This is a genomic window from Streptomyces sp. NPDC002209, from assembly GCF_042890265.1.
In the GTDB taxonomy this organism is placed as follows: Bacteria; Actinomycetota; Actinomycetes; order Streptomycetales; family Streptomycetaceae; genus Streptomyces.
Genome location: NZ_JBIARX010000006.1, coordinates 169,639 through 283,238, shown reverse-complemented (window position 1 = coordinate 283,238; position 113,600 = coordinate 169,639). Strand labels below are relative to the sequence as shown.

The 113,600-nt window shown below is 70.1% G+C and carries 104 protein-coding genes, 3 tRNA genes, 2 pseudogenes and 1 riboswitch (2 of these 110 only partly in view); of the genes and pseudogenes, 55 read left to right on the top strand and 54 right to left on the bottom strand.

Annotated elements, in window-relative coordinates:
- The 6 genes from paaA to ACFYXK_RS15160 all read left to right on the top strand — a co-directional run.
- Positions 1-584 carry the 3' portion of a 1,2-phenylacetyl-CoA epoxidase subunit PaaA gene (gene paaA / locus ACFYXK_RS15185; protein WP_389411525.1) on the top strand. It extends 463 nt beyond the left edge of the window, so only the last 584 of its 1,047 coding nucleotides appear in the window; its start codon lies beyond the left edge, outside the window; the stop codon is at positions 582-584.
- Positions 581-865, top strand: coding sequence for a 1,2-phenylacetyl-CoA epoxidase subunit PaaB (paaB, locus tag ACFYXK_RS15180; protein WP_030292728.1), 285 nt, complete (start codon positions 581-583; stop codon positions 863-865). The genes paaA and paaB overlap by 4 nt, the downstream gene beginning before the upstream one ends.
- Complete coding sequence (paaC, locus tag ACFYXK_RS15175) at positions 862-1,602, top strand: 1,2-phenylacetyl-CoA epoxidase subunit PaaC (protein WP_389411524.1); 741 nt, start codon at positions 862-864, stop codon at positions 1,600-1,602. Before paaB ends, paaC begins: the two co-directional genes overlap by 4 nt.
- Positions 1,596-2,141 (top strand): 1,2-phenylacetyl-CoA epoxidase subunit PaaD, encoded by a 546-nt coding sequence (paaD, locus tag ACFYXK_RS15170; RefSeq protein WP_389411523.1) that lies wholly within the window; start codon positions 1,596-1,598, stop codon positions 2,139-2,141. Before paaC ends, paaD begins: the two co-directional genes overlap by 7 nt.
- Complete coding sequence (locus ACFYXK_RS15165; RefSeq protein WP_389411522.1) at positions 2,142-3,269, top strand: 2Fe-2S iron-sulfur cluster-binding protein; 1,128 nt, start codon at positions 2,142-2,144, stop codon at positions 3,267-3,269. It abuts the gene before it with no gap.
- Positions 3,270-3,379: 110 nt separating this feature from the next.
- Positions 3,380-4,522 carry an acyl-CoA dehydrogenase family protein gene (locus ACFYXK_RS15160; RefSeq protein ID WP_389411521.1) on the top strand — a complete coding sequence of 381 codons (1,143 nt, stop codon included), beginning with the start codon at positions 3,380-3,382 and terminating at the stop codon, positions 4,520-4,522.
- 34 nt (positions 4,523-4,556) lie between these two features.
- On the opposite strand, the gene ACFYXK_RS15155 is transcribed toward ACFYXK_RS15160, so the two are convergent.
- The 6 genes from ACFYXK_RS15155 to ACFYXK_RS15130 form a co-directional block, all read right to left on the bottom strand.
- Positions 4,557-4,901 (bottom strand): rhodanese-like domain-containing protein, encoded by a 345-nt coding sequence (locus ACFYXK_RS15155; RefSeq protein ID WP_389411520.1) that lies wholly within the window; start codon positions 4,899-4,901, stop codon positions 4,557-4,559.
- Between the two features lie 36 nt (positions 4,902-4,937).
- On the bottom strand, positions 4,938-5,744 hold the full coding sequence (locus ACFYXK_RS15150) for a J domain-containing protein (protein WP_389411519.1): 807 nt from the start codon (positions 5,742-5,744) through the stop codon (positions 4,938-4,940).
- Positions 5,745-5,840: 96 nt separating this feature from the next.
- Positions 5,841-7,277 (bottom strand): DUF2252 domain-containing protein, encoded by a 1,437-nt coding sequence (locus ACFYXK_RS15145; protein ID WP_389411518.1) that lies wholly within the window; start codon positions 7,275-7,277, stop codon positions 5,841-5,843.
- A 79-nt stretch (positions 7,278-7,356) separates the two neighbouring features.
- Positions 7,357-8,004 (bottom strand): response regulator, encoded by a 648-nt coding sequence (locus ACFYXK_RS15140; RefSeq protein WP_389411661.1) that lies wholly within the window; start codon positions 8,002-8,004, stop codon positions 7,357-7,359.
- A gap of 20 nt (positions 8,005-8,024) precedes the next feature.
- Positions 8,025-9,704: a sensor histidine kinase gene (locus ACFYXK_RS15135; protein ID WP_389411517.1), complete on the bottom strand. Its 1,680-nt coding sequence runs from the start codon at positions 9,702-9,704 to the stop codon at positions 8,025-8,027.
- Positions 9,705-9,947: 243 nt separating this feature from the next.
- Positions 9,948-10,030, bottom strand: a tRNA-Leu gene (locus tag ACFYXK_RS15130).
- 292 nt (positions 10,031-10,322) lie between these two features.
- On the opposite strand from ACFYXK_RS15130, the gene ACFYXK_RS15125 reads away from it, so the two are divergent.
- From ACFYXK_RS15125 to pknB, 6 genes are all read left to right on the top strand, one after another.
- On the top strand, positions 10,323-11,135 hold the full coding sequence (locus ACFYXK_RS15125; RefSeq protein ID WP_389411516.1) for an FhaA domain-containing protein: 813 nt from the start codon (positions 10,323-10,325) through the stop codon (positions 11,133-11,135).
- Positions 11,136-11,145: 10 nt separating this feature from the next.
- Positions 11,146-11,652, top strand: coding sequence for an FHA domain-containing protein (locus tag ACFYXK_RS15120; RefSeq protein ID WP_266627537.1), 507 nt, complete (start codon positions 11,146-11,148; stop codon positions 11,650-11,652).
- Between the two features lie 144 nt (positions 11,653-11,796).
- Positions 11,797-13,260 carry a PP2C family protein-serine/threonine phosphatase gene (locus ACFYXK_RS15115; protein WP_389411515.1) on the top strand — a complete coding sequence of 488 codons (1,464 nt, stop codon included), beginning with the start codon at positions 11,797-11,799 and terminating at the stop codon, positions 13,258-13,260.
- A 34-nt stretch (positions 13,261-13,294) separates the two neighbouring features.
- Positions 13,295-14,719: an FtsW/RodA/SpoVE family cell cycle protein gene (locus tag ACFYXK_RS15110; protein WP_030292699.1), complete on the top strand. Its 1,425-nt coding sequence runs from the start codon at positions 13,295-13,297 to the stop codon at positions 14,717-14,719.
- Positions 14,716-16,185 carry a peptidoglycan D,D-transpeptidase FtsI family protein gene (locus tag ACFYXK_RS15105; protein ID WP_389411514.1) on the top strand — a complete coding sequence of 490 codons (1,470 nt, stop codon included), beginning with the start codon at positions 14,716-14,718 and terminating at the stop codon, positions 16,183-16,185. The genes ACFYXK_RS15110 and ACFYXK_RS15105 overlap by 4 nt, the downstream gene beginning before the upstream one ends.
- A gap of 212 nt (positions 16,186-16,397) precedes the next feature.
- Positions 16,398-18,434 carry a Stk1 family PASTA domain-containing Ser/Thr kinase gene (pknB, locus tag ACFYXK_RS15100; protein ID WP_389411513.1) on the top strand — a complete coding sequence of 679 codons (2,037 nt, stop codon included), beginning with the start codon at positions 16,398-16,400 and terminating at the stop codon, positions 18,432-18,434.
- A gap of 100 nt (positions 18,435-18,534) precedes the next feature.
- Here pknB and ACFYXK_RS15095 read toward each other — a convergent pair whose 3' ends face one another.
- The 6 genes and pseudogenes from ACFYXK_RS15095 to ACFYXK_RS15070 form a co-directional block, all read right to left on the bottom strand.
- Positions 18,535-19,254 (bottom strand): class E sortase, encoded by a 720-nt coding sequence (locus ACFYXK_RS15095; RefSeq protein WP_389411512.1) that lies wholly within the window; start codon positions 19,252-19,254, stop codon positions 18,535-18,537.
- Positions 19,255-19,273: 19 nt separating this feature from the next.
- A pseudogene (locus tag ACFYXK_RS15090) lies at positions 19,274-19,897 on the bottom strand (class E sortase); the annotation flags it as partial.
- Positions 19,898-20,076: 179 nt separating this feature from the next.
- Positions 20,077-20,715, bottom strand: a complete 639-nt coding sequence (locus ACFYXK_RS15085) for an aminodeoxychorismate/anthranilate synthase component II (protein WP_389411511.1) — start codon at positions 20,713-20,715, stop codon at positions 20,077-20,079.
- Complete coding sequence (locus tag ACFYXK_RS15080) at positions 20,712-20,888, bottom strand: hypothetical protein (RefSeq protein ID WP_030292686.1); 177 nt, start codon at positions 20,886-20,888, stop codon at positions 20,712-20,714. The genes ACFYXK_RS15085 and ACFYXK_RS15080 overlap by 4 nt, the downstream gene beginning before the upstream one ends.
- Before the next feature lie 91 nt (positions 20,889-20,979).
- Positions 20,980-21,747, bottom strand: a complete 768-nt coding sequence (locus ACFYXK_RS15075; protein ID WP_389411510.1) for a class E sortase — start codon at positions 21,745-21,747, stop codon at positions 20,980-20,982.
- Positions 21,719-22,507 carry a DUF881 domain-containing protein gene (locus tag ACFYXK_RS15070; protein WP_383506878.1) on the bottom strand — a complete coding sequence of 263 codons (789 nt, stop codon included), beginning with the start codon at positions 22,505-22,507 and terminating at the stop codon, positions 21,719-21,721. The genes ACFYXK_RS15075 and ACFYXK_RS15070 overlap by 29 nt, the downstream gene beginning before the upstream one ends.
- Before the next feature lie 91 nt (positions 22,508-22,598).
- On the opposite strand from ACFYXK_RS15070, the gene crgA reads away from it, so the two are divergent.
- Positions 22,599-22,853 carry a cell division protein CrgA gene (crgA, locus tag ACFYXK_RS15065; RefSeq protein ID WP_030153143.1) on the top strand — a complete coding sequence of 85 codons (255 nt, stop codon included), beginning with the start codon at positions 22,599-22,601 and terminating at the stop codon, positions 22,851-22,853.
- 142 nt (positions 22,854-22,995) lie between these two features.
- On the opposite strand, the gene ACFYXK_RS15060 is transcribed toward crgA, so the two are convergent.
- Both ACFYXK_RS15060 and ACFYXK_RS15055 read right to left on the bottom strand, forming a co-directional pair.
- Positions 22,996-23,871: a rhomboid family intramembrane serine protease gene (locus ACFYXK_RS15060; RefSeq protein ID WP_389411509.1), complete on the bottom strand. Its 876-nt coding sequence runs from the start codon at positions 23,869-23,871 to the stop codon at positions 22,996-22,998.
- Between the two features lie 130 nt (positions 23,872-24,001).
- Positions 24,002-24,529, bottom strand: coding sequence for a peptidylprolyl isomerase (locus ACFYXK_RS15055; protein ID WP_383507495.1), 528 nt, complete (start codon positions 24,527-24,529; stop codon positions 24,002-24,004).
- A gap of 175 nt (positions 24,530-24,704) precedes the next feature.
- Between ACFYXK_RS15055 and ACFYXK_RS15050 the strand changes: the two genes are divergently transcribed.
- Positions 24,705-25,397 carry a DUF5324 family protein gene (locus ACFYXK_RS15050; protein WP_389411508.1) on the top strand — a complete coding sequence of 231 codons (693 nt, stop codon included), beginning with the start codon at positions 24,705-24,707 and terminating at the stop codon, positions 25,395-25,397.
- A gap of 87 nt (positions 25,398-25,484) precedes the next feature.
- Here ACFYXK_RS15050 and ACFYXK_RS15045 read toward each other — a convergent pair whose 3' ends face one another.
- The gene (locus tag ACFYXK_RS15045) at positions 25,485-25,931 is read right to left on the bottom strand and encodes a LysM peptidoglycan-binding domain-containing protein (protein WP_389411507.1); all 447 of its coding nucleotides are present in this window, start codon (positions 25,929-25,931) and stop codon (positions 25,485-25,487) included.
- 160 nt (positions 25,932-26,091) lie between these two features.
- On the opposite strand from ACFYXK_RS15045, the gene ACFYXK_RS15040 reads away from it, so the two are divergent.
- Positions 26,092-26,694, top strand: a complete 603-nt coding sequence (locus ACFYXK_RS15040) for a GNAT family N-acetyltransferase (protein ID WP_389411506.1) — start codon at positions 26,092-26,094, stop codon at positions 26,692-26,694.
- A gap of 5 nt (positions 26,695-26,699) precedes the next feature.
- On the opposite strand, the gene ACFYXK_RS15035 is transcribed toward ACFYXK_RS15040, so the two are convergent.
- Positions 26,700-26,772: transfer RNA gene (locus ACFYXK_RS15035), tRNA-Ala, on the bottom strand.
- 164 nt (positions 26,773-26,936) lie between these two features.
- Here ACFYXK_RS15035 and ACFYXK_RS15030 point away from each other — a divergent pair.
- Together ACFYXK_RS15030 and ACFYXK_RS15025 are read left to right on the top strand one after the other, a co-directional pair.
- Positions 26,937-27,485, top strand: a complete 549-nt coding sequence (locus tag ACFYXK_RS15030; RefSeq protein WP_030292665.1) for a transcriptional regulator — start codon at positions 26,937-26,939, stop codon at positions 27,483-27,485.
- Between the two features lie 33 nt (positions 27,486-27,518).
- A complete protein-coding gene (locus ACFYXK_RS15025; RefSeq protein WP_389411505.1) occupies positions 27,519-28,799 on the top strand; it encodes a protein kinase in 1,281 nt (426 codons plus the stop codon).
- 17 nt (positions 28,800-28,816) lie between these two features.
- Here the strand turns inward: ACFYXK_RS15025 and ACFYXK_RS15020 are convergent, their stop codons facing one another.
- The 11 genes from ACFYXK_RS15020 to dnaA all read right to left on the bottom strand — a co-directional run bounded on the left by ACFYXK_RS15020 (position 28,817) and on the right by dnaA (position 43,087).
- Complete coding sequence (locus ACFYXK_RS15020; protein ID WP_389411504.1) at positions 28,817-30,121, bottom strand: hypothetical protein; 1,305 nt, start codon at positions 30,119-30,121, stop codon at positions 28,817-28,819.
- Between the two features lie 122 nt (positions 30,122-30,243).
- Positions 30,244-30,378, bottom strand: coding sequence for a DLW-39 family protein (locus ACFYXK_RS15015; protein ID WP_208809277.1), 135 nt, complete (start codon positions 30,376-30,378; stop codon positions 30,244-30,246).
- 145 nt (positions 30,379-30,523) lie between these two features.
- Positions 30,524-30,597: transfer RNA gene (locus tag ACFYXK_RS15010), tRNA-Ile, on the bottom strand.
- 94 nt (positions 30,598-30,691) lie between these two features.
- Positions 30,692-31,345 carry a DUF3566 domain-containing protein gene (locus ACFYXK_RS15005; RefSeq protein ID WP_389411503.1) on the bottom strand — a complete coding sequence of 218 codons (654 nt, stop codon included), beginning with the start codon at positions 31,343-31,345 and terminating at the stop codon, positions 30,692-30,694.
- A gap of 3 nt (positions 31,346-31,348) precedes the next feature.
- Positions 31,349-33,955 carry a DNA gyrase subunit A gene (gene gyrA / locus ACFYXK_RS15000; protein ID WP_383506901.1) on the bottom strand — a complete coding sequence of 869 codons (2,607 nt, stop codon included), beginning with the start codon at positions 33,953-33,955 and terminating at the stop codon, positions 31,349-31,351.
- A gap of 44 nt (positions 33,956-33,999) precedes the next feature.
- Positions 34,000-36,060, bottom strand: coding sequence for a DNA topoisomerase (ATP-hydrolyzing) subunit B (gene gyrB / locus ACFYXK_RS14995; RefSeq protein WP_389411502.1), 2,061 nt, complete (start codon positions 36,058-36,060; stop codon positions 34,000-34,002).
- Positions 36,061-36,437: 377 nt separating this feature from the next.
- Positions 36,438-36,965 carry a DUF721 domain-containing protein gene (locus ACFYXK_RS14990; protein ID WP_389411501.1) on the bottom strand — a complete coding sequence of 176 codons (528 nt, stop codon included), beginning with the start codon at positions 36,963-36,965 and terminating at the stop codon, positions 36,438-36,440.
- Entirely contained in the window at positions 36,962-38,110 is a 1,149-nt protein-coding gene (gene recF / locus ACFYXK_RS14985) for a DNA replication/repair protein RecF (RefSeq protein WP_389411500.1), read from the bottom strand. The genes ACFYXK_RS14990 and recF overlap by 4 nt, the downstream gene beginning before the upstream one ends.
- Positions 38,111-38,190: 80 nt before the next feature.
- Positions 38,191-39,066, bottom strand: a complete 876-nt coding sequence (gene gnd, locus ACFYXK_RS14980) for a phosphogluconate dehydrogenase (NAD(+)-dependent, decarboxylating) (protein WP_383506910.1) — start codon at positions 39,064-39,066, stop codon at positions 38,191-38,193.
- Between the two features lie 254 nt (positions 39,067-39,320).
- On the bottom strand, positions 39,321-40,451 hold the full coding sequence (gene dnaN, locus ACFYXK_RS14975; protein WP_030153167.1) for a DNA polymerase III subunit beta: 1,131 nt from the start codon (positions 40,449-40,451) through the stop codon (positions 39,321-39,323).
- 863 nt (positions 40,452-41,314) lie between these two features.
- Complete coding sequence (dnaA, locus tag ACFYXK_RS14970) at positions 41,315-43,087, bottom strand: chromosomal replication initiator protein DnaA (protein WP_389411499.1); 1,773 nt, start codon at positions 43,085-43,087, stop codon at positions 41,315-41,317.
- A 355-nt stretch (positions 43,088-43,442) separates the two neighbouring features.
- Between dnaA and rpmH the strand changes: the two genes are divergently transcribed.
- The 9 genes from rpmH (at position 43,443) to ACFYXK_RS14925 (ending at position 49,878) form a co-directional block, all read left to right on the top strand.
- Entirely contained in the window at positions 43,443-43,580 is a 138-nt protein-coding gene (gene rpmH / locus ACFYXK_RS14965) for a 50S ribosomal protein L34 (protein WP_018547628.1), read from the top strand.
- A 21-nt stretch (positions 43,581-43,601) separates the two neighbouring features.
- Positions 43,602-43,976 (top strand): ribonuclease P protein component, encoded by a 375-nt coding sequence (gene rnpA / locus ACFYXK_RS14960; protein WP_389411498.1) that lies wholly within the window; start codon positions 43,602-43,604, stop codon positions 43,974-43,976.
- On the top strand, positions 43,973-44,254 hold the full coding sequence (yidD, locus tag ACFYXK_RS14955; RefSeq protein WP_078613072.1) for a membrane protein insertion efficiency factor YidD: 282 nt from the start codon (positions 43,973-43,975) through the stop codon (positions 44,252-44,254). The genes rnpA and yidD overlap by 4 nt, the downstream gene beginning before the upstream one ends.
- 3 nt (positions 44,255-44,257) lie before the next feature.
- Entirely contained in the window at positions 44,258-45,361 is a 1,104-nt protein-coding gene (yidC, locus tag ACFYXK_RS14950) for a membrane protein insertase YidC (RefSeq protein ID WP_383506919.1), read from the top strand.
- A 15-nt stretch (positions 45,362-45,376) separates the two neighbouring features.
- Positions 45,377-45,889 (top strand): R3H domain-containing nucleic acid-binding protein, encoded by a 513-nt coding sequence (locus tag ACFYXK_RS14945; protein ID WP_030153171.1) that lies wholly within the window; start codon positions 45,377-45,379, stop codon positions 45,887-45,889.
- Between the two features lie 136 nt (positions 45,890-46,025).
- Entirely contained in the window at positions 46,026-46,742 is a 717-nt protein-coding gene (gene rsmG, locus ACFYXK_RS14940) for a 16S rRNA (guanine(527)-N(7))-methyltransferase RsmG (RefSeq protein WP_327284320.1), read from the top strand.
- A 235-nt stretch (positions 46,743-46,977) separates the two neighbouring features.
- Positions 46,978-48,063 (top strand): AAA family ATPase, encoded by a 1,086-nt coding sequence (locus tag ACFYXK_RS14935; RefSeq protein WP_383506924.1) that lies wholly within the window; start codon positions 46,978-46,980, stop codon positions 48,061-48,063.
- Positions 48,060-49,154 (top strand): ParB/RepB/Spo0J family partition protein, encoded by a 1,095-nt coding sequence (locus tag ACFYXK_RS14930; protein WP_389411497.1) that lies wholly within the window; start codon positions 48,060-48,062, stop codon positions 49,152-49,154. Before ACFYXK_RS14935 ends, ACFYXK_RS14930 begins: the two co-directional genes overlap by 4 nt.
- A gap of 106 nt (positions 49,155-49,260) precedes the next feature.
- The gene (locus ACFYXK_RS14925; RefSeq protein ID WP_266627574.1) at positions 49,261-49,878 is read left to right on the top strand and encodes a GNAT family N-acetyltransferase; all 618 of its coding nucleotides are present in this window, start codon (positions 49,261-49,263) and stop codon (positions 49,876-49,878) included.
- A 106-nt stretch (positions 49,879-49,984) separates the two neighbouring features.
- Here ACFYXK_RS14925 and trxA read toward each other — a convergent pair whose 3' ends face one another.
- From trxA to ACFYXK_RS14890, 7 genes are all read right to left on the bottom strand, one after another.
- Positions 49,985-50,323, bottom strand: coding sequence for a thioredoxin (gene trxA / locus ACFYXK_RS14920; RefSeq protein WP_383506933.1), 339 nt, complete (start codon positions 50,321-50,323; stop codon positions 49,985-49,987).
- Positions 50,324-50,377: 54 nt separating this feature from the next.
- Positions 50,378-51,337: a thioredoxin-disulfide reductase gene (gene trxB / locus ACFYXK_RS14915; RefSeq protein WP_389411496.1), complete on the bottom strand. Its 960-nt coding sequence runs from the start codon at positions 51,335-51,337 to the stop codon at positions 50,378-50,380.
- A gap of 125 nt (positions 51,338-51,462) precedes the next feature.
- Entirely contained in the window at positions 51,463-52,410 is a 948-nt protein-coding gene (locus ACFYXK_RS14910) for a hypothetical protein (protein ID WP_389411495.1), read from the bottom strand.
- The gene (gene sigM / locus ACFYXK_RS14905; RefSeq protein ID WP_383506942.1) at positions 52,407-53,108 is read right to left on the bottom strand and encodes an RNA polymerase sigma factor SigM; all 702 of its coding nucleotides are present in this window, start codon (positions 53,106-53,108) and stop codon (positions 52,407-52,409) included. The genes ACFYXK_RS14910 and sigM overlap by 4 nt, the downstream gene beginning before the upstream one ends.
- A 93-nt stretch (positions 53,109-53,201) precedes the next feature.
- Positions 53,202-54,941: a protein kinase family protein gene (locus ACFYXK_RS14900; RefSeq protein ID WP_389411494.1), complete on the bottom strand. Its 1,740-nt coding sequence runs from the start codon at positions 54,939-54,941 to the stop codon at positions 53,202-53,204.
- Between the two features lie 117 nt (positions 54,942-55,058).
- Entirely contained in the window at positions 55,059-57,233 is a 2,175-nt protein-coding gene (gene murJ / locus ACFYXK_RS14895) for a murein biosynthesis integral membrane protein MurJ (protein ID WP_389411493.1), read from the bottom strand.
- Positions 57,234-57,279: 46 nt separating this feature from the next.
- Positions 57,280-59,547 (bottom strand): DUF6049 family protein, encoded by a 2,268-nt coding sequence (locus ACFYXK_RS14890; protein WP_389411492.1) that lies wholly within the window; start codon positions 59,545-59,547, stop codon positions 57,280-57,282.
- 183 nt (positions 59,548-59,730) lie between these two features.
- Between ACFYXK_RS14890 and ACFYXK_RS14885 the strand changes: the two genes are divergently transcribed.
- On the top strand, positions 59,731-61,197 hold the full coding sequence (locus ACFYXK_RS14885; RefSeq protein WP_389411491.1) for a CCA tRNA nucleotidyltransferase: 1,467 nt from the start codon (positions 59,731-59,733) through the stop codon (positions 61,195-61,197).
- Between the two features lie 13 nt (positions 61,198-61,210).
- Here the strand turns inward: ACFYXK_RS14885 and ACFYXK_RS14880 are convergent, their stop codons facing one another.
- The 3 genes from ACFYXK_RS14880 to ACFYXK_RS14870 form a co-directional block, all read right to left on the bottom strand.
- Positions 61,211-62,503: an MFS transporter gene (locus tag ACFYXK_RS14880; RefSeq protein ID WP_389411490.1), complete on the bottom strand. Its 1,293-nt coding sequence runs from the start codon at positions 62,501-62,503 to the stop codon at positions 61,211-61,213.
- Between the two features lie 105 nt (positions 62,504-62,608).
- Positions 62,609-63,691, bottom strand: coding sequence for an inositol-3-phosphate synthase (locus ACFYXK_RS14875; RefSeq protein ID WP_383506959.1), 1,083 nt, complete (start codon positions 63,689-63,691; stop codon positions 62,609-62,611).
- A 49-nt stretch (positions 63,692-63,740) separates the two neighbouring features.
- On the bottom strand, positions 63,741-64,343 hold the full coding sequence (locus ACFYXK_RS14870; RefSeq protein WP_053785476.1) for a PadR family transcriptional regulator: 603 nt from the start codon (positions 64,341-64,343) through the stop codon (positions 63,741-63,743).
- Positions 64,344-64,615: 272 nt separating this feature from the next.
- Here ACFYXK_RS14870 and ACFYXK_RS14865 point away from each other — a divergent pair, with 272 nt between their 5' ends.
- Together ACFYXK_RS14865 and ACFYXK_RS14860 are read left to right on the top strand one after the other, a co-directional pair.
- Positions 64,616-67,174, top strand: coding sequence for a transglycosylase domain-containing protein (locus tag ACFYXK_RS14865; protein ID WP_389411489.1), 2,559 nt, complete (start codon positions 64,616-64,618; stop codon positions 67,172-67,174).
- Between the two features lie 86 nt (positions 67,175-67,260).
- Positions 67,261-68,721: a glycosyltransferase family 87 protein gene (locus ACFYXK_RS14860; RefSeq protein WP_389411488.1), complete on the top strand. Its 1,461-nt coding sequence runs from the start codon at positions 67,261-67,263 to the stop codon at positions 68,719-68,721.
- Between the two features lie 4 nt (positions 68,722-68,725).
- On the opposite strand, the gene ACFYXK_RS14855 is transcribed toward ACFYXK_RS14860, so the two are convergent.
- The 3 genes from ACFYXK_RS14855 to ACFYXK_RS14845 form a co-directional block, all read right to left on the bottom strand.
- The gene (locus tag ACFYXK_RS14855; protein ID WP_389411487.1) at positions 68,726-69,757 is read right to left on the bottom strand and encodes an alanine racemase; all 1,032 of its coding nucleotides are present in this window, start codon (positions 69,755-69,757) and stop codon (positions 68,726-68,728) included.
- Positions 69,758-69,826: 69 nt separating this feature from the next.
- Positions 69,827-70,945, bottom strand: coding sequence for a peptidoglycan bridge formation glycyltransferase FemA/FemB family protein (locus tag ACFYXK_RS14850; protein ID WP_030153200.1), 1,119 nt, complete (start codon positions 70,943-70,945; stop codon positions 69,827-69,829).
- A gap of 132 nt (positions 70,946-71,077) precedes the next feature.
- Positions 71,078-71,389, bottom strand: a complete 312-nt coding sequence (locus ACFYXK_RS14845; protein WP_389411486.1) for a hypothetical protein — start codon at positions 71,387-71,389, stop codon at positions 71,078-71,080.
- A 247-nt stretch (positions 71,390-71,636) separates the two neighbouring features.
- On the opposite strand from ACFYXK_RS14845, the gene rpsF reads away from it, so the two are divergent.
- From rpsF to rplI, 4 genes are all read left to right on the top strand, one after another.
- The gene (gene rpsF, locus ACFYXK_RS14840; protein ID WP_004950685.1) at positions 71,637-71,927 is read left to right on the top strand and encodes a 30S ribosomal protein S6; all 291 of its coding nucleotides are present in this window, start codon (positions 71,637-71,639) and stop codon (positions 71,925-71,927) included.
- A 73-nt stretch (positions 71,928-72,000) separates the two neighbouring features.
- A complete protein-coding gene (locus ACFYXK_RS14835; protein ID WP_389411485.1) occupies positions 72,001-72,594 on the top strand; it encodes a single-stranded DNA-binding protein in 594 nt (197 codons plus the stop codon).
- 43 nt (positions 72,595-72,637) lie between these two features.
- A complete protein-coding gene (gene rpsR, locus ACFYXK_RS14830; protein WP_005315025.1) occupies positions 72,638-72,874 on the top strand; it encodes a 30S ribosomal protein S18 in 237 nt (78 codons plus the stop codon).
- 18 nt (positions 72,875-72,892) lie between these two features.
- Positions 72,893-73,339, top strand: a complete 447-nt coding sequence (gene rplI, locus ACFYXK_RS14825) for a 50S ribosomal protein L9 (RefSeq protein ID WP_030292603.1) — start codon at positions 72,893-72,895, stop codon at positions 73,337-73,339.
- Positions 73,340-73,468: 129 nt separating this feature from the next.
- On the opposite strand, the gene ACFYXK_RS14820 is transcribed toward rplI, so the two are convergent.
- Positions 73,469-74,806 (bottom strand): MATE family efflux transporter, encoded by a 1,338-nt coding sequence (locus tag ACFYXK_RS14820; RefSeq protein WP_389411484.1) that lies wholly within the window; start codon positions 74,804-74,806, stop codon positions 73,469-73,471.
- 452 nt (positions 74,807-75,258) lie between these two features.
- On the opposite strand from ACFYXK_RS14820, the gene dnaB reads away from it, so the two are divergent.
- The 10 genes and pseudogenes from dnaB to ACFYXK_RS14770 all read left to right on the top strand — a co-directional run bounded on the left by dnaB (position 75,259) and on the right by ACFYXK_RS14770 (position 86,516).
- Positions 75,259-76,722: a replicative DNA helicase gene (gene dnaB, locus ACFYXK_RS14815; RefSeq protein ID WP_389411660.1), complete on the top strand. Its 1,464-nt coding sequence runs from the start codon at positions 75,259-75,261 to the stop codon at positions 76,720-76,722.
- Between the two features lie 247 nt (positions 76,723-76,969).
- A complete protein-coding gene (locus ACFYXK_RS14810) occupies positions 76,970-77,638 on the top strand; it encodes a TnsA-like heteromeric transposase endonuclease subunit (RefSeq protein ID WP_389411483.1) in 669 nt (222 codons plus the stop codon).
- Positions 77,635-79,764 (top strand): helix-turn-helix domain-containing protein, encoded by a 2,130-nt coding sequence (locus ACFYXK_RS14805; protein ID WP_389411482.1) that lies wholly within the window; start codon positions 77,635-77,637, stop codon positions 79,762-79,764. The genes ACFYXK_RS14810 and ACFYXK_RS14805 overlap by 4 nt, the downstream gene beginning before the upstream one ends.
- Complete coding sequence (locus ACFYXK_RS14800) at positions 79,761-80,879, top strand: ATP-binding protein (protein WP_389411481.1); 1,119 nt, start codon at positions 79,761-79,763, stop codon at positions 80,877-80,879. The genes ACFYXK_RS14805 and ACFYXK_RS14800 overlap by 4 nt, the downstream gene beginning before the upstream one ends.
- Positions 80,876-81,316, top strand: a pseudogene (locus ACFYXK_RS14795) (TniQ family protein); the annotation flags it as partial. The gene ACFYXK_RS14800 and the pseudogene ACFYXK_RS14795, both read left to right, overlap by 4 nt.
- 213 nt (positions 81,317-81,529) lie before the next feature.
- A complete protein-coding gene (locus ACFYXK_RS14790; RefSeq protein ID WP_389411659.1) occupies positions 81,530-83,563 on the top strand; it encodes a LysR family transcriptional regulator in 2,034 nt (677 codons plus the stop codon).
- Positions 83,564-83,639: 76 nt separating this feature from the next.
- Positions 83,640-83,954, top strand: coding sequence for a hypothetical protein (locus ACFYXK_RS14785; protein WP_389411480.1), 315 nt, complete (start codon positions 83,640-83,642; stop codon positions 83,952-83,954).
- A 67-nt stretch (positions 83,955-84,021) separates the two neighbouring features.
- Positions 84,022-84,507 (top strand): hypothetical protein, encoded by a 486-nt coding sequence (locus ACFYXK_RS14780; RefSeq protein ID WP_389411479.1) that lies wholly within the window; start codon positions 84,022-84,024, stop codon positions 84,505-84,507.
- 85 nt (positions 84,508-84,592) lie between these two features.
- On the top strand, positions 84,593-84,973 hold the full coding sequence (locus ACFYXK_RS14775) for a hypothetical protein (RefSeq protein WP_389411478.1): 381 nt from the start codon (positions 84,593-84,595) through the stop codon (positions 84,971-84,973).
- Positions 84,974-85,130: 157 nt separating this feature from the next.
- Positions 85,131-86,516 carry a serine hydrolase domain-containing protein gene (locus tag ACFYXK_RS14770; RefSeq protein ID WP_389411477.1) on the top strand — a complete coding sequence of 462 codons (1,386 nt, stop codon included), beginning with the start codon at positions 85,131-85,133 and terminating at the stop codon, positions 86,514-86,516.
- 17 nt (positions 86,517-86,533) lie between these two features.
- Here the strand turns inward: ACFYXK_RS14770 and ACFYXK_RS14765 are convergent, their stop codons facing one another.
- Genes ACFYXK_RS14765 through ACFYXK_RS14755 form a run of 3 tightly spaced genes read right to left on the bottom strand, consistent with a single transcriptional unit; the run spans position 86,534 to position 89,127 of the window.
- On the bottom strand, positions 86,534-87,709 hold the full coding sequence (locus ACFYXK_RS14765) for a winged helix DNA-binding domain-containing protein (protein ID WP_389411476.1): 1,176 nt from the start codon (positions 87,707-87,709) through the stop codon (positions 86,534-86,536).
- A gap of 54 nt (positions 87,710-87,763) precedes the next feature.
- Positions 87,764-88,225 (bottom strand): GNAT family N-acetyltransferase, encoded by a 462-nt coding sequence (locus ACFYXK_RS14760; RefSeq protein WP_389411475.1) that lies wholly within the window; start codon positions 88,223-88,225, stop codon positions 87,764-87,766.
- A 14-nt stretch (positions 88,226-88,239) separates the two neighbouring features.
- A complete protein-coding gene (locus ACFYXK_RS14755) occupies positions 88,240-89,127 on the bottom strand; it encodes a GNAT family N-acetyltransferase (protein ID WP_389411474.1) in 888 nt (295 codons plus the stop codon).
- Positions 89,128-89,330: 203 nt separating this feature from the next.
- On the opposite strand from ACFYXK_RS14755, the gene ACFYXK_RS14750 reads away from it, so the two are divergent.
- Together ACFYXK_RS14750 and ACFYXK_RS14745 are read left to right on the top strand one after the other, a co-directional pair.
- Positions 89,331-89,981, top strand: a complete 651-nt coding sequence (locus ACFYXK_RS14750) for an HAD family hydrolase (protein WP_383506994.1) — start codon at positions 89,331-89,333, stop codon at positions 89,979-89,981.
- Between the two features lie 141 nt (positions 89,982-90,122).
- The gene (locus ACFYXK_RS14745) at positions 90,123-91,307 is read left to right on the top strand and encodes a globin domain-containing protein (protein WP_389411473.1); all 1,185 of its coding nucleotides are present in this window, start codon (positions 90,123-90,125) and stop codon (positions 91,305-91,307) included.
- A gap of 29 nt (positions 91,308-91,336) precedes the next feature.
- Here the strand turns inward: ACFYXK_RS14745 and ACFYXK_RS14740 are convergent, their stop codons facing one another.
- The 5 genes from ACFYXK_RS14740 to ACFYXK_RS14720 all read right to left on the bottom strand — a co-directional run bounded on the left by ACFYXK_RS14740 (position 91,337) and on the right by ACFYXK_RS14720 (position 95,043).
- Entirely contained in the window at positions 91,337-91,816 is a 480-nt protein-coding gene (locus tag ACFYXK_RS14740) for an NUDIX domain-containing protein (protein ID WP_053785465.1), read from the bottom strand.
- A gap of 73 nt (positions 91,817-91,889) precedes the next feature.
- The gene (locus tag ACFYXK_RS14735; RefSeq protein ID WP_389411472.1) at positions 91,890-92,795 is read right to left on the bottom strand and encodes a LysR family transcriptional regulator; all 906 of its coding nucleotides are present in this window, start codon (positions 92,793-92,795) and stop codon (positions 91,890-91,892) included.
- Positions 92,796-92,973: 178 nt separating this feature from the next.
- Positions 92,974-94,164: a cystathionine gamma-lyase gene (locus ACFYXK_RS14730; RefSeq protein ID WP_389411471.1), complete on the bottom strand. Its 1,191-nt coding sequence runs from the start codon at positions 94,162-94,164 to the stop codon at positions 92,974-92,976.
- Positions 94,161-94,652 carry a low molecular weight protein-tyrosine-phosphatase gene (locus ACFYXK_RS14725; protein ID WP_389411470.1) on the bottom strand — a complete coding sequence of 164 codons (492 nt, stop codon included), beginning with the start codon at positions 94,650-94,652 and terminating at the stop codon, positions 94,161-94,163. Before ACFYXK_RS14725 ends, ACFYXK_RS14730 begins: the two co-directional genes overlap by 4 nt.
- A gap of 10 nt (positions 94,653-94,662) precedes the next feature.
- Positions 94,663-95,043, bottom strand: coding sequence for a phage holin family protein (locus ACFYXK_RS14720; protein WP_389411469.1), 381 nt, complete (start codon positions 95,041-95,043; stop codon positions 94,663-94,665).
- 89 nt (positions 95,044-95,132) lie between these two features.
- On the opposite strand from ACFYXK_RS14720, the gene ACFYXK_RS14715 reads away from it, so the two are divergent.
- From ACFYXK_RS14715 to ACFYXK_RS14700, 4 genes are all read left to right on the top strand, one after another.
- Positions 95,133-95,450: a cupin domain-containing protein gene (locus tag ACFYXK_RS14715; protein ID WP_030292574.1), complete on the top strand. Its 318-nt coding sequence runs from the start codon at positions 95,133-95,135 to the stop codon at positions 95,448-95,450.
- Between the two features lie 143 nt (positions 95,451-95,593).
- Positions 95,594-95,821, top strand: coding sequence for a DUF5326 family protein (locus ACFYXK_RS14710; protein WP_199827984.1), 228 nt, complete (start codon positions 95,594-95,596; stop codon positions 95,819-95,821).
- A gap of 274 nt (positions 95,822-96,095) precedes the next feature.
- Entirely contained in the window at positions 96,096-96,842 is a 747-nt protein-coding gene (locus tag ACFYXK_RS14705; RefSeq protein WP_389411468.1) for an IclR family transcriptional regulator, read from the top strand.
- 97 nt (positions 96,843-96,939) lie between these two features.
- Positions 96,940-97,389 carry an SsgA family sporulation/cell division regulator gene (locus ACFYXK_RS14700; protein ID WP_383507019.1) on the top strand — a complete coding sequence of 150 codons (450 nt, stop codon included), beginning with the start codon at positions 96,940-96,942 and terminating at the stop codon, positions 97,387-97,389.
- Positions 97,390-97,439: 50 nt separating this feature from the next.
- Here the strand turns inward: ACFYXK_RS14700 and ACFYXK_RS14695 are convergent, their stop codons facing one another.
- Positions 97,440-98,852, bottom strand: a complete 1,413-nt coding sequence (locus ACFYXK_RS14695; protein WP_389411467.1) for a YibE/F family protein — start codon at positions 98,850-98,852, stop codon at positions 97,440-97,442.
- A gap of 72 nt (positions 98,853-98,924) precedes the next feature.
- A riboswitch (TPP riboswitch) is annotated at positions 98,925-99,070 on the top strand.
- On the opposite strand from ACFYXK_RS14695, the gene thiC reads away from it, so the two are divergent.
- Together thiC and ACFYXK_RS14685 are read left to right on the top strand one after the other, a co-directional pair.
- Entirely contained in the window at positions 99,065-100,852 is a 1,788-nt protein-coding gene (thiC, locus tag ACFYXK_RS14690; protein ID WP_389411466.1) for a phosphomethylpyrimidine synthase ThiC, read from the top strand. Its footprint overlaps the riboswitch before it by 6 nt.
- A gap of 120 nt (positions 100,853-100,972) precedes the next feature.
- Complete coding sequence (locus ACFYXK_RS14685; RefSeq protein ID WP_389411658.1) at positions 100,973-102,022, top strand: aldo/keto reductase; 1,050 nt, start codon at positions 100,973-100,975, stop codon at positions 102,020-102,022.
- 54 nt (positions 102,023-102,076) lie between these two features.
- Here the strand turns inward: ACFYXK_RS14685 and ACFYXK_RS14680 are convergent, their stop codons facing one another.
- The 3 genes from ACFYXK_RS14680 to ACFYXK_RS14670 all read right to left on the bottom strand — a co-directional run bounded on the left by ACFYXK_RS14680 (position 102,077) and on the right by ACFYXK_RS14670 (position 105,556).
- The gene (locus tag ACFYXK_RS14680) at positions 102,077-102,898 is read right to left on the bottom strand and encodes a hypothetical protein (protein WP_389411465.1); all 822 of its coding nucleotides are present in this window, start codon (positions 102,896-102,898) and stop codon (positions 102,077-102,079) included.
- A 150-nt stretch (positions 102,899-103,048) separates the two neighbouring features.
- Positions 103,049-104,224 carry a metallophosphoesterase gene (locus ACFYXK_RS14675; protein ID WP_389411657.1) on the bottom strand — a complete coding sequence of 392 codons (1,176 nt, stop codon included), beginning with the start codon at positions 104,222-104,224 and terminating at the stop codon, positions 103,049-103,051.
- A 216-nt stretch (positions 104,225-104,440) separates the two neighbouring features.
- Positions 104,441-105,556: a LacI family DNA-binding transcriptional regulator gene (locus ACFYXK_RS14670; RefSeq protein ID WP_030857788.1), complete on the bottom strand. Its 1,116-nt coding sequence runs from the start codon at positions 105,554-105,556 to the stop codon at positions 104,441-104,443.
- 361 nt (positions 105,557-105,917) lie between these two features.
- On the opposite strand from ACFYXK_RS14670, the gene hisC reads away from it, so the two are divergent.
- Positions 105,918-107,000 carry a histidinol-phosphate transaminase gene (gene hisC / locus ACFYXK_RS14665; protein WP_389411464.1) on the top strand — a complete coding sequence of 361 codons (1,083 nt, stop codon included), beginning with the start codon at positions 105,918-105,920 and terminating at the stop codon, positions 106,998-107,000.
- A gap of 29 nt (positions 107,001-107,029) precedes the next feature.
- Here hisC and ACFYXK_RS14660 read toward each other — a convergent pair whose 3' ends face one another.
- Positions 107,030-107,398, bottom strand: a complete 369-nt coding sequence (locus ACFYXK_RS14660; protein ID WP_266627638.1) for a cyclophilin-like fold protein — start codon at positions 107,396-107,398, stop codon at positions 107,030-107,032.
- 189 nt (positions 107,399-107,587) lie between these two features.
- On the opposite strand from ACFYXK_RS14660, the gene ACFYXK_RS14655 reads away from it, so the two are divergent.
- The 3 genes in view from ACFYXK_RS14655 to cydD are tightly spaced (at most 43 nt apart) and all read left to right on the top strand, a layout consistent with a single transcriptional unit that may run on beyond the window.
- Complete coding sequence (locus ACFYXK_RS14655) at positions 107,588-109,093, top strand: cytochrome ubiquinol oxidase subunit I (protein WP_389411463.1); 1,506 nt, start codon at positions 107,588-107,590, stop codon at positions 109,091-109,093.
- 18 nt (positions 109,094-109,111) lie between these two features.
- Positions 109,112-110,113, top strand: a complete 1,002-nt coding sequence (cydB, locus tag ACFYXK_RS14650) for a cytochrome d ubiquinol oxidase subunit II (RefSeq protein ID WP_389411462.1) — start codon at positions 109,112-109,114, stop codon at positions 110,111-110,113.
- Positions 110,114-110,156: 43 nt separating this feature from the next.
- Positions 110,157-113,600, top strand: the 5' portion of a protein-coding gene (gene cydD, locus ACFYXK_RS14645; RefSeq protein ID WP_389411461.1) for a thiol reductant ABC exporter subunit CydD. The gene runs 129 nt beyond the window's last position; 3,444 of the gene's 3,573 nt are visible here — the first part of the coding sequence; its start codon is at positions 110,157-110,159; its stop codon lies beyond the right edge, outside the window.

Sequence of the window (113,600 nt, the reverse complement as noted above, 5' to 3'; positions counted from 1 at the left end):
TCTGCCGCTGCTCGTACGGGCCGTACGCCCGCGCGATGGTCCGGATCTGCAAGGAGGAGTCCTTCCACCAGCGCCAGGGCTTCGAGCTCCTCATGGCCCTCTCCAAGGGCACGGAGGCGCAGCACGCGATGGCGCAGGACGCCGTGGACCGCTGGTGGTGGCCCTCGCTGATGATGTTCGGCCCGCCGGACGACGAGTCGGCGCACTCCGCGCAGTCCATGGCGTGGCGGATCAAGCGGCACTCCAACGACGAGCTGCGCCAGCGCTTCGTGGACATCGCCGTTCCCCAGGCCGAGGCGCTGGGTCTGACCCTGCCCGACCCGGACCTGAAGTGGAACGAGGAGCGCGGGCACCACGACTTCGGCGCGATCGACTGGGCCGAGTTCTGGGACGTGCTCAAGGGCAACGGCCCGTGCAACGAAGAGCGGATCGGCCAGCGGCGCCGGGCCCACGAGGAAGGCGCCTGGGTCCGCGATGCGGCCGCGGCGTACGCGCAGAAGCACACCGCCCGGACCGCAGCCGCCCAGGCAGCCGTCGAGGGCGCGGTACAGAGCACGGCAACGAACGAGGAGGCAGGGGTATGACGCAGAACTGGCCACTGTGGGAGGTGTTCGTGCGCTCGCGCCGCGGTCTCTCGCACACGCACGCGGGCAGCCTGCACGCGCCCGACGCGGAGATGGCCCTGCGCAATGCCCGCGACCTGTACACGCGGCGCGGCGAGGGCATCTCGATCTGGGTGGTGCCCTCCACCGAGATCACCGCCTCCTCGCCGGACGAGCGGGACCCGTTCTTCGCCCCGTCGGCCGACAAGCCGTACCGGCACCCGACCTTCTACGAGATCCCCGAGGGGGTGCACCACCTGTGACCAGCACCGATGCCGTTCAGCCCGATGTCGTCCGGTCGGCAGCCCTCGCGCTGGGGGACGACGCCCTGATCCTGTCCCACCGCCTCGGCGAGTGGGCGGGTCACGCCCCCGTCCTGGAGGAGGAGGTCGCCCTCGCGAACATCGCGCTCGACCTGCTCGGCCAGGCCCGCATCCTGCTGTCCATGGCCGGCGACGAGGACGAGCTGGCCTTCCTGCGCGAGGAGCGGTCCTTCCGCAACCTCCAGCTGGTCGAGCAGCCCAACGGGGACTTCGCCCACACCATCGCGCGCCAGCTCTACTTCTCCTTCCACCAGCACGAGCTGTACACGGAACTGGCCGCCGGGGACGGCCCGTTCGCCCCGCTGGCGGCCAAGGCCGTCAAGGAGACCGCGTACCACCGCGACCACGCCGAGCAGTGGACCCTGCGGCTCGGCGACGGCACGCAGGAGAGCAGCGCCCGCATGCAGGCCGCCCTGGGCGCGCTGTGGAAGTTCACCGGCGAGATGTTCCAGCCGGTGGACGGCATCGACGGGGTCGACTGGGCCGCACTGGAAGCCCGCTGGCTGGCCGCCGTGGGCGGCCTGCTGGAGCGGGCCGGGCTCGCGCTCCCCGAGGGCCCGCGCACCGGCGCCTGGGCGGCCGGGGCCGGCCGCCAGGGCCTGCACACCGAATCGTTCGGCAGGCTGCTCGCCGAGATGCAGCACCTGCACCGCAGCCATCCGGGGGCGTCATGGTGACGGACACGCCCCGCGCCCCGGCCCCGACCAGCGGGCCCGAGGCCCCCGAGGCCATGACCCGCCTGGAGGCGGAGCTGGCCGAGCTCGCCGGCTCCGTGCCCGACCCCGAGCTGCCCGTGCTCACCCTCGCCGAGCTGGGCGTGATGCGCGGCGTGCGGATGCACGAGGACGGGCACGTCGAGGTCACCCTCACGCCGACCTACACCGGCTGCCCCGCCATCGAGGCCATGTCCGCCGACATCGAGCGGGTCCTGACCGGCCACGGCATTCCCGACGTGCAGGTGCGCACCGTCCTGGCCCCGGCCTGGTCGACCGACGACATCAGCGCCGAGGGCCGGCGCAAGCTCGCCGAGTTCGGCATCGCCCCGCCGCGGCCGCACGCGGCCGGCGGGCCGGTCCCGGTCACCCTCTCGGTCCGCTGCCCGAACTGCGGATCGACCGACACCGAACTGCTCAGCCGGTTCTCCTCCACCGCATGCAAGGCGCTGCGCCGCTGCACCGCCTGCCGTGAACCGTTCGACCACTTCAAGGAGCTGTAGATGGCCGCGTCCACGCCGTCGCCCACGTCGGGCTCCGGGCGCCCCGCGCGCCACGGCGCCTTCCACCCGCTGACGGTGGCGGCGGTCGACCGGCTCACCGACGACTCCGTGGCGCTGACCCTGCGCGTCCCCGCGGAGCTGCGCGGCGAGTACCTGCACGCCCCCGGCCAGCACCTCACGCTGCGCCGCAGCACCCCCGAGGGCGTGGAGATCCGCCGTACGTACTCGATCTGCTCCCCCGCCCCGGACCCCGCGGGCCCCGGCCCGGCGGCGCTGCGGGTGGGCGTGCGGCTCGTGGAGGGCGGCGAGTTCTCCACGTTCGCGCACAAGGAGATCGCCGCCGGCGACGTGCTGGACGTGATGGTCCCGGCCGGCCGGTTCGTCCTGGAGCCGGCCGCCGCGCCGGCCGCCGGGCACTACGCGGCGATCGTCGGCGGCAGCGGGATCACCCCGGTGCTGTCGATCGCCGCCTCGCTGCTGGCGGCACGGCCCGACGCCCGGTTCTGCCTGGTCCGCAGCGACCGTACGGCGGCGTCGACGATGTTCCTGGACGAGGTCGCCGACCTCAAGGACCGCTTCCCGGACCGGTTCCAGCTGGTGACGGTCCTGTCCCGGGAGGAGCAGGAGGCCGGGCTGCCGTCCGGCCGCCTCGACGAGGAGCGGCTGAAGGCCCTGCTGCCCGCGCTGCTGCCGGTCGCGGACGTCACGGGCTGGTTCCTGTGCGGCCCGTACGGGCTGGTCGTGGGCGCGGAGCGGGCCCTGGGCACGCTCGGCGTCGTCCGGACCCGGATCCACGAGGAGATCTTCCACGTCGAGGACACGGCGCCGCCGGCCCCGGCGGCGGCCCCCTCCCACGTACGGGTCACGGCCCGGCTCGACGGCCGCTCCGGGACCTGGCCGGTCCGCGACGGGGAGTCCCTGCTGGACGCCGTGCTGCGCAACCGCGCGGACGCCCCGTACGCCTGCAAGGGCGGGGTCTGCGGCACCTGCCGGGCGTTCCTGGTCACGGGCGAGGTCCGGATGGACCGGAACTTCGCGCTGGAGGCGGAGGAGACGGAGGCCGGGTTCGTGCTGGCCTGCCAGTCGCACGCGGTGACCGAGGAAGTGGAGATCGACTTCGACCGCTGAAGCGCCGTCCACTTCCTTCCCTGTCCATTTTCAACCGCGTGCTCTATCTTGACGCACCGTCAGGTCCGGACCGGGCCTGACGGGATCCGGTGCGCGCGGGAGGACAGGCAGTGGACTTCACCTTCACCGAGGAGCAGCAGGCCGCCGTCGAGGCGGCGAAGGCCGTCTTCGCGGACGTCGCCCCGGACGGCGTGCCCAGCCCCGCGCTGACCCCGGGGGCCGTCGCCGAGGACTTCGACCGGCCGCTGTGGGCCAAGCTCGCCGCGTCCGACCTGCTGAGCCTGGTGCTCGCCGAGGAGCACGGCGGGGCGGGCCTCGACGCGATCGCCCTGTGCCTGGTGCTGCGCGAGGCGGCGAAGGTGCTGGCCCGGGTTCCGCTGCTGGAGCACTGCGCCACCGCGATGGCCGTCCAGGCCCACGGCAGCCCCGAACTGGCCGCCGCCCTGCTGCCCGACGCCGGGCGCGGGATGCTCGTCCTCACCGCCGCCGCGCACGGGCGCAGCGGCCACGATCCCGCGGAACTCGCCGTCACCGCCCGCCGCGAGGGCGCGCAGTGGACCCTCGACGGGGTCCAGACCGCCGTCCCGTGGGCGCACGGCGCCGACTGGATCGCCGTACCGGCCCACACCGGTGAGGGCGTGGCCGTCCTCGCGCTCGTCCCGCGCACCGCCGAGGGCCTCACCCTGGCCGCGCAGGTCTCCACCAGCGGCGAACGGCTCGCCGAACTCGCCCTGGACGGCGTACGGGTGCCCGCGAGCCACCTCATCGACACCCCGGGGGCCTGGGAGCGGCTCCGCCAGCTCCTCGCCACCGGAACCTGCGCCCTGGCGCTCGGACTCGGCGCGGGCGTCCTCGCCATGACCAGCCAATACACCAGCAAGCGCGAGCAGTTCGGCTTCCCCGTGGCCACCTTCCAGGCCGTCGCCGTCCAGGCCGCCGACCGCTACATCGACCTGCGCGCCATGGAGGTCACCCTGTGGCAGGCCGCCTGGCGGCTCGACGCGGCGACCGGCGGAGCCGGCGGCCCGCTGCCGAGCGCCGGGGACGTCGCCGTCGCCAAGATCTGGGCCTCGGAGGGGGTACGCCGGGTCGTGCAGACGGCTCAGCACCTGCACGGCGGCTTCGGCGCCGACACCGACTACCCGCTGCACCGCTACCACGCATGGGCCAAGCAGCTGGAGCTCCAGCTGGGTCCGGCCGCCGCGCACGAGGAGGCGCTGGGCGACCTGCTGGCCGCCCACGCCCTCGCCTGACGGCCGGCGTCCGCCACTACCCGGACGACAGGGACTAGAGCACGAAGGCCGGGTTCCCGGTTTCGGTCACCATCGGGCGCCCGGCGCCGTCCCAGGCCTGCATGCCGCCGTCGATGTTCACGGCGTCGATGCCCTGGCGCACCAGGTACTGGGTGACCTGCGCGGAGCGCCCGCCGACCCGGCACATCACGTGCACGCGGCGGCCGTCCTCGACGGCCTCCGTCAGCTCACCGAAGCGGGCCACGAAGTCGCTCATCGGGATGTGCAGAGCGCCTTGCACGTGTCCGGCAGCCCATTCGTCGTCCTCACGGACGTCGAGGACAAAGCCTTCGGAGGGCACCGCGGCGGCGTCCACCGAGGGAAGCGGTCCGAAGTTCATACGTCGCCTTCTCTCATCGCAGGTCTGACTCCCAACCTATCCAAACTCCGCGAGCTCGGCCTCGCGCTCGGAGACCTGGGCCAGCAGCTGCTCCGCGATCTCCTCCAGCAGCCGGTCCGGGTCCTCCGGCGCCATCCGCAGCATCGACCCGATCGCGCTGTCCTCCAGCTCCCGCGCCAGCACCGACAGCAGCTCCTTGCGCCGCGCCAGCCACTCCAGCCGGGCGTACAGCTCTTCGCTCTCGTTCAGCTGTCGCACGGCCTCCGGCACGGGACCCGCCGCCCACTCCTCGGCCAGCTCGCGCAGCGCCTGCTCCTCGCCCCGCGCGTACGCCGCGTTGACCCGCACGATGAACGCATCGCGCCGCTCCCGCTCGGCCTCGTCCCGGGCGAGATCCGGGTGTGCCTGGCGGACCAGCTCGCGGTAGAGCCGGCGCACCTCCTCCGTCGGCCGCACCCGCTCCGGGGGCCGCACCGGGCGGTCGGTGAGCATGGCGGACGCGTCGTCGGACATGCCTTCCGAGCCCATCCAGTCGTGGAACAGCTCGTCCACGCCCGGCATGGGCATCACCAGCGAGCGGGCGTCCCGGGCCCGCTGCAGGTCCTCGGCATCGCCGCTGCGCGCCGCCTTCGCCTCGGCGATCAGCGCATCCAGCTCGTCGAGCCTCGAGTACATCGGGCCGAGCTTCTGGTGGTGCAGGCGGGAGAAGTTCTCCACCTCCACCCGGAAGGTCTCCACGGCGATCTCGAACTCGATCAGCGCCTGCTCGGCGGCCCGCACGGCCCGTTCAAGGCGTGCTTCGGGACGCTCGTCGCCGGTCTCTTCAGTCTGCTGCTCGCTCACCCGGCCACCCTAAGGCCGGTCGACCGGGGTCGATGTTTCACGTGGAACATCGACCCGGGACCGTGACCCGGGACCGTGGCCCGGGTCACCACCCGCTCAGACCCCCGCCTCCGCCGCGATCCGCCCGGACCGCACCGCCGCCAGCAGGTGCGCGTGGTCGGCCTCGCTCCGGTCGGCGTACGCCACCGCGAAGGCGGCCATCGCCTCGTCCAGCTCGTCGTTCTTGCCGCAGTACCCGGCCAGCAGCCGCGGATCGGCGCTGTGCGCGTGCGCACGGGCCAGCAGGGCGCCGGTCATGCGCCCGTAGTCGTCGATCTGGTCGGCCGCCAGCGCCGCCGGGTCCACGCTGCCCTTGCGGTTGCGGAACTGCCGCACCTGGTACGGCCGCCCCTCCACCGTGGTCCAGCCCAGCAGGATGTCGGAGACCACCTGCATCCGCTTCTGCCCGGCCACCACCCGGCGGCCCTCGTGCTCCTCGGCCGCGGACGGGAAGCCCAGCGCGGGCAGGTGCGGCAGCAGCACGGACGGCCGCGCCTCCTTGACCTGGAGCACCAGCGGCTCGCCCCGGTGGTCCAGCAGCAGCACCACGTACGAGCGGGTGCCGACGCTCCCGGTGCCGACCACCCGGAAGGCCACGTCGTGGATGGCGTAGCGGGCCAGCAGCGGCAGCCGGTCACCCTGGAGGGTCTTCAGGTAGGGGCCCAGCGAGGCCGCCACGGCCGCCGCCTCGGCGTCGCCGACCCGGCGCAGCACCGGCAGGGCGTCGACGAAGCGCCGCCCGCCGTCGGGGGCCGCCTCGGTGGACTTGGCGGCGAACCGCGCCGAGGTGTTGTTGCGGGCCTTCTCCGAGACCCGCTCCAGCGTGCCCAGCAGGTCGCGGGCATCGGTGTGGGAGACGAGCTCCTCGTCCGCGATGGCGTTCCAGGCATCCAGCGCCGGCAGCTTGGCCAGCAGCCGCATGGTCCGGCGGTACGCGCCCACGGTGTCGTGCGCCGCGGCCCGGCAGGTGTCCTCGTCCGCGCCGGCCACCCGCCCGGCCAGGACCAGCGAGGTCGCCAGCCGCTTCAGGTCCCACTCCCACGGGCCGAACACGGTCTCGTCGAAGTCGTTCAGGTCGATGACGAGCCGGCCGCGGGCATCCCCGTACAGGCCGAAATTCGCCGCATGGGCATCGCCGCAGATCTGCGCGCCGACCCCGGTCACCGGGCCGCCGGACAGGTCGTGCGCCATCAGCCCGGCCGATCCGCGCAGGAACGCGAAGGGGTTGGCGGCCATCCGGCCCACCCGGATCGGCGCCAGCTCGGCGACCCGCCCGACGTTGGACTCCTCGACGGCCTGCACCGCGTCCGGCCGCCCGGCCGGCGCCTCGAAGTGCGCGTGCGCGGAACGCGGCACCCGCGTGCGCAGCGCCTTGCCCGCCTCCTTGGGCGAGCCCGCCACGGTCCGCGGGGCGAACCCCTCGACCACGGGTATCCGCCCGCCGCCCGTCGCCCCGTCCGGCTCCGCAACCCGCTGCTCCGGTACCGCCACCATCTGCGCCGCCCCCGCCCGTACCCGTGCTCGTACTCGCCGGACCGTGCCGTCCGGCAACATCAATTCGGCCCGACCGTATCTAGAGCCCGGCGTCCCTGGCCAGCAGGGCGGCCTGAACCCGGTTCTCGCAGCCCAGCTTCGCCAGGATCCGGCTCACGTACGTCTTCACCGTCGCCTCGCTCATGTGCAGCCGCCGGCCGGCGTCCGCGTTGGACAGCCCCTCGCCCAGCAGCGCCAGCACCCCGCGCTCGCGCTCGCTCAGCTCCGCCACCCGGCGCCGGGCCTCCTCGCCGCGCCCCGCGGCCCGCCCCGAGGCCAGCTGGTCGACCACGTGCCGGGTCGCCCCCGGCGAGAGGTACGCATCCCCGGCCGCGGCCGCCCGCACCGCGCCGATCAGCTCGCCCGGCGCCGAATCCTTCAGCAGGAACCCCGCGCCGCCCGAGCCGAGCGCCCGCAGCACGTTCTCCTTCTCCCCGAAGGTGGTCAGGATCAGCGCCCGGACCTCCGGTGCCGCCCGCCCCAGCTCATCGAGCGCGGTGAGGCCGTCCATGACCGGCATCTGGATGTCCAGCAGCATCACGTCCGGCGTGTGCGCGCGGGCCAGGTCCACGGCCTCACGGCCGTTCGCCGCCTCCGCGACGACCTCGATGTCCGGAGCCGAGGTCAGGATCATCCTGATCCCGGCCCGGATCAGCGGCTCGTCGTCAGCGATCACCACTCGGATCACCTTGGCTGTCACCCGCGCTCCTACTGCTCGACCTCGTACGCCTGCTTGTCGACGAGCTTGCCGTCCTTGAAGCAGAACCGGAAAACGGTATCGGTGGACAGCCCCGAGTCCTCCGAGGACAGCAGCGCCAGGCACCGCGCGCCCTCCGGCCGCTGGGGCCCCTTCCGGTCCAGGCCCGAGGTGAGGAAGCTCTCGCCGTCGGGCAGCAGGTTGCGGACCGCCTCCTCCGACTCGCCCACCCGCACCTTGTCGTAGTCGTCCCGGCTGATCATCGCGTTGCCCGCCGTGCCCAGCAGCAGCACCACCCCGGCCCCGATCACGATCACCAGCAGCACCACCGCCGCGAAGGCGATCCCGCAGCCCATCGCGATGCCCCCGGTCCGGCTGCGGCTGCGTACGGCCAGCTCCCGGTCCACCGCCGCCCAGTCCATCGGCGGCGCACCCGCCAGCCCCAGGGCCTGCGCCTGCTGCCCGAAGTCGTCGGCGATGTCCTCCACCCCGGCCGGCTCCGTCCCGTACGGCAGCACCCCGGCCACCCGGAAACCGCCGTCCTCGGTCGCGCCCGCGTGCACCATCCCGCCGACCAGCCGGGCCCGTTCGCGCAGCCCCGTCAGCCCCTGCCCGCCCGAGACCACCTCTCCCGTGCCCGGCCCGGCCGCGGGCCCGTTGGCGATCTCCACCACCAGCGAGTCGTCCTCGTACCGCAGTTCCACCGAGATCGACGCCCCCGGAGCGTGCTTGTACGCGTTGGTCAGCGCCTCCTGCACGATCCGGTACGCCGCGTGGTCGCACGCCGCGACCAGCGGCCTCGGCCGCCCCGCCGAGGTCATCCGCACGTCGGTCCCCGCGCTCCGCGCCGCCTCCACGATCCCGGCGATCCCGGCCACCCCGCGCGCCGCGGGCTGCGCCTCCTCGACGGGCACCGGGGCCTCCACGCCGTCGCGCATGATCCCGACGACCTCGCGCAGCTCGTGCATCGCCGCGACCGAGGCCTGCCGCAGCACCCCCACGGCCTCGCGCTGGCGGTCGGTGAGCTTCGGGTCGACCTCCAGGGCGCCGGTGTGCACGGAGATCAGCGCCAGCTGGTGGCCCAGGCTGTCGTGCATGTCCTGGGCGATCCGCTGGCGCTCGCGCAGCCGGGCCTGCCCGGCCACCATGACGCGCTCCCGCATCAGCTGCCCGTTGCGCTCCTGGAGCGCCTGCAGCAGGGTCCGGCGCTGTGACCAGTAGCGGCTGGCCAGACCCGGCATGACCGTCATCGCGAGGAACATCAGCGTGGAGAAGACGATCACCAGTACGGGCCGCTGGTCGGACCACGCCTGCACCACACCGAAGCCGACCGAGGCGAGGAAGGCCAGCGTGAACGCGGTCAGCGCCCGGCCCACCCCGACGATCCGGCGCCCCGCCGACCAGCCCAGCAGGATCATGACCAGGAACGAGCCGGGCAGGAACGGGGACACGGCCGCCGCCACGACCAGGGTCGCCGCCGGCAGGCGGCGCCTCAGCAGCGTGAGCAGCACCACAGCCGCGGCACTGCCGACCATCCGCTGCACGCTGCCGTTGTCGAGCTCCTCGACCCCCAGGCCGAGCAGCGCGAGCAGCCCGGCGATCACCAGGTCCCCCGCCAGCATCCGCCGCGTCCACGGCTCGGGGCCCGTCAGCCAGCCCCAGCCCGCCCGCATCCTCGCCGTCGCATCCACGCGACCGACCCTAGACACCGGTCCTCGCGCCCGGCCGCCCTCTTTCGTCGCGCCCTGCGTGACGAAAGTCGTACGGCCGACATCTCGGCCGTGCCGGTCCGGGCCCCAACTCCCGGCGCACGGGCCGGGATCGGCCGGCCCGCGGTCCGCAGGGACGACCCGCTCGCGACCAACACCCCACCAGAGCACGGGAAAAGCGAAACGGCCGCCATCGCTTTCGCGATGACGACCGTTTCGTCGATGTGGGCGAGGGGGGATTTGAACCCCCACGTCCCGAAGGACACTGGCACCTGAAGCCAGCGCGTCTGCCGTTCCGCCACTCGCCCGAGCAGCTCCCCAGTGGATCTTCCCTTTCGGTCCGTTCCCCTGGCGACGTCGAAACATTAGCACGTCGGACGGGGTGGATTCACATCGCTTTTCCCGCACCCGTCGACCCGGCTCCGAATGCCCCTCCCGCACCGCCCGTCCGGTGCGGGACACTGTCCTCTGAGCGCCCCTACGATCCCTTGTGAGGACCAACACTCCTGCGCATGGGACCCAGGGGGAACCAGCCGAATCCGCCACGCGTGGATACGATCAGTAAGCAGTACAGGGCGACAACGACGGAGGAGGTGCCCCATGGGAGTCCTGAAGCGGTTCGAGCAGCGACTCGAAGGTCTGGTGAACGGCACCTTCGCCAAGGTGTTCAAGTCCGAGGTCCAGCCCGTCGAGATCGCCGGCGCGCTCCAGCGCGAGTGCGACAACAACGCGACGATCTGGAACCGCGAGCGGACCGTTGTCCCCAACGACTTCATCGTCGAGCTCAGCTCCGGCGACTACGAACGCCTGAGCCCCTACTCCGGGCAGCTCGGCGACGAGCTCGCGGGCCTCGTCCGCGACTACGCCAAGCAGCAGCGCTACAGCTTCATGGGCCCGATCAAGGTCCACCTGGAGAAGGCCGACGACCTCGACACCGGGCTCTACCGGGTCCGCAGCCGTACGCTCGCCTCCAGCACCTCCCAGGCGCAGCCGCAGGCACCCCAGAACCAGCAGGGCGGCTACGGCTACCCTCCGGTCGCCCCACCGCCGATGCCGGCCGGACCGCCCCCGGGCGCACCCGCGCGCCGGCCGGGCGCCGGCGGGCCGGCCCCGGTGGCGACCGCAGGCGCCACCCGGCGCCACTGGATCGAGATCAACGGCACCCGCCACCAGATCTCGCGCCCCACGCTCGTACTCGGCCGAAGCACCGAAGCCGACGTGCGGATCGACGACCCCGGCGTCTCGCGCCGGCACTGTGAGATCCGGACCGGAACGCCCTCGACGATCCAGGATCTCGGGTCCACCAACGGCATCGTGGTGGACGGGCAGCACACCACCCGCGCTACGCTCCGCGACGGCTCGCGGATCGTCGTGGGCAGCACCACCATCATTTACCGGCAAGCCGAAGGGTGAAGCGGGGGCAATGTCAGAGCTGACCCTGACGGTCATGCGGTTGGGTTTCCTGGCCGTTCTGTGGCTGTTCGTCATCGTGGCCGTCCAGGTCATCCGCAGCGACCTCTTCGGTACGCGCGTCACGCAGCGCGGCTCGCGCCGCGGCAGCGCCGCGTCCGGAGCGCCGGCGCAGGCCGGAGGCCGGCAGACCGCCGCGCCGCCGCAGCAGCGCCAGCGCCGCGGAGCGCCGACCAAGCTCGTCGTCTCGGAGGGCACCCTCACGGGCACCACCGTCGCCCTCGCGGGCCAGACGATCACGCTCGGCCGGGCACATGACTCCACGATCGTGCTGGACGACGACTACGCCTCCAGCCGCCATGCCAGGATCTATCCCGACCGTGACGGCCAGTGGATCGTCGAGGATCTCGGGTCCACCAACGGCACGTATCTCGACCGGACCCGGCTGACCACCCCGACGCCCATTCCGCCGGGCGCCCCGATCCGCATCGGCAAGACCGTCATCGAGCTGCGGAAGTAGTACGAGAATGAGCGAGCGGAGCGAGCGAGCCGCGGCAGTCCGGCCCACCCAGGACACGGACCCGAGCGCGCTCCCGACCGGAGGGTGGGCAGTGTGGCTCGAGACCGGTTGTACCCGGAGGAAGCGTCGACTGGGCAGGTGCGCATGAGTCTGTCCCTGCGGTTCGCCGCCGGATCCCACAAGGGCATGATCCGCGAGGGCAACGAGGACTCCGGCTATGCCGGGCCCCGTCTCCTCGCCGTGGCCGACGGCATGGGCGGCCAGGCCGCCGGCGAGGTCGCGAGCTCCGAGGTGATCTCCTCCCTCGTCCAGCTCGACGACGACGTCCCGGGCTCCGACATCCTCACTTCGCTCGCCACTGCGGTGCAGCGCGCGAACGACCAGCTGCGCGTCATGGTCGAGGAGGACGCCCAGCTCGAGGGCATGGGCACCACCCTGACCGCGCTCCTGTGGACCGGCCAGCGCCTCGGACTCGTCCACGTCGGCGACTCCCGCGCCTACCTGCTCCGCGACGGCGTCCTCACGCAGATCACCCAGGACCACACGTGGGTGCAGCGCCTCGTCGACGAGGGCCGCATCACCGAAGAGGAAGCCACCACCCACCCGCAGCGCTCGCTCCTCATGCGGGCACTCGGCAGCGGTGACACCGTCGAGCCGGACCTCTCGATCCGCGAGGTCCGCACCGGCGACCGCTACCTGATCTGCTCCGACGGCCTGTCCGGCGTCGTCTCGCACCAGACCCTGGAAGAGACGCTCGCCGGCTACCACGGCCCCCACGAGACCGTGCAGGCCCTGATCCAGCTCGCCCTGCGCGGCGGCGGACCGGACAACATCACCTGCATCGTCGCGGACGTCCTCGACACCGACAGCGGCGACACCCTCGCCGCCCAGCTGAACGACACCCCGGTCGTCGTCGGCGCGGTCGCCGAGAACCAGCACCAGCTCTTCGACGGCGGCAACGCCATGCAGACCCCGGCGGGCCGCGCCTCGGGCCTCGGCCGCCAGGTCCCCCCGCCGGCCGGTGCCTTCGGGCCCCCCGGCAGCGGCGAGGCCCCCGGCTACGGGTACCCCGACCAGAGCCAGGGCGGCGGCGCGTACGGCAGCTTCGGCGAACCCGACCCGTACGACGACGACTCCCGCTACGACGACACGTACGACCACCCCCGCCGGCGCCGCAGCAAAGGGCGCAAGTGGACCACCCGCACCCTGATCCTGCTGATCGTCGCCGGTGTCGTCGGAGGCGGCCTCTACGCCGCCCACCGCTGGACCCAGACCCAGTTCTACATCGGCGTCAAGGGCGAGCACGTCGCACTGTTCCGCGGCATCAGCCAGAACCTCGGCCCGCTGGAGCTCTCCAAGGTGGAGACCGACCGCACCGACATCGAACTGAAGTACCTGCCGCCCTTCAAGCGCAAGCTGGTCGAGGCCACCATCACCGAGACCAGCCTCGACGGCGCCCGCCAGAAGATCGACGAACTCGGCGCCCAGGTCACCGCCTGCAAGAAGGACGAGGAGCGCCGCGCCGCGGAAGCGCAGAACCCACCAGCATCCGGCCCCAGCCTGACTCCCACGGAGCAGTCGCTGGTCGGCCTCTGCGGCAAGCAGTAGTAGACACCTGCGGGCACAGGGGGCCTGCCACACCATGAGCGTTGTCACCAACACGACCACCATCGGCGCCATCGAGCTGCCGAGCCGGCGGAACACCGAGCTCCTGCTGCTCGTCTTCGCCGTGGTCATCCCGATCTTCGCCTACGCCAACGTGGGCCTGTCGATCCACGGCAAGCTGCCTCCCGGCATGGTCGCGTACGGAGGCGGCCTCGCCGTCCTCGCCGGCATCGCCCACCTCGTGGTGCGCCGCTACGCGAAGTACGCGGACCCGCTGCTGCTGCCGATCGCGACCCTGCTCAACGGGCTCGGCTGCGTCCTGATCTGGCGACTCGACCAGTCCGAGCGGCTGCAGAACCTGGCCAAGCGCAGCTTCGGCCACTTCTCCGAGTCGGCCCCCCGCCAGATGATGTACACGGCACTCGCCATCGCCCTGTTCGCCGGCGTGCTGCTGCTGCTCAAGGACCACCGCACCCTGCAGCGGTTCACGTACATCTCGATGGCCGCCTCGCTTGTCCTGCTGATCCTGCCGGTCGTGCCGGGCCTCGGAGCCGACGTCTTCGGCGCCAAGATCTGGATCAGCGTCGGCGGCTTCTCCATCCAGCCCGGCGAGTTCGCGAAGATCGTCATCGCGATCTTCTTCGCCGGCTACCTGATGGTGAAGCGCGACGCGCTCGCCCTGGCCAGCCGCCGCTTCATGGGCCTCTACCTGCCGCGCGGCCGCGACCTCGGCCCCATCCTGATGATCTGGGCGATGAGCCTGCTCGTCCTCGTCTTCGAGAACGACCTCGGCACCTCGCTGCTGTTCTTCGGCATGTTCGTGATCATGCTGTACGTGGCCACGGAGCGCACCAGCTGGATCGTCATCGGCCTGGTCATGAGCGTGGCCGGCGCCGCCGTCGTCGGCGCGACCGCCAGCCACGTCAAGGCCCGTGTCACCGCCTGGCTCGACCCCTTCGCCTGCTACTCGAAGTCGGGCGCCTGCGAGCAGGTCGGCCAGTCGATCATGAGCTTCGGCTCCGGCGGGGTCCTCGGCACCGGCTGGGGCCAGGGCAACTCCGACCTCATCGGATTCGCCGCCAACTCCGACTTCATCTTCTCCACGGTCGGCGAGGAGCTCGGCCTCGCGGGCGTCATGGCCTTCCTCCTGCTCTACGGCCTGATCATCGAGCGGGGCGTGCGCACCGCCCTCGCCGCCCGCGACCCCTTCGGCAAGCTCTTCGCCATCGGCCTCTCCGGCGCCTTCGCCCTGCAGATCTTCGTGGTCGCGGGCGGCGTCATGGGCCTCATCCCCCTGACCGGCATGACCATGCCGTTCCTCGCGTCCGGCGGTTCGTCCGTCCTCGCGAACTGGGCCCTCATCGGGATCCTCATCCGGATCAGCGACACCGCACGCCGCCCCGCCCCGGCCCCGGCACCGTCCCCCGACTCCGAGATGACCCAGGTGGTCCGCCCGTCATGAACAAGCCCCTGCGCCGCATCTCGATCTTCTGCGGGCTGCTCGTCCTCGCACTGCTGATCCGCACCAACTGGCTCCAGTACGTCCAGGCCGAGGAACTCAGCACCCGCAAGGAGAACCGCCGGGTCCAGATCGCCCAGTACGCCACCCAGCGCGGCAACATCATCGTCGCGGGCGGCCAGGCCATCACCGGGTCCGACACCACCGACGGCAGCGACTACAAGTACAAGCGGACCTACACCGCCGGCGAGCTCTGGGCACCGGTGACGGGGTACGCCTCCCAGGCCTTCGGCTCCACCCAGCTCGAGTCCCTCGAGGACAAGATCCTCACCGGCAACGACGACCGGCTGTTCTTCGACCGCACCGTCGGCATGTTCACCGGCGAGAAGAAGGCCGGCGGCAACGTCGTCACCACGCTGATGCCGGACGTCCAGAAGGCCGCCTTCGAGAAGCTCGGCGACAAGACGGGTGCCGTCGCGGCGATCGACCCGCGCACCGGCGCCATCCTGGCCCTGGTCAGCACCCCCTCGTACGACCCGTCCAGCTTCGCCGGCAACTCCAAGACCGACGAGAAGAACTGGGTCGCGCTCAAGGACAGCCCGGAGAAGAAGCTCGTCAACCGCGCCCTGCGCGAGACCTACCCGCCCGGCTCGACCTTCAAGGTGGTCACCGCCGCGGCCGCGCTGGAGCACGGTGTCGTCACCAACATCGACGCGCCGACGGACACCCCCGAGCCGTTCCTCCTGCCGACGACGCAGACGCCGATGGTCAACCACGCCAAGGGCTGTGAGAAGGCGAGCCTCAACTTCGCGCTGCAGGTGTCCTGCAACTCCGTCTTCGCCAACGTCGCCGACAAGGTGACGAAGGACAAGATGCTGGAGACGGCGCAGAAGTTCGGCTTCAACAACGACAAGATCGACACCCCGGTCCGGGCGTTCGCCAGCGTCTACGACAAGACCATGGACCGGCCGAGCAACTCGCTCTCCGCGATCGGCCAGTACAACACCGCCGCCACCCCGCTCCAGATGGCGATGGTCGCCGCGGCCGTCGCCAACGACGGCAAGCTGATGAAGCCGTACATGGTCGACCAGCTCACCGCGCCCAACCTCGACGTCATCGAGAAGCACGAGCCGCAGGAGATGAGCCGCCCGCTCTCCGCGGCCAACGCGCAGAAGCTCCAGCAGATGATGGTCAACGTCGTCGAGAACGAGAACGGCACCGGCGGCAAGGCCAAGATCAAGGGCGTCCAGGTCGGCGGCAAGACCGGCACCGCCCAGCACGGCGAGAAGAACGCCAAGCGCCCCTACGCCTGGTTCATCTCCTACGCGAAGACGGACAAGGGTTCCCCGGTGGCCGTCGCCGTCGTCATCGAGGACAGCGACGCCGACCGCGAGGACATCAGCGGTGGCGGCCTCGCGGCCCCGGTCGCGAAGGCCGTCATGGAAGCCGTCCTGAAGAACCAGGGCTGACGGGGGAGCGCACAGGCCGAAGGGGCGTAAAAGCCGAACTGGAGTGATCCGCATCACTGTTCCCGCCCGGATCCGAGCGTACGGTACCGGTCCGGTATCAGGCTGTGGTCACGAACCGATCACCGACGATCGGCCGGTAGCCTTTGCGCGAACAGCACACCGCCGGACCACACACGGGTGCGGTCGGGACTGACGGAGAGGGCTGCAACGTTATGGAAGAGCCGCGTCGCCTCGGCGGCCGGTACGAGCTGAGCCACGTGCTCGGCCGCGGTGGCATGGCCGAGGTCTACCTCGCCCACGACACCCGGCTCGGCCGTACCGTCGCCGTCAAGACCCTGCGCGCCGATCTCGCCCGCGACCCGTCCTTCCAGGCCCGGTTCCGGCGCGAGGCCCAGTCGGCCGCGTCGCTGAACCACCCGGCGATCGTCGCCGTCTACGACACCGGCGAGGACTACGTCGACAACATCTCCATCCCGTACATCGTGATGGAGTACGTCGACGGTTCCACCCTGCGTGAGCTCCTGCACTCCGGCCGCAAGCTGCTGCCCGAGCGCACCCTGGAAATGACCATCGGCATCCTCCAGGCCCTCGAGTACTCGCACCGCGCCGGCATCGTCCACCGCGACATCAAGCCCGCCAACGTCATGCTCACCCGCACTGGCCAGGTCAAGGTCATGGACTTCGGCATCGCCCGCGCCATGGGCGACTCCGGCATGACCATGACGCAGACCGCGGCCGTCATCGGCACCGCCCAGTACCTCTCTCCGGAACAGGCCAAGGGCGAGCAGGTCGACGCACGCTCCGACCTCTACTCCGCGGGCTGCCTGCTCTACGAACTCCTCAGCGTCCGGCCGCCGTTCATCGGCGACTCCCCGGTCGCCGTCGCGTACCAGCACGTACGGGAGGAACCCCAGCCGCCGTCGAACTTCGACCCCGAGATCACGCCCGAGATGGACGCGATCGTGTTGAAGGCGCTGGTCAAGGACCCCGACTACCGCTACCAGTCCGCCGACGAGATGCGCGCCGACATCGAGGCCTGCCTCGAGGGCCAGCCCGTCGCGGCGGCCGCCGCCATGGGCGCCCCCGGCTACGGCTACCCCGACCAGGGCCACGGCTACGGACACCAGGGCTACGACCAGCCCACCACCGCCCTGCGCGCCGCCGACTCCGGCCAGACCTCCATGCTCCCGCCGATGCCCCCGGGCGACGGCGGCTACGGCTACGGGGACCAGGGCCAGGGCGGCTACGACCAGGGCGGCCACGGCCGCCGCCAGCAGAAGAAGAGCAAGGCCTCGACGATCCTGCTGGTCACGGCCGGCATCCTCGTCCTGGTCGGCGCCATCCTCATCGGCCGCTCCCTCTTCAGCGGCGGCGCCGACAACCGGCCCAGCGTGCCCAAGCTCATCGGCCAGACCCTCGAGCAGGCGCAGAAGACCGGCGACAACGTCGGCCTCAAGGTCGAGAAAGAGGCCGACGAGGCCTGCGAGAACCAGCCCAAGGGCAGCATCTGTTCGCAGAACCCGGTGCCCGACACCAAGGTCGACAAGGGCTCCACGGTCAAGGTCAAGGTCTCCTCGGGCGCACCGAACATCGACGTGCCCGACGTCCTCAACGTGAAGTTCGAGGACGCGGAGAAGGCGCTCAAGGACAAGGGCTTCGTGGTCGAGAAGAAGACCCAGGAGTCCGACCGGACCGCCGGCACCGTCCTGGACCAGACCCCGAAGAGCGGCGGCAAGGCCCCGAAGGGCTCGACCGTCACGCTGACCGTCGCCAAGGAGCAGTCGAAGGCGGACATGCCGGACCTCCTCGGGAAGACCAGGGAGGCGGCGGTCAAGGCCCTGAACGACGCCAAGCTCAAGCTGGGCAGCGTGACGGAGGTCGACTCTCCCGGTGCCCCGCCGAAGACGATCGTCGGCCAGCAGTTCCCGGCGGGTGAACAGCTCGCCGTGGGCACGACGGTCAACGTCCAGATCGCCAAGGCCGGCCAGAACACCCAGGTCCCGCAGCTGATCGGCAAGACCGTCGCCCAGGCCAAGGCGGACCTCGCGAGCCGGGGCCTGAGCCTCCAGGTCATCGCGGGCGCGACGGACGACAGGGCGGTCGTCGTGCAGACCGATCCCCCGGCGGGCACTCCCGTCGAGGCGGGCAGGGTCATCAACGTCCAGACCCTGCCCGGCCAGCAGAACGGCGGCAACGGCGGCAACGGCGGCGGCTCGATCTTCGACGGCCTGACGGGCGGCCGGAGCTAGCCTGCGGGTCATACCGCACCGAGACGCGGAAAGCCCCTGTGGGCGGCCTCAGAGCCGCTCACAGGGGCTTTTGCGTGTCCGTGCGAGGTCGGTGTCCCCGTCAGCGCAGCTCCGCCGGGGGTGTGCGCTGCGCGTCCACCTTCTCCGTCCGCACCAGCTCGCCCCACACGACGTACCGGAACTTCGACGTGTACACCGGCGTGCAGGTCGTCAGGGTGATGAACCGGCCCGGCGCCGTCCGCCCCGACTCCTTCGGGACCGCCGAGATCACGTCCACGTTGTACTTCGAGGTCTGGCGCAGCTCCGCGAAGACCTTGTAGACGTACCAGGTGTCCCGCGTCTCGAAGACGACCGCGTCGCCGTTCTTCACCTTGTCGATGTTGTGGAACTTCGCCCCGTGCCCGTCCCGGTGCGCCGCCAGCGAGAAGTTCCCCGACGGCTCCCACGGCAGGGCCGCCTTGACCGGGTCGGTGTAGTACCCGGCCACGCCGTCGTTGAGGAGGTCCGGCGCCGTGCCCCGCTTGACCAGGACCTCGCCGTTCTTCATCGCCGGCACGTGCAGGAAGCCGATGCCGTCCATGGTGTCCAGCGCCCCGGGCGCCGCGGGCGCGTTCGCCCCCGGGGCGCTCTGCCACTGCCGGCGGACGTCGTCGCCGCGCGCCGAGGCCTGCCGGTCCGCGAGGACGTTCGTCCACCACAGCGAGTACGCGACGAACAGGCCCAGCACCAGGCCCACGGTGATCAGGAACTCGCCCAGCAGGCTCAGGAACCCGGCGAGCACACTGCGGCTCTGGTGGGGCGGCGGTGCGGCACGTGACACTGCTTGTTCGTCCTTACGGGCTGGTCAGCGCGGGCGGAGCACCCTGGCTGCGGGGGCGTTCACCGGTCATCCTGCCCCATACGATCATCCGGTAGGTGCTCGTGAACTCCGGGGTGCAGGTCGTCAGCGTGATGTACCGGCCCGGCGAGGTGAAACCCGACCCCTCCGGCACCGGTTTGATCACCGACACGTTGGTCGGCGGGGTCTGCGCCAGCGACGAGGTGATCTCGTACGTGTAGTACGCGTCCCGCGTCTCGACCACGACCGGGTCGCCCGGCACCAGCCGGTTGATGAAGCGGAACGGTTCGCCATGGGTGTTGCGGTGGCCCGCCAGTGCGAAGTTGCCCTGCTTGTCGGCCGGCATCGCCGTCTTCAGCGCGCCGTCCCCGTAGTGCCCGACCATCCCCTTGTCGAGCACCTTCGGCTTGCTGATCCCCTCCGCCACCGGCACCTTCACGTCCAGCTTCGGGATGTACAGGATCGCGAACCCCTGCCCCGGTTCGAACGCGGAGGAGGGCGGCGCGTCGGCCCCGCCGGGGGCCTGCTCCCAGGTCTGCCGCAGCGAGCCCGCAGCGCCGTTCGCCGTCCGCTCGGCCAGCACGTTCGTGTACCAGAGCTGGTAGGCGACGAACAGCAGCATCACCACGCCCAGCGTGATGAACAGCTCCCCGGCGAGCCGGCTCAGGGCGACCACCGGGCCGCCCGACGCGGGCCGCCTGCGCCGCCGCCCGCCGCCCCGCCTCCGCGAGCGCTTCGCGGCCTCCTGAGCTGCCCTGCGCCGCGCGGCCCGGCCCTGCGTGGGCGCGGACGGCGCGACCGCGGTCACGCGACGGCCTTGCCCACCACCGGGGCCAGCCCCACCGAGCGCTCGATGGCCCCCGCGTCCCCGCAGCGCACCAGCCAGTTCGCGAGCATCCGGTGGCCCCACTCGGTCAGCACCGACTCGGGGTGGAACTGCACGCCCTCGACGTCGTGCTCCCGGTGCCGCAGCCCCATGATGATCCCGTCCTCGGTGCGCGCGGTGACCTCGAGCACGTCCGGCAGGGTCCCCGGCTCGGCCGCGAGCGAGTGGTAGCGGGTCGCGGTGAACGGCGAAGGCAGACCCTCGAAGACACCGAGGCCCTCGTGCACCACCGGCGAGGTCTTCCCGTGCAGCAGCTCGGGGGCCCGGTCCACGACGCCGCCGTACGCAACGGCCATGGACTGCATGCCCAGGCACACGCCGAAGACCGGGACCCCGGTGTCGGCGCAGTGGCGGACCATGTCGATGCAGACGCCCGCCTGCTCCGGCGTCCCCGGCCCGGGCGACAGCAGCACGCCGTCGAAACCGTCCTGCGCGTGGGCGAGTGCGACCTCGTCGTTGCGCAGCACCTCGCACTCGGCACCGAGCTGGTACAGGTACTGGACCAGGTTGAAGACAAAGCTGTCGTAGTTGTCGACAACCAGAATGCGCGCGCTCACGGAGTGGCTCCCGATCCCTCGTCCACCGTTACGTCGTTGAACGGGAGGAGCGGCTCGGCCCACGGGAAGACGTACTGGAACAGCACGAAGACCACCGCGAAGACCAGTACGAGGGAGATCAGCGCGCGGATCCACGCGTTGCCCGGCAGATGCCGCCAGATCCAGCCGTACATGCCGTCTGTTTCCTTATCCGTCCACGAACAACCCACCGCACCGCGGGGGCGGTACGCAAACAGACTAAAGGCAGCGGCCGGGCCCGGTGGGTCAGCTCGGCAAACCCTCCGGGCGGCCCTGGGCGGCCGTCCGGGTCCCGGTCAGCTCCGCCCACACGACCAGCCGGTGGCTGTGACCCCATTCCGGATCGCAGGTCGTCAGCGTCAGGTACCGCCCGGGGCCCGTGAACGGCGACCTGCGCGGCACCGGGTCGACCACCCCGACGTCGGTGGGCAGCGTGCGCAGCGGCTCGCCTCGGACCGTGTACGTGTACCAGGCCGTCGCGTCCTTGAGGATCACGGCGTCGCCGGGGCGCAGCTCGGGGAAGTCCTTGAAGGGGTCGCCGTAGGTCCGCCGGTGGCCCGCCACCGAGAAGTTCCCGGTGCCGCCGAGGCGGGCCGTGCCCGCGTAGTGGCCGAGGCCCCTCTTCAGCAGTTCCGTACCGGTCCCCTCGAGGACCGGCTTGTTCCAGTCCGGGCCGAAGCGGGGGACGTACATCTCGGCGAAGGCCTGGCCCGGGGCGTATCCGGGCTCTTCCTGTGCGGGCGCGTCCTGCGCGGGCTGCGGGGCGGCCGGGCTCGCGGCCGGGCTCCGGTCCGGTGCCGGTGCGGCGGCCGCGGGGGCTGCGGCCGAGGCCCAGCGGTCGCGCATCCGGGCCATCTCCCCGTCCATGGACCGGTCGGCCTTGACCCCGGTCCACAGCAGGACGTACGCGACGAAGAGCACGATCAGCGTGCCCGCCGTCAGGCAGACCTCGCTGAAGGTCCGCACCACCAGGCGCAGTACGACGTCACGGCGTACTGGTCGCGGAGGAGGCATCCAGCGGCTTCGCATAGTGGAGGTCCACTGTGCCGGAGTACCCGGGAAGTGTCAGCTCCTTGTGCTCGTCCACTTTCCAGCCGAGCCCGTACGCGCTCACGTACATCTGGTAGTTCTGCAGGGCGGGTGAGGCCGCGAGCGCCTTGCGCAGCGCGGCCGGGTCGCCGACCGCCGTCACCTTGTACGGGGGCGAGTAGACCCGGCCCTGGAGGATCAGCGTGTTGCCGACGCAGCGCACCGCGCTGGTGGAGATCAGCCGCTGGTCCATGACCTGGATGCCCTGGGCGCCGCCCTGCCACAGGGCGTTCACCACGGCCTGCAGGTCCTGCTGGTGGATCACCAGGTCGTTGGGCTGCGGCTCGGGCACGTTGGGGATGCGGGCGGTGGCGTTGGGCGGGGCGTCGTTCAGGGTGACCGTGAGCCCCTTGCCGGACAGCGGCTCGGTGCCGGAGGCGACACGCAGGGCGGCCAGTTTGGCGTCCTCGGCCTTGGTGCTGCCGTCGTCACGCTCTGCGAGGGCGTCGACCCGGCCGCGGACGGCCGCGGTGCTCTGCTCGAGCAGCGCGTTGTTCTGGCTGCGCTCGTGGATGAGGTCCGAGAGCTTGAGGAGCGAGGCGTCCGTCCGGATGTTCGTACCCTTGGACGTGTTGAAGCTGGTGACGAAGATGAGACCGGCCAGGGCGAAAACGGCGGCCGTCAGCAGCCGGACCGGTCTGGCCCGGCGACGGGGACCCGCGGAGGAGTCGTCGGAATTGCTCAACGTACCCTTCTCCTTCAACGCCACAGGTCCACTACGCTAACGGACGCCCGGGGCAGGCAAGGTCCCCAGCGCATCGACAGGAGAGCCCCTCGTGCCGAAGTCACGTATCCGCAAGAAGGACGACTACACGCCGCCGCCGGCGAAGCAGGCGCAGACCATCAGGCTGACCAACCGCAGCTGGGTCGCCCCGGTCATGCTGGCGTTCTTCCTGATCGGTCTCGCGTGGATCGTTGTCTTCTACGTGACCGAGACCCAGCTGCCGATCGAGGCACTGGGCAACTGGAACATCGTGGTCGGTTTCGGCTTCATCGCAGCGGGGTTCGGCGTCTCCACCCAGTGGAAGTAGCCGGACCCGGTCCGAGCGCCGACAAGCACAGGCGCACCCGGTCCGACAAGCTCTCCCCATGAGTTATCCACAGCGTCATCCACACCTGAGGAAAAGACAGAAGATCTGTGGATAACCCTGTGGAGTGTTGACGCCGGTGTGATCAGGTGAGTTCGGCCGTACGGATCAGGACCACCGCCGCTGCCAGCAGGAATGCCGCCGCGCAGGTCCCCCACTGGATGAGCGTGCGCGTCCTGCCGGCGGCCGGTCCCATCATGCCCAGACCGACCAGCAGACCGGTCACCAGGCCGCCGATGTGGGCCTGCCAGGACACGGACAGGCTGCCGCCGAACGGCACGAAGGTCAGCACCAGCATGAGCACGACCATGGTGATCACCGGCCGCATCTCGTAGCGCAGCCGGCGCACCAGGACGACGGTGGCGCCGAGCAGGCCGAAGATGGCGCCGGAGGCGCCGAGGGTCGGCGTGTTCGGGGCGGTCAGCAGATAGACGAGGGCGCTTCCGCCCAGGCCGGACAGCAGGAAGACGGCGAGGTAGCGGGTCCGGCCCAGCGCCGCTTCCAGCGGGCCGCCGATCACCCACAGGGCCAGCATGTTGCCCGCGATGTGCCACCACTCCACGTGCAGGAACACCGAGGTCAGCAGCCGGTGGTACTGGCCGGTGGAGATGCCCTCGACGGGACCGCCGAAGTACTCGACGTACCGCCCGAGCAGCTCCAGCTGGACGACGACCGCCGGCACGAGCTGCCCCACCAGGAACAGCGCGACGTTGATCCCGATGAGGATCTTGGTGACGAGGTGGGGATCGGCGGCCACCACTGCGCCCGTCACGGTGCGCGGCGTGTTCGCGGCCGGGCCGTGGCCGGTGCCGGAGCCCTCACGGACGCATTCGGGGCACTGGAAGCCGACCGAGGCGCTGATCATGCACTCGGGGCAGATGGGCCGCTCGCAGCGCGTGCAGCGGACCCCCGTGTCGCGGTCCGGGTGGCGGTAGCAGCCCGGCAGACGGTCGGTGTCCATCGGTCCCCTCGATCAGGGCGGGGCAGGGGTGCACCCCGCCGGTCCGGTACACATCCAGGACGGACGGGCGGGGCGGAAAGGTTCCCGGGGTGCGGCCGCCGGGGCCGCCGCGGCGGCCCGGGCGCTGCGGTCAGCGCTTCTCGACGACGACGGACTGGATGATCACGTCGTCGAGGGGGCGCTCGGTGCGCGGGTTCGTCTGCAGGCCGGCGATGTCGTCCACGACCTTCTGGCTGGCCTTGTCGGTGACCTCGCCGAAGATGGTGTGCTTGCGGGTCAGCCAGGCGGTGGGGGCGACGGTGATGAAGAACTGGGACCCGTTGGTGCCCGGGCCGGCGTTGGCCATGGCGAGCAGGTACGGCTTGGTGAAGGCCAGGTCGGGGTGGAACTCGTCGGCGAACTGGTAGCCCGGGCCGCCGGTGCCGTTGCCGAGCGGGTCGCCGCCCTGGATCATGAAACCGCTGATGACCCGGTGGAAGACGGTGCCGTCGTACAGCGGATCGGTGGTCTTCTGGCCGTCGGTGGGACGGGTCCATTCGCGGGCGCCCGTGGCCAGCTCCACGAAGTTCTTGACCGTCTTCGGGGCGAAGTTCGCCAGCAGCTCGATCTCGATGTCGCCGTGGTTGGTCTTCAGGGTGGCGTAGAGCTTCTCGGCCACGGATCTGCCTTCCATAGTCATCACTGTCGGTTCCAGATCTTCCCACGCAGGGCTGCACGGCACAGAAATCCTCCACCCGTATGCCCTGTCACGCATGCCGCTCGGCGGTATGGCAGGCATGATCCGACAAAGGGTGGAAAGGTGAACTGTGTCCGCCACCGAGGAGGAGGATCCCGTGACCCGCAAGGACAGCGTGCACCTGGCCGCCGAAAGCGCCAGGGACACGGTCAGGCACGCAGCGGAAGTGGTGGCGCCGTACGCAGCAACCGCCAGGGAAGCCGCCGTGCACTACGCGGCCGAGGCGAACGAGCGGCTGGCGCCGAAGGTGTCGTACGCGACCGCCGAGGCGGCACGGCAGGCCCGTACGGCGTACGACTGCCATCTGCATCCGCGGATGAAGGCGGCGCGCGCGCACGTGCCGCCGAACGTCGACCGGGCGGCGACCATGGCGGTGCACCACACGCGCCGGGCGGCGCGCCAGGCGGCCGACTACACGCAGCCGAGGCTCGAGAGCGCGCTGGCTGCGGCACAGCCGGTGGCCGAAGAGGCCGCGTCGCGGTCGACGGCGGCCCTGGCGGCGCTGCGCGGCCAGGTGTCGGCCAAGGAAGTGCAGAAGCTGGTGAGGCGCAACGAGCGGCGGGCCTGCACCGGCCGGGCGTTCAAGTGGGTGGCGGTGGTCGGCATCGTGGCCGCGGGCGCGTACATGGCCTGGCGGTGGTGGGACCAGCAGTCGAACCCGGACTGGCTCGTCGAGCCGCCGGCGGCCACGGAGCCGTCCCGGGAGCGCGAGCAGGCCAGCTTCGACGACGAGCTGGCGGCGAAGGAGCGCGAGGCCGGGTCCGGCCCGGCGGACGAGAACCTGATGTAGCCGGCGGGCGCCTGGAGCGGACGGCAGGCGCGAGGGCCCGGATCCGGTGGATCCGGGCCCTCGCCCCGTTCCCGCCCTCCCGCCCTGCTAGCGGGGGAGGGTGAGCACCTGACCCGGGCGGAGCAGTTCGGGATTGGAGCCGATGACGCCCCTGTTCATGGCGTACAGCTCGCGCCAGCGGGCCTCGTTGCCCAGCTCCCGGCGGGCGATCGAGGAGAGCGAGTCGCCGGCCCGCACGGTGTACATCAGCTGCGCGCCTGCCGGCGCGGGCCCCGGGGCCGGGGCCGCGGGAACCGCCTTGTGGGCCGCGGACGACGGGGTCGGGGTGTACGGCGAGTGGGGCGCCGCGGAGGGCTTCGGCGGAACCGGTGCGGCCTTGGGCGGAGCCGCTGCGGCCATCCGCTCGGCGGCCGCCTTGGTGGCCGAGACGGCGTCGCTGTACTTCGACGCGTAGTCGGCGGACGAGGCCGCCGCTGCCTTCTCGGCGGCCTCGTGTTTCTTCTTGTCGGACTTGAGGAAGTCGAAGAGTCCCATGTCTGTACGCCTCCGGCGGTGGTGTCGCCCCCTGGCTCGGTGCCTCCCCCCACTGTCGGACAGGAGCGGCCGCCCGGCCCTGTGACGGCGCCAACCGGGGGACACCGGGGCGGCCCGCCGGCCGCCCGCCCCGGCTCCGCCGGGCTGTTACTGTCCCCGGATGCCCGAGCTCATCCTCCCCTCCCCCCGGCTGCACGCCTCCTGGCTCGCCGCCCGCGAGGAATGGGGCCCCGACGCCCACATGGACGGGGCCGGCCTCGGCTCCGACGACGACGTCGACAGCGCCGGGGGCTTCGCCGCCTGGACCGAGCGGCTGCGGCGGTACGGGGACCGGACGGTCCCGGTCGAGCAGGGCCGCGTCCACGCCACGTACTGGTGGATCGCCGAGGACGACACCTATCTGGGCGCCATCGACCTGCGCCACTACCTGAACGGGTTCCTCCTCGACGCCGGCGGCCACATCGGCTACGGCGTGCGGCCCTCGGCCCGCCGCCGCGGCCTGGCCGGCTGGGCCCTGCGCGCGGTCCTGCACGAGGCGCGGATCATGGGAATGGACCGGGTCCTGCTGACGTGCGACCCGGACAACACGGGGTCCGTGCGCACGATCGAGAGCGGCGGCGGCGTCCTCGAGGACGTCCGCGAGACGCTCATCGGCCCCAAGCGCCGCTACTGGATCGACCTCCAGCAGCAGCCGCACGCAGTCCCGGCGCCTCGCACAAAGAGGCCCTCTGACCGGCGTTTGCGCCGGTCAGAGGGCCTCTGATGCTGTGGAGCTTAGGAGATTCGAACTCCTGACATCTGCCTTGCAAAGGCAGCGCTCTACCAACTGAGCTAAAGCCCCGAAACGGTGGACGCGACCGTCTCCCGCGAAGAAGTGGCCGTTCCGCAGAACAGAGTACCGGGTGTACCCCCGCATCTCGCAAAATGATAGGGACTCCCGCCCTGCGACCACTCTCCGTAAGATGCTCGCGAGGTTCGCACCAGCGAAGTAGGGGAGTAGTAAGAGTGGACGCTGTACAGCAAGAGGCCACGGCCAGAGCCCGGGAACTCCAGCGCAGTTGGTACGGGGAGCCGCTCGGCGCCCTCTTCCGCCGGCTCATAGATGACCTCGGCTTGAACCAGGCCCGCCTCGCTGCCGTCCTCGGCCTGTCCGCGCCCATGCTCTCCCAGCTGATGAGCGGCCAGCGGGCCAAGATCGGCAATCCGGCCGTGGTCCAGCGCGTCCAGGCGCTCCAGGACCTCGCGGGCCAGGTGGCGGACGGAAGCGTCAGCGCCGCCGAGGCCACCGACCGGATGGACGAGATCAAGAAGACCCAGGGAGGCTCCGTCCTCAGCAACAGCGGCCAGACCACCACCAGTTCCGGCGCGCCCACCGTCAAGCGCGTCGTCCGGGAGATCCAGTCGCTGCTGCGCTCGGTCTCCGCGGCCGGCGACATCATCGACGCGGCCGACTCCCTCGCCCCCAGCCATCCGGAACTGGCAGAGTTCCTCCGGGTCTACGGCGCGGGCCGTACCGCGGACGCGGTCGCCCACTACGAGTCGCACCAGAACTGACACGACGGACGGGTACGGGGGACGGGCGCAGCGATGGGTGAGGTCTTCGCCGGCCGGTACGAGCTGATCGATCCGATCGGCCGCGGCGGCGTGGGCGCCGTGTGGCGGGCCTGGGACCACCGGCGCCGCCGGTACGTCGCCGCCAAGGTCCTCCAGCAGAGCGACGCCCACACCCTGCTGCGCTTCGTGCGGGAGCAGGCGCTGCGCATCGACCACCCGCACGTGCTGGCCCCGGCCAGCTGGGCGGCGGACGACGACAAGGTCCTGTTCACGATGGACCTCGTCGCCGGCGGTTCCCTCGGCCACGTGATCGGGGACTACGGGCCGCTGCCGCCCCGGTTCGTGTGCACGCTGCTCGACCAGCTCCTGTCGGGGCTGGCCGCGGTGCACGCGGAGGGCGTCGTCCACCGCGACATCAAGCCGGCCAACATCCTGATGGAGGCCACCGGAACCGGGCGGCCGCACCTGCGGCTGTCCGACTTCGGCATCTCGATGCGCAAGGGCGAGCCCCGGCTCACCGAGACCGACTACGTGGTGGGCACGCCCGGTTATTTCGCCCCCGAACAACTGCTGGGATCCGAACCCGACTTCCCCGCGGACCTCTTCGCCGTCGGGCTGGTCGCCCTGTACCTCCTCCAGGGCCGCAAGCCCGATTCCCAGGCCCTGGTGGAGCACTTCCTCGCCCACGGCACCCCCGGCGCCCCCGAGGGCGTCCCCGCGCCGCTCTGGGACGTCGTCGCGAACCTCCTGCAGCCGGACCCGCAGAGCCGGTTCCGGACCGCCACAGGGGCCCGCAAGGCCCTTGCCGAGGCCGTGGAGCTGCTCCCGCCGCCCGCGCCCGACGAGGACCCGGTGGAGGTGTTCGACCAACTCGGCCCGCTCCCCGCCGGTTTCGGCCCCCAGGGTCCCCAGAGCACGGCTGCGGTGACCCCCGAGGCGCCCACGGTGGCCGCGGCGCCGGTGCAGCCGTCCGGTGCCCCGCCCGCGGCGGCAACGACCGCGGCGGCGCCGTCCGGGGACACCCGTGCCGATCCGCGGGGCACGATCGCGACGGCCCCGGCCTCCCCGTACGCGGTGTCCTCCGCCTCCCCGTACGCGACCCCGCCCGCCTCCCCGTACGCGACCCCGGCCGGCGCGACCGACACCGGGAGCTTCCACCTGGCGCCGCCGGCCGTCCCGCACCCGGCGGCCGCCGCCCCGCCGCCCGCCCGGACCGGCGGCATCGCCCCGCCCCCGCCGAAGGTCGCCGTCGGGATCCTGGTCGCCGCACTGCTCTGCTTCACCGTGGGCGTCTGGGCGCTGACCGGGCTCTGAGGGGCCGGGCGGCCCCTTTACGCGCTCCGGCCCCGCCGGGCCAGCAGGATCCAGCCTCCGAGCACGAGCAGCAGCGCCGTCCCGGCGGCGAAGCCCGCGCCGGCCACCACCCGCAGCACCGAGCGCCGGCCGGCCGCCTCCGTGGCCTCGGGGGCGGTGAGCCCGTCCTTGGCGGCGGCCCGCTCCCCGGCGCCGACCCCGAACCCGGCGGCGGTCAGGCTCTCCTTGTACGCGGGCGCCTTGGCCGGGCCGCCGGTGACGTCCATGCGCAGGGTCAGCGGTACGGGACTCGCGTCCTCGGTGAACTCGGCGACCTTCCCGCCCAGGGTCACGGCGATGTAGTACCAGCCCGCCACCCGGGTCCCGCGCGCCTCGTCGGCGTCCGAGAAGCGGTTCTCGTACGCCACCGGGGCCGTCTTCGGCAGGGTCACGCCCGTCTGCTTGCCGCTGTAGGAGACGTCCTTGTCCGTGACCAGGCTCCGGTACGGGCTGTAGAGCGAGACGCTGAGCCCGTTCGAGGCGGACCCGTACGACTTGGTCATCCTGGCGTCGGCGAGCTCGGCGCTGAGCCCCAGCTGCTGCCCCCAGTCCAGCGGCACCCGGTAGAAGCGGGTCTGGCCGGGCCGCAGGTCGTCACGCCAGACCCCGCTGCCCAGGGCGCGGGCGTCGTTGAAGCCCGTGCCGCCGGTCCGCGCCACCGGCTCGGTGCCGGGCAGCGTCGGCGAGGCCGACGGCCAGACGCTGGGCGCGGTCGTGGGGGCGCTGCCCGTGGCGAGGCCCGGCTCGCGCTGGAGCAGGAGTTCCACCGGCCACGCGCTCCGGTCGGAGTCCTTGGCGGCGGTGCGGGTGACCTTCGCGAAGTAGCCCCCGGCGCCCTGGCATTCGGCGTCCTCCTCGAGCCGCCGCACGGCGACCGCGCCGAGCGGGACGGGGTCGTAGCCGAAGCCGGCCCGGCCGGGGTTGTTGGGGCAGCGCGCGCCCTCCTTGGTCATGATCGCGACCTCGAGGCCGTCGCCGTATCCGACCTTGGCCCCGCGCGGGGGCTGGAGCACCGCGGAGAAGTACACGCTGGAGGCGTCGTCGAGGTTGAGCCGGTAGACGCGCTCACCCGGGGCCACGGTGTCCGCGTAGACCTGCCCGGCCGCCACGAGCGGGGCGTCCGCGCTGCTGGCCTTGCCCTCGATCTTCTTGGCGCCGGGGGCGCCCTGGTAGCCCGGCAGCGGCTGCGGTGGCGCCGTGGCGGCCCGCACCGCCCCCGGCAGGCCCACGGCCAGCCCCAGGGCCGCCGCCCCCACCAGCACCGTCGTGCGTACCCGAGCCATCACGCCCACCCCGATTTTGCTAGCGCAAGCCAAATCTTTGCATACCGGAACTTTTTGTCACAGAACAGCACAAAGCCCCGGCCGCAGCGGCAGCCGGGGCTTCATGAGATCAGCTTTGGGTCTCACACACCGGAACCAGAAGGCACGGAGTCGGTTGCCTCCGTCCACAGGTCCTGCTCGGCGCGGTCCGCCTGGATCTGGCGGTACACGAGGAGCCCGCCGATGGCGGCCAGTGCGACCAGGAGCAGCTTCTTCACCGCGCGACCTCGTCTTTCATTGACGTTGGGGACTTCTGACGGCCAACAATACACACGCACCGATACCGTTCGGTGACCTGGGAAGGCTTCAACTGGCCCTACGACGAAGACCCCCAGGCCATGGGCCTGGGGGTCTTCGACACTGTGGGGCTAACAGGATTTGAACCTGTGGCCTCATCCTTATCAGGGATGCGCTCTAACCAACTGAGCTATAGCCCCATCCGCGCTGCGCGCTGACTCCTGAAGATTAGCGCACAGACACGGTCACGCCAAAATCCGTTCCCCGGGGGCGTCCCCGCAGGTCATTCGGCGGTCACTCGTCCTCGGCGAGCGTGAGCTCCACACCGCCGACGAAGCCCGCCGACAGGTTGTAGATGAACGCGCCCAGCGTCGCCAGTGCCGTCGCCAGCACCACGTCGATCACCGCGATGACCGACGTGAAGATCAGAACGCGCGGCAGCGACAGGAACGACTGGAGGTCGAACCCGTTGCTCTCGTTCGACCCGGTCGCCTCGCTGATGGTGCCGCCGACGGTCGAGAAGACGCCCATGGCGTCCATGACCATCCACAGCACCACCGACGCCACGATCGTGCAGACGCCCAGCGCGATCGACAGCAGGAAGCTGACCTTCATCACCGACCACGGGTCGGCCTTGGCCACCCGCAGCCGCGCCTTGCGCGTCCTGGGCGTCGTACGGGCCCCCGTACGCGGCTTGCGCTGCGCACCGGCCTCCCCGGCACCCCGCGGCGCGCCCGGGCCCGAGGGCGCCGCGTAGGCCTGCGGCGGGTGGTACGGCTGCTCCGGCTGCTGGCCGGCCGCGGCCTTCTCCTGCTTCGGCTTGCGGGTGTCCGTCACGGTTCTCCCCCTGCCCTCGGCGGCCGCGCCCTCACCGGGGGAGTCCGCGGCGGGGCCACGGGCACCGTCGTCCCCAGTCTTGGCCGGTCCGGCGCCCGTGGCTCCACTCACGACTTACTCCTCGTGCTCCCCGGCCGAGGGCTGCGTGCCCTCGGCGGCCTCGGCGGCCTGTCCTTCGGCCGCCTCGGTCTCCTCGACCTCGTCAGCATCCTGACCGGCCTCGGCGTTCCGCGCGATACCGACCACGGCATCGCGCTTGCCCAGGTTGATCAGCTGGACGCCCATGGTGTCACGGCCGGTCTCCCTGACTTCGTTGACTCGCGTACGAATCACACCACCGCTGAGCGTGATGGCGAGAATCTCGTCCGATTCGTCCACCACCAGCGCCCCGACGAGCGACCCGCGGTCCTCCACGATCTTCGCGGCCTTGATGCCCAGGCCACCACGGCCCTGGACGCGGTACTCGTCGACCGGCGTCCGCTTGGCGTAGCCGCCGTCGGTCGCGGTGAAGACGAACGTACCGGGCCGGACCACGCTCATGGAGAGCAGTTCGTCACCCTCGCGGAAACTCATGCCCTTCACGCCCGAGGTCGCGCGGCCCATCGGGCGCAGCGCGTCGTCGGTCGCCGTGAAGCGGATCGACTGCGCCTTCTTGCTGATGAGCAGCAGGTCGTCCTCGGCGGACACCAGCTCGGCGCCGATCAGCTCGTCGGCGGTGCCGTCGCCGCCGTCGGCGCCCGTCTCCCGGAGGTTGATCGCGATGACACCACCCGAACGGGGCGAGTCGTAGTCCTTGAGCGCCGTCTTCTTCACCAGGCCGCCCTTGGTGGCCAGGATCAGGTACGGGGCGGCCTCGTAGTCGCGGATCGCGAGGATCTGGGCGATCTTCTCGTCCGGCTGGAAGGCCAGCAGGTTCGCCACGTGCTGCCCGCGGGCGTCACGGCCGGCGTCCGGCAGCTCGTACGCCTTGGAGCGGTAGACCCGGCCCTTGTTCGTGAAGAACAGCAGCCAGTGGTGCGTGGTGGACACGAAGAAGTGGTCGACCAGGTCGTCCTGCTTCAGCTTCGTGCCGCGCACGCCCTTGCCGCCGCGCTTCTGCGAGCGGTAGTCCTCGGTCTTGGTGCGCTTGACGTAACCGCCGTGCGTGATCGTGACGACGATGTCCTCTTCGGCGATCAGGTCCTCGATGGACATGTCCCCGTCGAAGGGCACCAGCTTGGAGCGCCGGTCGTCGCCGTACTTCTCGACGATCGCCGCCAGCTCCTCGCTGACGATGCGACGCTGCTTCTCCGGCGAGGCCAGGATCGCGTTGTACTCGTTGATCTTCGCCTGGAGCTCATCGTGCTCGGCGACGATCTTCTGCCGCTCCAGGGCCGCCAGGCGCCGCAGCTGCATCTCGAGGATCGCGTTGGCCTGGATCTCGTCGATCTCCAGCAGGCCCATCAGGCCCTCGCGCGCGATCTCGACGGTGTTGCTGCGCCGAATCAGCGCGATGACCTCGTCGATCGCGTCCAGCGCCTTGAGCAGGCCGCGCAGGATGTGCGCCCGCTCCTCCGCCTTGCGCAGACGGAACTTCGTCCGCCGGACGATGACCTCGATCTGGTGCGTGACCCAGTGCCGGATGAACGCGTCGATCGACAGCGTGCGCGGCACGCCGTCCACCAGCGCCAGCATGTTCGCGCCGAAGTTCGTCTGGAGGTCGGTGTGCTTGTACAGGTTGTTCAGCACGACCTTCGCGACCGCGTCGCGCTTCAGCACGATCACCAGACGCTGGCCCGTGCGCGACGAGGTCTCGTCGCGGACGTCGGCGATGCCGCCGATCTTGCCGTCCTTGACCAGGTCGGCAATCTTCTGCGCCAGGTTGTCCGGGTTGGTCTGGTACGGAAGCTCCGTGACCACCAGGCACTGGCGGTTCTGGATCTCCTCGACCTCGACCACCGCGCGCATCGTGATCGAGCCGCGCCCGGTCCGGTACGCCTCCTCGATGCCCTTGCGGCCCACGACCAGGGCGCCCGACGGGAAGTCAGGACCCTTGATCCGCTCCAGGAGCGCGTCGAGCAGCTCCTCGTGCGAGGCGTCCGGGTGCTCCAGCGCCCACTGGGCGCCGGCCGCGACCTCGCGCAGGTTGTGCGGCGGGATGTTGGTGGCCATACCGACGGCGATACCGGCGCTGCCGTTGACCAGCAGGTTCGGGAAGCGGGCCGGCAGGACCGTCGGCTCCTGGTTGCGGCCGTCGTAGTTGTCCGTGAAGTCGACGGTCTCCTCGTCGATGTCCCGGAGCATCTCCATGGCCAGCGGCATCAGCTTGCACTCGGTGTAGCGCATCGCGGCGGCCGGGTCGTTGCCCGGGGAGCCGAAGTTGCCGTTGCTGTCCACCAGCGGCATCCGCATCGACCACGGCTGGGCCAGGCGGACCAGGGCGTCGTAGATGGAGCTGTCACCGTGCGGGTGGTACGTGCCCATGACGTCACCGACGACGCGGGCGCACTTGTAGAAGCCCTTCTCGGGCCGGTAGCCGCCGTCGTACATCGCGTACAGCACGCGGCGGTGGACCGGCTTGAGGCCGTCCCGTACGTCGGGCAGCGCGCGGGACACGATGACGGACATCGCGTAGTCGAGGTAGGAGCGCTGCATCTCCGTCTCGAGCCCGACGGGCTCGATGCGCAGCACGGGCTGCTCCTCCGCGGGATTCTCGGCGGTGGGGGTGGTTTCGTCGGCCATTGCTGGTCAGAAGTCCTTTCAGGCGGCGGTCAGCGGAGGCCGACTCAGATGTCGAGGAACCGAACGTCCTTGGCGTTGCGCTGGATGAAGGAGCGCCGGGCTTCGACGTCCTCACCCATGAGCACCGAGAACAGGTCGTCGGCCTGGGCCGCGTCGTCGAGGGTGACCTGGCCGAGCACGCGGTGGTCCACGTCCATGGTCGTGACGCGCAGCTCCTCGGCGTTCATCTCGCCCAGACCCTTGAAGCGCTGGATCGAGTCTTCCTTGATCCGCTTGCCGTTCTGCTTGCCCAGTTCGACGAGGGCGTCGCGCTCGCGGTCCGAGTACGCGTACTCGAAGTCGTCCCGGCCCCACTTGATCTTGTAGAGCGGCGGGCGCGACAGGTACACGTGACCGGCTTCGACCAGCGGCCGCATGAAGCGGAACAGGAAGGTCAGCAGCAGGGTGTTGATGTGCTGGCCGTCGACGTCGGCGTCCGCCATCAGGATGATCTTGTGATAGCGGAGCTTCTCGATGTCGAAGTCCTCGTGCACACCGGTACCGAAGGCGCTGATCAGCGCCTGGACCTCGGTGTTCTGGAGGATCTTGTCGATACGGGCCTTCTCGACGTTCAGGATCTTGCCGCGGATCGGCAGGATGGCCTGGTACATCGGGTTGCGGCCGGACTTGGCGCTGCCACCGGCCGAGTCGCCCTCGACGATGAAGATCTCGCACTTGGTCGGGTCGTTCGACTGGCAGTCGGACAGCTTGCCCGGCAGCGAGGCGCTCTCCAGCAGGCCCTTGCGGCGGGTGAGGTCACGGGCCTTGCGGGCCGCGACGCGCGCCGTGGCCGCCTGGATCGACTTGCGGACGATGTCCGCGGCCTCGACCGGGTTGCGGTCGAACCAGTCGTTGAGGTGCTCGTGGACGACCTTCTGCACGAAGGTCTTGGCCTCCGTGTTGCCCAGCTTGGTCTTCGTCTGGCCCTCGAACTGCGGCTCGCCCAGCTTGACCGAGATGATCGCCGTCAGACCCTCGCGGATGTCCTCGCCGGCGAGGTTGTCGTCCTTCTCGCGGAGCAGCTTCTTGTCGCGCGCGTAACGGTTCACCAGACCCGTCAGGGCCGCACGGAAGCCCTCCTCGTGCGTACCGCCCTCGTGGGTGTGGATCGTGTTCGCGAAGGAGTACACGCCCTCCGTGTACTGCGAGTTCCACTGCATCGCGATCTCGACCGAGAGCATGCGCTCCTTGTCCTCGGCCTCGACGTCGATGACGGTCGGGTGGATGAGCTCGCCCTTGCGCGAGTTCAGGTACTTCACGAAGTCGACGATGCCGCCCTCGTAGTAGTACTTGACCGTGCGCGCGGTGGGCTCGGCCGCGTCCGCGTCGGGGTCGTCCGCACCGACGGTGGCCTTCGCCGACGCGCGCTCGTCGGTCAGCGACAGGGTCAGGCCCTTGTTGAGGAAGGCCATCTCCTGGAAGCGCCGCGACAGCGTCTCGAAGGAGTACTCGGTCGTCTCGAAGATGTCGCCGTCGGCCCAGAACGTCACCGACGTACCGTGCTCGTCGGTCTCCTCGTTCTTGGCCAGCGGGGCCGTCGGCACGCCCAGCTTGTAGTCCTGGGTCCAGCGGTGGCCGTCCGTCTTGACCTCGACCGCGACCTTGGTCGACAGGGCGTTGACGACGGACACGCCGACGCCGTGCAGACCGCCGGAGACGGCGTAGCCGCCACCGCCGAACTTGCCGCCCGCGTGCAGGACCGTCAGGACGACCTCGACGGCCGGCTTCCCCTCGGACGGCACGATGCCGACCGGGATGCCGCGGCCGTTGTCGATGACCCGCACACCGCCGTCGGCGAGGATCGTCACGTCGATGGTGTCCGCGTGCCCGGCCAGGGCCTCGTCGACCGAGTTGTCCACCACCTCGTACACGAGGTGGTGGAGCCCGCGCTCACCGGTCGAGCCGATGTACATGCCTGGCCGCTTGCGGACCGCGTCCAGGCCCTCGAGGACCTGGATCGCACTGGCGTCGTACGAGGCGGTGACCTCGCCGTTCCCGCCGGCTGTGGACTGGTTGTCGTTGGGGTTGCCGGAATCGGCCACGAAGCGCCCTTTCTGGCACAGCACAGGCCGTACTCCGGGCCAGCAGGCATGCAAGCAGGAGCGGCTGCGTCGATCTGCGTTGTCAGCGTGTATCAGCGAGATCCCGCAAGCGGGCGGGATTCGCTTCAGTCTACCGGTACCACGGACATGAATGGGGGTTTGCCGGTACCTGAGTCCGCATGTGCCGCCCTGAACCTCCTCTCTCCGACTCCCCATATCCGGGAAGGGGCTCAAAGAGGCTCACGCGGGCATCCAGCGCTTCGGCCTGTCAACCTCCCGCTACCGTGAGGGACGCCACCCGGGGCGACGGGCGCACAGGGTCCGCGAAAGAGGCACACCGACCGGTATGCCGGGCCGCGGGCCGGCCTTCCCGGCCGACCGCGGCGGGCGCTGCCGCGCTGCTATCCGTACGTGTCCCCCGGGCCCGTACTGCCCGGCGCGCGCAGCGGTCCGTACCGCTTCGGGCGTCCGCCCGGCCCCTGGACCTTGATCATCCGGACCGTGCCCTGCCCCAGGTCCGCGTTCAGCCGCGCCACCAGCTGCGGAGCCAGCAGCTTCAGCTGCGCCGCCCATGCCGAAGAATCACACCGCACGACCAGTTCACGGTCCTCGTACCGCTCCGGTTCACAGTGCGCCGCGATCTCCGGCCCGACGATCTCCGGCCAGCGCTCCATCACGCCCGCGACCGCCATCGGCATCTCCCAGCCGCGCTCCGTGCGCAGCCGGTCCAGCGCCGCCATCAACGGCATCGGGTCCCGGCCGTCCGCGCGCGCACCCGAGCGCAGTCCCGGCTGCCGGCTCCCCTTCTTCCCGCCGGCGGCATGGCCCCGGGCCCGCGCCTGCTCCCGGGCCGCCGCCAGCGCCTGCCGCGCGAGGTCCACGCCCGAGGGCTCCGGGACCTTGCGCGGTTCCTTCTTCTCGTCGCTCACAGCCGGGTCACCTCACCGCCGGACACCCCGAACCGGGTCCCCGCCAAGGCACCCGGGACGTCGTCGTCCACCGCCGCCGTCACCAGCACCTGCTCGCCCGGGGCCACCAGTTCCGCCAGCCGCTCCCGGCGCCGCGCGTCCAGCTCCGCGAAGACGTCGTCCAGGATCAGCACCGGCTCGGCGCCCTCCGAGCGCAGCAGCTCGTACGAGGCCAGCCGCAGCGCCAGCGCGTACGACCAGGACTCCCCGTGGCTCGCGTACCCCTTGGCCGGGAGGTCGCCGAGGCGCAGCAGCACGTCGTCGCGGTGCGGGCCCACCAGGGTCACGCCGCGCTCGATCTCCTGCTTGCGCACCTCGGCCAGGGCCGCCAGCAGCACCTCGTACAGCGCCTCGCGCGTGCGCGCCGTACCGCCGTCCACCGTCTCGCCGGGCTCGCCGCCGGCCGAGGACTTGTACGCGAGCCCCAGCGGGCCGCCGCCGGGCGCGAGCTGCTCGTACGCCTTGTCCGCCAGCGGCAGCAGCGTCGCGATCAGGTCGAGGCGCTGCGCCAGCAGCTCCGCGCCCGCGCGCGCGAGGTGCTGGTCCCATACGTCGAGGGTGGACAGGTCCATGGAGCGCCCGCCGTGCCGGCGGGCCATCGCCGCCGACTTCAGCAGGGTGTTGCGCTGCTTGAGGACCCGCTCGTAGTCCGACCGGACCGCCGCCATCCGCGGCGAGCGGGCCGTGACGAGCTCGTCGAGGAACCGCCGGCGCTCCCCGGGGTCCCCCTTCACGAGGGCCAGGTCCTCGGGCGCGAACAGCACCGTCCGTACGATCCCGAGCACGTCCCGCGGTCTGACCTGCGAGGACCGGTTGATCCGGGCGCGGTTGGCCCGCCCCGGGTTCAGCTCCAGCTCCACCAGCTGCTGGCGCTCGCCGTGGGTGACGGCCGCGCGGATGACCGCCCGGTCCGCGCCCATCCGTACCAGCGGCGCGTCCGAGGAGACGCGGTGGCTGCCCAGGGTCGCCAGGTAGCCGATGGCCTCGACCAGGTTCGTCTTGCCCTGGCCGTTGGGGCCCACGAAGGCCGTGACGCCCGGGTCGAGGGGAACCTCGGCCCGGGCGTACGAGCGGAAGTCGGCCAGTGAGAGATGCGAAACATGCATGCGACGCCGACCTCCCCCGGCTTCCTGCTGCTCTGCTCTGTGCTGCTGTCGTGGTGCCGTGCCCGTCCGGCGGGCGGCGGCTACGCCTTCTCGACCGCGTGGCCGCCGAACTGGTTGCGCAGCGCGGCGATCATCTTCATCTGCGGCGAATCGTCCTGGCGGGACGCGAACCGAGCGAAGAGCGAGGCGGTGATCGCGGGCAGCGGCACCGCGTGGTCGATCGCCGCCTCCACCGTCCACCGGCCCTCGCCCGAGTCCTGCGCGAAGCCGCGCAGCTGCTCCAGGTGCTCGTCCTCGTCCAGCGCGTTCACCGCGAGGTCGAGAAGCCAGGAACGGATGACCGTTCCTTCCTGCCAGGACCGGAAGACCTCGCGGACGTCGGTGACCGAGTCCACCTTCTCGAGCAGCTCCCAGCCCTCGGCGTAGGCCTGCATCATGGCGTACTCGATGCCGTTGTGGACCATCTTCGCGAAGTGGCCCGCACCGACCTTGCCGGCGTGCACGGCGCCGAACTCGCCCTCGGGCTTGAGGGCGTCGAAGATCGGCTGGACCCGTGCGACGTGGTCCTTCGCGCCGCCGTACATGAGCGCGTAGCCGTTCTCGAGGCCCCATACGCCGCCGGAGACACCGCAGTCGACGAAGCCGATGCCCTTGGCCGCCAGCTCCCCGGCGTGCTTCTCGTCGTCGGTCCAGCGGGAGTTGCCGCCGTCGACCACGATGTCGCCGATCGAGAGCAGCTCCGCGAGCTCGTCGACGGTGGACTGCGTCGCCGCACCCGCCGGGACCATCACCCACACGACGCGGGGGGCCTGCAGGCTGTCCACAAGTTCCCGCAGGCTGTGGACATCGGCGAGGTCCGGGTTGCGGTCGTATCCGATGACGGTGTGGCCTGCGCGGCGGATGCGCTCGCGCATGTTGCCGCCCATCTTGCCGAGACCGACGAGACCAAGCTCCATCAGGTGGTTCCTTAAGCGTTGTGGCCGTCTGTGCCGGGTTCCCCGGAAATCCCCCGGGACACCCAGGCTCCGAGCCTACGCCGGGCGGTGCCGCCCGGCGCCACGGGCGCTCCAGGGGCGGCCGCAGGAGAGCCCGTACGAGGCGCTTGCGCGGCCCTGGGGGCCGGATGGCGCCGCCTGTGGCCGTGCGGCGGGGCGAACGCCGTCGGGCCCGGCCCCGCAGCCTGCGAGACCGGGCCCGACGGAGGCGTGCGTCAGCCGGACAGGCGCACCGGCATGATCAGGTACTTGTACGCCTCGTCGGCCTCGGCGTCGACCGCCGGGCGGCCGCTGAGCAGCGCCGGCTTCGTGGACGTGGTGAAGCTCAGCTGCGCGGCCGGGGAGTCGATCGCGCTCAGGCCGTCCAGCAGGAAGGTCGGGTTGAAGGCGATCGAGATGTCGTCGCCCTCGAGCTTGGCGTCCACACGTTCCACAGCCTGTGCATCGTCGGAGGAGCCGGCCTCCAGGATCAGCACGCCCTGCTCGAAGCTGAGGCGGACCGGGGTGTTGCGCTCGGCGACCAGGGCCACGCGCTTGACGGCCTCGACGAACGGGGCGGTCTCGATCACGGCGATGGAGTTGAACTCCGTCGGGAACAGCGTGCGGTACTTCGGCAGGTCGCCTTCGAGGAGGCGGGTGGTGGTGCGCCGGCCGGCGCCCTCGAAGCCGATGAGGCCCTCGCCCGCGCCGGAGCCCGAGAGCGCCAGGGTGACGGTGTCACCGCTGGTCAGGGACTTGGCGGTGTCCAGGAGCGTCTTGGCGGGCACCAGGGCGACGGCGGAGGCGTCCGGGTTCTCCGGCTTCCACAGGAACTCGCGGACCGCGAAGCGGTAGCGGTCGGTGGAGGCCAGGGTGACGCGGTCGCCCTCGATCTCGATGCGGACACCGGTCAGCACGGGCAGCGTGTCGTCGCGGCCGGCGGCGATGGCGACCTGCGCGGCGGCGGAGGCGAAGACCTCGCCGGGCACGGTGCCGGTCGCGGTCGGCATCTGCGGCAGCGCCGGGTATTCCTCCACAGGCAGGGTGTGGAGTGTGAACCGCGAGGAGCCGCAGACCACGGTCGCCCGTACACCGTCTGTGGAAATCTCCACCGGGCGGTTGGGCAGGGCGCGGCAGATGTCGGCGAGCAGCCGGCCGGAGACGAGGACGGTGCCGTCCTCCTCGACGTCCGCCTCGACGGAGACCCGGGCCGAGACCTCGTAGTCGAAGCCGGAGAGGGACAGGGTGCCCTCCTCGGCCTTCAGCAGCAGGCCCGCGAGAACGGGCACCGGCGGCCGGGCCGGGAGGCTACGGGCAGCCCAAGCCACCGCCTCCGCGAGTACGTCGCGCTCCACCCGGATCTTCACCGGAACCGCCTCCTGCTGTTGCTCGCTCGTCTGCCGGCCTTCGTCGTCGGCTCGATGCCCTCGATGCCCTCGATGGCTCGGAGCCTCGTTGCCGGGGACCAGTCTGACGTACGGCGCCGACAGTCGGTGCTGCCGGAGGTCAAGTCGGGAGCGAGGTGTCGGGGAGGCGTCCCCACCGAGTTGTGCACAGGACCCGCTTGAAAACCGAAACCGGCCTAACTCTCTATGGGGGTAGTAGTAGGGCCTGTGGAAACGGTGGATAAGCCCGTTCTCGCAGGTCAGCCCTCGTTTTTTATCCACCGACCCTGTGGGTGACACCGGTGGACAACACGGTGTCTCTGTGGAGAACGAAAAGTTCTGCACAGGCCGTCCCCAGGCGACCCCGACTACTCCACAGGTGTGTCCCCAGCTTTCCCCCGGTACTCCACAGCCCAAACGTCGACTTCTGTGTGACGGCTTTCACTCAGGGCGGTGACCGGGGGTGCAATGTTGCCGAACAGTGGACAACGGTGTGGGTAACTCGTCGGATCCTGTGCACAGGATCGGGCAACCTGTGGGTCGGCGGTGGACAGAGGAGTGGACGAGCCTGTGGACGAAACTTCTGTCCACAGCCTGTGGACGACGCTTGCGCACAATTCCACAGGCGGCTGACCAGGCTTGATGGAGCCTCATACGGCACCCCTGTGGACAGATTGTGGGTGACGGGAGCCGTCCCCAGCCTGTGGACGGGGGAAAGTCCGGGAATCTGTGGATGAGTTGCTCCACAGGGGGCGTATTCGAACAGGTCAGGGGCGCGCGTACGGAGAAGGGCGCCCCCGGAGTACCCCGGGAGCGCCCTCTGGAAGCGTTTGAAGAGGCTCGGCTCAGCCGTTCTTGATGCGGTTGGTGAGCTCCGTGACCTGGTTGTAGATGGAGCGCCGCTCCGCCATCAGCGCGCGGATCTTGCGGTCCGCGTGCATGACGGTGGTGTGGTCGCGGCCGCCGAACTGCGCCCCGATCTTGGGCAGGGACAGGTCCGTGAGCTCCCGGCACAGGTACATGGCGATCTGCCGGGCGGTGACCAGGACGCGGCTGCGCGAGGAGCCGCACAGGTCGTCCACGGTGAGGCCGAAGTAGTCGGCGGTGGCCGCCATGATGTCCGACGCGGTGATCTCGGGCGCGGAGTCCTCGCCGCCGGGGATCAGGTTCTTGAGGACGTCCTCGGTCAGCCCCAGGTCGACCGGCTGCCGGTTCAGGCTCGCGAAGGCCGTGACCCGGATCAGCGCCCCCTCCAGCTCGCGGATGTTGCGCGAGATGCGGGAGGCGATGAACTCCAGTACCTCCGGCGGGGCGTTGAGCTGTTCCTGGACCGCCTTCTTGCGCAGGATCGCGATGCGGGTCTCCAGCTCGGGCGGCTGGACGTCGGTGATCAGGCCCCACTCGAAGCGGTTGCGGAGCCGGTCCTCGAGGGTGACGAGCTGCTTGGGCGGCCGGTCGGAGGACAGCACGATCTGCTTGTTGGCGTTGTGGAGCGTGTTGAAGGTGTGGAAGAACTCCTCCTGCGTCGACTCCTTGCTCGCGAGGAACTGGATGTCGTCGACGAGCAGGATGTCCATCTCGCGGTAGCGCTTGCGGAACGCGTCGCCCTTGCCGTCGCGGATCGAGTTGATGAACTCGTTGGTGAACTCCTCGGAGCTCACGTACCGCACCCGGGTGCCGGGGTAGAGGCTCCGCGCGTAGTGCCCGATGGCGTGCAGCAGATGCGTTTTGCCGAGACCCGACTCCCCGTAGATGAAGAGGGGGTTGTACGCCTTGGCGGGCGCCTCGGCGACGGCCACCGCGGCGGCGTGCGCGAAGCGGTTGGAGGCACCGATGACGAAGGTGTCGAACAGGTACTTGGGGTTCAGCCGGGCGGTCGGCTCGAGCGGGCCCGACGTGGAGCCGCCGGACGGGGCCGGCGGCGGTGCGGGCCGGCCGGGCGCCGGGCGCGGGGCCGGCTGCTCGTACTGCTGCTGCTCGTACTGATGGGACTGCTGCGGGCGGGGCTCGTACTGCTGCTGCTCGTACTGCTGCTGGTCGTAGGAGCCCTGCTCGTAGCCGCCGGGCTCGGACTGCTGGAGGTAGCCCGGCTGCGGGGAGGCGTACGGGTCGCGCTCGGGGAAGCCGCCGAGGCGCGGCTGCTGCCAGCCGTAGTCGTCCTGCTGGCCGCCGCGGGGCCAGGAGCCGGGCTCGGGGCGCGACTGCTGGTAGTCCGGGTAGGCGGGGCGGGCGGTCGGGAGCTGGTCGTCGCCGGGGCCACCCGGGCCGCCGGGGCGCTGGCCGCCGTAGGGCTCGTACGACTCGGGGCGCTGCTGCGCGGGCGCGGCCAGGGGCGCGGGCTCGCCGGCGGAGTCGTCCACGGTGATGGCGATGCGGATCGGGCGGCCGCATTCACGGCTGAGCGCATCGCTGATCAGCGGGGCGAGCCGGCCCTCCAGGACGCGCTTGCCGTACTCGTTGGGGACGGCAAGCAGTGCGGTGTCGGCGACGAGAGCCAGGGGCTGACAGCGTTCGACCCACTGCTTGTCCTTGGGCTCGATCGCCTGCTGTCCCTCCCCGAGGAGCTTTTCGAGCACCCTTGGCCACACTGCGGCAAGATCGGCAGGTACGTCAGCCACAGAGCACGCTCTCTCACAGGGGTCCCACGAATGTGTGGTTCTTTGGGACGGTCGGGACAAAAAATCCGGGATCAGACAACGGTAGTCAGGCCGACGGGTACGGTTCAAGTCGTTGTCCACAGCCTGTGCACAGTGTGGGGGCACGTAGCCTCGGTTTGACCGGATGGCGTAGCCGCGCGTACCGTAACGAGGTCGAGTTGTCGATGGCTGCTGCCGCCTGCCTACCGATGGGCGAAGGTCACCTTTTGTGATCGTTTAGCGGTGCCACTCGGGCGAACACGCGAGTTTCCTCGTGGGCGCACGGTGACAGCCAGGCGATGTCCCGCCACAACGATTTATTCTCTGGAGCCCCCGAGTGAGCAAGCGCACCTTCCAGCCGAACAACCGCCGTCGTGCCAAGACCCACGGCTTCCGCCTGCGGATGCGTACCCGTGCCGGTCGCGCGATCCTGGCGAACCGCCGCAGCAAGGGCCGCGCCGCCCTCTCCGCGTAACAACGCGCAGGCCGTGACGTCGTGCTGTCTCCCGAGAATCGGCTGAGGCGGCGCGAGGACTTCGCGAGCGCGGTACGTCGAGGTCGTCGGGCTGGTCGCCCGCTCCTCGTCGTCCACCTACGAACCAGCGGTGCAACGGACCCGCACGAGCCGGGGGAGATCGATCCCTCGACGCGTGCGGGTTTCGTCGTCAGCAAGGCCGTGGGTGGCGCCGTCGTCCGTAACCGGGTGAAGCGCCGTTTGCGCCATCTCGTCCGCGAGCGGCTGTCCCAGCTGCCCGCCGGTAGCCTGGTGGTGGTACGGGCATTGCCCGGCGCGGGTGATGCCGGTGTCGACGAACTGGCCCGGGACCTGGATGCCGCCCTGTTGCGGCTCCTGGGAGGCGTGGCTCGATGAAGTACCCGCTGCTCGCATTGATCAAGCTGTACCAGTGGACGATCAGTCCGCTGCTCGGGCCGGTGTGCCGTTATTACCCCTCGTGCTCGCACTACGGGTTCACGGCCATCGACCGGCATGGTGCGGTGAAGGGGACGGTTCTGACCGGCTGGCGGATCCTGCGGTGCAATCCGTGGTCCGCCGGTGGTGTCGATCATGTCCCACCCCGTAAACGCCCGCGTTGGCACGAGCAGCTGCGCAGTGCGTTGCGTCGATCTCGCAATGCTCAAGGAGCCTGATTAGTGGACACGATTGCCAGTCTGTTCAGCTTTATCACCACGCCCGTCTCGTGGGTCATCGTCCAGTTCCACAGCCTGTACGGCGCGATCTTCGGCCCGGACAGCGGTTGGGCCTGGGGCTTGTCCATCGTGTCCCTGGTGGTCTTGATCCGTATCTGCCTGATCCCGCTCTTCGTGAAGCAGATCAAGGCGACGCGCGGCATGCAGGCGCTCCAGCCGAAGATGAAGGCGATCCAGGAGCGCTACAAGAACGACAAGCAGCGCCAGTCCGAAGAGATGATGAAGCTGTACAAGGAGACGGGTACCAACCCGCTCTCCTCGTGCCTTCCCATCCTGGCGCAGTCTCCGTTCTTCTTCGCGCTGTACCACGTGCTGTCGTCCATCGCCAACGGCGAGACGATCGGCGTCATCAACCAGTCGCTGCTGGAGAGCGCGCGTCAGGCGCACATCTTCGGTGCCCCGCTGGCGGCGAAGTTCACGGACAGCGAGGCCAAGGTCGCCTCGCTCGGAGCCTCTCTCCTGGACGTGCGGGTCGTCACCGCGGTCATGATCGTCCTGATGTCGCTGTCGCAGTTCTACACGCAGCGTCAGCTGATGCAGAAGAACGTCGACCTGTCGGTGAAGACGCCGTTCATGCAGCAGCAGAAGATGCTCATGTACATCTTCCCGCTGATCTTCGCCTTCATGGGCATCAACTTCCCCGTCGGTGTTCTCGTCTACTGGCTGACCACGAACGTGTGGACCATGGGTCAGCAGATGTACGTGATCAACCAGAACCCGACCCCGGGCAGCAAGGCGCAGGACCAGTACCTGACCCGTCTGCTGAAGCACGTCGGCACGCACGGCGAGGTCAAGGGCCGGAGCAAGAAGAAGATCGTCGCGGCGATCGTGGCCAAGGGCCCGGACCGCAACGACAACGAGCGGAAGTTCATCGCGGCTCTCACGAAGCAGGGTCTGGCTGCCCAGGCGGACGGATCCGTGATCAAGAGTGTCGAGGCAACGGCCGATTCGGACGCGGCGAGCGGCGGTGCCGCCAAGCGGCAGCAGCCGAAGCGGCAGTCGAAGTCGCAGCGTCAGACGCCCCCCAAGCCCTCTTCCAAGAAGTAAGAAGGAGTCCCTCCCGTGACGGAAGGCACCACCACCGCCGCCGCTGAGAGTGGCGACACCCTGACCCGCCTCGAGCAGGAGGGCGAGATCGCGGCCGACTACCTCGAGGGTCTGCTGGACATCGCCGACCTGGACGGGGACATCGACATGGACGTCGAGGCCGACCGGGCCGCGGTGTCGATCGTCAGCGACTCGGCCAGCCGCGATCTGCAGAAGCTCGTGGGCCGCGACGGTGAGGTCCTGGAGGCCCTGCAGGAGCTCACCCGCCTCGCCGTGCACCGGGAGACCGGGGACCGCAGCCGGCTGATGCTGGACATCGCCGGGTTCCGTGCGAAGAAGCGCGAGGAGCTGGCGGCGCTGGGCGCCCAGGCGGCCGCGGACGTGAAGGCCTCCGGTGAGCCGCTGAAGCTGGCGCCGATGACGCCCTTCGAGCGGAAGGTCGTCCACGACGCCGTGGCGGCTGCCGGCCTGAAGAGCGAGTCGGAGGGCGAGGAGCCGCAGCGCTTCGTCGTCGTGCTCCCGGCCTGATCGCAACCCTGAGTGTTCGGCCCCGTCTGTGTCGCAGACGGGGCCGAAGTTTGTCAGCCTGGCAGTGCCCGTTCGGGCGGTGCCAGTTCGAGCAGTGCGTTTTCAACGATCCATGCGGTACGGAAGGACGGTCCCCGTGACGGAGGCAGCGGAGCTTCCCCCGGCGCCCGAAGAGGCGCGCGCGGTGTTCGGCGAGTTTTTCCCGGAAGCTGTGCGGTATGCGGAGCTGCTGGCGGACGCGGGGGTCAAGCGCGGCCTGATCGGCCCGCGTGAGGTGCCACGGCTGTGGGAGCGGCACCTGCTGAACTGCGCGGTGCTGTCGGAGGTGGTGCCCGAGGGCGTCACCGTGTGCGATGTCGGCTCGGGTGCCGGCCTGCCCGGTATCCCCCTGGCTCTGGTGCGGCGTGATCTGAAGATCACGCTGCTGGAGCCGCTGCTGCGGCGTACGACCTTCCTGCAGGAGGTCGTGGAGCTGCTGGGCCTGGACCACGTCACGGTGGTGCGCGGCCGGGCCGAGGAGGTTCTCGGCAAGGTGCAGCCGGTGCATGTGGTGACGGCGCGTGCCGTGGCTCCGCTGGACCGGCTGGCGGGCTGGGGCGTGCCCCTGCTGCGTCCGTACGGGGAGATGCTGGCCCTGAAGGGCGACACCGCCGAGGAGGAGCTGGTGGCGGCGAAGGTCGCGCTGGCGAAGCTGGGTGTGGTGAAGACCTCGGTGCTGCACGTGGGCGAGGGTGTGGTGGATCCCATGTCGACGGTGGTCCGGGTCGAGGTCGGAGAAAGCCCCGGTGGGGTGAGGTTCGCGGCCAAGCGGGCTAAGGCCGCTCGCACCAGCCGGACCCGTCGGCGTCGCTGATTTCGCGTGCATTGAGCCCTATAGGTATGGATTTCGGAGTGTCGTAGCGGCCTGATGACTCCGTCCGGGCATCGTGTTTCACGTGAAACGTCGCTCTCTGCTGCACGGAATCATCAGCCGCGGCCGTGCGGCTGCGTCCCCCCGCGATCGCAAGAACGAAGGGGGGACGGAGTTGTCCACATCGGTGGATTCATCCACAGGAGTACGGGCCCCGCTGGTTCGCGACCCCGATGCCATGGCAGGCTCTGTTCATCGCGAGCCTGATGTCGAGGAGAGTGACACCGTGCGGTCCGACGCCAACCTCGCGGGGCCGATGGCCGATCCGGTCCCCGGTCCCCGCTCTGAATCGGCGGGCGAGGATGTTTCACGTGAAACATCTGCGCCCCTTGTAGACAACGACACGCCCATCGGCCGTGCCGCCCAGCTGGCGGTCGAGGCACTGGGGCGCGCCGGCGAGGGGCTGCCCCGCCCGGAGCAGACGCGGGTCATCGTGGTGGCCAACCAGAAGGGCGGCGTGGGCAAGACCACGACGACCGTGAACCTGGCGGCCTCGCTGGCTCTGCACGGTGCGCGGGTCCTGGTGGTCGACCTCGACCCCCAGGGCAACGCCTCCACGGCGCTCGGTATCGACCACCACGCGGATGTGCCCTCGATCTACGACGTGCTCGTGGACAGCCGTCCGCTGCTGGAGGTCGTCCAGCCGGTGGTGGACGTGGAGGGGCTCTTCTGTGCTCCGGCCACGATCGACCTGGCCGGTGCGGAGATCGAGCTGGTCTCGCTGGTGGCCCGGGAGAGCCGGCTCCAGCGGGCCATCCAGGCGTACGAGCAGCCGCTCGACTACATCCTGATCGACTGCCCGCCCTCGCTGGGGCTGCTGACGGTGAACGCGCTCGTGGCCGGCGCCGAGGTGCTGATCCCGATCCAGTGCGAGTACTACGCGCTGGAGGGGCTGGGCCAGCTGCTGCGCAACGTCGACCTGGTGCGTGCCCACCTGAACCCCACGCTGCATGTCTCTACGATCCTGCTGACGATGTACGACGGCAGGACCCGGCTGGCCTCGCAGGTGGCGGAGGAGGTGCGCACCCACTTCGGCAAGGAGGTGCTGCGCACGAGCATCCCGCGGTCGGTGCGAATTTCGGAGGCGCCGAGCTACGGTCAGACGGTCCTCACCTACGATCCGGGTTCCAGCGGTTCTCTCTCCTACCTGGAAGCGGCGCGCGAGATCGCGCTGCGGGGGGCCGGAATTTCGTACGACGCCCAGCACGCCCATCTGGGCGCGGGCATGAACAGCACGCAGAGTGTGGCGGAGGGGATCCAGTGAGTGAGCGACGTAGGGGTCTTGGACGGGGGCTCGGCGCGCTGATCCCCGCAGCTCCGCAGGAGAAGACGCCGCCGGTGATCGGTGCCGGGTCGACGTCCCCGTCAGCGGTGCCGGTCATGGCATCGGAGCGCGGGATCGCGGCGGCGAAGCTGGCTTCGCTGGCGCAGGCCGATGTTTCACGTGAAACATCGGCGGTCGCGGTCGCGGTGGCGGATGAGCCGGCGGCAGTGGAGCCCGAGGCCAATGTGGTTGCCGGGGCGACGTTTGCCGAGCTCCCGATGGACGCGATCACGCCGAACCCGCGGCAGCCCCGTGAGGTCTTCGACGAGGACGCGCTGGCGGAGCTGGTGACCTCCATCCAGGAGGTGGGCCTGCTTCAGCCGGTGGTGGTGCGGCAGTCGGCTCCTGGCCGCTATGAGCTCATCATGGGTGAGCGCCGCTGGCGGGCGTGCCGGGAGGCCGGGCTGGATCGCATTCCGGCGATCATCCGCGCGACGGACGACGAGAAGCTGCTGCTGGACGCGCTGCTCGAGAACCTGCACCGGGCGCAGCTGAACCCGCTGGAGGAGGCGGCTGCGTACGACCAGCTGCTCCAGGACTTCAACTGCACGCACGACCAGCTGGCGGACCGTATCGGGCGTTCGCGCCCGCAGGTGTCGAACACGCTGCGCCTGCTGAAGCTGTCGCCTCCGGTGCAGCGTCGGGTGGCCGCGGGTGTGCTCTCTGCGGGGCATGCGCGGGCGCTGCTGTCGGTGGAGGAGTCCGAGGTCCAGGACCGGCTGGCGCACCGGATCGTGGCCGAGGGTCTGTCGGTGCGTGCGGTCGAGGAGATCGTGTCGCTGATGGGCTCGGAGCCCTCCGGAGCGGTGAAGCCGAAGGGTCCGCGGGCGGGCGCCCGGGTGGCTCCGGCGCTCAGCGAGCTGGCGACGCGGCTGTCGGACCGGTTCGAGACGCGCGTGAAGGTGGATCTGGGTCAGAAGAAGGGCAAGATCACCGTCGAGTTCGCCTCGATGGAGGATCTGGAGCGGATTCTGGGGACGTTGGCGCCGGGCGAGGGCCGGGTGCTGGAGCAGGGTCTGTCCGGGGAATGAGTCCCCCGGCCGCCGAGGGGCGGGTCGTGCCGGTGAGAACCGGCGCGGTCCGCCCCTTTGCCTTGTAGCGGTTTCTCCTGATTCGGGCAGTGGATACGATGCGCTCATGGGGCGTCGGTTGGTACCACTCACGCTGGACAACCTTCAGGACCTGCCTCGGCGTTGCCGGTCCTGTGTGTTCTGGGAGTTGGATCCGGTCAGCGGTGAGGCTGCCGTGAAGGCGGGGACTCCGGCGCTGGAGAAGGAGGCATGGATCTCCGCCGTCCTGCTGGAGTGGGGTTCGTGCGGCCGTGTGGTCTATGTGGACGACGTCCCGGTGGGTTTCGTGCTGTACGCGCCGCCGGCGTACGTACCGCGGGCCGCATCCTTTCCGACGAGCCCGGTGTCGCCGGATGCGGTGCAGCTGATCACGGCGTGGATCATGCCGGGTTATCAGGGGCAGGGCCTGGGGCGGGTGATGGTCCAGACGGTGGCCAAGGATCTGCTGCGACGCGGGTTCCGGGCGATCGAGGCGTTCGGAGACGCGCGCTGGGAGGGCCCGGCCTGCCTGCTGCCTGCGGACCACCTGCTGGCCGTGGGCTTCAAGACGGTGCGGCCGCACCCCGTGCATCCGCGGCTGCGGCTGGAGATGCGCTCCACGCTCTCGTGGAAGGAAGACGTGGAGCTCGCGCTGGACCGGCTGCTCGGTGCGGCGCGGAAGGAGCCTGCGCTGCGCCCGCTGTGACGGCCGAACGGCCGGTGATGTGCGAACGGGGCCGCCCCTTGCGGGGGCGGCCCCGTTTCACGTGAAACTCACCCGGCCATGCCGGGCCGAGCGTGAGCGTCGGCCGTCAGACGGCCTTGGCCTCGATGAAGCCCTCGAGGTCGCGCAGGATGGCGGCCTTCGGCTTGGCGCCGACGAGGGTCTTGACGACCTCGCCGCCCTGGTAGACGTTCAGGGTCGGGATGGACATGACGCCGTACTTGGCAGCCGTGGCCGGGTTCTGGTCGATGTTGAGCTTGACGATCTCGATCTCGCCGTGCTCGGCCGCGATGGCCTCGAGCGAGGGGGCGATCTGACGGCACGGGCCGCACCATTCAGCCCAGAAGTCCACCAGTACGGGCTTGTCGCTCTTGAGGACGACCTCGTCGAAGTCAGCGTCGGTCACGTTCTTGAGGGTGCCGGCCACAGCGGCCTCCTATTTCTTCCTGCGGGGTGTGGGGTGGGGGGTGTGCGTGAGGGGTCAGACCGCCGCGTGGGCCTTCTCGGCGTCCGCGAGGGCGGCGAGGAAGCGCTCGGCGTCGAGGGCAGCGGAGCAGCCGGTGCCCGCGGCGGTGATGGCCTGACGGTACGTGTGGTCCACGACGTCGCCGGCGCCGAACACGCCGGTGAGGTTGGTGCGCGTCGAGGGGGCATCGACCTTGAGGTAGCCCTCCTCGTCGAGCTCCAGCTGGTCCTTGAACAGCTCGGTGCGCGGGTCGTGGCCAACGGCGATGAAGAGGCCCGTCACGGGGAGCTCGGAGGTCTCACCGGTCTTCGTGTTGCGCAGGGTGAGGCCGGAGAGCTTCTGCTCGCCGTGGATCTCGGCGACCTCGCTGTCCCAGGCGAACTTGATCTTCGGGTCGGCGAAGGCGCGGTCCTGCATGGCCTTGGAGGCGCGCAGGCTGTCACGGCGGTGCACGATGGTGACGGACTTGGCGAACCGGGAGAGGAAGGTTGCTTCCTCGATCGCGGTGTCGCCGCCGCCGACGACGGCGATGTCCTGGTCCTTGAAGAAGAACCCGTCACAGGTGGCGCACCAGGAGACACCGCGGCCGGAGAGGGCGTCCTCGTTCGGCAGCCCGAGCTTGCGGTGCTGGGAGCCGGTGGTGACGATCACGGCCTTGGCGTGGTGCACGGTACCGGCGGTGTCGGTGACGGTCTTGATCTCACCGGTGAGGTCCACGGACACGATGTCGTCGGGGACGAGCTCGGCGCCGAAGCGCTCGGCCTGGCCGCGCATGTTGTCCATGAGGTCCGGACCCATGATGCCGTCCTGGAAGCCGGGGAAGTTCTCGACCTCGGTGGTGTTCATCAGCGCGCCACCGGCGGTGACGGCGCCTTCGAAGACCAGCGGCTTGAGCGAAGCGCGTGCGGTGTACAGGGCTGCCGTGTAACCGGCCGGCCCGGAACCGATGATGATCACGTTTCGTACGTCGCTCACGGGTTTCTTCCTCGTCTCTGTGGACTGCGCGCTGCTTGCCGGGGGGCCGGTGTGGACTCTCACCCCACCCAACGGATCCTACGGCGCATGCATTCCCCGCCCGCCCCCGTACGGACCTCAAGGTGTCAGCTTCGGGGGTAGGTCCTGGTCAGCAGGGGCGTGCCGGACGCGGCCGAGGGAGTGTCCGCGCAGCCGGCGCCGACGAGATAGGCGTCCACCCGGGCGGCGTCGCCGGGGTGCGGCAGGACGAGGAGATAGACCTCGGCGCCCTCGTAGGTGCCGCGTTCGGCGGCGAGCGGGGTGTCGGGGCGACCGGTGGCGCCTTGGACGCAGGGCGGGACCGGGGCGGCTTGCGTCCGGTTGCCCTCGCCGGGGGCCAGCCCCGGTGAGGGAGTGGTGTTCTCCAACCCGTAGGTGTTGTTCGGCTGTTCCCCCTGTGGAGCGGTCTTGGCGCCCTGCCCGGGAACCAGGAGTCGGCGGACGCTGTCCTGGAGGCCCTGTGCGGTGTACGTACCGTCGGTGGGGGCCTGGGCGGCCGTGCTCGTACCGGATTTGCGGGCGGCGGTGTCCGGAGAGCCGGTTCCGAGCAGGTTGCCCGCAAGGAAGATGCCGAGGGCGCAGGCGGCCGCTCCGGCCAGGCTTGCGATGACGGCGATCCGGCGGCGGGCGCGGCGGCGGCCGGGGCCGGTTGCTCCGGCCGGGTGACCGGCCGGTCGCCGGGTGCCCGGACCGGCGGGTGCGGCAGGCGATGTTTCACGTGAAACATCGCTCGGTGTGCCGGGCCCGGAGGCCGGGGCGGTCCCGGCTCTGGGCGTGGTGGAGTCGAGGAGGGCCTCGGCGGCGAGGGCCGCGTCGATGCGCCCGGCGACGTCGGAGGGCATCCGCGGCGGCCCGGGCAGGGTGCCGAGTAGCCCCCGGATCTCCTCCAGGGAGGCGTGGACGTCGGCGCACAGCGGGCAGTCGCCCAGATGGCGGCGTACCTCGGCGGTCCGGACCGGGGACAGCAGCCCTTCGGTCAGGTCGGAGATCTCCGAGACGTCAGGGTGCCGGATCGTGCCGGTTGTGGGAGTCACGTTCGTCCACCTCCGCCCTTCACCGTGTCTGCGTCTGGGGCTGGCTGACTGGGGTCTGCCGCTGGTGGGACGGGTGTCCCCGGCGTCCGGTTCCTTCCCCGCTCGGCGGCGGTGTTATCCCCGGCATTCGAGCGCAGATGAGTGAGCATCGGAAGGAGTTTCGCCCGGCCGCGCGCGCACCGGCTCTTCACCGTGCCGGTGGGGACGTCGAGGATACGGGCGGCCTCGGCGACGGGGTATCCCTGCATGTCGACGAGGACGAGGACGGCCCGCTGCTCGGCCGGGAGCGTACCGAGGGCGGCCAGGAGCTGCCGATGGAGCTCCTGGCGCTCCGCCGGGGCCTCGGCGGACTCGTGGGGCTCCAGGAGGCGCTCCAGGCGCTCTGTGTCGTCGAGGGGCGCGGTCCTGCGGGAGGCCGCCTTGCGGGCCCGGTCGAGGCACGCGTTGACGGTGATGCGGTGCAGCCAGGTCGTGACGGCCGATTCTCCGCGGAAGGTGTGGGCGGCCCGGTAGGCGGACACGAGGGCGTCCTGCACGGCGTCGGCCGCCTCCTCGCGGTCGCCGAGCGTGCGCAGGGCCACGGCCCACAGCCGGTCGCGGTGCCGCCGCACGAGCTCCCCGAACGCATCGGGATCCCCTGCGACGTGCAGAGCCAGCAGCTCCCGGTCACTGTCCCCGCCGGTCGTTGCGTCGTGCATCACACCTCCCCTCCCGGTGGGAGCGTACGGGGCGGGCGGGACGAATACGAGGGTCCGCTGTGCCGACGGCGCAGCGGACCCGGGACGTACCGATCAAGAACCGGGCTGGTCGCCGGTGCCGAGGATCTTGATCTCGTTGATGCCGCCGCGGAACCCGTCCCCGCCGCCCTCGGAGGGCAGCGCGGTGATGTGCACCAGCACGAAGCGGGTCTTGATCGGATTGTCCCGCGTGGCCTCCAGCTTCTTCTCCGCGTTGCCCAGCTTCACGAGCTCCTGGGGGAAACCGGAGATGCCGCGCGGCGAGGTGGCCTCGGGGGCAGCGGCGCGGACCTCGACCTTGTGCCCCGCACTGCGCAGGTCCACCTCGATGCCCGTCACCTCCTGGACGCTGCCGAGGTCGACGACGATGCCACTGCCGTCGTCATAGCTGTCCAGGTTGCCGAACTTGCCCTCATAGCCGTAGAAGATCTTGGTGACCCACGCGGTGCCGGGGTCGCCGTCGACGGCCTTGCCGGCGTCCTCGGGCTTGATCGGGTCCTTGCCGAAGACGGAGGCGCCGGCGATGTGCAGCGGCTTGCTCTCCTTGGGCTTCTTCTCGTCTTCCTTCGTCTTGGTGGACTGCGAGTTGCTGGTGCCGCCGCTGTCGCCCTTGACGCGGTCCAGGAGGGTGTCGGCGAGCTGCCAGCTGCCCAGGCCCAGAGCGGCGATGAGCAGGGCGGCCACACCCCACTTCAGGACGCGACCGGTGCGGCTCTGCAGCGGGGACGGCGGGACCGGGACGGGGCGGGTGGCCTGCGCGCCGGGGTGAGCCGGCGGACGGCCGTAGTTGCCCTGCTGGTACGTGGTGTGCTGGTACTCCGGCGGCGCGGTGAAAGCGGGCTCCGGCGGCCGGATGCGGGGCATCGCGGCAACGGCCTTGGCCAGCTCCTCCGGGGTGGTGCAGGCGGGCTCCTGACGGGAAGCGGTGGCCCCGTCGTTGGCGAGGGCGCGCATGGCGAGCTCCCCCAGCCCGCGGTGCACCCCGGCGCGGACCTGGTCGGGGGCGATCAGGCCGACACCCTTGGGCAGGCCGGTGAGGCCGTAGGCGTCGACCTCGTACGGCCAGCGCTGGGTCAGGGCGGCGTACAGGAGGGCGCCGATGGCCTCGGTGTCCGCGCGCTGCGGGGTGTCGCTGGTGATGCCGCGCAGGGCGGCGTTCACGGCGAGCCCGCGGATCCGGTACTGGCCCGTGGAAGTGCGCAGTATGGCGCTGGGCGTCAGGCGCAGGTGGGCCAGGCCCTCGCGGTGCGCGGCTGCCATCGCCTGGGAGACCTGGGTGACGAGCTGGTAGGCCTCGTGGGGCTCCAGGGGGCCCGCGGCGAGGAGCGCGGTCAGTTCGGTGGCGTCGGGCAGCCACTCGTGGACGACGTAGACGAGGTCGTTCTCCTCCACGGCGTCGAGGACGTGGACGAACCTGGGGTCGCCGAGCAGCGCGGAAGAGCGGGCGGCGGCCAGGACGGCCCGGGCCCGCGGGTGGTCGGCGGGCAGCAGATGGACGCCCACGGCCCGGCGCAGCTTCTCGTCCATCGCGCGCCAGCTGCTGAATCCGTCCAGACGGGTGACGCACTCTTCGAGGCGGTAGCGCCTGGCGAGTTTGTGGCCGCTGTGGAGTTCGGGGGCGGCAGCAGGGGCCGCTTTTCTGCGTTCGCCGTCCTTTTCTGGCATGGGTCCGTCCGCGGCTCGTCCGTTCTGGGTGTCCACCCCGTCGGCCATGGCCTTCGCCGCATCTGCGGCCGGCGGCTCGTTGCCGCCGTTGTCGGCCACGTCGACGGCAGCCGTGCTACGTTCCGCCACCGTCGTTCCTGCCTCCCCATCCGTTACGCGCTGTCGGCCAGTCTGCGAAGCCATGCCAATTGTGCCCACAGTCCGGCGCTATGCACGACACGCGAAGGGGTCCGACGGTTGTGCGCATCAGCGCCCCAAACGTCCGCGAACCATTCCGACCATGGCGTTGAGCTCTTCGATGCGCATCCTCTTGGCCGCCACGAGGAATACGACAGCCAGCGCGACACCGCCGGCGGCCAACGCGGCGAGGGAACCGGTGACTCCGCTGCCGAGCCACTGGGTGACCGCGTAGGCGGCTGCCCCGGCCACGGCGGCCGCCGGGACGCAGGCGCCGGTGAGGCGGGCGTAGGTGCGCATCACGTGGGCGCCGTCGAGGTCGCCGCCCAGCCGGTTGCGCAGGCGACGCCAGGCGACGCCGACGCCGACGGTGTAGCCGAGGCCGTAGGCGGCCGCCATGCCGACGACCGCCCAGCGTGCGGGGAGCACGAAGAACGCGGCGGTGGAGACGGCTGCGTTGACGGTGGCGACGATGACCGTGTTGTAGAAGGGGGTCCGGGTGTCCTCGTAGGCGTAGAACCCGCGCAGGACGACGTACTGGACGGAGTACGGGATGAGTCCGAGGCCGAAGGCCATCAGGACGTAGCCGATGTTCTGGGCGCCGGACCCGGAACCGGCGTACAGCAGCGTGGCCATGGGGACGCCGAGGGCGAGGAAGGCGAAGGCGCACGGCACGATCGCGACGGCCGAGGTGCGCAGCCCGTACGAGATGTCGTCGCGGACGGCGGCGGCGTCCCCGTCGTGGGCGGAGCGGGAAATGCGGGGCAGGACGGCCGTCATGACGGAGACGGTGATGATGGCCTGCGGCATCTGCCACAGCAGCAGCGCGTAGTTGTAGGCGGTGATGCCGGTGCCCGGGTGGCCCTGCTTCTCGGCGACGGATCCGGCCCAGGTCGCGAGCTGGGTCACCACCACGAGGCCGATCTGGTTGGCGAGGACGAAGAAGAACGTCCACTTGGCCAGGCGGGCGGCCTTGCCGAGGCCGTGGCCCCGCCAGTCGAAGCGCAGGCGGGGCTTGAAGCCGGCGTCGCGCAGGTAGGGCAGCATCGCGAGCGCCTGGACGGTGAGGCCCAGGAGGGTGCCGAGGCCCAGCAGGCGGACGCCGTCGGCCGTGACGGTGGTGGCACTGACACCGGAGGTGGTGAAACCGCCGAAGGCCCAGATGAAGGCCCCGAACGTGGCGATGACGACGATGTTGTTGAGGACGGGGGTCCACATCATCGCGCCGAACCGGCCGCGGGCGTTGAGGATCTGACCGAGGACCACGTGGACGCCCATGAAGAACATGGTCGGCAGGCAGTAGCGGGCGAAGGCGACCGCGACGTCCATCTGCTGGGGGTCGGAGGCGAGCTTCGGCGACATCATCGTGATGAACACCGGTGCGGCGAGGACGCAGATGGTGGTGATGGCGGCGAGCAGGACCACGACGAGGGTCAGCAGGCGGTTGGCGTACGCCTCGCCTCCGTCGTCGTCCTGCTTCATGGCCCGCACCAGCTGCGGGATGAAGACGGCGTTGAGGGCGCCGCCGCCGACCAGCACGTAGATCATCGTCGGCAGGGTGTTGGCGATCTGGTACGTGTCGTTGAACGTGCCGACGCCGATGGCACCGGCGATGACGAGGGTCCGCAGGAAGCCGGTGATGCGGGAGACGATCGTGCCGGCGGCCATGAGGGCGCTGGACTTGAGCAGGCTGGAGGCGCGGCCTGCGGGCTTGCTCGGTGCCGGGGCGGCGACGGGGGCGTCCTCGGCGGGCGTGCCGGGCGTCCCCTGCTGGTCCCGGTAGAGGTGCGCGAAGGCGTCGGGCTCGGGCTGCTCGTCCGCCGCCTTGGTGACCAGGGAGTCCACCCCCACGAACTGGGTGGTCGTGGCGTGGTCGCCGTAGGGCAGGTGCCGGGAGGGCCCGTCGGGCTCGGGCGGCGGGGTCTGCGCCCAGACGTGCGGATCCGGGGCGTGCACGGGGGTCTGCGGCGCCGCGTAGAGCGGGCCGGGCTCCTGGTAGGTGCCGGGCGGCGGCGGAGGGTGAGAGGCGCGGTCGTACAGGACCTCGGCGACGGGATCCTGGGCCGACAGGTCCTGAGACCGGTAGGGGTCGTGGTCGTAGGCGTCCTGGACATATGGGTCGCGGTCCGGCGCGGGCGCAGGCACGGGAACCTGCCCGGGCACCGGGGTGCCCGGGGCAGTGCCCTGGGAGGGCGCGGGCCCACCAGTGCCCTGCGCGCGGTCACCGTCGTACGGCGCGTTCATCGAAACCCCACCTCATCGTCCCCAGGCCGACCGGCCACGGCATCGCTCAACGGTCCACTGTCTCACCCGTGCCGGACGGCCCGGTGCTTTGCGGTCCGGTGTCCGGGGTCTCGTCACTCGGCTGCGTGCTCTCCTCGGCGGCCGCGCGGGCCGCGACACGCTTGCGGCTGGCGTACATCTTGATGCCTGCCAGGACGAGGAGGAGGACGCCGCCGGCGATGACGAGCATCACGGTGGGAGTGATCTCGGTGGCCTCCACGGTGAACTTGCGGGCCTTGCCGTAGGGCACGCCGTCCGTGGTGAAGAGCTGCGCGGTGACCTCGACGGGGCCGCTCGCGGTGGCGTTGGCGGTGAACTTCACCGTCTGGCTGTGTCCGCCCGTGACGGTCACTTCCTGCTCGGCCTGGCCGCTGTCGCCGAACACCAGGCGGGTCGGGTTGGCGGACTTGACCCGCAGGACGAGGTTGTGGACGTCCTGGACGAGGCTGTTCTGGACGCTGACCGGGATCGTCGCGCTGTGCCCGGACAGGGTGGCGTCGGACTTGGGGACGACCTTGACCTTCTCGGTGAGGCCGATCAGGTACTCCTGCACCTGGTCCCGGTAGAGCCGGCCCTCCTCGGGGCGGCCCCGCCAGGAGGTGGACATCTCGCGGTTGGTGGTGTTCCCGAAGGGGATCTCCACGCGGTCGGGCGCCGTGAGGATCACCTTGAAGTGGTCCAGGGTGTTCTGGGTCGTGCGGATCTTCTCGAAGGCGGAGACCGGAAGCTCCGTCTTGCGCAGCGCATCGGGGTACTGGCCGGCGCCGGGGACCTGGGTGTTGACGCCCGGGTCGGGCTTGGCGGCGGCTGCGGCCTCGAGGTCGGCCGGCTGGGTCCAGCGGCCCGCCTGCAGACCCCGGAGGGCGGCTGCCATCGTCTGTACCTGGCTGGAGGAGGGCGTCCGCTGCGGGGTGACGACGAAGCTGCGCTGGTTGTCGGTCTTCTGCAGGTTCAGGGCGAGGCTCTGCGCGAGGAAGCGCTGCACGGCCAGGGTGGCGTTCCCGGCGCCCAGCATGTCGCCCTCGAAGGCGGTGGAGAGATCGGCGTCCGCGACGACGGCCGTGGTGCCTGCGCCGATGGGACGGGCGGCCGAGGGGGTGTAGCCCAGCGCGCCGGTCTCCTGGAGGCTGTCGCTGCGCGTGAGGACGTTGTGGGCGCCCGCCGAGGTGGCCACGTTGACGATCGACGGGTCGATGGCGCCGTCCACGGGCCAGGAGAAGTCGGTGGACGGGGAGACGTGCAGCACCGTCTCCACGGCCTGCTTCGCCTTGTCGGTGGCCGGCCGCAGCTGGCCCAGGGTGCCCGAGACGTCCTTGCCCTGGTGGGCGAGGGAGGCGATGTCCGGGTCGGCGAACGGCAGCGCCACGATCTTCTTGCCCTGGACCGCCGTTTCCAGGGCACTCAGCCACTGTTCGGCGACGGCCTTGTTCTTGCCCTGGACGATCCGGCCGTCCGGCGTGCGGAACCGGTAGCCCTTGGTCATCGCGTCGACCGTGTAGAGCAGGTCGGGGTCGACGACCCAGGTGACGGGCAGGTCCTTGCCGAGGGCGACCATCTGCTGGAGGCGCCCGCCGGGCTTGAGCTCATCGGCGAGCGAGTCGTCGAGGAAGACGGGGGTCTGGAGCTCGTCCGAGCCGGTCTCTGCGGTCACGTGCGTGGTGGAGACCAGCGGCCACAGATAGGTGAGCTGGGAGCGCTTGGAGGCCGCCTCCGGCTGCCAGGGCAGGAAGGTCCGCTTGATGCCGAGCACCTGCTCGTACGGGCGGCTCTCGGTCTCCCCGGAGAGCGAGACGCCGAGCTGGTAGACGCCGTCCTTGTCCAGCTCCAGCTTGTTCACCGGGATCGTGAGGGTGAAGTCCTGCTTGACCTTCGACGGCAGCGAGGCGATCTTCACGGCGTACGCCTGGTCGATCTCACCGGGATCCGTGCCGGCCCGGAAGCCGGCGCGTTCCGCCGCCTCGTCGATGGAGGCCCGGTCGCCCAGCGCAGGCCCGACCCGCAGGCCCACGTGCGCGCCGGTGATCGTCTCGCGGCCGTTGTTGACCACGCTGCCGGAGATCGTGAGGGTGTCGCCCTTGACCGGGGCCGTGGGGGCCATCTCGGTCAGCTGTACGTCGACGGCCCCCGCATCGGCGGCCTGGGCGGTCTGCGGGGCGGGCGAGTAGACCAGAGCGGCGAGCACGGGGGTCCCGGCCAGCAGAACGACTGCCCGCCGCAGCCAGCGGCGCCGGGCAGGTGCGGGGAGTGCCCCCTGGATGTCTGCCGCCTCGGCCACGCGCTACCCGTCCCTCGAAGTGTCAGTGGTCGTCTTATGTGCGTCCACGCATGGTAACGAGACCCGCCGTGCGCGAGTGCCGCGCCTTGCTCACATGATCGTGGCCGCCCCGGCGGCACCGCAGGCCGGGGTGGCCGCAAACAGGGAAGCCCTCGCCGGGCCGGGCACGTACCCTTTTCTGTTGTGCCGAACGCCAACGAAGACAATCCCAGTGCCCTGAGTCAGGTGCAGCACCGCGCGGTCAGTGAACTGCTGCGGGTCGCCCCTGTCGCCGACGAGCTCGGCCGCCGGTTCCACGAGGCGGGCTTCCGCCTCGCCCTGGTCGGCGGGTCCGTACGCGATGCGCTGCTCGGGCGTCTCGGCAACGACCTCGACTTCACCACCGACGCCCTCCCCGGGGACGTCCTGCGGATCCTCCGGCCGTGGGCCGACTCCGTGTGGGACGTCGGCATCGCCTTCGGCACCGTGGGGGCCCAGAAGGGCGCCCGCGTCGAAGGCGCTGATCGGAACTTCCAGATCGAGGTGACCACGTACCGCTCGGAGTCGTACGACCGCACCTCCCGCAAGCCGGAGGTCTCCTACGGCGACTCGATCGAGGAGGACCTGGTCCGCCGCGACTTCACGGTGAACGCGATGGCGGTCGCACTTCCGGAGAAGGAGTTCGTGGACCCGCACGGCGGCCTGGAGGACCTCCAGGCGGGCGTTCTGCGCACCCCCGGCACCCCGGAGGACTCCTTCTCCGACGACCCGCTGCGGATGCTGCGTGCGGCGCGCTTCGCCGCCCAGCTCGACTTCGAGGTCGCGCCCGAGGTCGTGGCGGCGATGCAGGCGATGTCCGACCGGATCGAGATCGTTTCGGCGGAGCGGGTGCAGGGCGAGCTGAACAAGCTGCTGCTGTCCGAGTACCCCCGCAAGGGCCTGGGCCTGCTCGTGGACACCGGGCTGGCCGACCACGTGCTGCCCGAGCTGCCCGCCCTGCGGCTGGAGAGTGACGAGCACCACCGGCACAAGGACGTCTACGACCACTCGCTGATCGTGCTGGAGCAGGCGATGGCGCTCGAGGAGGACGGCCCGGACCTGGTGCTGCGGCTGGCGGCCCTGCTCCACGACATCGGCAAGCCCCGCACCCGCCGGTTCGAGAGCGACGGCCGGGTCTCCTTCCACCACCACGAGGTGGTGGGCGCGAAGATGACCAAGAAGCGCATGACCGCTCTGAAGTACTCCAACGACATGGTCAAGGACGTGTCCCGGCTCGTGGAGCTGCACCTGCGCTTCCACGGCTACGGGGACGGCGAGTGGACCGACTCCGCGGTGCGGCGCTACGTACGCGACGCCGGCCCGCTGCTGGAGCGCCTGCACAAGCTGACCCGGTCCGACTGCACCACCCGCAACAAGCGCAAGGCCAACGCGCTCTCCCGCACCTATGACGGTCTGGAGGAGCGCATTGCGCAGCTGCAGGAGCAGGAGGAGCTCGACGCCATCCGGCCCGACCTGGACGGCAACGAGATCATGCAGGTGCTCGGCGTCGGCCCCGGTCCGGTGATCGGCAAGGCCTACGCCTTCCTGCTGGACCTGCGGCTGGAGAACGGCCCGATGGAGCGCGACGCCGCGGTGACCGCCCTGAAGGAGTGGTGGGCCGCACAGGCCTGATGCGGCCGGCGTATCAGGGGTCCGAGCGGGGCGATGTTTCACGTGAAACATCGCCCTGCCGCTTCAGGTGGAGCGCCGTCAGCGCGTAGAGGACGGACACGCTCACGATCAGCGCGACGGACTGTCCGTCCGGGGGGAGCATGAGGGCGGCCACGGCGGCCGCACTCACGAACGCGATGTTGAACAGCACGTCGTAGACGGAGAAGACCCGGCCGCGGTAGTCGTCGTCCACATGGGACTGGATGGCCGTGTCGGTGGAGATCTTGGCGCCCTGGGTGGCGAGGCCGAGCACGAAGGCCGCGACCAGCATCGGTCCGGGCCTGAAGAACAGGCCGAGCGGGGGCACCAGGACGGCAGCCCCGGCGGAGCAGGCCGTGATGCAGCCGCGGGTGCCCAGCCGGCCCACCAGCCAGGGGGTGACGACGGCGGCCGTGAAGAACCCGGCCCCGGAGACGCCGACGGCGATGCCGAGCAGCGCGAGGCCGCCGGACTCCGTGTCCGACCAGGAGTAGCGGCAGAGCATGAGCAGAGTCACGAACAGGGCCCCGTAGCAGAAGCGCATCAGGGTCATGGCGGTGAGCGTCTGGGCCGCCTCCCGCCGCGAGGCCAGGTGCCGCAGCCCTTCGGCCATGCCGCGGACGGTGAGGGCGACCCCCTCGGCGACCGACGGGTGGACCCGTCCGGCCGGGTGGTCCGGTCCCAGCAGCCCCACGGCCAGACGCAGCGAGACCAGGGCCGCGCACAGGTAGAGCGCGGCGCCGAGCAGCACCACCGCGGCGTTGGAGCCGGAGGCCGGCAGCTGGACGAGGAAGGCGAGCCCGCCGCCTGCGACCGCCGCGAGCGTCCCGGCCGTGGGTGAGAGCGAATTGGCGGTGACCAGCTGGGCGGGGTCGACGACACGGGGCAGGGACGCGGCGAGCCCGGCCAGGACGAAGCGGTTGACGGCGGTCACCGAGAGGGCGGAGGCGTAGAAGAGCCAGTCGGGGACGTGCGTGACGATCAGCACTCCGGTGCCGCACGCGAGGAATGCCCGCAGCAGGTTGCCGTAGAGGAAGACCTGCCGGCGCCGCCAGCGGTCGAGCAGCACCCCGGCGAAGGGGCCGATCACCGAGTACGGCAGCAGCAATACCGCCATGGCCGAGGCGATGGCCGCGGGCGAGGTCTGCTTCTCCGGGGAGAACACCACGTACGTGGCGAGCGCCACCTGGTACACGCCGTCCGCCGCCTGGGAGAGCAGCCGTACGGCGAGCAGGTTGCGGAAGTCCCTCAGGCGCAGGAGTACGCGCAGATCACGTACGACAGGCATGAGGGCAAGGGTCACATACGCGGAGGGTCCCCGGGCACATTGCCCGGGGACCCTCCGCGGAAGAACAGTCGAAGACCCGGTGTCCGAAGACGCTGGGGGTGCGACTTAGCGCTCGACCTCGCCCTTGATGAACTTCTCGACGTTGGCCAGGGCCTCGTCGTCGAAGTACTGCACCGGCGGGGACTTCATGAAGTAGCTCGAGGCCGACAGGATCGGGCCGCCGATGCCGCGGTCCTTGGCGATCTTCGCGGCGCGCAGGGCGTCGATGATGACACCGGCGGAGTTCGGGGAGTCCCAGACCTCGAGCTTGTACTCGAGGTTCAGCGGGACGTCGCCGAAGGCGCGGCCCTCGAGGCGGACGTAGGCCCACTTGCGGTCGTCGAGCCACGCGACGTAGTCGGACGGGCCGATGTGGACGTTCTTCTCGCCGAGCTCACGGTCGGGGATCTGCGAGGTGACGGCCTGCGTCTTGGAGATCTTCTTCGACTCGAGGCGGTCGCGCTCGAGCATGTTCTTGAAGTCCATGTTGCCGCCGACGTTGAGCTGCATGGTGCGCTCGAGACGGACACCGCGGTCCTCGAACAGCTTCGCCATCACGCGGTGCGTGATGGTGGCGCCGACCTGCGACTTGATGTCGTCGCCGACGATCGGGACACCGGCCTCGGTGAACTTGTCCGCCCACTCCTTGGTGCCGGCGATGAAGACCGGGAGGGCGTTGACGAAGGCGACCTTGGCGTCGATGGCGCACTGCGCGTAGAACTTCGCCGCGTCCTCGGAGCCGACGGGCAGGTAGCAGATCAGGACGTCGACCTCGCGGTCCTTGAGGACCTGGACCACGTCGACCGGGGTCTCGGCGGACTCCTCGATCGTCAGGCGGTAGTACTTGCCCAGGCCGTCCAGGGTGTGGCCGCGCTGCACGGTCACGCCCTTGTTGGGGACGTCGCAGATCTTGATGGTGTTGTTCTCGCTGGCGCCGATGGCGTCCGAAAGGTCGAGGCCGACCTTCTTCGCGTCGACGTCGAACGCGGCGACGAACTCGATGTCACGCACGTGGTAGTCGCCGAACTGGACGTGCATCAGACCGGGGACCTTGGCCGCCGGGTCGGCGTCCTTGTAGTACTCGACGCCCTGCACCAGCGAGGCGGCGCAGTTGCCCACGCCGACGATGGCTACGCGAACCGAACCCATTCCGGTTGCTCCCTGTTTGTTCTCGGACGAGGCCTGCGAGATGCAGGCCTCACTTTGCAGTTTCGTCGGGCGGACCGGGTCGTCTCTGATCCCGTCCCGCCCGCTCACTCTCGATGAGCTCGTTCAGCCAGCGCACTTCGCGCTCCACGGACTCCATACCGTGCCGCTGCAGCTCAAGCGTGTAGTCGTCGAGGCGCTCCCGCGTACGCGCGAGTGAGGCGCGCATCTTCTCCAAGCGCTCCTCGAGCCGGCTGCGACGGCCCTCCAATACCCTCATGCGTACTTCCCGCTCGGTCTGACCGAAGAAGGCGAAGCGGGCGGCGAAGGACTCGTCTTCCCAGGCGTCGGGGCCCGTGTGGGCCAGGAGCTCCTCGAAGTGCTCCTTACCTGCAGCCGTCAACCGGTAGACGATCTTGGCTCGGCGCCCTGCGAGTGAAGTGGCGAGAGCGTCTTCCGGGGCGTTGCCCGGTTCTTCGATCAACCAGCCGTTGGCGACCAACGTCTTGAGGCAGGGATAGAGCGTTCCGTAGCTGAACGCCCGGAACACCCCCAGTGAGGTGTTGAGCCGCTTGCGGAGCTCGTACCCGTGCATGGGGGATTCGCGAAGCAGGCCGAGGACGGCGAACTCGAGGATGCCTGAGCGCCTGCTCATCCGCCTGCCTCCTTCGCCCCTGAGTTTTATACCGAGCTGATGTATCGGCTCGATACATCCAGACGATAGAACGGGCGGTCTCCGGCGACAAGGGGTGATGTAGTGACCGGCGTCACATCACCAATTCGTACCAGGCGAGTTGCCTGATTTGGGGTGAACTTCGGCACTGTTCGGGTTTTGAGCGTGCGTAGTCTGTGGGCCATGACAACGGGGGGAACCGGAATTCGCCTGCCGCTTCCAGGCCACTCGCCTGCCCGAGGAGTAGTCGTTCGATGAGCGAGCACCGCCGCAAACCGCCGCAGCCCGAGGGTGGCGGTCGTGCCGCGGCCCGCCGGGCCGCCCAGCAGCGCCCTGGCCGGGGCGCCGGGCCCGCACGTGACGTCCCCACCGCGTCACCCAGCGGACCGTACGCAGAGCCGCCCGGCCACGGCAGCCGTGCCGGGGCGCGCCGGGCCGCTCCCCGTGGATCCGGAGGCCGCGGCTCGGGCCGCCCGGACAAGCGGCTGATCAACTACCCGCGCTCCGACAAGGCGGGCTGGCAGCGCTTCGTGCCGTCCTGGAAGCTGGTCTGCGGCACCGCCCTCGGCTTCTTCGCGATCATCACGGCAGGGGCCGGCATCGGCATCGCCTCGGTGAACACGCCCGACCCGAACAAGGCGGCCCAGGCGCAGAACAACGTCTTCTATTGGGAAGACGGCTCCCAGATGGTGGCCACCGGCGGTTCGATGAACCGGCAGATCGTGCCCATCGACAAGATCCCCAAGTCGATGCAGAACGCCGTGATCGCCGCCGAGAACGAGTCGTTCGAGACGGACAAGGGCGTCGACCCGATGGGCATCGCCCGAGCCGTGTGGAACATGGCCAAGGGCGGCTCCACCCAGGGTGGCTCGACCATCACCCAGCAGTACGTGAAGAACACGTACCTGGACTCCGACCAGACGCTCAAGCGCAAGGCCACCGAGCTCTTCATCTCGATAAAACTGGGCGTGTCCGAGGAGAAGGACACGATCCTCGCGGGCTACCTCAACACCGCCTACTACGGCCGGGACGCCTACGGCATCCAGGCGGCCGCGCGGGCCTACTTCGGCAAGGACTGCGTGGACCTCACGCCGTCCGAGAGCGCCTTCCTGGCCTCCGTGCTCAAGGGCCCCAACCTCTACAACCCGGACGGCGGCATCGGTGCCGCGGCCACCCCCGAGAAGAACACCGAGCGGGCCAAGGAGCGCTGGGCCTGGGTCCTGGACCGCGAGGTCGCGGTGAAGCGGATGCCGAAGGCCGAGCGGGACCAGTTCAAGGAGTTCCCCAAGCTCGTCGACTCCGAGCAGGCCCGCGGGCTGTCCGGCCAGACCGGCTACCTGGTCGACACGGCCAAGAAGTACGTGATGAAGGTCACCGGCATCACGCCCGACGAGATGGCCCGCGGCGGCTACCAGATCAAGACCACCTTCCAGAAGCCGAGGGTGGACGCCCTGGCCAAGGCCGTCGAGGACACGCGCAACGACTTCCTGGACGAGAAGGCCCGGCCCGAGTACGACACCTTCGTGCAGTTCGGCGCCGCCTCGGTGGACGTGAAGACCGGGGCGATCGTGGCCCTGTACGGCGGCCCGGGCATGGACAAGAAGTACTTCAGCAACAACGCCGACACCCTCGGTGTCCCGGTCGGATCGACGTGGAAGCCGTACGTCCTGGCGGCCGCGATGCAGTACGGCACCCAGAACTCGAACGGCCGGGGCATCTCGGCGGACAGCAAGTACAACGCGAACGACCTGACGGTGATCAACAACCGCGACGGCAAGCCGCTGCGGGACGCGTCCGGCAAGCCGTTCAAGCAGAAGAACGAGAGCACCTACCCCTACGGATACGTGACCCTCAACGAGGCGATGGAGAAGTCCATCAACGTGCCGTTCGCGCAGCTCGTCTTCGACGTCGGCCACAGCAAGGTCCGGGAGGTCGCCGAGTCCACGGGCATCCTCAAGGACTCGATGAACCCGAACAACGACGCCTCGTTCGCCCTCGGCACCTCGACCCCGAGCGCCATCCGCATGGCCGACTCCTACGCCACCTTCGCCGCCTCCGGTACGCACCACGATCCGTTCTCCGTGACCCGTGTCGAAAAGGACGGCAAGGAGCTGCCCGGCTTCGGGGCCCCCAAGGAGCAGCGGGCGATGGACAACGCCATCGCCGACAACGTCACCAAGGTCCTGCAGAACGTCATCGAGAACGGCACCGGCACCAAGGTCAGGAAGCTCGGCTTCAACCGGCCCGCCGCCGGCAAGACCGGAACCACCGACCAGAACAAGTCGGCCTGGTTCGTCGGCTACACCCCGGAGCTCTCCACCTCGGTCGCCCTGTTCCGCACCGACCCGAACTCGGCGGACAAGAAGCTGATCTCCATGAACGGCGTGGGCGGCGTCGACTCCATCCACGGTGGCGACATCCCGGCCGCGATCTGGACCGAGTACATGAAGGAAGCCCTCAAGGGCACGCCGGTCAAGGAGTTCCCGGAGGCCGACAAGATCGGCGTCACCGCGGACGCCTCCGGTGCCCCCTCGCCGAGCCCCTCCTTCTCCCCGTCGCCGTCCCCGTCGATGCCCTCGCCGTCGGCGAGCTCCTCGCCGCCGGTCTCCCCGAGCCCGTCGAGGGGCGGCAAGCCGACCTGCAAGCCGTGGGAGCTGTACTGCATCCCGGACACGGGCGGCGGCACCAACAGCGGCAACGCCAACGGCGGCGGCGCCGGCGGATCCAGCGGATCGCCGTCTCCGACGCCATCGGGCAAACCGGGCCGCCCGGGCGGCACCAGCTGGGGGACCTCGGTGGGGACCTCGGGCTGACCCCCCTCCCCCTGCTCCGACGAGGGCCGTCGCACACGGTGCGGCGGCCCTCCCGCATGTCCGGCCCGGTACGGCAGGATGAGCGCATGACCAAGGTGCACGAGGAACGGCCCGTACTGCCCACGCAGCAGGACGAGGTCGCCGCGGCCGGCAGCGAGTTCATCGGCGGCCCGATGGGCCGCTACGCCCGGCTGGGCGGCCACTGGCTGACCCCGGTGCGCGTCGTGGTCCTCGTCGCCCTCGGGCTGTTCGCGCTCGGCATGGTGCAGAAGCTGCCCTGCTACGACTGGGCGTGGTTCCGCGGAGCCGGCTCGCAGTACACCCACGCCTGCTACTCCGACATCCCGCACCTCTTCGCCGTACGCGGCTTCGCCGACGGACTCACGCCGTACTTCGACCGGCTCCCCGGCGACATGGAGTACCTGGAGTACCCGGTGCTCACCGGGCTCTTCATGGAGGTCGCCTCCTGGCTGACCCCCGGTAGCGGCTCCATGCAGCACCGCGAGCAGATGTACTGGATGGTCAACGCGGGGATGCTGATGGCCTGCGCCGCGGTCATCGCCGTGTGCGTCGCGCGCACCCACCACCGCCGGCCCTGGGACGCGCTGCTCTTCGCCCTCGCGCCCGCCTACGCGCTCACCGCGACGATCAACTGGGACCTGCTGGCCATCGCCCTGACGGCCGCGGGAATGCTCATGTGGTCCCGCGGCCGGACCGTGCTCTTCGGCGTCCTCGTCGGCCTGGCCACCGCGGCCAAGCTCTATCCCGTCCTGCTGCTCGGTGTGCTGTTCGTGCTGTGCTGGCGGGCCGGGAAGTGGCGGGCGTTCGGCGCTGCCGCCCTCGGCGCGGCCGCCTCGTGGCTCGTGGTGAACCTGCCCGTCATGATCTACGCCTGGGACGGCTGGAAGAAGTTCTACACGTTCAGCCAGGAGCGCCCGATCGACTTCGGCTCCGTGTGGCTGCTCATCTCCCAGCGGTCCGGGAACCCCCTGCACGACGCCAACACGTACGCGACGGGCCTGACGCTGCTGCTGTGCGCGGGCATCGGAGTGCTCACGCTGACCGCTCCCCGCCGCCCCCGCTTCGCCCAGCTGGCGTTCCTGGTCGTGGCCGCCTTCATCCTGGCCAACAAGGTCTACTCGCCGCAGTACGTGCTGTGGCTCATCCCGCTGGCTGCGCTGGCCCGGCCGCGCTGGCGGGACTTCCTGGTCTGGCAGGCCGGCGAGGTCGTGTACTTCCTCGGGATCTGGCTGTACCTCGCCTACACGACGAGCGGGGACAAGCACCAGGGCCTGCCCGTGGAGGGCTACCAGGTGGCGATCGCCGCCCACCTGCTGACGACCCTCTACCTGTGTGCGGTGGTCGTGCGCGACATCCTGATGCCCGAGCGGGACGTCGTACGCCGCGACGGGTCGGACGACCCGTCGGGCGGGGTCCTGGACGGGGCCGAGGACGTGTTCGCGCTGTCGGACGCCGCGAGGGCGCCGCAGGATGCGGCGCCCTCGCAGGGTCAGCGGGTCGAGTGGGGCATGGCGCCCAGGGACTGACCGGTCAGGCGTCGAGCACCCGGTCGAACTGCGTGGTGGTGTGGCGCAGGTGCGCCACCAGCTCGTCGCCGACCTTCGGCTCGGGGGCGTCCGACGGCACGAACAGGATCGACACCTGCATGTGGGGGGGCTCCGCGAACCAGCGCTGCTTGCCCGCCCAGACGAACGGCGAAAGGTTCCGGTTCACGGTGGCCAGGCCGGCCCGGGCCACGCCCTTGGCGCGCGGCATCACGCCGTGCAGGGCCTTGGGGGCCTCCAGGCCCACCCCGTGTGAGGTGCCGCCCGCGACCACGACCAGCCAGCCGTCGGACGCGGCCTTCTGCTGCCGGTAGCCGAACCGGTCGCCCTTGGCGACGCGCGTGACGTCCAGGACGGCGCCCCGGTACTCGGTCGCCTCGTGGTCGCCGAGCCACAGCCGGGTGCCGATCCGCGCCCGGAAGCGGGTCTGCGGGAACTGCTGCTGCAGCCGTGCCAGCTCCTCGGCCCGCAGGTGGCTGACGAACATGGTGTGCAGCGGCAGCCGGGCCGCGCGCAGCCGGTCCATCCAGCCGATGACCTCCTCGACGGCGTCCGAGCCGTCGGGGCGGTCCAGCGGCAGGTGCAGGGCGAAGCCCTCCAGCCGCACGTCCTCGATCGCCGAGTGCAGCTGGCCCAGGTCCTGCTCGGAGATGCCGTGGCGGCGCATCGAGCTCATGCACTCGATGACCACGCGGGCGCCCACCAGGCCGCGGACCCCGTCCAGGGAGGACACCGACCGGATCACCCGGTCCGGCAGCGGCACCGGCTCCTCGCCCCGCCGGAACGGGGTGAGGACGAGCAGGTCGCCGCCGAACAGGTCCTTGATGCTGGCGGCCTCGTACGTGGTCCCGACGGCCAGGACGTCGGCGCCCAGCCGGGTCGCCTCCTCGCACAGCCGCTCATGGCCGAAGCCGTAGCCGTTGCCCTTGCAGACCGGGATCATCCCGGGGAACTGGTCCTGGATCTGCTTCTGGTGCGCACGCCAGCGCGCGGTGTCGACGTAGAGCGTGAGCGCCATGCCCGTCCGGAGCCTCTCTTCAAAAGCTGCAGGTGCAGCGGTGCGGTGTGTGGGGGATGCGGCAGCAGGTCAGCGACGCGACATGTAGATGTCGAGCGCCTTGTGCAGCATCTTGTTGAGCGGGAAGTCCCACTCGCCGACGTACTCGACGGCCTCGCCGCCCGTGCCGACCTTGAACTGGATCAGGCCGAACAGGTGGTCGTTCTCGTCCAGCGTGTCACTGATGCCGCGCAGGTCGTAGACGCTGGCACCGAGCGCGTACGAATCGCGCAGCATGCGCCACTGCATCGCGTTCGAGGGCCGTACCTCGCGCTTGTGGTTGGCGGAGGCGCCGTACGAGTACCAGACGTGCTGGCCGACGGTGAGCATCGTGGCGGCGGCCAGCGGCTCCCCCTCGTGCTTCGCGATGTACAGCCGCATCCGGTTCGGGTCCTCGGAGTTGAGGGCCGTCCACTGGCGCTGGAAGTAGCTGAGCGGGCGCGGGCGGAACTTGTCGCGCTCGGCCGTGATCTCGTACAGCTCCTGCCAGACCGGCAGGTCCTCGTAGCCGCCCTGGACGACCTCGACGCCGGCCTTCTCGGCCTTCTTGATGTTGCGGCGCCACAGCTGGTTGAAGCCCTTGAGGACGTCGTCCAGCGAGCGGTTGGCGAGCGGCACCTGGAAGACGTAGCGGGGCTGCACGTCGCCGAAGCCGGCGCCGCCGTCCTCGCCCTGCTGCCAGCCCATGCGGCGCAGCTTGTCGGACACCTCGAAGGCGCGGGGCTCGATGTGCGAGGCCTCCACGTCCCGCAGGCGCTTGACCTCCGGGTCCTGGATCCCGGCCTTGATGGCTGCGGAGTTCCAGCGGCGGATGACGACGGGCGGACCCATCTTCACGGTGAAGGCGCCCTGACGCTTGAGGTGGGCCAGCATCGGCTGGAGCCACTCCTCCAGGTTCGGGGCGTACCAGTTGATGACCGGGCCCTCGGGAAGGTAGGCGAGGTACCGCTTCACCTTCGGCAGCTGGCGGTACAACACGAGGGCGGCACCGACCAGTTCGTCGTTCTGGTCGAACCAGCCGAGGTTCTCGGAACGCCACTCGTTCTTCACGTCGGCCCACGCCGGGACCTGGCAGTGGCTAGCCGAGGGCAGGCTCTGGAGGTATCCCAGATGCTGCTCTCGGCTGATGGTCCTCAGGGACAGGCTCATGCGGGGCGTCTCCTCCGGCGGCTTCGCTGGCTATGGCGCGAAGCCTACTGCGACAAGGGCGCCACCCTTCTGGGGGACGGGCCGGGCCCGGGCCGGTGTGAAGCCGGCGCCCTGTCGCCGAGGTGCCCCCGGTCAGCCCGCCCAGCCGCCGAAGAGACCGCCGTGCGCCATGCCGAGGTAGAAGCCCAGGGCCGAGGCGCCAAGCCCGATGATCAGTGCGAAGCGCTCGCGTGTCGTCTCCGAGATGAACTGTCCGTACGCGCCGGTCAGGATGCCGACGAGCCCGGTCCACGAGCTGAGCAGGTGCAGATTGTCGAAGAACCCCGTGACGAACGCCACGGCGCCGAGCACCACTGTGGCCACCATGAGCGTGTCCTGCAGCGGATGGGGCTTGCCGTCGGTCGCGAGGAGCGAGATGGACTGCCGTTGCATTGCCTGTGCCATCGAAGGCACCTCCTGGCTGACGCAGAGCGGTGCGCGGGGCGCCCCCGGCAGGGGCCGGGGGCATAGCACCGAGCACACCCGATGAATACAGAGTGTGGCCTCCTCCCGCCGGATTTCAACCGGAAGGAGTCGAGCAGGTAGTCTGTACAGCTGCGCGGTGTCTGCTCACAGACGCCGTGCGCACGCATCACGACCCTCCTGCCACGGAACGACCGTGGCCGCTGAGTCCAAAGGAGGTGGGTTCCACATGCGTCACTACGAAGTGATGGTCATCCTCGACCCCGATCTCGAGGAGCGCGCTGTCTCCCCGCTGATCGAGAACTTCCTCTCCGTCGTCCGTGAGGGCAACGGAAAGGTCGAGAAGGTCGACACCTGGGGCCGTCGTCGTCTCGCTTACGAGATCAAGAAGAAGCCCGAGGGCATCTACTCGGTCATCGACCTTCAGGCCGAGCCTGCGGTCGTCAAGGAGCTTGACCGACAGATGAACCTGAACGAGTCGGTTCTCCGGACCAAGGTCCTCCGCCCCGAGACCCACTGAACTTCGGTTCAGCGGTAATCGGGACCGAGTAGCACAGCAGCCCAGCAGCAAATCCCCGCCGAGAGGTTCATCCATGGCAGGCGAGACCGTCATCACGGTCGTCGGCAATCTCGTCGACGACCCCGAGCTGCGCTTCACCCCCTCGGGTGCGGCGGTCGCGAAGTTCCGTGTCGCGTCCACCCCCCGCACCTTCGACCGCCAGACCAACGAGTGGAAGGACGGCGAGAGCCTGTTCCTGACCTGCTCGGTGTGGCGGCAGGCGGCCGAGAACGTCGCCGAGTCCCTTCAGCGGGGCATGCGCGTCATCGTGCAGGGCCGGCTGAGGCAGCGGTCGTACGAGGACCGTGAGGGTGTCAAGCGCACGGTCTACGAGCTGGACGTCGAGGAAGTCGGCCCCAGCCTGAAGAACGCCACGGCCAAGGTCGCCAAGACCACCGGCCGCGGTGGCCAGGGTGGATACGGCGGCGGCGGTCAGCAGCAGGGTGGCGGCGGCGGTGGCTGGGGCGGAGCCCCCAGCGGCGGCGCCCCGCAGGGCGGCGGAGCTCCCTCCGACGACCCGTGGGCGTCCAGCGCGCCGGCCGGTGGCCAGCAGCAGGGCGGCGGGGGCGGCTGGGGCGGAAGCTCCGGCGGCTCCAACGGTGGCTACTCGGACGAGCCTCCCTTCTAGGGAAGCTCGCATCCCCACTTCTTGATCACACAGGAGAGACACAATGGCGAAGCCGCCTGTGCGCAAGCCTAAGAAGAAGGTCTGCGCGTTCTGCAAGGACAAGACCGCGTACGTGGACTACAAGGACACGAACATGCTGCGGAAGTTCATTTCCGACCGCGGCAAGATCCGTGCCCGCCGCGTCACCGGCAACTGCACGCAGCACCAGCGTGACGTCGCCACGGCCGTGAAGAACAGCCGTGAGATGGCGCTGCTGCCCTACACGTCCACCGCGCGATAAGGAAAGGGTGACCGACTAATGAAGATCATCCTGACCCACGAGGTTTCTGGCCTCGGTGCCGCCGGCGATGTCGTCGACGTCAAGGACGGTTACGCTCGCAACTACCTGGTCCCGCGTGGTTTCGCGATCCGCTGGACCAAGGGTGGCGAGAAGGACGTGGCGCAGATCCGCCGCGCCCGCAAGATCCACGAGATCGCGACCATCGAGCAGGCCAACGAGGTCAAGGCCAAGCTCGAGGGCACGAAGGTCCGTCTGGCCACCCGCTCGGGTGACGCCGGCCGTCTCTTCGGCTCCGTGACCCCGGCCGACATCGCCACGGCGATCGAGGCTTCCGGTGGTCCGAAGGTCGACAAGCGCCGCGTCGAGCTGGCTGCCCCGATCAAGACCCTCGGTTCGTACCAGGTCTCCGTGCGTCTGCACGCCGAGGTCGCTGCGAACGTGGGCGTCGAGGTCGTCGCCGCCTAAGTGCTGCACGCGAAGGGCCGCACCCCTGTGGGGTGCGGCCCTTCGTCGTTGCCGGGGGCTGTGAGCCGATGTTCACGTGAAACACGGGCCGCTCCTCGGCATGTTTCACGTGAAACATCGGCTCGCGGATCAGCGGGCCGCCCCCGCCACCAGCCATCGGCCGGAGCGTGCCCGCAGCTGGAGGGTGGCCATCCGGACCAGCATCATCAGGGTCATGGCCCACCAGAGCGTGGTCAGACCACCGCCGACGGTCGGGACGAGCAGCGCCACCGGGGTGAACGCGGCCAGCGTCACGAGCATCGCCCAGGCCAGGTAGCGGCCGTCTCCCGCACCCATGAGGACCCCGTCGAGCACGAAGACGATGCCGGCCACCGGCTGGCAGAGGGCCACGACCAGCAGGGCGGGCAGCAGGGCGTCCTTGACCGCCGGATCGCCGGTGAAGAGCGGGATGAACAGCGGGCGGGCTGCGATCACCAGTGCGCCCAGAACCATCCCGGAGACGATCCCCCACTGCACCACGCGGCGGCAGATGGCCTGGGCGCCGTCGGTGTCGCCGGCACCCAGGTAGCGGCCGATGATGGCCTGCCCGGCGATGGCGATCGCGTCGAGAGCGAAGGCGAGCAGGCTCCACAGGGAGAGCAGTATCTGGTGGGCTGCGATGTCCGCGTCGCCGAGCCGCGCGGCCACAGCGGTCGCGATCATCAGGACGGCGCGCAGCGACAAGGTGCGCACCAGCAGCGGCGCGCCGGCCTGGGCGCAGGCCCTGATGCCTGCGGAGTCGGGTCGCAGCGAGGCTCCGTGCCGGCGGGCTCCGCGGACCACCACCACGAGATAGGCGCCGGCCATGGCGCACTGGGCGATCACGGTGCCCCAGGCGGAGCCGGCGATGCCGAAGCCCGCGCCGTACACGAGGGCGCCGTTCAGGCCCGCGTTGAGGGCGAAGCCCCCGACGGCGACGTAGAGCGGGGTGCGGGTGTCCTGGAGGCCGCGGATGACACCGGTGGCGGCCAGCACCATCAGCATGGCCGGGATGCCGAGGGCGGAGATCCGCAGGTAGGTGACCGCGTACGGGGCGACGGTGTCGGAGGCTCCGAAGAGGGAGATCAGCCAGGGCGCCGCGGGGAGCACCACGGCGACGACGGCAGCCCCGATCAGCAGGGCGAGCCAGATGCCGTCCATGCCCTGCCGGATGGCTGCCGGGAGGTCTCCCGCGCCGACCCGGCGGGAGACGGCCGCGGTGGTGGCGTAGGCGAGGAACACGAAGACGCTGACGGCGGTGGTGAGCAGGGCTGCGGCGATGCCGAGGCCGGCCAGCTGGGGGGTGCCGAGGTGCCCCACGATGGCGCTGTCCGCCATCACGAACAGGGGTTCGGCGACGAGGGCGCCGAAAGCCGGGACGGCGAGTGCGAGTATCTCGCGGTCGTGCCGTCTCGGGGCGGCCTTCAGCGGCGCGAGAGCCTGTGTCATGCGCTCAATCTAATCTTCCACAGGTAATAGACGCAACTGCCCTTGGATCCTTACCTGTGAGTTGACTCGCGTCTTCTCGGCACCCCGTTGGAGGCGATCTCGGGAACCGGGCCGAGAAATTTCTCCCCCACAGCCCGTGGAGGAAGAACATGCAGGTCAGGTTGGGTGTGTGGGGAGGGCAGGTGATTTTGTCCACAGCACCGTCCCCCGGTCCGTGCACAGCTTCCGGCGACTTACCCACAGCATTGGGTCGGTCATCCACATCTCATCCACACAGCCTGTGGATAACAAGATTGGCTGACGTCGCTCCCGGCCCTACCGTTGTGCGTTGCCCGACTCGCCGACTGCGGATTCGGGTGCCCCAAATGTCAGAGCCGTGCCCTAGAAAGAGTGGCACGGCGAGGTCCGCGTTGCGGACGGGAGGAGGCGGCCCGGTGAGCATGCCCGAGCCCATGGACGACCCCTGGGCCGACAGCGGTCCAGGTGACCGTCTGCCCGCCCGTTCGCGCCGTAACGGCGACGGCCGCGGCCGCGGGGACGAACAGCACGAGCGGGGCCGCGAGGGCGGCTCCTGGGACGGCGGCGGTGGCGGCTTCGAGCGCGTCCCGCCGCAGGACCTCGACGCCGAGCAGTCGGTGCTCGGCGGCATGCTGCTGTCCAAGGACGCGATCGCGGACGTGGTCGAGGTCATCAAGGGCCACGACTTCTACCGGCCCTCGCACGAGACGATCTACCAGGCGATCCTCGACCTGTACGCCAAGGGCGAGCCGGCCGACCCGATCACGGTCGGCGCCGAGCTGACCCGCCGCGGCGAGATCAGCAAGGTCGGCGGGGCCTCGTACCTGCACACCCTCGTCCAGTCGGTCCCGACCGCGGCCAATGCCGAGTACTACGCGGAGATCGTCCACGAGCGGGCCGTCCTGCGCCGCCTCGTCGCCGCCGGCACGAAGATCACGCAGATGGGATACGCGGCGGACGGCGACGTCGACGAGATCGTCAACAGCGCCCAGGCCGAGATCTACGCCGTCACCGAGCAGCGGACCTCCGAGGACTACCTGCCGCTCGGCGACATCATGGAGGGTGCCCTCGACGAGATCGAGGCCATCGGCTCGCGCAGCGGCCAGATGTCCGGCGTCCCGACCGGGTTCACGGACCTCGACTCGCTGACCAACGGCCTGCACCCGGGCCAGATGATCGTCATCGCGGCCCGTCCCGCCATGGGCAAGTCCACCCTCGCGCTGGACTTCGCCCGCGCCTGTTCCATCAAGAGCAACCTGCCGAGCGTGATCTTCTCCCTCGAAATGGGGCGCAACGAGATCGCGATGCGCCTGCTGTCGGCAGAGGCCCGCGTGGCCCTGCACCACATGCGCTCGGGCACCATGACGGACGACGACTGGACCCGGCTGGCCCGCCGGATGCCCGACGTCTCCGCCGCCCCGCTCTACATCGACGACTCCCCGAACCTGTCGATGATGGAGATCCGGGCGAAGTGCCGGCGCCTCAAGCAGCGCAACGACCTCTCGCTCGTCGTCATCGACTACCTCCAGCTGATGCAGTCGGGCGGCTCGCGCCGCCCCGAGAGCCGCCAGCAGGAGGTCTCGGACATGTCCCGAAACCTCAAGCTGCTGGCCAAGGAGCTCGAGGTGCCGGTGATCGCGCTGTCCCAGCTGAACCGTGGTCCCGAGCAGCGCACCGACAAGAAGCCGATGGTCTCCGACCTGCGTGAGTCGGGCTCGATCGAGCAGGACGCCGACATGGTGATCCTGCTGCACCGCGAGGACGCGTACGAGAAGGAGTCGCCCCGCGCGGGCGAGGCGGACCTGATCGTGGCGAAGCACCGTAACGGCCCCACGGCGACGATCACGGTCGCCTTCCAGGGCCACTATTCGCGGTTCGTGGACATGGCCAACACGTAGCATCCGATCATGTAGGGTCTCAAATCCAGCTTCATAATCTCAGCGCCAGCTGCATATGGATGGCATTTATGCAGCCATCATGAGACTCGCAGCTCGGAGCGCTCACTCTTCCGGGTGACGTAAGGGGCGACCTCTCCATGCGGGGAGCGAACGCTGACACCTTGGCTACACGGGCAGTCACTCGTGGGCTGGGGGTGCGGTGGACGTCGCTGCGACGGTGAGTATCCGTCATCAACGTGGTGCTCTCGTGGAGGACCGAGACTGGCGTACGGTGCCTGCCGACTTTCTACAGTCGGCTTGTCCGTGGCGGACGTTCCGCTGGCACAAGGGCCAGAAGCACTACTCAGGCACCTACTGGTCGGCGACGATGCGCGATCACGTGATCTACGAGTCGCGACTGGAGCTGTCGCGGTTACTCTTCGCCGATTTCGATCCGTCCGTACGCGGCATCGTGGCCCAGCCCTTCTTGCTGAAGACAGTGTTGGAGGGAAAGGTCCGTCGGCACATACCGGACTATCTCCTTCTCACCGAGCAGGTACCGGTGGTCGTCGACGTCAAGCCGCTGCATCGGTTGTCCAATCCAGAGGTGGCGATCACCTTCGATTGGACCCGGCAGGCGGTTGAGTTGCGGGGATGGAAGTACGAGGTCTGGAGCGAGCCTCCGGCCGTGGAGCTGGAGAACATCCGGTTCCTGGCGGGCTACCGACGGGACTGGCTGTTCAGCCCCGAGGTCCTGGAAGACCTTCGGGGAGCTGAGCTCGACGGTGTCTCTCTGAGGCAGGCCGCGCGCTGTCTGCCGGATCGTCCGGAGTCCCAAGTCCGCTCCGCTATCCATCATTTGCTCTGGACGCAGTCTCTCGTTACCGAGCTCAATCAGCCGCTCGGCCCTTCACACGTTCTGAGGTGGGTGGCATGAGTAGAGCAGGGGCTCGGGTCGGGGTCGGTACGCGTTTCCGCTACGACGGGGAATCCGTCGAGGTGGTGGAGATGGCTGCGACCACGGCAGGCAACGAAGTGGTCCTGAAGGATGGCCGGGGGCGATTGTTGCGGCTGTCACTCAAGGAACTTCTGTTCTCGGACCGTGCCGCTGTCAGTCCAGACGGCCCGGGACCGTCAGCTGACGACGAAGAAGAGATCGCTTCGGTCGTACTTGGGCAGATCGACAGCTCTACACGGGCGAAAGTCCTTGAACGCGCTGAGCACGTCCGGGAGGTTCTGACGGGATACCGGTCTGGAGCTCCGGAACTGGCACGTGATGGTGAGCCCCGACCGGACTATCGCCCGGAGCGACCGTGGGAGGCGCGATACACGGCAAAGGCTGGTGAGCTGGGGGTATCACCTCGTGCCGTGAAGCAATGGGTCTCTGATTTTCGTCGTGGCGGTGAGGCCGGGCTCGCGCCGAAGAAGACAACAGAAAGACCCCACTCAGGAGTTGATGATCGGTGGGTGGAGACCGCGGTGGAAGTGATGGTCGAGCACACCGACCAGTCGCGCCCGTCGCGGACGATGGTGATCGAGCGGACCCGGGCTCGGGTGATAGCGCGGTTCGGTGAGGGGGTGGTGCGGCAGCCGAGCCGGGCGACGGCGTTTCGGCTGCTGGAGGAGCTGGAGCGACGCCATCCGCTGTTCCGGCTGAGTACGAAGCGGAATCGGGATATCGCCGGTCGGCCGGAGGGTCCGTACGGGAAGCTGCGGCCGACGAGGCCGGGCGAGTACCTGCTGATGGACTCCACCCGCTTGGACGTCTTCGCGTTCGACCCGCTGACCCTGAAGTGGGTTCAGGCCGAGCTCAGCGTCGGGATGGACTGGTACACCCGCTGCATCACGGGCATCCGGCTCACGCCGGTCTCGACGAAGGCGGTGGATGTCAGCGCGGTGCTCTTCCAGGCGTTTCGGCCGCGGCCGGCGGGGCGGGACTGGCCGCGGCACGCGGTATGGCCCGAGCACGGCATCCCCCGCACCCTCCTGGTCGACGTCGAGGGCGCCACCGGACCAGGGTTGGCCTCGCCTCCTCTGGTTCCCGAGACGCTGGTCGTCGACCACGGCAAGGTCTACGTCTCGGAGCATCTGACCAGCGTCTGCCGACGGATGGGCATCTCCATCCAGCCGGCCCGGCTGCGGACGGGCCGCGACAAGGGGCCGGTCGAGCGCTACTTCCGGACCCTGCGGGAGGGGCTGCTGCAGGTGCTGCCCGGCTACAAGGGGCCCGACATCCACTCGCGGGGTGAGAGCCCGGAGGACGACGCGTTCTTCTTCCTCGACGAGCTTGAGGCAATCCTCCGGGAGTGGACCGCGACGGTCTATCACTGCAGGCCGCACTCCAGCCTGGTCGATCCGGGCCTGCCGGGTCTGCGGATGTCCCCGGCGAAGATGTTCGAGCACGGCATGGCGCGGGCGGGCTACATCGAAGCACCCCGCGACCGGGACCTGGCCTTTGAGTTCCTGCAGACGCAGTGGCGCACGATTCAGCACTACGGGGTCGAGATCGGCCGCCGTCGCTACAGCGGCCCCGGTCTGCCCGAGCCGGGCCTCCGAAGCCCGTATGCCGGGCCGGTCAAGAACGGCTGGCCCTTCCAGGTGGACCCCGACGACATCACCCGCATCTACTTTCGCGATCCGGACACCCGGGCCTGGCACACGCTGGTCTGGGAGCATGCACCGTCGATCGAGATGCCGCTGAGCGCGGACGCATTGACGTTCGCCCGGCAGCTGGCGGCCTCGAAGTATCGCTTCCCAGACGACCGGCTCGCCGTCGCTGACTTGCTGGAGCGGTGGAATCTCGGACTGGGCACCACGATCGCCGAGCGGCGCATGGCCCTGCGGCTATCGCGCGAGCAGGCAGCCATTGAGCTGCCGCAGACCGAGGAGGAGACCGTCGTCTCCCTTCCTTCCGTCCGCAAAGCTCTCGGCCAGGCCGCAGAGTCGGTTGAGCCTGCCGAAGAGGTTCCGGTGGAGGCATCCGAGATGGGCGATGACGACGAGGCTGATCTGGAAGACCTCGGTGACGACGATTTCTATGCGGACGCCCTGGAGGACGTATGAGCCTTTCCACCTCGCCGGTCCTGGGCAATCTGGCGTTGTCACGGAAGGAGGACTGGAAGGCGTTCGCCGAGGCCCCGCGCCGTAGCCGGCCCGAACTGCTAACCCGCACCCAGTTGAAGGCCCTGAGCGAGGAGGCGAGGTCCGACTACGACCGGCAGCGCCGGCAATGGCACGCCAACCTCGGACCGATCAAGACTCCACAACTGGCTGAACTGCACGAAGACCTGTGGGACATCGTCGACAGCAACGTTCAGGACGGCGACAAAGCCAAGGGCGCCGTGGCCGTCGATGCCTTCCCCGGTCTGGGCAAGACCACCTCGGTGCTGGCGTTCGCCCGGGAGTTCCACCAACGGGAGATCGCCGAACAGGGCGCCTTCACGGCCGCTGGGCATGAGCGGCTACCGGTCTGCCGGGTCGGGCTGACCGGCAACACCGGCATGAAGGATCTCAACCGGTCCCTGCTGGAGTTCTTCGGCCACCCCGGACGCAATCGTGGAACCACCACCCAGTTCGGCCAGCGGGCCCTGGACTGCGTGTTGTCCTGCGAGGTCCGTCTGCTCGCACTCGATGATCTCCACTTCCTGAAGTGGCGCCAGAGCAGCGGCATCGAGGTCAGCAATCACCTCAAGTGGATCGCCAACGAGTTCCCCGTGACCTTACTGATGATCGGTGTTGGTCTCGCAGACAAGGGCCTGTTCAGTGAGGGAACCACATCCGGTGGATCGGTGCTGGCCCAGACCGGTCGGCGCACGACGCGACTCGGCATGCGGCCCTTCACTATCAAGAACGAGGCAGGCCGCCGCGAGTGGCGGCAAATGCTTCTCGCTTTGGAGAAAAGGATGGTCCTTGCCGACAAGGACCCCGGCATGCTCGCGGACGATCTGTCCGACTACCTCTTCGCCCGCAGCACAGGCCACATCGGCTCCCTAATGACACTGATCAACCGGGGATGCCAACGGGCTGTCCGCACCGGCGCCGAACGCTTGGACAGGGACCTGCTTGACGGGGTCAAGAACGACGAAGCGGCAGAGGCGGCCCGCAGGGAACTCGAGGCAGCCCTGGAGAAGCGACGGCTGACCAGCCGCCCCCGGTCCAGCCGGCGGAAAGCCGCGTGACACCGGCTGCCCGGACCCTCCCGATCAGGGTCCCGCCCCTGCCGGGCGAGGCGCTCGATTCCTGGCTGGAAGCTCTCGCTCGCCGACTGGACAGCCCTCTAGGCGACATCCTGCGGCAGCTCGGCCTGCCGCCCCGGGGCGGACACGGAGAGCACCTACGAGGCATCCCGTCGGACTGGACGATCCTGCTCGACCCGGCACAGATCGCGGCCATCGCGCACGCGAGCGGCCTGGACGCGCAGGCGATCAACGGCATGACGCTGGCCCGTTACGATCAGCGCGCTCTACGCATCAACTTTGAGCGCCGATACGTCGACCGATGGGTCCTCTGGGGCAAAGGCAGGGGTTCACGGTTCTGCCCGGACTGCCTGAAGGAGAGCGGTGGCCGCTGGCAACTGTCCTGGCGCCTGGGATGGGCGTTCGCATGCTTGGTCCATAACCAACTGCTGGCGGACTGCTGCCCCGCATGCGAGGGCGATCCGCGGCTACGGCCCCGCTCAGGCCGAGCCGTTCCCCCCATGGCACGTTGCGGCAACCCACCCTTGAGCCCGGGTGGCCGCCCTACCAGCGGCTGCGGATTCGATCTGTCACAAGCCCATACGCTCCAACTTCCGGACTCGCACCCCGCGCTGGCCGCCCAACGACGCCTCATGAACGTCATCGAGACGGACACCGCCGAATTCGGCGCTTACGCGATCAGCCCGCAGCATGCGGCCCAAGCCCTGACGGATGTCCGGGCAATCGCCGGACGCGTCCTCGGGGCCCTGCCCGAACCCGTCACCAGAAGCCTGGTTCCAGCTGATCTCGCCAACGAGCATTTCACCATTGAGCCAGGGTCCCGGCTGGCTCTGCGCGCTACTGACCGACCGGGTTTCATGGCGCCGGCGAGGGCAGCCAGTACCGCCACCGCCGTTCTCATCGCACTACGGGTCCTGGAACAGCCCGACATCCACCAGGCGGGCAGAGTCTTCCGTGAAGAGCTGATCGAGACGATGCGCGAGGACTTGGGGCAGATCAGCACCACCAGCATCGACCAATGGGGGCGCCGACTGAGCCCGGTCTTGAAGGCTGTGCACCTTGCAGCTGTCGCCCCGTCCCTCCGTCCCGGTGAACAACTCCGCCACCGCATCCTCACCCCCATGCCGAGGCGACCGACGAGGACCGGCCGGGACATCGCACGGCGATCCCGCAAAGTCCCCGGCACGTTCTGGCCGGCCTGGACCGCACGGATCACTCCGACCGACGGGGTCTTTCCGCGCACCCTCGCGCCAATCCTGGCCGCGTCCCTGCTGATCATCGACAGCAGGATCACTCTCGACGATGCCGCGAAGCGCCTCGGAGCGATCACTGACGGCATCGGTATGTCACATGTCATGCAGCGGCTCGACGACCGACCGGACTGGAAGGACATGGTCACCGCGCTGGTCCGGCTGTCCGACTACCTCGATGCCCACGACGTTCCCATCGACTACGAACGACGCCGCAACCTGGACTACAGCCGCCTGCTGCCGCGCGAGCACTGGCACACCATCTGCTGGCGCACCGGCACCCTGCCAGGCTCAGGACGGCGCGAGCGAGTCGTTCGATGCCACCTCTTCCAGCGTCTCAGTGGCCTGCCTATCGAAGCCTCCCCCGGCTACTCCGGTGAGCATGAAGCCCGATTCCGCAACGAAGTAGCTCAGTTCGTTGTCTGGCAAACCCCCGAACTGGCCGATGAACTCGACATCGAGGCCCGAAGCTTCCTCGCACAGCATGGCATCAGAGAAGAGCCGGTGACCTGGCAGCCGCCGACCGCCTTGCACAACGAGCTCTGCCTCCCCGGCGCAGATCCCGACCGCATCGACATCAGCCACCTGCACCGAATGGTCCGTCAGCGCGAAAACCCCGTCCAGCACGCCGCCGAGATCCTCGGCTCAAGCGTCGAAGCAGTTCGACACGTCCTGGACGAACACCCCGCACCGGCGGCGCTGCCGACCCTCTCTTCTGCCAGGGCCACCGGCCGCGTCCGGTCCAGGGCACGCTCGGAAATCCCACGGGAAAGGCTTGCACGGCTGTATCTGGACGAACACCGATCCCTTGTGCAGATCGGCAAGCTGACAGGCTTCTCCCGTCACACGATCCGCAATCTGGTGCGTGAGTACGACATCTCGCTCCGCAAAGGACCTCAGGACTACAGGCACCGCGGCACTGTCGAACGTGACTGGTTGTTCGAGCAGTACGTCACCCGGCGGCGGACTCTGCCCGATCTTGCCCGCGAGAGAGGCATGAGCACCGCGAACATGGCGCGATGGGCGCACACCCACCACATCCCGCTCAGACCCCGCGGGGGAGGAAGCCACGACACGGCCCTCCGTGCGGGTGACACCGCCGCCGAGCAGCACACCTTCCTCAGGAAAGCCCTCAGCAGTCCCTTCGCTTGGCAACGGATCGACCGTTTCCTTGCGGCCAGCCGCTTCCCCACCATCACGGCAGCAGCCAAAGGTCTCGACATCAACATCTCGGCCCTGACCTCGCAGATCAAAAGGCTTGAACGAGATCTGCAGCAGCCCCTTCTTACGCGAGCTGGCGGCGGCAAAGCCATGCAACTGACGCCCTTTGGGAAACGAGTGGTCGCAGCTGCTGAGGAGATCAGTGCCGAGGAGAACACCATGGCGGTGAGACAGAAGGCCCCGTTCAAGCCGTGAGATGTCCTGGAAACCAGCAGGTCACAGCCTCGGCACATTGCAACTGAAGTGAGAACCTACTTGTCATCATGAGCTTGTGACGACATGGATGCGCTGCTACTGGGACGAGGAAGCCGTCTGGTTCTACTTCGAGGTCGACGCTGACGGTTGGGTGACCCGGCAGATCGAGCTTGAGGGGCCTGAGCGGACCCCGATCGCAGCCGCATCCCTCGCTGAGTGGCAGCAGGCTTACGACGCAGGCCGCCTCGGCGAGTACGACAACAGGTTCGGGATCACAGCGGAACTGCCCGTCTCGGAGTGGGAAGGCCACGATCCGGAGCAGCTGACCTTCGAGGAGTTCGAGGAGGTCTGGAACGCCGCTCGTCGGCAGATCGCAGGCCGGCCGTCGTGATTCCAAGGCGGGGGTGGTCAAGGGAAACGGGGCTGCGTTGAATCGGGGAGACGGGCAGCATGGCGGTGTGGCTGATCTTCTATGGGATGACGTGAGCTGTTTTTTCGACCCGGACTCGATGGGATCGCTGCCGGACGTGCGTGTCCCAGGCTGTTCGGTGGAGGACTGGCAGGCAGTCCTCGATCTTGTCGAGGCGAGGGGCTGGAAGTGCCAGTACTCCGAAGGCGAGACAGTGTTGCCGGTGCCTCGGGCGGAGATCGTGCTGTCTCGTCCGGCGGACGCTGAGTGCCCGGACCTGCGGGTCTGGCCGACGCCCGACGTGCTGGCGATCTTTCGTTTTCTTGACGACGAGGTAATCGACTTCGACGTTGACCTGCGGGAGTTGCAGGGGCAGGAGCGACTTGATGTGTTCTGCGGCTTCTTGCGGGAGATCGGGCGACGCTTGGGGAAGTCCGTCCTGATGGATCCGGAGGGTGACTACGGCCATCCGGTACTCGGCTTCGATGTCGAGGCCGATCGAGTCGTCCTCATGGCAGATCCGCTGGTCATGTGACCGCGGCCGCCGGCCCGGGGGTGGATAGTCACTTGCCGCACCTGCCCTGCCAGCTCGATCATGAAGTCTTGATCGAGGAGGCTTCGTGGGGTTGTGCCTGTTCCCTGGGGATGGTGACCTCACCAGCCCGGACGTCAGCTGGTCCTATTCGGGTTTCAAGGCCTTCCGCCGACGTTTGGCCCAGGCCGAGGGGTTCACGCTGCCGGACATGTGGGGTTTTGGCGGGGACCGGCAATGGGCCGAGGTCTCATCGACGCTTGAGCCCCTGCTCGACCATCCTGATGATGCTGGCGAACTATCCGCCACCGACTGTGCCAGGGTCCTGCCCCGGCTGGTTGAGATCATCATGGAGTGGGAGGCCGAGCAAGGTGATCCCGCGCTTGCGCGGCACATCGAGGACGCCCGACAGCTCGTGATCGTGTTGAAGACCTGCGTCGACGAGAACGTCGAACTGCTCTTTGGATGACCTTGAGAGGAAGCCGGCTGCCAGCCGGGGAGCCGAGAGGGCTTCGAGGAAATGACATGGCCGTGAGACAGAACCCATGCCAACCCGCGTGAGACACCGCAAAGATCCGCAGGTCACAGCGTCGCGATATGACACCGAAAGCGAGAACCTACAGATCATGGATGCCGTATCTGAAGATCTGGATCTGCTGCCCGAGACCCGGCGTGCCCTGAGGCACCGGATCGCCGTCGCGCAGAGCGAGGGACGGGCGCCGTCGGTGGTGGCGGCCGTGGCCCGCGGCGGCGAGGTGGTCTGGGAGGGCTCCCGGACCTCCGTCGAGGGGCACGGGCCCGACGGGAACGTGCAGTACCGGATCGGGTCGATCAGCAAGACCTTCACCGCTGTTCTGGTGATGCGACTGCGCGACGAGGGCCTGCTGCAGCTCGAGGACCCGCTGGAGAAGCACCTGCCGGGGACGGGCGCCGGCGAGGTGACCCTCGCCCAACTGCTGGCGCACACCGGTGGGCTGGCGGCGGAGACGCCGGGCGAATGGTGGGAGCGCACGCCCGCGGCGCTGCGCCCCGAGCTTGCCGATGTGCTGGGCGAGGAGCCGTTCCGCTTCCGGCCCGGCAGGCGGCACCACTACTCCAACCCGGGCTACACGCTGCTGGGTTCACTCGTGGAGGCCGTACGCGGGAAGCCGTGGGAAGAGGTGCTCCGGGCCGAGGTCCTGGAGCCGCTGGGTCTGGACCGCACGACGGCGCAGCCGCAGGCTCCGCACGCGGGCGGTTGGGCGGTTCACCCGTGGGCCGACGTGATGATGCCCGAGCCGCTGGAGGATCTGGGGCTGATGGCCGCGGCCGGGCAACTCTGGTCCACGACGCGCGACTTGGCACGGTTCGCCGTGTTCCTCGCCCAGGGCGACGAGCGGGTGCTGAGCGCGGAGAGCGTACGGGAGATGCGGACGCCGGCCTCTGTGCCGGAGCCCGGTATCGCCGAGCTCGGCTACGGGCTCGGCGTGCAGCTGGCGGACAGCGGCGGGCGCAGGCTCGCCGGCCACACCGGATCGCTCCCCGGGTTCGTGGCGGGGCTGTGGCTGAGCGAGGCGGACGACGTGGCGGCCGTGGTGCTGGCGAACTGCACGTCGGGGCTGCCCGCCGCGGCGGTGGCCGCGGACCTGGTGGCGATCGTCGCGGACGCGGAGCCGCGGTTCCCGCAGCCCTGGCGGCCGTTCCGGGAGGCCGATCCGGTCGCTCTGGAGCTGTGCGGTCCCTGGTACTGGGGTACGTCGGCGCAGGTGCTGCGGCTGAAGGCGGACGGGCTGTTGGAACTCGGCCCGGTCGGCGCGACGGGCCGCTCGGCCCGGTTCCGGGCCGAACCCGACGGCAGTTGGACCGGACTCTCCGGCTACTACGCGGGGGAGACGCTCCGGGCGGTCCGGCGCGAGGACGGTTCGCTCAGCCACCTCGACCTGGGGTCCTTCGTGTTCACGAGGGAGCCGTACGACGCCCAGGCCCCGGTGCCCGGCGGGGTGGACCCGCAGGGCTGGCGGGGCATCGGCTAGTACGTCGGCCGGCAGGCTCAGGCGACGAGTTCGCGCTCCAGCGGAGTGCGGAAGCGCGGGGTGATCCGGGCGTCGCCCACCCACCGGGCGAGGCGGGCCGCCTCGGCCGTGATCGCCTCTTCGGCGGCGCGGCCGCGGTCGGCCAGCAGCCGCCAGACGATCTCGCCGTCCGCGCGCTGGGCCCAGCCGCCGACGATCTCGCCGTTCCACCAGACCGTGGGGCCGATGTTGCCGGCGTAGTCGAACAGGGCGGGCCGGTGGGCGGGGTCGAGGTGGAAGCCCCGGTCCGCCCAGCCCATGCCGCTGGGGTCGAGCCCCGGCAGCAGCGCGGCCCAGGGCTCCGGGGCAGGTTCGGGCGCGGTGTCGCCGGGGCTGACGAGGGCGGTGCCGCCGTCGTCGAGGCGGACCTGGTCGGGGCCGACGGAGGCGAGGGCCTTGCGGACGTCGGTGAGGGTCCAGCCCGTCCACCACTTGAGGTCGGTCTCGGTGGCCGGACCATAGGCGTGCAGCCAGCGCCGGGCGATCTCGGCGCGGGCATCGGCTGCGGGCACGGCGGGCCAGGGCTCGGTGTGCACCCAGCGGAACTGGCTGGAGGTCCACGATCCACGCGGCCGGTCACGGCGGATCCGGCCGTCGGCGGCCAGCAGCCGGATGACGCGGGTGGCGACGCCGGTCTCGGCCTCGTACTTCTTGCCCCGGCCGATGGTGATCTTCTCGCGCAGAGCGGGCACGGCCGCCGAGAGCTGGCTGCCGGTGCAGGGTCCGCGGGTGTCGAGTGCGTCGAGCGCGGCGGCCTCGGCCCGGGCCAGCCAGGCCGCATCGAGGCCCTGGCCGTCCTCGTCGAGGTGCTTCAGGAAGGTGCGGCGCTCTTTGACGGCGATGCCCCGGGCGGTCGAGGCGTCCACGTACGGGGCGAGTTCCGTGGAGACGGCGAAGAGCGTGTTGCGCATGCTGAGCAGCCGGACGAGGGAGACGTCCTCGTAGAGCGCCCGCTCGACGGCGGCCGGGCCGCCTTCTGCGAGCCGGGCGCGGGCGGAGAGGAACACGGTCGCGGCGTCGGTGGCGTGCAGCGCCACGACGGCGTCCGCCGCCTGGGTGACCGTGGCCGCATGCGCCGAGGGAGCCAGGCGGTGCCTGCGGCCGAGCCGGTGGCGACGCTCGGCGGTGGTGACGAGGGGGAGGCTGGGGCTCATCCTCCCGATCGTAGGCCGGGCCACCGACGCCGGCCCGGCCTTCCGTACGGGCGATCAGAGGGAGAGCTTGAACCCGACGTGGGACGCGGTGAACCCGAGCCGCTCGTAGAAGCGGTGGGCGTCGGTACGGGTCACGTCCGAGGTGAGCTGGACGAGCCGGCAGTTCTCACGGCGGGCCTGCTCGACGGCCCAGCGGATGAACCGGGTGCCGAGGCCGCTGCCGCGCTCGTCGGCGTGGACGCGGACCCCTTCGACGATCGCGCGGGTGGCTCCCCTGCGGGAGAGTCCCGGGACGATCGTGAGCTGGAGCGTTCCCACGACGCGGCCTTCGCGGACCGCCACGACCACGTGCTGGTGGGGGTCTCCGGCCAGCCGCTTGAACGCCTCGATGTACGGGGTGAGGTCGTCGGGGGATTCGCGGGTGGCGCCGAGAGGGTCGTCCGCGAGCATGGCGACGATGGCGGGCAGGTCCTCCTCGGTGGCGGGGCGGATGGTCGGTTCGTCGGGGTCGGTCATGGAGAGGTCCTTTCTCAGCCCGCCGCCACGGTGAGCGGGGCCCAGCGGCGGGTCCAGTCGCCGGGGAGGCCGGGGATGTCGCGGGTCATGACGGCGTTGAAGGCCACGGAGCCGAGGCCGCGGTCCTTGAGCCAGGTCAGGAGTTCCTCGTGGCGTACGTCGATGTCGGTCCGCAGTGGCCGGTCGGTGGCGGTGGCGAGAGCGGTGACGAGTGCCTGGGCGCCGGCCGTGTCACGGGCGATCAGCGGGCCGATGACGTGGGTCTCCATGTTGGGCCAGATCGCGGCGTAGCCGACGAGCTCGCCCCGGCCGTCCTCGGCGACCAGCAACCGGTCCGCGAAGGCGGGAAGCCGCGTGATCACGTGGGTCCGGTCGGTACCGAAGACCTCGGTGTCCAGGCGCAGGATCCGCGCGATGTCCTCGCCGGTCGCCGGCCGGACCGCCACGGAGCCCGGCCCCGGAGCCTCGGTGTCTTGGCGGAACGTACCCCGGAGCATTTCCGCCCGGCCCGTGGTGGCGAAGCCGAGCTCCTCGTAGAGGGGGCGGCCGTAGGGAGTGGCGTGCAGGGTGAGCGGGACGCCCTTGAGGAGGTCGTCGCAGATGTACGTCATCAGGTGGCGGCCCAGGCCCTGGCGGGCATAGCGCTCGGCGACGAGGACCATTCCGATGGCGGCCAGTTCCGGGCCGGCGTGGGTGTGGCCGTACGAGGTGACGACGCAGGCGGCGGCGAGCCCCTGCCCGTCGGGAGCATCGATGCCGTAGCCGCTTCCCGCGGCGAGGAGCAGGCCCCACTTGTGGTCCTCGCGCGGCCACCCGCGGTCTTCGGACAGGTCGGCGCAGTGGCGGAGGTCGTCCACGGTCAGCGCACGGATCGGCAGGTCGGTCAGGTGTGGTGGTGTCACCGGCCCAGAGTGGATCACCGGATGGAGGGCGTCCAGGGGATTTGGGGAGCACGTTTCACGTGAAACATCCCGATGCCTCTCCTGTTCACCGGGGGAGGCGGCCCGATGGGACCGTGCGATGTTTCACGTGAAACACGCTGTTCCTGCCCCGGTCGCGACCGGGAGGTGCCCGCGGTGAAATGAAGGGGCTAGCCTCGACTGCCATGACCCTCCTGCACCTTTTCGATCTCGACGGGACGCTGATGTACGGCTCGGCGGCGCCGGTCGAGATCTCCCGACAGCTCGGCCTGAGCGCGGAGATCGCCGAGCTGGAGCGATCGTTCGGAGCGCGGGAGATCGGGCCGCACGCATTCTCGGTGGCGGCACATGCGCTGTGGGCGGGGCTGACGCCCGCGCATGTCCGGGCGGCGTTCGACGGAGCTCCCTGGCTGGCGGGGATTCGCGAGGTGTGGCGGGAGATCAGGGAGCGCGGGGACTACTGCGCGGTGATCTCGCTGTCGCCGTCGTTCTTCGTGGAGCTGCTGCTGGAGTGGGGCGCGCATGCCGCACACGGCTCGGTCTTCCCGGAGGTTCCCTTCACCCGGCCCGTGGACGCGTCCGGGATCCTGACGCCCGAGGGCAAGGTCACGGTGGCGGACCGGCTGTGCGCGCAGTTCGGGGTGAGCCGGGCCGACTGTGTCGCGTACGGGGATTCGTCGACCGACGCCGTGCTGTTCGAGGCCGTTTCGGTGTCGGTGGCGGTCAACGCGCGGCCGTATCTGGCGGAGCGGGCGACCTATGTCTACGAGGGCCGGGACCTGCGAGAGGCGTATCAGCTGGTCGGGGCGGCTCGCCCGGAAGTCCAAGCATCTTAGGAGGAAAGTGGGTTCGAAACGCGGATTTTCCGCGTTTCCCCGCGAGTGATGGGGGCGGCTGGCAGGCTTTGAGGCCCGGAACCACGGATTCGAAGGCCGTGGCGTGCTTACCGACCGAGATGTTCGAAGCGAGGCAATCGCATGGACGCTCCGCCCACCAGATCGGCCAGACGGACGGCCCGGATACCGTCCGGGGGCGGTGCGGTCGAGCCCTCCCCGGACGCGGTGTTGATCCGCCGGACCCTCGAGGAAATCGCACCGATCGCCGACAAGGTGACCTCGTACTTCTACGCCCTGGTGTTCACGGGGCACCCGGAGGTACGGGGCATGTTCCCGGCCGCCATGGACGCACAGCGCGACCGGCTCCTGAAGGCGCTGCTGACCGCCGCCGAGCACATCGACAACCCGGACGTCCTCGTGCCCTATCTGCGCCGACTCGGCACCGGGCACCGCAAGTACGGCACGGCGGCAGGGCACTATCCGGTGGTGGGCGAGGCCCTGATCGGCGCCCTGGCCCGGTATGCGGAGCACAGCTGGGGGCCGGAGACGCAGGCGGCATGGGTGCGGGCCTACACCGCGATGTCCCAGATCATGATCGACGCGGCGGCGGAGGACGGGGTGAAGACCCCTGCGTGGTGGCATGCGGAGGTGGTCTCGCACGATCTGCGCACCCCGGACATCGCGGTGCTGACGGTCCGCCCCGACCAGCCCTACCCCTTTCTGGCGGGCCAGTACACGAGCCTGGAGACCCCGTGGTGGCCCCGGGTGTGGCGGCACTACTCGTTCGCCTCGGCCCCGCGCGCCGACGGACTGCTGTCCTTCCACGTCAAGGCCGTTCCGGCGGGCTGGGTCTCCAATGCGCTGGTGCGGCACGCCCGGCCCGGCGACGTGCTGCGGCTCGGGCCGCCGGCCGGGTCGATGGTGGTGGACCACACCACGGACAACGGGATGCTGTGCCTGGGCGGCGGTACCGGTATAGCGCCGATCAAGGCGCTGATCGAGGACGTGGCGGAGCACGGTGAGCGCCGCCCGGTGGAGGTGTTCTTCGGGGCGCGCAGCGACGGCGACCTGTACGACAAGGACACCCTGCTGGGGCTGCAGCGTTCGCATCCGTGGCTGTCGGTGCGCCCGGTGGTCTGCGAGGGCCTGGCGGGGCAGCTGCCCCAGGCGGTCGGTGAGCACGGGCCCTGGAGCTCGTACGACGCGTTCGTCTCGGGGCCGCCCGCGATGATCCGCAGCGGTGTCGACGAGCTCAAGCGGATCGGGATCCCCGGGGACCGGATCCGCTTCGACGCGCTCGAGGAGCTGGTGGGCGCGGCCGGCTGAGACCCGGGCCGACACGGCCCGGGCCGAGGTCAGCCCAGGTCGGGGGCGTGCATGGCGCGCACGCCCTCGATGTTGCCGTCGAGGTAGTGGCGCAGGGACAGCGGGACGAGATGGACGGCGGCGATACCGACCCGGCTGAAGGGCACGCGGACGATCTCGTACTCGCCTTCGGGCTCGTCGACTTCGGGGCCGTGCCGCTGGCTGGGGTCCATGGATTCGAGGTGGCAGACGAAGAAGTGCTGCACCTTCACTCCGGTCACTCCGCCGTCGGCGATGTGCTCGACGGTGTCGACGAAGCAGGGCACCACATCGGTGATCTTCGCGCCGAGTTCCTCGTGGATCTCTCGGTGGAGGGCGTCGACGACGGTGGCGTCCGAGGACTCCACTCCCCCGCCGGGGGTGAGCCAGTACGGGTCGACGCCGGGCTTGGTGCGTTTGATGAGGATCAGGTCGTCACCGTCGAGCAGGATCGCGCGGGCGGTGCGTTTGACCACGGGACGTTCGGTCATGGGAGAAGAGTGGCCCAGACTGCGGTGTCTGAAACGCGTGTCGGCGAAACGCGCCGCAGCAGGAAGCGGAGGCTCACCAGTGCGCGGCGGCGCGCAGCAGCCGGTCGTGCGCACGGGCGAGGTGGGCGAGGGCGAGGCTGCCGGCCCGGACGACGAGGAACCAGGTGCGCAGCGGTGGTACGGGCGGCTCGAGCAGGGCGACGATCTGCCCGCGATCGAGGGCGTCCTGGCACAGATACCGAGGCAGGACGGCGAGTCCGGCGCCGGCCCGGACGCATTCCAGTACGGCCCTGAGGTCGGGGGCGACCACGGTGGCGGCATCGGGCCGGGTCCCGGGGCGGGTCTCGAACACCGCGGCCCAGTAGCGGGCGACGAGCGGCAGGGTCTCGTGGACCTCGACGAGCGGAATGCCGTCGAGGGCGGCAGGGCCGGTTTCGCGCAGCCGGTCCGGATCGACGAGGGCGGCCCAGTAGGGCGCGGCGACCAGGACGTGCTCCTCGTCGCACAGGGCGGTCGCGCTGAACAGCCCGCCGCGCGGCCGGGCGGTCGTGACGACCAGGTCGTGGTGGCCGGCGGCGAGCCCGTCGAGGGCCTCCTCGGCGCCGGTCTGCAGGACGGTGCGCAGGGTGTGGCCCTGGCCGACGAGCGGTGCGAGGGCGGGCAGGACGCGCAGGCACAGGAATTCGGGGGGACCGGCGAGATGCAGGGTCCGTAACGTACCGGCCGCCTCCCGTTCCGCCTCGGTGATCCGCAGCAGGGCGTCGAGGTGCGGGGCGGCCTTGTGGGCGAGTTCGTCGCCGACGGCGGTGGGGGTGACCCCGCGTGCCCTGCGGTGGAACAGCGGCCTGCCCAGCTGGCGTTCGAGGGTGCGTATCTGGGACGTGACGGCGGGCTGGGACAGCCCGAGCAGTGTGGCGGCCCGGGTGAACGAGCCAGCCCGGTGCACGGCGACGAAGGTGCGCAGCAGGGCCAGGTCCATGGAGGCCCCTCTCGGTGGGGGCCTTCAACTATAAATATGCCGATAGGCCCCTGTCGTTACCGTGATTGGACTCTGACGCTGGGTCAACTAGCCTTGGGCGCGTGGTTCTTCGCGCGCAGAACCCGGGCGGTCCGAGCCACTAGGGGGGAGGCTCGGACCGCTCCATGTCTCCGGCCGCTCAGGCGCCGGCGCCCGCGGCGTCGAGGGCGCGCAGCACGTCCGCGACCAGGTCCCCGGCGTCCTCGGCCCCGGCGGACAAGCGGATGAACCCCTCCGGGACGGGGTCGCCGCCCCACCGTCCGCGCCGCTCCGCGGTGGACCGCACGCCGCCGAAGCTGGTGGCGTCCTCGACCAGGTGCAGGGCGGCCATGAAGCGTTCGGCGTGCGCACGGTCGGGCAGGGTGAAGGAGACGACGGATCCGAAGCCGCGCATCTGCCGGGCGGCCGTCTTGTGCGACGGGTCCGCGGGCAGCCCGGGGTAGCGCAGCCCGGTCACGTCGGTACGGTCGGCCAGCGCCTCGGCGACGGCCAGCGCATTGGCCCACTGGCGCTGGGCGCGCAGCTGGATGGTGGCCAGGGAGCGGTGGGCGAGCCAGGCCTCCATCGGGCCCGGGATCGCACCGACGATCTTGCGCCAGCGCCGGACGGCGGCGGCGAGCTCCGGGTCGCGGCAGACGACGTAGCCGAGCAGGAGGTCGCCGTGGCCGGTGAGGCCCTTGGTGCCGCTGGCGACGGAGAAGTCCGCGCCGAGTTCGAGGGGCCGCTGGCCGAGCGGGGTGGCGAGGGTGTTGTCGACGGCCACCAGGGTGCCGCCCGCGTGCGCGGCCTCGACCAGGCGCCGTACGTCGCACACGTCGAGCCCGGGGTTGGACGGGGTTTCGATCCACAGCAGCCTGGCCCCGTCGAGGACGGCGAGCTGCGCGTCGTCGCCGGTCGGGGCGGTGCGGACGTTGACTCCGTACGCCTCCAGCTGCTCGCGGACCAGCGGCAGCGCCTGGTAGCCGTCGTCGGGCAGGACGACGGTGTCCCCGGTGCGGGCCTGGGAGAGCAGGACGGCGGAGACCGCGGCCATGCCGGACGCGAAGACGATGGTGTCCACGCCGTCCTGGCCCGGGGCCTCGAGTTCCCCGATGGCCCGTTCCAGCAGGGTCCAGGTGGGGTTGGTGTCGCGGCCGTAGGTGTACGGGCCCTCGACGTCGCCGGGGAGGTGGAAGTGGGCGGCGAAGACGGGTCCGGGCAGGGGCGGTTCGTTCTTGACGGGCTCGGGCAGTCCGGCGCGCACGGCCCGGGTGCCGTCGCCGAGCCCGTCCGCCCGAGCAGCCCCGGCCGCTGCTGTTGCCGCCTCGGCCTGGTCGGAGTGGTCGTTCACGCGGTGTGCTCCTTCACTGCTTCGCGTACGGCGTCCAGCAGGCCGGCACTCGCCGCCTCGACGAGCTCCAGGCACAGCTCGAACCCGTCGAGGGAGCCGTAGTAGGGATCCGGTACGTCGGTCTCCGCGGCCGTTGCCGCCGGGTCGTACGACCGCAGGAGCCGCACCTTGGCGGCGTCCTCGGGGGTGGGTGCGAGCGCCCGCAGCTCCCGCAGGTGCCCGGCGTCGAGCGCGATGACGAGGTCGAGACCGCTGAACCACGAGGCCCGGAACTGCCGGGCCCGGTGGCTCTGCTCGTACCCGGCGGACTCGAGGACGGTGACGGTGCGCGGATCGGCGCCGTCCCCCTCGAACCAGCCGCCGGTGCCGGCGCTGTCCACCTCGACGAGAGCATCGAGCCCGGCCTCGGTGACGCGGGCGCGGAAGACGGACTCGGCCATGGGCGAGCGGCATATGTTGCCCGTGCAGACGAAGCACACGCGGTACATGGGGGTCCGTTCAGTTCTTGTCGGGCAGGGCCATGTTCACGGCCCAGGAGACGACGGAGATGATCAGGCCGCCGACGAGCGCGGTCCAGAAGTTGTCGACGTGGAAGCTGAGCTCGAGCTGTTTGGCCAGCCAGGAGGTCAGCATCAGCATCAGGGCGTTCACGACGAGGGTGAACAGTCCGAGCGTGAGGACGAACAGTGGCAGCGAGAGCAGCTTCACCACGGGCTTGACGATGATGTTGACCAGGCCGAAGACCAGTGCGACCAGGATGAGTGTGAGGGTCCTGCGGCCCAGCGAGCTGTGGTCGTCGAGCGTGATGCCGGAGAGCAGCCAGATGGCAACGGCCAGGGCTGCGGCGTTCGCGAGCGTCTTGACTACGAAATTCGTCATGTGTCTGATCGTGGCAGAGAAGATTCCGGTGGGACATCAGCAGATCAGCGGATGCCAGGGAACGCGAGAGAGCAAGGGGCACAACGAAGATGAAGGCCTTCCGGCTGGACGAGCTCGAGGCGGAGCGGCTCGCGAACGACGGCGCGTATCTGCAGTTCCTGCGCGAACGGAACATGTCGGTCGGGCTGTACGCGCTCGACGCCGGGCAGAGCGACCCGCAGCAGCCGCACCGCCAGGACGAGGTGTACTTCGTGGTGAGCGGCCGCGCGTCGATCACGGTCGGGGAGGAGACGACGACGGTGGCCCGCGGCAGCGTCGTCTACGTCCCGGCCGGGGTGGTGCACAAGTTCCACCACATCAGCGAGGACCTGCGGGTACTCGTGGTGTTCTCCCCGCCGGAGGCGTAGCCGGGGGCGCGGACCGAGGGTCGGACGCCCGGTCCCCCTAGGGGGCGGATCAGGGGACTCCGGGGGCTCGAGGGCCCCCGGGGGTCTTCGCCGCCTCCTAGCATCGACAGCAGGAAGTCACGGCTCAGGAAGAGGTTGAGGACATGGACGGGATCCGAGAGACATTCGCAGGCATGCCCTGGTGGGTCAAGTGGGTCGCGATCCCGCTTCTGGTGCTCTTCGTCTTCGGCGGTGTCATCACCAGCATCCTCGGCGCCCTGATCGGGTTCGCCTTCAAGCTGCTGCTCTTCGTCGGCCTCGTCGGCGGCCTGGTCTTCCTCGTGAAGAAGTTCAGCGGCAGCGGTACGAAGTCCTCCTCCGGCGACTGGTAGGCCCCGGGGTCAAGCCCGGGGATTAACCCAGGCGGGGGAACGTGAGGTGGCAAACCGCTCACACCGCGGGAATCGGCGGATAGAGTGGCAATCTGTGCCGTTCCCCTGGGCGAAGGCCGGTAGTGCCGCCCTGACCTGCGGCTATCTCTAGTACCGGCCGAGCACGACCTCCAGGAACCACGGCATGTGCGGGGGCGGCCCCCGCAGGGCGGGCCCTCCCCAGGCCCGCCGCCACGCCTGGGGGTGAGCTTTGTCTTCGGTTCACAATGCCGGTGTGCCAACGCTGATCGGTTCGGTGCAGCGAGCGTTGAGACTGCTCGAAGCAGCGGGCTCCCACAGCGAGGGAGCCCCGGCGAAGCAACTGGCGCGCGAGGCCGGGCTCCCGCTCCCCACCGCGTACCACCTGCTGCGCACGCTCACCCACGAGGGCTATCTGCGGCGCGAGGGCGGAGTGTTCGTTCTCGGTGCCGCCGCAGGCCGGCTTGCGGGCGGCGGACTACAGCAGAAACGTCGCAGCATGATCCTCGACTCTCTCGCGCACTTCCGCGACGCGGTCGGGGCCCCCGTCTACTTCGCGGTGTTCCGCGACGGTGAGATCGAGCTCATGGGCGTTTCGGACACCCCGGCCAACCCCGCCGTCGAGGAGTGGGCCGATTTCCGGGCGACCGGGCATGCGCACGCCATCGGGCAGTGCCTGCTGGCCCAGCTGGACGCGGAGACGCGCAAGGACTACTACGACCGGCACCCGGTCGAGGCCGTCACCCAGCACACCGTCCGGGACCAGCGCGCTCTGGAGCGCCGGATCGGGTCCCTCGGGCGCATGCAGCCGGTTACGGAGCGTCAGGAGTACGCGCTGGGCACGGTGTGTGCAGCCATCCCCATTACTGTCGGCGATACCGCCGCAACCATGGCGATTTCACTCCCTTTGCACCAGGAGGAACGATTGCTGTGTGTGGTCGATCGGCTACGGAGTGAAGTAGGCGCGCTGTTGAGCACCCTCTTGTTCTCTATCAGTATCTGAAAACTCACTCCTTGTGATCTGCAAGCGCGTCCACCACCCTTGTCAAGAGGGCCCTGGGGGATCATTCCTGGCCACTTCCACTACAGCGGGGTAGTCAATGCGCGAGTCGGTACAGGCAGAGGTCATGATGAGCTTCCTCGTTTCCGAGGAGCTCTCGTTCCGGATCCCGGTGGAACTCCGGTACGACACCCGTGACCCCTACGCAGTGCGCCTGACGTTCCACCTTCCCGGAGACGCACCCGTGACCTGGGCGTTCGGCCGGGAGCTCCTCCTCGACGGCATCAACAAGCCGTGCGGTGACGGCGATGTGCACATCGCCCCCACCGACCCCGAGGAGCTGTCCGATGTCCACATCCGGCTCCAGGTCGGCTCCGACCGGGCCCTGTTCCGCGCCGGCGCCGCGCCGCTCGTGGCGTTCCTCGACCGCACCGACCGGCTTGTTCCGCTCGGTCAGGAGCGCAACCTCGGCGACTTCGAGGACAACCTCGACGAGGCGCTGGACAGGATCCTGGCCGAGTCGCGGCAGAACGAACAGAACGCGGGCTGAGCGGACCGGACGTGCCGAGCAGCCCCGGGCCCCCGAGCACCCCGGGTCTCTCAGCGCTTGCGCCGCCGACCCCGGCCCCCGCGGACCGGCCCCGAGGCCGCCGCTGCGGCCGGGGATCCCGGCCGGTCGGCGGAAACCACCAGCGCGGCAAGCGCCGTTGTCACCGGGACCGAGGCCACCAGGCCGATCGACCCGACGAGTGTCCGTACGATCTCCTCCGCGACCAGCTCGCTGTTGGCCACCGAACCCATGCTGCTGTTCGCGATCGAGAACAGCAGCAGCAACGGCAGCGCCGCGCCCGCGTAGGCCAGGACCAGGGTGTTGACCACCGAGGCGATGTGGTCGCGGCCGATCCGGATGGCCGCACGGTACAAGGCGCGGGACCCCATCGACGGGTCGGCCTGGTGGAGTTCCCAGACCGCCGAGGTCTGGGTGACCGTCACATCGTCGAGCACACCCAGCGATCCGATGATCACGCCTGCAAGCAGCAGGCCGCTCATGTCGATGTCCGGGTAGAGCCCGTGGATCAGCCCGGTGTTGTCGTCGGTGTTGCCGCTCAGGAACGCCCAGTCGACGAACACCGAGCCCAGCAGCCCGATCAGCAGGAGCGAGACGAGCGTGCCGAGGACGGCGACGGAGGTGCGGGCGCTCAGCCCGTGGCACATGTAGAGCGCGATGAGCATGATGGCACTGGCGCCGACGACCGCGACGAGCAGCGGGTTCGATCCCTGCAGGATCGCCGGGAGGATGAAGAGCGTCAGCACGCCGAAGCTGATGGTCAGCGCGATCAGCGCGAACAGGCCGCGCATCCGGCCGACGACGACGACCGCCACCGCGAAGATGGCGGCCAGCACCGCCAGCGGCAGCTTGCGGTTCACGTCGATCACGGAGTACTGGAGATCCCGCGGTGCATCCGGCGCGTACGCGACGACCACCTCCTGGCCGTCCTCCAACTGCCGTGGGGCGCCGGGCTGGACGATCTCGAAGAAGGTGCGGCCCTTGTCGGGTCCGGTGGTGACCTCGACGGTGGCCTTCTTGCACTCTCCGGTCTGCGCGGCCTGGGCCTCGCGACCCTCCGGGGTGGAGGGCTGGTTGCCGGTGGGCGGCACCTGCGAGGCGTTCACGGATTTGCAGTCGACCTGTTCGAGCGCGACGACCTGGCCCTGCTGGGTCTGCCGGTCGAAGCCCACCCCGGAGCGCTCGTGGGCGGGGGCGCCGCCCGGCCAGAGCACCACCATGCCGACGAAGACGGCGGCGGCGAAGGGGATCAGTACGGCCGCGATGACCTTGCGCAGGTGCTTCGAGACGGGCGCCGCTGGTCCGTGGCCGTGGGAATGACCGTGGGAGTGGCCCTGGGACGGGCCGTGGGACGGGCCGTGGTCATGCCCGGGGGCCGAGTGCGCGTGGTCGGTGTGACCCGTGGGCTCGGTGGGCTTGGAGGGAGGCTGCGGCGAGGACGTCACCGGCAGATCATCGCAAGAGTTGAGGGGGCCCACTGTTCAGCACGCCACAAATGACGCTAGCGTGGGGGCACCTTTGCACAACGCGGGAGCTCGGAGCACCGGGCTGAGAGGGCGCTGATCACCGTACGCGCAGCACACATGCGTACGGGAAGAGGCTGCGTCGACCGCCGAACCTGTTACCGGGTAATGCCGGCGTAGGGAGATCAGGTCTCATGACCATTCAGGACGCACGCACGCCTGCCGTCAGCCAGGACGCAGACGGCCAGACCGAGCGCCAGCCCGGCTGGCACAAGGGCTACGTGGCGGGCTCCCGCCCCGACATCCGGGTGCCGGTCCGCCAGGTCCACCTCACCAACGGCAAGGACGTGACGCTCTACGACACGTCCGGGCCGTACACCGACCCGCAGATCGAGACCGACGTGCGCCGCGGCCTCGCCCCGCTGCGCGAGAACTGGATCATCGGCCGCGGCGACACCGAGGAGTACGCGGGCCGTCCCGTGCGCCCCGAGGACGACGGCATCAAGCACACCTCGCCGCGCGGTGGTCTGAAGAACCTCGACGCGGTCTTCCCGGGCCGCCCGCGCCAGCCCCGCCGGGGCCGTGGCGGCCAGGCCGTCACGCAGCTCGCGTACGCCCGCCGCGGTGAGATCACCCCGGAGATGGAGTACGTCGCGATCCGCGAGAACGTCTCCCCCGAGGTCGTCCGCGAGGAGATCGCCGCAGGTCGCGCGGTGCTTCCCGCGAACGTGAACCACCCCGAGATCGAGCCGATGATCATCGGCAAGCGGTTCCTGGTGAAGGTCAACGCCAACATCGGCAACTCCGCCGTCACCTCCTCCATCGAGGAGGAGGTCGACAAGATGACCTGGGCGACCAAGTGGGGCGCCGACACGGTCATGGACCTCTCGACCGGCCGCAACATCCACACCACCCGCGAATGGGTGCTGCGCAACTCCCCCGTGCCGATCGGCACCGTGCCGCTCTACCAGGCGCTCGAGAAGGTCGACGGCCGCGCCGAGGACCTGACCTGGGAGATCTACAAGGACACGGTCATCGAGCAGGCCGAGCAGGGCGTCGACTACATGACGGTCCACGCCGGCGTGCTGCTGCCGTACGTGCCGCTGACCGCCCGCCGCAAGACCGGCATCGTCTCGCGCGGCGGTTCGATCATGGCTGCGTGGTGCCTGGCGCACCACAAGGAGAACTTCCTCTACACGAACTTCGAGGAGCTCTGCGAGATCCTCGCGACGTACGACGTCACGTACTCGCTGGGCGACGGCCTGCGCCCCGGCTCCATCGCGGACGCCAACGACGCGGCGCAGTTCGCCGAGCTGAAGACGCTGGGCGAGCTGAACACGATCGCCAAGCGCCACAACGTGCAGACCATGATCGAGGGCCCGGGCCACGTCCCGATGCACAAGATCAAGGAGAACATCGACCTCCAGCAGGAGATCTGCGAGGAGGCGCCGTTCTACACGCTCGGCCCGCTGACCACGGACGTCGCACCGGCGTACGACCACATCACCTCCGGCATCGGCGCCGCGATGATCGCCTGGTGGGGCACCGCGATGCTCTGCTACGTCACGCCGAAGGAGCACCTGGGCCTGCCCAACCGCGACGACGTGAAGACCGGCGTCATCACGTACAAGATCGCCGCCCATGCGGCGGACCTGGCCAAGGGCCACCCGGGCGCCCAGGAGTGGGACGACGCCCTGTCGGACGCGCGGTTCGAGTTCCGCTGGGAGGACCAGTTCAACCTGGCCCTCGACCCGGACACGGCCCGCGAGTTCCACGACGAGACGCTCCCGGCCGAGCCGGCCAAGACCGCGCACTTCTGCTCCATGTGCGGTCCGAAGTTCTGCTCGATGAAGATCTCCCAGGACATCCGCCGTGAGCACGGTGGAGACCTGAAGGCCGATGAGATCGAGGCGGGCATGGCGGAGAAGTCCGCCGAGTTCGCGGCGAGCGGCAACCGGGTGTACCTCCCGCTGGCGGACTGACCCGACCGCCGCGGTGGCGCTGCTCCGGGGAGGAGGAGGGGACTCCCCGGAGCGGCGTCCAGGGGCCGGAACGGCTTGCGCTGGAGTGCACTTCAACTCCTACAGTGCGGCCCCATGACCATGAGATACCGCAGTCTGGGTGGGACCGGCATAGAGGTCAGCGCACACTGCCTCGGCACGATGATGTTCGGATCGGTGGGGAACCCGGACCACGAGGAGTGCGCCCGGATCATCCACGCCGCACTCGATCAGGGCATCAACTTCGTCGACACCGCGGACATGTACTCCGCCGGGGAGTCCGAGGAGATCGTCGGCAAGGCGCTCAAGGGGCGGCGCGACGACGTCGTGCTCGCCACCAAGGTCCACTTCCAGATGGGGGAGGGGCGCAACCGCAGCGGGAACTCGAGGCGGTGGATCGTGCAGGCCGTCGAGAACAGTCTGCGGCGTCTGGACACCGACTGGATCGACCTCTACCAGGTGCACCGGCCCGACCACTCGACGGACGTCGAGGAGACCCTCTCGGTCCTCGGAGACCTGGTGCGGGCCGGCAAGATCCGCGCCTTCGGCTGCTCCACCTTCCCCGCCGAGGAGATCGTCGAGGCACATCACGTCGCCGAGCGGCGGGTTCTCCCGCGGTTCCGGACGGAGCAGCCTCCGTACTCGATCCTCGCGCGCGGGGTGGAGGCTTCCGTGCTGCCGGTCGCCCGGCGCTACGGCATGGGCGTACTGACCTGGAGTCCGCTCGCCTCCGGCTTCCTGACAGGCAAGTACCGGCTCGGCGGGCCCGTCGACATGAGCTCGGGGCGGGCGGCGCTGACTCCCGCGCGCTTCGACCCGGCGATCCCCGGCAACATCGCGAAGCTGGAGGCCGTGGAAAAGCTCCTCGAGCTCGCCGACGGCATCGGCTGCACGCTGCCCGAGCTGGCGGTCGCCTTCCCGGTCGCGCACCCCGCAGTCACCTCGGTGATCATCGGCCCCCGGACCATGGACCAGCTGAACTCGCTGGTCAAGGGGGCCGGACTGGTACTCGACGATGCGGCGCTCGACCGGATCGACGAGATCGTGCCGCCGGGGACGAACCTCTACCACCCGGACGGCGTGTGGCGCCCGACGGCCCTGACCGACACCGCGCAGCGGCGGCGGGCCCCCGAGGACCGGTCGGCGGGCTAGGCCCCGTTCTGCGATGTTTCACGTGAAACAGGGACGGACCGCCCGCCGCGGCTGTCAGGACGACTCGGTCTCCGGGCCGCCGAAGTCGGGGCTGGTGAAGTCCGGAGGCGTGTAGCCGGGCCGGGGTCCCTGTGAGGGGGATCCGGGGCTGGTGAAGTCGGGCCGGGTGTATCCCAGGTTGGGGATGCGCCCGGCCTTCGGCGTGCGCGGGGCCGGATACACCGGCCCCGCACTCGGATCGGCCAGCGCGTCCCGCAGGAACGGCAGGATGCCCCGCTCCAGCAGGGCATGCCGCCAGGCCTCGCGGGCCTGCGCGAGCTCGTCGGGTATCGCCCCGTCCTCGGCCACGACCTCCGTCGCGCGGTTGCGGACGGCCGTCACCAGCAGCCCGATCACCGCGAACAGCAGGGACACCACGGTCAGCGCGCCGAAGAGCCAACCCGCCGTCAGCATCGTGTCGGCGAAGGCAGGTTCGGGCTCGATCGCCTTCAGGGCGTAGCCCACCAGCAGGAAGATCAGCATCGCGGTGCCTGCCAGGATCGGCGCGAGCACCGCAACCACGGCGCTGACCCCGGCGCCGTCGTCGCCCTCGTCCTGCCCGGAACTCCGGTCGGCACCCGCCGATCCGGGGGTGGACAGGGCCTCGTCGCGCCGTTCCCCGCGGAGTTTCACGTAGTGGTCGTACTCGGCCGCGGCCGCGGCCGTCAGCAGTGCGCTGGCCCCGACGGCCATCGTGCGCAGTTGTTCGGCGTTCAGCCGTTCGCCGAGGGCGGCGAGCTCGGGCCGGTCGTGTGCGGTACGCAGCGCCTCGTCGAGGAGCCGGTCGAACTCGGGTCGGTCTTCGGTCAGCAGGTGCGGAGCGCTGTTCATGTGCATCCCCCGATGCTCCGTGGGGACCGGTTTGCCCGCGTAGACCCGGGCGCCGGCACAAACGGAGGAGAGCCTGCTACGGATAGGGCGATGGTAGAGCGCCCATGCCACGCCGTGACAGGGGCTTTCCTGAAATTACCCCCCTTCTGATAACCCTCAGTCGTTCAGCGGGAGTTGCACGACCAGCAGTTTGCCCGCCATCGTGACCCCGCCGTCCATCGCGATCGCGAGCCCTTCCGCATACACGTGCGGTCCGGTCACGGCCTCCGGGCCGCGGGATTCGTCGCCGTCCTCGGTGCCCACCTCACCCAGCAGGTACGGGATCGGGCTGTGCCCGTGCACGACCCGGCCGCCGCCGTAGGTGTCGAGCAGTTCGCGTACGGCCTGGGGGCCGGTCTCCTCGTCGCGGAAGGCGAACCGCTTGGTGAACTTGCGGAAGAGGTCCCAGGTGATGTCGGCGTCGTTGCGGTTGAGCAGCTCGTGGATGGTGTCGTTGACGTCCTCGATGGAGTCGCCGTAGTCGAGGTACGCGGTGGTGTCGGAGTGCAGCAGCAGGTGGCCGTCCTCCAGCACGGCCGCGTCCAGCCGCGACATCCACTGCAGGTGCACGTCCTCCAGGCGCTCCATGTCGGTGCGCTGGCCGCCGTTGAGGAGCCAGGCGGCCTGGAAGGTGGCGGTGCCGGCGCCCGAGGCGACAGGGGTGTCGCCGAACCGCTTGGCGCCGATGAGCAGCAGCTCGTGGTTGCCCATGAGGGCCTTGCAGTAGCCGCCGGAGGCGGCGGCTTCGGCGGAGAGCCGCATGACGAGGTCGATGACGCCGATCCCGTCGGGCCCGCGGTCGGTGAAGTCGCCGAGGAACCAGATGCGTGCGTTGCCGGCCGACCAGCGGCGGTCGGCGTCGATGAGGCCCTGCGCCTGGAGTTCGGTGACGAGCTCGTCCAGATAGCCGTGGACGTCGCCGACGACGTACAGCGGCCCGGGGCCCGCAGCCGCGGGCTCCTGCGGGATGTACTGGACCTGGACGGTGTCCCCCGGCCCGCCGCGGCCGATGATCGGCAGATCGCGGTGCGTGGGGGTGTAGCCGTCGCCGAGGTCGTCCCCGTCGGCCGGTCCGCCCGTGGCGGGTGCCTGGCCCGAGGGCGGCGGCGGGGGCACGGGCGCGCCCTCCCCGTAGTACGCGGGGTACTCGCCGTACACGGGCGCTTCGTCGGGAAGCCCGCCGGGCACGCCGTACGGGGCGGGCTCGGTGACCGGAACTCGGAAGTCCCGCAGCGTCTCCGTCCGCATCGCGGGTCCCTGACCGGCCCCCTGAGTCATCGACCCCTCCACCACCGTCGCGCTGCCGTACACCTGCGGACCCTCCTGACCTCCGGGGCGGAGGGTCCGTGATGTCGTGCGCCCATCATAGGAATGCGGCTCGCGCTCTGTGACGCACCAGGGGTGGTGAATCCTGGGCGGAACCAATAGTTCCTGCCGCTTTCTCCCGAAATGGGAGTTGTTGAAATCCTCGGCGGGGCCGTCGGCCCCGCCGGTTTCACGGTGTGGCGGTCAGTCCTTGGCCGGTGACCGGGGCGGACTGACGGTCGTACGGGGCTGCCTGCGCTGCGAGGACGTACGGACGATCAGCTCGGTCGGGACGACCTGTTCGACGGGGCGCCCGGTGTCGACCCCCTCGATGGCGTCGATGAGCAGCTGCACGACGGCGGTGCCGATGCGGCGCGGTTTGAGGGAGAGGGTGGTGATGGGCGGTTCGGTGTTGGCGTACACGGTGGACTCGCTGCAGCACACGAGCAGCAGGTCCTCGGGGACGCGCAGGCCGTAGCGCCGGGCGGCGGCGAGCAGGTCGGTCCCGTTGGGGTCGAACAGCCCGTAGACGGCGTCGGGCCGGTCGGGCCGGGCGAGCAGCCGGTCCGCGGCGACGGCGCCCGCGCACGGGTCGTGGGCGGGGTAGGACTCGTAGACGGGGTCCTGGCCGACGCGCTCGCACCAGCTGAGGTAGGCGGTGGTGGAGAGCCGGGTGTAGGTGTCGGTGGTGGTGCCGGTCAGCAGCCCGATGCGGCGGGCGCCGGCGGCGGCGAGGTGGTCGAGCAGGTTGAGTACGGCTGCCTCGTGGTCGTTGTCGACCCAGGCGGTGACGGGGAGGGAGCCGGCCGGGCGGCCGTCGGAGACGACGGGGAGGCCTTGGCGGACCAGTTCGCTGACGACGGGGTCGTGGTCGGAGGGGTCGATGACGACGGTGCCGTCGAGGGCCACGTTGGACCACACGTCGTGTCGGGAGGTGGCGGGGAGGATGACGAGGGCGTAGCCGCGGGCGAGCGCGGCGGAGGTGGCGGCCCTGGCCATCTCGGCGAAGTAGGCGAATTCGGTGAAGGTGAAAGGTTCATCCCCGTACGTCGTCACGGTCAGACCGATGAGGCCCGACTTGCCGGTACGGAGGGTGCGGGCCGCGGCGGAGGGGCGGTAGCCCAGCCGGTCGGCGACCTCGCGAACGTGGCGGCGGGTGGCGTCCGGCAGCCGCCCCTTGCCATTGAGCGCGTCGGAGACGGTTGTGATCGAGACGCCCGCCGCGGCGGCCACGTCCCTGATGCCGGCCCGGCCCTGTCGGCCGGCGGCCCGCCGGGTGGTCTCGGTCCGGCTCACCTGATGCTTCCCTGCTGCTGTCATGGCGAGCCGATAGTAGGGCTCGGCGGGGTGGGTGGTCCGGGTGCATATGCACGCGTTGACAGGCACGATTCTGCATGGTTCGCCACCCCCAATGACCTTGGAATTAAAGGTATTTGAGTGCGGAGAGTGAGCGGTGCGTTTGTCGGCGGGTCCGGGCATGCCAAAGCGGTGTGGTCTCGGGCCGGTCTCAACTCACCTGTACGAGGGATGCGCGCCACGGCGTGGGCCACCGGCGTGTGCATATATGCGTGCGCTCCCCCGCAATCCTGGCGCTGCCATTTTCGGAAGAGCGGAATCCTCATAAGGTGAGCAGTATTGAGTCGACGGCGACGTCGTACGGGACGGTCGAGGAGGACCTGCGGTGAGCGAGAAGAGCCCGAAGCTGCGCGCCGAGCTGGACGGCATTCCCACCTACAAGCCCGGGAAGCCCGCTGCCGCGGGCGGGCCCGTCGCGTACAAGCTGTCCTCGAACGAGAACCCGTACCCGCCGCTGTCCGGGGTGCTGGAGACTGCGGTCGCGGCGGCAGGACAGTTCAACCGCTACCCCGACCTGGCCTGCACGGTCCTGGTGAACGAGCTCGCCGAGCGGTTCGGTGTGCCGGTCGAGCACATCGCCACCGGCACGGGCTCGGTGGGCGTGGCCCAGCAGCTGGTCCAATCGACGGCCGGCCCGGGCGACGAGGTCATCTACGCCTGGCGCTCCTTCGAGGCCTACCCGATCGTCACGCAGATCGCCGGTGCGACGGCCGTGCAGGTCCCGCTGACGGACGGGGACGTGCACGACCTCGAGGCGATGTTCGACGCGATCACCGAGCGGACCCGGCTGATTTTCGTCTGCAACCCCAACAACCCCACCGGCACCGCGGTGCGCCGTGACGAGCTGGTGCGGTTCCTGGACCGGGTGCCCTCGGACATCCTGGTGGTGCTGGACGAGGCGTACCGCGAGTTCGTCCGCGACGTCGAGGTGCCGGACGGCATCGAGCTCTACCGGGACCGCCCGAACGTCTGCGTCCTGCGCACGTTCTCCAAGGCGTACGGGCTCGCCGGCCTGCGCGTCGGCTTCGCGGTGGCGCACGAGCCGGTCGCGGCGGCGCTGCGCAAGACGGCGGTGCCCTTCGGCGTCAGCCAGCTCGCCCAGGACGCGGCGGTCGCCTCGCTGCGCGCCGAGGACGAGCTGATGGGCCGCGTCGGGGCGCTGGTGGGAGAGCGTGCCCGGGTCTACAAGACGCTGCTCGGCCAGGGCTGGACCGTGGTGCCGGAGACGCAGGCCAACTTCGTGTGGATGCGGCTGGGGGAGCGGACCGCCGAGTTCGCGGCGGCCTGCGAGAAGGCCGGTGTGGTGGTCCGGCCCTTCGCGGGCGAGGGCCTGCGGGTCACGATCGGCGAGCCCGAGGCGAACGACATCTTCCTGCACACGGCGGAGGCGTTCTTGAAGGAGATGTAGCCCTCAGGGGCTACGTGGGTTCGCAGGGACTACGCGAGTTCCACGCGGATCGGGTCGCCGTCGCGGACGGTGGACAGCAGGCGGGGGTCGCCGTCGAACGAGCCGAGCACGTTGCACGGGCTCGCCAGGCGGCTCTCGCCTCCGCGCGAGATGGGCGTGGGGCCGTAGGGGAGCGCGAGGGCGTCGCCCTCGGTCCAGAACGCGACCGTGCCCGGGTCGACGACCTGCCGGGCGTCGTGCTCGAGCGCCACGGAGACGCCGGTGTCGAAGTAGACCTCCTCGCCCCAGGTGTGGGCGGACGCGGAGATCGGAAGGGCCTCGGCCAGCGCCTTGCTGGTCGGGGTCTCGTCAAGGGTTGCCGTGAGCTGGCCCGCGGGCCAGGAGATACGAATCCTCATGAGCGGCATTCAACAATCTGTTGAAAGTGTTGGCTAGGGGGACCCCGCCTGAAAGCCGTCGGAAGCGGTGCGACATAATGCTTGTGAATGTGAACGCGTTCACAAGCGTGTCCTGCTTCGTCCTGTATTGGGTGGGGCACGCCAGGCAAACTGCGGCAGTGACCACGGCGCACCGAAGGAGACGACGACGTGGACGTAGCTTTGGCGCCAGAGACGTTGGCGCGCTGGCAGTTCGGCATCACCACCGTCTACCACTTCCTCTTCGTCCCGCTGACGATCTCTCTCGCGGCGCTCACGGCGGGCCTCCAGACCGCCTGGGTGCGCTCGGGGAACGAGAAGTACCTCAGAGCCACCAAGTTCTGGGGCAAGCTTTTCTTGATCAATATCGCCATGGGCGTCGTCACGGGCATCGTGCAGGAGTTCCAGTTCGGAATGAACTGGTCCGACTACTCGCGCTTCGTCGGTGACATCTTCGGAGCCCCGCTGGCCTTCGAGGCGCTCATCGCCTTCTTCTTCGAGTCGACCTTCATCGGCTTGTGGATCTTCGGCTGGGACAAGCTTCCGAAGAAGATCCACCTGGCCTGCATCTGGATGGTCTCGATCGGCACCGTCCTGTCCGCGTACTTCATCCTCGCGGCGAACTCCTGGATGCAGCACCCGGTCGGCTACCGGATCAACGAGGAGCGGGGCCGTGCCGAACTCACCGACTTCTGGCTCGTCCTCACCCAGAACACCGCGCTGACCCAGTTCTTCCACACCATCACGGCGGCCTTCCTGGTCGGCGGCGCCTTCATGGTCGGCATCTCCGCCTTCCACCTGGCCCGCAAGAAGCACATCCCCGTGATGCGCACCTCGCTGCGGCTCGGCCTGGTCACCCTGATCATCGCCGGCATGGGCACCGCCATCAGCGGTGACCTGCTCGGCAAGGTGATGTTCAAGCAGCAGCCGATGAAGATGGCCGCCGCGGAGGCGCTCTGGGACGGAGAGGCGCCCGCGCCCTTCTCCGTCTTCGCCTACGGAGACGTCGAAAAGGGCCACAACAAGGTCGCGATAGAGATCCCGGGCCTGCTGTCCTTCCTGGCCAACGACGACTTCACCTCGTTCGTCCCCGGCATCAACGACGTCAACAAGGCCGAACAGGAGAAGTTCGGGCCCGGCGACTACCGGCCCAACATCCCGGTCGCCTACTGGGGCTTCCGCTGGATGATCGGCTTCGGCATGGCCTCCCTCGGCATCGGAGTGCTGGGGCTCTGGCTCACGCGGAAGAAGTTCATGCTGCCGCCGGGCCTGCGCACCGGCGAGGACGAGGTCCCGCACCTGGTCCTGTTCAAGAAGGCGCTGAGCCCCAGGTTCACCACCTGGTACTGGATCGTCGCCCTCTGGACCATGGGCTTCCCGCTCATCGCCAACTCCTGGGGCTGGATCTTCACCGAGATGGGCCGGCAGCCCTGGGTGGTCTACGGAGTCCTGCGCACCCGCGATGCGGTCTCGCCCCACGTCTCCCAGGGCGAGGTGCTCACCTCGATGATCGGCTTCACGCTCCTGTACGCCGTGCTCGCGGTGATCGAGGTCAGGCTGCTGGTGAAGTACGTCAAGCTCGGGCCGCCCGAGCTCACCGAGGCAGACCTGAACCCGCCCACCAAGATCGGCGGGGACGACAAGAACCCCGACCGGCCGATGGCCTTCTCGTACTGAGGCTGAGGGGACCACACCATGCAACTCCATGACGTCTGGTTCGTGCTCATCGCCGTCCTGTGGACCGGCTACTTCTTCCTGGAGGGCTTCGACTTCGGAGTCGGCGTACTGACCAAGCTGCTCGCCCGCGACCGCAGGGAGAGGCGGGTCCTGATCAACACGATCGGGCCCGTGTGGGACGGCAACGAGGTCTGGCTGCTCACCGCCGGCGGGGCGACCTTCGCCGCCTTCCCCGAGTGGTACGCCACCCTCTTCTCGGGGTTCTACCTGCCGCTCCTGGCCATCCTGATCTGTCTGATCATCCGCGGTGTCGCCTTCGAGTACCGGCACAAGCGGGATGAGGACCGGTGGCAGACCAACTGGGAACACGCGATCTTCTGGACCTCGCTGATCCCCGCGTTCCTGTGGGGCGTGGCCTTCGCCAACATCGTGCGCGGCGTGAAGATCGACGAGCACAAGGAGTACGTCGGCAGCCTCTTCGACCTGCTCAACGTCTACTCCCTGCTCGGCGGCCTGGTCACCCTCACCCTCTTCACCTTCCACGGAACGGTGTTCACCTCGCTCAAGACGGTGGGGGACATCCGGGAGCGGTCGCGTGCGCTGGCCACCCGGCTGGGTGCGGTCACCGCCGTGCTGGCGCTCGTCTTCCTGATCTGGACCCAGGTCTCGCGCGGTGACGGCAAGAGCCTGATCGCCATGGCCGTCGCCGTCGTCGCACTGGTCGGCGCCCTCGCCTTCAACCTGGCGGGCCGCGAAGGCTGGTCGTTCGCCCTGTCCGGAATCACCATCGCGGCCGCGGTCGCGATGCTCTTCCTGACGCTCTTCCCGAACGTGATGCCGTCCTCGCTGAACGACGCCTGGAGCCTCACGGTCACCAACGCCTCGTCCAGCCCCTACACCCTGAAGATCATGACCTGGTGTGCGGGAGTGGCCACGCCGCTCGTCCTGCTCTACCAGGGCTGGACGTACTGGGTGTTCCGCAAGCGGATCGGCACGCAGCACATCGTCGATGCGCACTGATCCCTGACCGTCCTGCCCGACCCTGCTCTGGGGGATGTTTCACGTGAAACCGATCGACCCGCGCCTGCTCCGGTACGCCCGCTCCACCCGCCTCTTCCTGGCGGCCGTGGTGGCCCTGGGGCTTGCCGGGGCGGGGCTGGTCGTCGGTCAGGCGATGCTGATCGCCGAGATCGTGGTCGGCGCCTTCGAGCAGGGGCTGGACGGCCAGGCGCTGAGGACGCCGCTGCTGGTGCTCGCGGCAGTGGCGCTGGGGCGAGGTCTGCTCGCCTGGCTCACGGAGCTGGCGGCCCACCGGGCCAGTGCGGCGGTCAAGTCGCAGCTGCGGGGCCGGCTGCTGGACCGGGCCGCTGATCTGGGGCCCGGCCGGCTGAGCGGACACGGGGCATCCCCTGCTCGGGGCGGGACCGGGTCGCTGGTGGCGCTGGCCACCCGGGGCGTGGACGCCCTCGACGACTACTTCTCGCGCTACCTGCCCCAGCTGGGCCTCGCGGTGGTCGTCCCGGTGGCGGTCCTCGCCCGGATCGTCACCGAGGACTGGGTGTCGGCGGCCATCATCGTGGTCACCCTGCCGCTGATTCCGCTCTTCATGGTGCTGATCGGCATGGCCACCCAGTCCCGGATGGACCGCCAGTGGCGGCTGCTGTCCCGGCTGTCCGGGCACTTCCTGGACGTGGTGGCCGGGCTGCCGACGCTGAAGGTCTTCGGCCGGGCCAAGGCGCAGGCCGAGTCGATCCGCAAGATCACCGATGAATACCGGCAGGCGACGGTGCGGACCCTGCGCATCGCCTTCCTCTCCTCCTTCGCCCTGGAACTGCTGGCGACGCTCTCGGTGGCTCTGGTGGCCGTGACCATCGGCATGCGGCTGGTCCACGGGGAGCTCGACCTGTACACCGGACTGGTCATCCTGATCCTGGCGCCGGAGGCGTATCTGCCGCTGCGCCAGGTCGGGGCGCAGTACCACGCGGCCGCCGAGGGGCTGGCGGCCGCGGAGGAGATCTTCGAGGTGCTCCAGACCCCGGTCGCCGCCCTGGGCGGCGATGCACCGGTGCCGGCAGCGGGTCTGCGGATCGAGATGGACGAGGTCGCCGTCCGCTACGAGGGCCGGGGCGAGGACTCGCCGGGACCGGTCTCGCTGGCGGTCGGACCCGGGGAGTGCGTCGCCCTCACCGGGCCCAGCGGGGCGGGCAAGTCCACGCTGCTCCAGGTGCTGCTGGGCTTCGTCGCGCCGACCGCGGGGCGGGTGCGGATCGCAGGCGCGGACCTCGCGTCGCTGTCGCTCGAGCAGTGGCGGGAGCGGATCGCATGGGTGCCGCAGCGACCGCACCTGTTCGCCGGGACCATCGCGCAGAACGTACGGCTGGCGCGGCCCGATGCGTCCATGGACGCCGTTGCCGAGGCGCTGAAGGACGCCGGGGCGTGGGAGTTCGTGGCCGCGCTGCCGCGCGGCGTGGACACCGAGCTCGGTGAAGGCGGAGCCGGGCTGTCCGCCGGACAGCGCCAGCGGCTGGCGCTGGCGCGGGCGTTCCTCGCGGACCGGCCGGTGCTGCTGCTGGACGAGCCGACCGCGGCTCTCGACGGGGAGACCGAGGCGGCCGTGGTCGACGCGGTACGACGCCTCGCGGTGGGGCGGACCGTGCTGATGGTCGTCCACCGGCCGGCGCTGCTGGCCGTGGCCGACCGCGTGGTGGCGGTGGGCTCTGCGGGGCTCCTGCCTGCCCTCTCCCCTGCCCGGTCCGGGGCCGCGGGAGGGACCTCCGACAGCCTCGGCGGGGAGGGCAACGGGCCGTCCGGCCCCGGGGAGTGGATCCTCGGCAGCGCCCCCGAGCGGGTGGCCAAGGCCGGCGGGGCCGACTCGGGCGGGGGCGATCCGCTCCGGCGGGTACGCGCCGTGGCCAAGGCCTGGCAGGGGCGGTTCCGGCTCGGTCTGCTGCTCGGGGCGCTGGCCGTCGGGTGCAGTGTCGGGCTGATGGCCGTCTCCGGATGGCTGATCTCGCGGGCCTCGGAACAACCGCCGGTGCTCTACCTGATGGTGGCCGTCACGGCCACCCGGACCTTCGGGATCGGGCGGGCCATCTTCCGGTACGCGGAGCGGCTCGTCTCCCACGACGCCGTGCTGCGGATGCTCGCCGACCTGCGGGTGTCGGTGTTCCGGCGGCTGGAGCGCATCGCGCCCGCCGGGCTGCGGGAGCAGCGGCGCGGAGACCTGCTGGCCCGCCTGGTGGCCGATGCCGACGCCCTCCAGGACTACTGGCTGCGCTGGCTGCTGCCGGTCGGCACCGCGGTGCTCGTCGGTAGCGGCTCGGTCGCCTTCACGGCCTGGCTGCTGCCGGGGGCAGGGGCCGCGCTCGCCGTCGGGCTGCTCCTCGCCGGGGTGGGGGTGCCGCTGGTCAGCGGGGCCTGCGCCCGGCGTGCCGAGCGGCGGCTGGCGTCGGCCCGGGGCGAGCTCGCCACCCGGGCCGCCGACCTGCTGACCGGGACCGCAGAGCTGACCGTCGCCGGCGCGCTGGCCGGCCGCAAGGACGCCGCGAAGGAGAGCGACCGGACACTGACCGCCATTGCCGCACGGGGAGCCGCCGCCACCGGGCTCGGCAGCGGGCTCTCCGCCCTCGTGTGCGGGCTGACCGTGGTGGCCGCCGCGGCCGCGGCCGCGAACGCAGTCCACGACGGCCGGCTGTCCGGGGTGGCCATGGCCGTGGCCGTGCTGACCCCGCTCGCGGCCTTCGAGGCGGTCAACGGCCTTCCGCAGGCCGTCCAGTACCGCCAACGGGTACGCCGCAGCGCCGAGCGGATCTACGAGGTCATCGACGCTCCCGTCCCGGTCGCCGAGCCGGAGCGGCCGGCCCCGCTGCCCGCCTCTCCGTTCCCGTTGCTGCTGACCGGACTCGCCGTCCGGCATCCCGGGCAGGAGCAGGACGCACTGCACGGGCTGGACCTGACCCTGGAGGCCGGCCGGCGGATCGCGGTCGTCGGCTCCTCGGGTGCCGGCAAGACCTCGCTGGCCCAGGTCCTGCTGCGGTTCCTGGACCCGCACGAAGGCGCGTACACCCTGGGCGGGACCGATGCGCGCACGCTCGACAGCGACGAGGTCCGCCGGATCGTGGGCCTGTGCGCCCAGGACGCGCACCTCTTCGACAGCTCGGTACGGGAGAACCTGCGGCTGGCCAGGCCCGGGGCGGGCGAGGAGCAGCTGCGGCAGGCCCTGGCGGCGGCCCGGCTGCTGGAGTGGGCCGACGGGCTCCCGGACGGGCTGGACACCCTGGTCGGCGAGCACGGCGAGCGGATCTCCGGCGGCCAGAGGCAGCGGCTGGCCCTGGCCAGGGCGCTGCTCGCCGACTTCCCCGTCCTCGTCCTCGACGAGCCGGCCGAGCATCTGGACCTGGCGACCGCGGACGCCCTGACGGCGGATCTGCTCGCCGCGACCGAGGGCCGGACCACCGTGCTGATCACGCACCGGCTGGCGGGCCTGGAGGCGGTCGACGAGGTGCTC

Bases quoted from the DNA above. Each gene is read 5' to 3' on its own strand.
- paaB (WP_030292728.1), top strand. From the start codon at position 581: ATGACGCAGAACTGGCCACTGTGGGAGGTGTTCGTGCGCTCGCGCCGC.
- paaD (WP_389411523.1), top strand. From the start codon at position 1,596: ATGGTGACGGACACGCCCCGCGCCCCGGCCCCGACCAGCGGGCCCGAG.
- ACFYXK_RS15165 (WP_389411522.1), top strand. From the start codon at position 2,142: ATGGCCGCGTCCACGCCGTCGCCCACGTCGGGCTCCGGGCGCCCCGCG.
- ACFYXK_RS15155 (WP_389411520.1), bottom strand. From the start codon at position 4,901: ATGAACTTCGGACCGCTTCCCTCGGTGGACGCCGCCGCGGTGCCCTCC.
- ACFYXK_RS15145 (WP_389411518.1), bottom strand. From the start codon at position 7,277: ATGGTGGCGGTACCGGAGCAGCGGGTTGCGGAGCCGGACGGGGCGACG.
- ACFYXK_RS15125 (WP_389411516.1), top strand. From the start codon at position 10,323: ATGGGAGTCCTGAAGCGGTTCGAGCAGCGACTCGAAGGTCTGGTGAAC.
- ACFYXK_RS15120 (WP_266627537.1), top strand. From the start codon at position 11,146: ATGTCAGAGCTGACCCTGACGGTCATGCGGTTGGGTTTCCTGGCCGTT.
- ACFYXK_RS15115 (WP_389411515.1), top strand. From the start codon at position 11,797: ATGAGTCTGTCCCTGCGGTTCGCCGCCGGATCCCACAAGGGCATGATC.
- ACFYXK_RS15110 (WP_030292699.1), top strand. From the start codon at position 13,295: ATGAGCGTTGTCACCAACACGACCACCATCGGCGCCATCGAGCTGCCG.
- ACFYXK_RS15105 (WP_389411514.1), top strand. From the start codon at position 14,716: ATGAACAAGCCCCTGCGCCGCATCTCGATCTTCTGCGGGCTGCTCGTC.
- pknB (WP_389411513.1), top strand. From the start codon at position 16,398: ATGGAAGAGCCGCGTCGCCTCGGCGGCCGGTACGAGCTGAGCCACGTG.
- ACFYXK_RS15080 (WP_030292686.1), bottom strand. From the start codon at position 20,888: ATGTACGGCTGGATCTGGCGGCATCTGCCGGGCAACGCGTGGATCCGC.
- ACFYXK_RS15075 (WP_389411510.1), bottom strand. From the start codon at position 21,747: ATGCCTCCTCCGCGACCAGTACGCCGTGACGTCGTACTGCGCCTGGTG.
- ACFYXK_RS15060 (WP_389411509.1), bottom strand. From the start codon at position 23,871: ATGGACACCGACCGTCTGCCGGGCTGCTACCGCCACCCGGACCGCGAC.
- ACFYXK_RS15045 (WP_389411507.1), bottom strand. From the start codon at position 25,931: ATGGGACTCTTCGACTTCCTCAAGTCCGACAAGAAGAAACACGAGGCC.
- ACFYXK_RS15040 (WP_389411506.1), top strand. From the start codon at position 26,092: ATGCCCGAGCTCATCCTCCCCTCCCCCCGGCTGCACGCCTCCTGGCTC.
- ACFYXK_RS15025 (WP_389411505.1), top strand. From the start codon at position 27,519: ATGGGTGAGGTCTTCGCCGGCCGGTACGAGCTGATCGATCCGATCGGC.
- ACFYXK_RS15020 (WP_389411504.1), bottom strand. From the start codon at position 30,121: ATGGCTCGGGTACGCACGACGGTGCTGGTGGGGGCGGCGGCCCTGGGG.
- gyrA (WP_383506901.1), bottom strand. From the start codon at position 33,955: ATGGCCGACGAAACCACCCCCACCGCCGAGAATCCCGCGGAGGAGCAG.
- recF (WP_389411500.1), bottom strand. From the start codon at position 38,110: ATGCATGTTTCGCATCTCTCACTGGCCGACTTCCGCTCGTACGCCCGG.
- gnd (WP_383506910.1), bottom strand. From the start codon at position 39,066: ATGGAGCTTGGTCTCGTCGGTCTCGGCAAGATGGGCGGCAACATGCGC.
- yidD (WP_078613072.1), top strand. From the start codon at position 43,973: ATGAAGTACCCGCTGCTCGCATTGATCAAGCTGTACCAGTGGACGATC.
- ACFYXK_RS14935 (WP_383506924.1), top strand. From the start codon at position 46,978: ATGGCAGGCTCTGTTCATCGCGAGCCTGATGTCGAGGAGAGTGACACC.
- ACFYXK_RS14925 (WP_266627574.1), top strand. From the start codon at position 49,261: ATGGGGCGTCGGTTGGTACCACTCACGCTGGACAACCTTCAGGACCTG.
- sigM (WP_383506942.1), bottom strand. From the start codon at position 53,108: ATGCACGACGCAACGACCGGCGGGGACAGTGACCGGGAGCTGCTGGCT.
- murJ (WP_389411493.1), bottom strand. From the start codon at position 57,233: ATGAACGCGCCGTACGACGGTGACCGCGCGCAGGGCACTGGTGGGCCC.
- ACFYXK_RS14880 (WP_389411490.1), bottom strand. From the start codon at position 62,503: ATGCCTGTCGTACGTGATCTGCGCGTACTCCTGCGCCTGAGGGACTTC.
- ACFYXK_RS14875 (WP_383506959.1), bottom strand. From the start codon at position 63,691: ATGGGTTCGGTTCGCGTAGCCATCGTCGGCGTGGGCAACTGCGCCGCC.
- ACFYXK_RS14870 (WP_053785476.1), bottom strand. From the start codon at position 64,343: ATGAGCAGGCGCTCAGGCATCCTCGAGTTCGCCGTCCTCGGCCTGCTT.
- ACFYXK_RS14865 (WP_389411489.1), top strand. From the start codon at position 64,616: ATGAGCGAGCACCGCCGCAAACCGCCGCAGCCCGAGGGTGGCGGTCGT.
- ACFYXK_RS14860 (WP_389411488.1), top strand. From the start codon at position 67,261: ATGACCAAGGTGCACGAGGAACGGCCCGTACTGCCCACGCAGCAGGAC.
- ACFYXK_RS14855 (WP_389411487.1), bottom strand. From the start codon at position 69,757: ATGGCGCTCACGCTCTACGTCGACACCGCGCGCTGGCGTGCGCACCAG.
- ACFYXK_RS14850 (WP_030153200.1), bottom strand. From the start codon at position 70,945: ATGAGCCTGTCCCTGAGGACCATCAGCCGAGAGCAGCATCTGGGATAC.
- ACFYXK_RS14845 (WP_389411486.1), bottom strand. From the start codon at position 71,389: ATGGCACAGGCAATGCAACGGCAGTCCATCTCGCTCCTCGCGACCGAC.
- rpsF (WP_004950685.1), top strand. From the start codon at position 71,637: ATGCGTCACTACGAAGTGATGGTCATCCTCGACCCCGATCTCGAGGAG.
- ACFYXK_RS14835 (WP_389411485.1), top strand. From the start codon at position 72,001: ATGGCAGGCGAGACCGTCATCACGGTCGTCGGCAATCTCGTCGACGAC.
- rpsR (WP_005315025.1), top strand. From the start codon at position 72,638: ATGGCGAAGCCGCCTGTGCGCAAGCCTAAGAAGAAGGTCTGCGCGTTC.
- rplI (WP_030292603.1), top strand. From the start codon at position 72,893: ATGAAGATCATCCTGACCCACGAGGTTTCTGGCCTCGGTGCCGCCGGC.
- ACFYXK_RS14820 (WP_389411484.1), bottom strand. From the start codon at position 74,806: ATGACACAGGCTCTCGCGCCGCTGAAGGCCGCCCCGAGACGGCACGAC.
- dnaB (WP_389411660.1), top strand. From the start codon at position 75,259: ATGGACGACCCCTGGGCCGACAGCGGTCCAGGTGACCGTCTGCCCGCC.
- ACFYXK_RS14805 (WP_389411482.1), top strand. From the start codon at position 77,635: ATGAGTAGAGCAGGGGCTCGGGTCGGGGTCGGTACGCGTTTCCGCTAC.
- ACFYXK_RS14800 (WP_389411481.1), top strand. From the start codon at position 79,761: ATGAGCCTTTCCACCTCGCCGGTCCTGGGCAATCTGGCGTTGTCACGG.
- ACFYXK_RS14790 (WP_389411659.1), top strand. From the start codon at position 81,530: ATGAACGTCATCGAGACGGACACCGCCGAATTCGGCGCTTACGCGATC.
- ACFYXK_RS14770 (WP_389411477.1), top strand. From the start codon at position 85,131: ATGGATGCCGTATCTGAAGATCTGGATCTGCTGCCCGAGACCCGGCGT.
- ACFYXK_RS14765 (WP_389411476.1), bottom strand. From the start codon at position 87,709: ATGAGCCCCAGCCTCCCCCTCGTCACCACCGCCGAGCGTCGCCACCGG.
- ACFYXK_RS14760 (WP_389411475.1), bottom strand. From the start codon at position 88,225: ATGACCGACCCCGACGAACCGACCATCCGCCCCGCCACCGAGGAGGAC.
- ACFYXK_RS14750 (WP_383506994.1), top strand. From the start codon at position 89,331: ATGACCCTCCTGCACCTTTTCGATCTCGACGGGACGCTGATGTACGGC.
- ACFYXK_RS14745 (WP_389411473.1), top strand. From the start codon at position 90,123: ATGGACGCTCCGCCCACCAGATCGGCCAGACGGACGGCCCGGATACCG.
- ACFYXK_RS14740 (WP_053785465.1), bottom strand. From the start codon at position 91,816: ATGACCGAACGTCCCGTGGTCAAACGCACCGCCCGCGCGATCCTGCTC.
- ACFYXK_RS14735 (WP_389411472.1), bottom strand. From the start codon at position 92,795: ATGGACCTGGCCCTGCTGCGCACCTTCGTCGCCGTGCACCGGGCTGGC.
- ACFYXK_RS14725 (WP_389411470.1), bottom strand. From the start codon at position 94,652: ATGTACCGCGTGTGCTTCGTCTGCACGGGCAACATATGCCGCTCGCCC.
- ACFYXK_RS14720 (WP_389411469.1), bottom strand. From the start codon at position 95,043: ATGACGAATTTCGTAGTCAAGACGCTCGCGAACGCCGCAGCCCTGGCC.
- ACFYXK_RS14715 (WP_030292574.1), top strand. From the start codon at position 95,133: ATGAAGGCCTTCCGGCTGGACGAGCTCGAGGCGGAGCGGCTCGCGAAC.
- ACFYXK_RS14710 (WP_199827984.1), top strand. From the start codon at position 95,594: ATGGACGGGATCCGAGAGACATTCGCAGGCATGCCCTGGTGGGTCAAG.
- ACFYXK_RS14700 (WP_383507019.1), top strand. From the start codon at position 96,940: ATGCGCGAGTCGGTACAGGCAGAGGTCATGATGAGCTTCCTCGTTTCC.
- thiC (WP_389411466.1), top strand. From the start codon at position 99,065: ATGACCATTCAGGACGCACGCACGCCTGCCGTCAGCCAGGACGCAGAC.
- ACFYXK_RS14685 (WP_389411658.1), top strand. From the start codon at position 100,973: ATGAGATACCGCAGTCTGGGTGGGACCGGCATAGAGGTCAGCGCACAC.
- ACFYXK_RS14680 (WP_389411465.1), bottom strand. From the start codon at position 102,898: ATGCACATGAACAGCGCTCCGCACCTGCTGACCGAAGACCGACCCGAG.
- ACFYXK_RS14670 (WP_030857788.1), bottom strand. From the start codon at position 105,556: ATGACAGCAGCAGGGAAGCATCAGGTGAGCCGGACCGAGACCACCCGG.
- ACFYXK_RS14660 (WP_266627638.1), bottom strand. From the start codon at position 107,398: ATGAGGATTCGTATCTCCTGGCCCGCGGGCCAGCTCACGGCAACCCTT.
- cydB (WP_389411462.1), top strand. From the start codon at position 109,112: ATGCAACTCCATGACGTCTGGTTCGTGCTCATCGCCGTCCTGTGGACC.